Annotated in this window: 110 protein-coding genes (1 of these 110 cut by a window edge); 36 read left to right on the forward strand and 74 right to left on the reverse strand. The window is 65.8% G+C overall.

The annotated features are described in order from the left end of the window. On the reverse strand, positions 1-15 hold the 5' portion of the coding sequence (rpsF, locus tag C3E77_RS13645) for a 30S ribosomal protein S6 (protein WP_108392330.1). Its footprint begins 396 nt before the window's first position; 15 of the gene's 411 nt are visible here — the first part of the coding sequence; the start codon lies at positions 13-15; the stop codon falls past the left edge of the window. A 380-nt stretch (positions 16-395) separates the two neighbouring features. Here rpsF and C3E77_RS13650 point away from each other — a divergent pair, with 380 nt between their 5' ends. Then, positions 396-1,370 (forward strand): hypothetical protein, encoded by a 975-nt coding sequence (locus tag C3E77_RS13650; RefSeq protein ID WP_108392332.1) that lies wholly within the window; start codon positions 396-398, stop codon positions 1,368-1,370. Positions 1,371-1,463: 93 nt separating this feature from the next. Here C3E77_RS13650 and C3E77_RS13655 read toward each other — a convergent pair whose 3' ends face one another. The 9 genes from C3E77_RS13655 to C3E77_RS13695 all read right to left on the reverse strand — a co-directional run bounded on the left by C3E77_RS13655 (position 1,464) and on the right by C3E77_RS13695 (position 11,005). Further along, positions 1,464-2,783 carry an ABC transporter substrate-binding protein gene (locus tag C3E77_RS13655; RefSeq protein ID WP_108392334.1) on the reverse strand — a complete coding sequence of 440 codons (1,320 nt, stop codon included), beginning with the start codon at positions 2,781-2,783 and terminating at the stop codon, positions 1,464-1,466. A gap of 16 nt (positions 2,784-2,799) precedes the next feature. Then, complete coding sequence (locus C3E77_RS13660; RefSeq protein WP_108392336.1) at positions 2,800-3,633, reverse strand: carbohydrate ABC transporter permease; 834 nt, start codon at positions 3,631-3,633, stop codon at positions 2,800-2,802. Continuing rightward, positions 3,620-4,555, reverse strand: a complete 936-nt coding sequence (locus tag C3E77_RS13665; protein WP_108392338.1) for a carbohydrate ABC transporter permease — start codon at positions 4,553-4,555, stop codon at positions 3,620-3,622. The genes C3E77_RS13660 and C3E77_RS13665 overlap by 14 nt, the downstream gene beginning before the upstream one ends. A gap of 60 nt (positions 4,556-4,615) precedes the next feature. Then, positions 4,616-4,918, reverse strand: a complete 303-nt coding sequence (locus C3E77_RS13670; RefSeq protein ID WP_162925016.1) for a hypothetical protein — start codon at positions 4,916-4,918, stop codon at positions 4,616-4,618. Positions 4,919-4,997: 79 nt separating this feature from the next. Next, entirely contained in the window at positions 4,998-5,327 is a 330-nt protein-coding gene (locus tag C3E77_RS13675) for a hypothetical protein (protein WP_108392342.1), read from the reverse strand. A gap of 141 nt (positions 5,328-5,468) precedes the next feature. Then, positions 5,469-6,533: a hypothetical protein gene (locus C3E77_RS13680; RefSeq protein WP_162925017.1), complete on the reverse strand. Its 1,065-nt coding sequence runs from the start codon at positions 6,531-6,533 to the stop codon at positions 5,469-5,471. Continuing rightward, a complete protein-coding gene (locus C3E77_RS13685) occupies positions 6,530-7,978 on the reverse strand; it encodes a CCA tRNA nucleotidyltransferase (RefSeq protein WP_108392346.1) in 1,449 nt (482 codons plus the stop codon). Before C3E77_RS13685 ends, C3E77_RS13680 begins: the two co-directional genes overlap by 4 nt. A 159-nt stretch (positions 7,979-8,137) precedes the next feature. Then, a complete protein-coding gene (locus C3E77_RS13690) occupies positions 8,138-10,669 on the reverse strand; it encodes an AAA family ATPase (RefSeq protein ID WP_108392348.1) in 2,532 nt (843 codons plus the stop codon). Between the two features lie 96 nt (positions 10,670-10,765). Continuing rightward, complete coding sequence (locus C3E77_RS13695; RefSeq protein WP_234031217.1) at positions 10,766-11,005, reverse strand: hypothetical protein; 240 nt, start codon at positions 11,003-11,005, stop codon at positions 10,766-10,768. Positions 11,006-11,100: 95 nt separating this feature from the next. Here C3E77_RS13695 and C3E77_RS13700 point away from each other — a divergent pair, with 95 nt between their 5' ends. Further along, complete coding sequence (locus C3E77_RS13700) at positions 11,101-12,609, forward strand: SulP family inorganic anion transporter (protein ID WP_108392352.1); 1,509 nt, start codon at positions 11,101-11,103, stop codon at positions 12,607-12,609. 148 nt (positions 12,610-12,757) lie between these two features. Further along, positions 12,758-13,054: a hypothetical protein gene (locus tag C3E77_RS13705; RefSeq protein WP_108392354.1), complete on the forward strand. Its 297-nt coding sequence runs from the start codon at positions 12,758-12,760 to the stop codon at positions 13,052-13,054. Between the two features lie 41 nt (positions 13,055-13,095). Here the strand turns inward: C3E77_RS13705 and C3E77_RS13710 are convergent, their stop codons facing one another. From C3E77_RS13710 to C3E77_RS13740, 7 genes are all read right to left on the reverse strand, one after another. Then, positions 13,096-13,704: a hypothetical protein gene (locus C3E77_RS13710; protein ID WP_108392356.1), complete on the reverse strand. Its 609-nt coding sequence runs from the start codon at positions 13,702-13,704 to the stop codon at positions 13,096-13,098. Between the two features lie 96 nt (positions 13,705-13,800). Next, entirely contained in the window at positions 13,801-14,544 is a 744-nt protein-coding gene (locus tag C3E77_RS13715; protein WP_108393384.1) for a response regulator, read from the reverse strand. A gap of 5 nt (positions 14,545-14,549) precedes the next feature. Beyond that, positions 14,550-17,084, reverse strand: coding sequence for a sensor histidine kinase (locus tag C3E77_RS13720; protein ID WP_108392358.1), 2,535 nt, complete (start codon positions 17,082-17,084; stop codon positions 14,550-14,552). A gap of 2 nt (positions 17,085-17,086) precedes the next feature. After that, positions 17,087-17,695: a potassium-transporting ATPase subunit KdpC gene (gene kdpC, locus C3E77_RS13725; protein WP_108392360.1), complete on the reverse strand. Its 609-nt coding sequence runs from the start codon at positions 17,693-17,695 to the stop codon at positions 17,087-17,089. Positions 17,696-17,723: 28 nt separating this feature from the next. Then, the gene (gene kdpB / locus C3E77_RS13730) at positions 17,724-19,883 is read right to left on the reverse strand and encodes a potassium-transporting ATPase subunit KdpB (RefSeq protein ID WP_108392362.1); all 2,160 of its coding nucleotides are present in this window, start codon (positions 19,881-19,883) and stop codon (positions 17,724-17,726) included. Between the two features lie 3 nt (positions 19,884-19,886). After that, a complete protein-coding gene (kdpA, locus tag C3E77_RS13735) occupies positions 19,887-21,560 on the reverse strand; it encodes a potassium-transporting ATPase subunit KdpA (protein WP_108392364.1) in 1,674 nt (557 codons plus the stop codon). A 1-nt stretch (position 21,561) separates the two neighbouring features. Then, positions 21,562-21,648, reverse strand: coding sequence for a potassium-transporting ATPase subunit F (locus tag C3E77_RS13740; protein ID WP_033373121.1), 87 nt, complete (start codon positions 21,646-21,648; stop codon positions 21,562-21,564). A 413-nt stretch (positions 21,649-22,061) separates the two neighbouring features. Here C3E77_RS13740 and C3E77_RS13745 point away from each other — a divergent pair, with 413 nt between their 5' ends. Both C3E77_RS13745 and C3E77_RS13750 read left to right on the forward strand, forming a co-directional pair. Then, on the forward strand, positions 22,062-22,328 hold the full coding sequence (locus C3E77_RS13745) for an acylphosphatase (protein WP_108392368.1): 267 nt from the start codon (positions 22,062-22,064) through the stop codon (positions 22,326-22,328). A gap of 70 nt (positions 22,329-22,398) precedes the next feature. Beyond that, positions 22,399-22,908: a 2'-5' RNA ligase family protein gene (locus tag C3E77_RS13750; protein ID WP_108392370.1), complete on the forward strand. Its 510-nt coding sequence runs from the start codon at positions 22,399-22,401 to the stop codon at positions 22,906-22,908. A 24-nt stretch (positions 22,909-22,932) separates the two neighbouring features. On the opposite strand, the gene C3E77_RS13755 is transcribed toward C3E77_RS13750, so the two are convergent. Next, positions 22,933-23,442, reverse strand: coding sequence for a hypothetical protein (locus tag C3E77_RS13755; protein ID WP_108392372.1), 510 nt, complete (start codon positions 23,440-23,442; stop codon positions 22,933-22,935). Positions 23,443-23,566: 124 nt separating this feature from the next. Here C3E77_RS13755 and C3E77_RS13760 point away from each other — a divergent pair, with 124 nt between their 5' ends. Together C3E77_RS13760 and C3E77_RS13765 are read left to right on the forward strand one after the other, a co-directional pair. Further along, positions 23,567-23,779, forward strand: a complete 213-nt coding sequence (locus C3E77_RS13760) for a hypothetical protein (RefSeq protein ID WP_108392374.1) — start codon at positions 23,567-23,569, stop codon at positions 23,777-23,779. A gap of 47 nt (positions 23,780-23,826) precedes the next feature. Continuing rightward, the gene (locus C3E77_RS13765; protein WP_108392376.1) at positions 23,827-24,543 is read left to right on the forward strand and encodes a hypothetical protein; all 717 of its coding nucleotides are present in this window, start codon (positions 23,827-23,829) and stop codon (positions 24,541-24,543) included. Between the two features lie 75 nt (positions 24,544-24,618). Here the strand turns inward: C3E77_RS13765 and C3E77_RS13770 are convergent, their stop codons facing one another. From C3E77_RS13770 to C3E77_RS13785, 4 genes are all read right to left on the reverse strand, one after another. Beyond that, on the reverse strand, positions 24,619-25,461 hold the full coding sequence (locus tag C3E77_RS13770; RefSeq protein ID WP_234031218.1) for an SMP-30/gluconolactonase/LRE family protein: 843 nt from the start codon (positions 25,459-25,461) through the stop codon (positions 24,619-24,621). A gap of 4 nt (positions 25,462-25,465) precedes the next feature. Further along, on the reverse strand, positions 25,466-25,651 hold the full coding sequence (locus tag C3E77_RS13775) for a PspC domain-containing protein (RefSeq protein ID WP_108392380.1): 186 nt from the start codon (positions 25,649-25,651) through the stop codon (positions 25,466-25,468). Between the two features lie 138 nt (positions 25,652-25,789). Then, complete coding sequence (locus tag C3E77_RS13780; protein ID WP_108392382.1) at positions 25,790-28,801, reverse strand: AAA family ATPase; 3,012 nt, start codon at positions 28,799-28,801, stop codon at positions 25,790-25,792. Then, positions 28,798-30,030, reverse strand: coding sequence for an exonuclease SbcCD subunit D (locus tag C3E77_RS13785; RefSeq protein ID WP_108393386.1), 1,233 nt, complete (start codon positions 30,028-30,030; stop codon positions 28,798-28,800). Before C3E77_RS13785 ends, C3E77_RS13780 begins: the two co-directional genes overlap by 4 nt. 148 nt (positions 30,031-30,178) lie before the next feature. Here C3E77_RS13785 and C3E77_RS13790 point away from each other — a divergent pair, with 148 nt between their 5' ends. The 3 genes from C3E77_RS13790 to C3E77_RS13800 all read left to right on the forward strand — a co-directional run bounded on the left by C3E77_RS13790 (position 30,179) and on the right by C3E77_RS13800 (position 33,696). Next, positions 30,179-30,913 carry a histidine phosphatase family protein gene (locus C3E77_RS13790; protein ID WP_108392384.1) on the forward strand — a complete coding sequence of 245 codons (735 nt, stop codon included), beginning with the start codon at positions 30,179-30,181 and terminating at the stop codon, positions 30,911-30,913. Beyond that, positions 30,897-31,796, forward strand: a complete 900-nt coding sequence (locus C3E77_RS13795; RefSeq protein WP_108392386.1) for an NAD(P)H-hydrate dehydratase — start codon at positions 30,897-30,899, stop codon at positions 31,794-31,796. The genes C3E77_RS13790 and C3E77_RS13795 overlap by 17 nt, the downstream gene beginning before the upstream one ends. Positions 31,797-32,184: 388 nt before the next feature. Then, positions 32,185-33,696, forward strand: coding sequence for a DHA2 family efflux MFS transporter permease subunit (locus C3E77_RS13800; protein ID WP_108392388.1), 1,512 nt, complete (start codon positions 32,185-32,187; stop codon positions 33,694-33,696). Between the two features lie 139 nt (positions 33,697-33,835). Here the strand turns inward: C3E77_RS13800 and C3E77_RS13805 are convergent, their stop codons facing one another. After that, on the reverse strand, positions 33,836-34,390 hold the full coding sequence (locus tag C3E77_RS13805) for a dihydrofolate reductase family protein (protein ID WP_108392390.1): 555 nt from the start codon (positions 34,388-34,390) through the stop codon (positions 33,836-33,838). A gap of 84 nt (positions 34,391-34,474) precedes the next feature. On the opposite strand from C3E77_RS13805, the gene C3E77_RS13810 reads away from it, so the two are divergent. After that, positions 34,475-34,759: a GNAT family N-acetyltransferase gene (locus tag C3E77_RS13810; RefSeq protein WP_108392392.1), complete on the forward strand. Its 285-nt coding sequence runs from the start codon at positions 34,475-34,477 to the stop codon at positions 34,757-34,759. A gap of 52 nt (positions 34,760-34,811) precedes the next feature. On the opposite strand, the gene C3E77_RS13815 is transcribed toward C3E77_RS13810, so the two are convergent. Both C3E77_RS13815 and C3E77_RS13820 read right to left on the reverse strand, forming a co-directional pair. Further along, positions 34,812-38,363, reverse strand: coding sequence for a TM0106 family RecB-like putative nuclease (locus C3E77_RS13815; protein ID WP_108393388.1), 3,552 nt, complete (start codon positions 38,361-38,363; stop codon positions 34,812-34,814). 71 nt (positions 38,364-38,434) lie between these two features. Continuing rightward, a complete protein-coding gene (locus C3E77_RS13820) occupies positions 38,435-39,382 on the reverse strand; it encodes a Ppx/GppA phosphatase family protein (RefSeq protein WP_108392394.1) in 948 nt (315 codons plus the stop codon). A gap of 303 nt (positions 39,383-39,685) precedes the next feature. On the opposite strand from C3E77_RS13820, the gene C3E77_RS13825 reads away from it, so the two are divergent. The 4 genes from C3E77_RS13825 to C3E77_RS13835 all read left to right on the forward strand — a co-directional run bounded on the left by C3E77_RS13825 (position 39,686) and on the right by C3E77_RS13835 (position 45,023). After that, entirely contained in the window at positions 39,686-40,306 is a 621-nt protein-coding gene (locus tag C3E77_RS13825; RefSeq protein ID WP_108392396.1) for a class I SAM-dependent methyltransferase, read from the forward strand. Positions 40,307-40,367: 61 nt separating this feature from the next. Then, entirely contained in the window at positions 40,368-40,529 is a 162-nt protein-coding gene (locus C3E77_RS15470) for a hypothetical protein (protein ID WP_158270319.1), read from the forward strand. Between the two features lie 195 nt (positions 40,530-40,724). Next, positions 40,725-44,231 carry a DEAD/DEAH box helicase gene (locus C3E77_RS13830; protein WP_108392398.1) on the forward strand — a complete coding sequence of 1,169 codons (3,507 nt, stop codon included), beginning with the start codon at positions 40,725-40,727 and terminating at the stop codon, positions 44,229-44,231. A 66-nt stretch (positions 44,232-44,297) separates the two neighbouring features. After that, a complete protein-coding gene (locus tag C3E77_RS13835) occupies positions 44,298-45,023 on the forward strand; it encodes a TetR family transcriptional regulator (RefSeq protein WP_198412157.1) in 726 nt (241 codons plus the stop codon). Between the two features lie 165 nt (positions 45,024-45,188). On the opposite strand, the gene C3E77_RS13840 is transcribed toward C3E77_RS13835, so the two are convergent. Then, on the reverse strand, positions 45,189-45,980 hold the full coding sequence (locus C3E77_RS13840; protein ID WP_108392400.1) for a siderophore-interacting protein: 792 nt from the start codon (positions 45,978-45,980) through the stop codon (positions 45,189-45,191). A 128-nt stretch (positions 45,981-46,108) separates the two neighbouring features. On the opposite strand from C3E77_RS13840, the gene C3E77_RS13845 reads away from it, so the two are divergent. The 5 genes from C3E77_RS13845 (at position 46,109) to C3E77_RS13865 (ending at position 51,022) form a co-directional block, all read left to right on the forward strand. Continuing rightward, positions 46,109-47,062 (forward strand): siderophore ABC transporter substrate-binding protein, encoded by a 954-nt coding sequence (locus tag C3E77_RS13845; protein ID WP_108392402.1) that lies wholly within the window; start codon positions 46,109-46,111, stop codon positions 47,060-47,062. A 50-nt stretch (positions 47,063-47,112) separates the two neighbouring features. Continuing rightward, positions 47,113-48,117, forward strand: coding sequence for an ABC transporter permease (locus C3E77_RS13850; RefSeq protein ID WP_108392404.1), 1,005 nt, complete (start codon positions 47,113-47,115; stop codon positions 48,115-48,117). Beyond that, positions 48,107-49,108: an iron chelate uptake ABC transporter family permease subunit gene (locus tag C3E77_RS13855; RefSeq protein ID WP_108392406.1), complete on the forward strand. Its 1,002-nt coding sequence runs from the start codon at positions 48,107-48,109 to the stop codon at positions 49,106-49,108. Before C3E77_RS13850 ends, C3E77_RS13855 begins: the two co-directional genes overlap by 11 nt. After that, on the forward strand, positions 49,105-49,863 hold the full coding sequence (locus tag C3E77_RS13860; protein ID WP_108392408.1) for an iron ABC transporter ATP-binding protein: 759 nt from the start codon (positions 49,105-49,107) through the stop codon (positions 49,861-49,863). Before C3E77_RS13855 ends, C3E77_RS13860 begins: the two co-directional genes overlap by 4 nt. 166 nt (positions 49,864-50,029) lie before the next feature. Continuing rightward, the gene (locus C3E77_RS13865; RefSeq protein WP_162925018.1) at positions 50,030-51,022 is read left to right on the forward strand and encodes a Gfo/Idh/MocA family protein; all 993 of its coding nucleotides are present in this window, start codon (positions 50,030-50,032) and stop codon (positions 51,020-51,022) included. A gap of 92 nt (positions 51,023-51,114) precedes the next feature. On the opposite strand, the gene C3E77_RS13870 is transcribed toward C3E77_RS13865, so the two are convergent. The 4 genes from C3E77_RS13870 to C3E77_RS13885 are packed head-to-tail and all read right to left on the reverse strand — an operon-like array spanning position 51,115 to position 55,531. Next, the gene (locus C3E77_RS13870) at positions 51,115-51,990 is read right to left on the reverse strand and encodes a GntR family transcriptional regulator (protein ID WP_108392412.1); all 876 of its coding nucleotides are present in this window, start codon (positions 51,988-51,990) and stop codon (positions 51,115-51,117) included. A gap of 57 nt (positions 51,991-52,047) precedes the next feature. Next, the gene (gene pdxA / locus C3E77_RS13875; RefSeq protein WP_108392414.1) at positions 52,048-53,073 is read right to left on the reverse strand and encodes a 4-hydroxythreonine-4-phosphate dehydrogenase PdxA; all 1,026 of its coding nucleotides are present in this window, start codon (positions 53,071-53,073) and stop codon (positions 52,048-52,050) included. Beyond that, positions 53,070-54,452, reverse strand: a complete 1,383-nt coding sequence (locus tag C3E77_RS13880; RefSeq protein ID WP_108392416.1) for a four-carbon acid sugar kinase family protein — start codon at positions 54,450-54,452, stop codon at positions 53,070-53,072. The genes pdxA and C3E77_RS13880 overlap by 4 nt, the downstream gene beginning before the upstream one ends. Further along, positions 54,449-55,531 carry a 2-keto-3-deoxygluconate permease gene (locus tag C3E77_RS13885; protein ID WP_108392418.1) on the reverse strand — a complete coding sequence of 361 codons (1,083 nt, stop codon included), beginning with the start codon at positions 55,529-55,531 and terminating at the stop codon, positions 54,449-54,451. The genes C3E77_RS13880 and C3E77_RS13885 overlap by 4 nt, the downstream gene beginning before the upstream one ends. Before the next feature lie 321 nt (positions 55,532-55,852). On the opposite strand from C3E77_RS13885, the gene C3E77_RS13890 reads away from it, so the two are divergent. Continuing rightward, positions 55,853-56,272 carry a pilus assembly protein CpaE gene (locus C3E77_RS13890; RefSeq protein ID WP_108392420.1) on the forward strand — a complete coding sequence of 140 codons (420 nt, stop codon included), beginning with the start codon at positions 55,853-55,855 and terminating at the stop codon, positions 56,270-56,272. 140 nt (positions 56,273-56,412) lie between these two features. Here C3E77_RS13890 and C3E77_RS13895 read toward each other — a convergent pair whose 3' ends face one another. From C3E77_RS13895 to C3E77_RS13960, 14 genes are all read right to left on the reverse strand, one after another. Then, positions 56,413-58,971 carry an ATP-dependent Clp protease ATP-binding subunit gene (locus tag C3E77_RS13895; protein WP_108392422.1) on the reverse strand — a complete coding sequence of 853 codons (2,559 nt, stop codon included), beginning with the start codon at positions 58,969-58,971 and terminating at the stop codon, positions 56,413-56,415. A gap of 106 nt (positions 58,972-59,077) precedes the next feature. Beyond that, positions 59,078-59,965 carry a ComEA family DNA-binding protein gene (locus tag C3E77_RS13900; RefSeq protein WP_108392424.1) on the reverse strand — a complete coding sequence of 296 codons (888 nt, stop codon included), beginning with the start codon at positions 59,963-59,965 and terminating at the stop codon, positions 59,078-59,080. A gap of 6 nt (positions 59,966-59,971) precedes the next feature. Continuing rightward, positions 59,972-60,469, reverse strand: coding sequence for a hypothetical protein (locus C3E77_RS13905; RefSeq protein WP_108392426.1), 498 nt, complete (start codon positions 60,467-60,469; stop codon positions 59,972-59,974). Next, on the reverse strand, positions 60,466-61,194 hold the full coding sequence (locus C3E77_RS13910; protein WP_108392428.1) for a 4Fe-4S single cluster domain-containing protein: 729 nt from the start codon (positions 61,192-61,194) through the stop codon (positions 60,466-60,468). The genes C3E77_RS13905 and C3E77_RS13910 overlap by 4 nt, the downstream gene beginning before the upstream one ends. Continuing rightward, positions 61,191-61,403: a DUF2997 domain-containing protein gene (locus tag C3E77_RS13915; RefSeq protein WP_108392430.1), complete on the reverse strand. Its 213-nt coding sequence runs from the start codon at positions 61,401-61,403 to the stop codon at positions 61,191-61,193. The genes C3E77_RS13910 and C3E77_RS13915 overlap by 4 nt, the downstream gene beginning before the upstream one ends. A 71-nt stretch (positions 61,404-61,474) precedes the next feature. After that, positions 61,475-63,103 (reverse strand): Ycf46 family AAA ATPase, encoded by a 1,629-nt coding sequence (locus C3E77_RS13920; RefSeq protein ID WP_108392432.1) that lies wholly within the window; start codon positions 63,101-63,103, stop codon positions 61,475-61,477. Next, complete coding sequence (locus tag C3E77_RS13925) at positions 63,100-63,999, reverse strand: hypothetical protein (RefSeq protein ID WP_108392434.1); 900 nt, start codon at positions 63,997-63,999, stop codon at positions 63,100-63,102. The genes C3E77_RS13920 and C3E77_RS13925 overlap by 4 nt, the downstream gene beginning before the upstream one ends. A 103-nt stretch (positions 64,000-64,102) precedes the next feature. After that, positions 64,103-64,870 carry an SGNH/GDSL hydrolase family protein gene (locus C3E77_RS13930; protein WP_108392436.1) on the reverse strand — a complete coding sequence of 256 codons (768 nt, stop codon included), beginning with the start codon at positions 64,868-64,870 and terminating at the stop codon, positions 64,103-64,105. Between the two features lie 154 nt (positions 64,871-65,024). Then, a complete protein-coding gene (locus C3E77_RS13935; protein WP_234031219.1) occupies positions 65,025-65,708 on the reverse strand; it encodes an NAD(P)H-hydrate epimerase in 684 nt (227 codons plus the stop codon). Continuing rightward, the gene (locus tag C3E77_RS13940) at positions 65,705-66,061 is read right to left on the reverse strand and encodes a UBP-type zinc finger domain-containing protein (RefSeq protein ID WP_108392438.1); all 357 of its coding nucleotides are present in this window, start codon (positions 66,059-66,061) and stop codon (positions 65,705-65,707) included. The genes C3E77_RS13935 and C3E77_RS13940 overlap by 4 nt, the downstream gene beginning before the upstream one ends. 107 nt (positions 66,062-66,168) lie before the next feature. After that, on the reverse strand, positions 66,169-67,017 hold the full coding sequence (locus C3E77_RS13945; protein WP_108392440.1) for a DUF1206 domain-containing protein: 849 nt from the start codon (positions 67,015-67,017) through the stop codon (positions 66,169-66,171). Between the two features lie 81 nt (positions 67,018-67,098). Further along, the gene (locus C3E77_RS13950) at positions 67,099-67,881 is read right to left on the reverse strand and encodes an alpha/beta fold hydrolase (RefSeq protein WP_108392442.1); all 783 of its coding nucleotides are present in this window, start codon (positions 67,879-67,881) and stop codon (positions 67,099-67,101) included. Positions 67,882-67,921: 40 nt separating this feature from the next. Continuing rightward, positions 67,922-69,040 carry a YihY/virulence factor BrkB family protein gene (locus tag C3E77_RS13955; protein WP_108392444.1) on the reverse strand — a complete coding sequence of 373 codons (1,119 nt, stop codon included), beginning with the start codon at positions 69,038-69,040 and terminating at the stop codon, positions 67,922-67,924. A 111-nt stretch (positions 69,041-69,151) separates the two neighbouring features. After that, positions 69,152-69,871 carry an SRPBCC family protein gene (locus C3E77_RS13960; RefSeq protein ID WP_108392446.1) on the reverse strand — a complete coding sequence of 240 codons (720 nt, stop codon included), beginning with the start codon at positions 69,869-69,871 and terminating at the stop codon, positions 69,152-69,154. Positions 69,872-70,044: 173 nt separating this feature from the next. On the opposite strand from C3E77_RS13960, the gene C3E77_RS13965 reads away from it, so the two are divergent. The 3 genes from C3E77_RS13965 to C3E77_RS13975 are packed head-to-tail and all read left to right on the forward strand — an operon-like array spanning position 70,045 to position 71,220. After that, the gene (locus tag C3E77_RS13965; RefSeq protein ID WP_108392448.1) at positions 70,045-70,380 is read left to right on the forward strand and encodes an ArsR/SmtB family transcription factor; all 336 of its coding nucleotides are present in this window, start codon (positions 70,045-70,047) and stop codon (positions 70,378-70,380) included. Further along, complete coding sequence (locus tag C3E77_RS13970) at positions 70,377-70,868, forward strand: SRPBCC family protein (protein ID WP_108392450.1); 492 nt, start codon at positions 70,377-70,379, stop codon at positions 70,866-70,868. Before C3E77_RS13965 ends, C3E77_RS13970 begins: the two co-directional genes overlap by 4 nt. Then, complete coding sequence (locus C3E77_RS13975; protein WP_108392452.1) at positions 70,861-71,220, forward strand: iron chaperone; 360 nt, start codon at positions 70,861-70,863, stop codon at positions 71,218-71,220. Before C3E77_RS13970 ends, C3E77_RS13975 begins: the two co-directional genes overlap by 8 nt. A gap of 190 nt (positions 71,221-71,410) precedes the next feature. Here the strand turns inward: C3E77_RS13975 and C3E77_RS13980 are convergent, their stop codons facing one another. Together C3E77_RS13980 and C3E77_RS13985 are read right to left on the reverse strand one after the other, a co-directional pair. Beyond that, positions 71,411-71,788, reverse strand: a complete 378-nt coding sequence (locus C3E77_RS13980) for a DUF7715 family protein (RefSeq protein ID WP_162925019.1) — start codon at positions 71,786-71,788, stop codon at positions 71,411-71,413. Positions 71,789-72,333: 545 nt separating this feature from the next. Beyond that, the gene (locus C3E77_RS13985) at positions 72,334-73,992 is read right to left on the reverse strand and encodes a catalase (protein WP_108392456.1); all 1,659 of its coding nucleotides are present in this window, start codon (positions 73,990-73,992) and stop codon (positions 72,334-72,336) included. Between the two features lie 109 nt (positions 73,993-74,101). Here C3E77_RS13985 and C3E77_RS13990 point away from each other — a divergent pair, with 109 nt between their 5' ends. Further along, positions 74,102-74,584: a Fur family transcriptional regulator gene (locus tag C3E77_RS13990; protein ID WP_108392458.1), complete on the forward strand. Its 483-nt coding sequence runs from the start codon at positions 74,102-74,104 to the stop codon at positions 74,582-74,584. A 26-nt stretch (positions 74,585-74,610) separates the two neighbouring features. On the opposite strand, the gene C3E77_RS13995 is transcribed toward C3E77_RS13990, so the two are convergent. Continuing rightward, positions 74,611-75,723 (reverse strand): carboxylate-amine ligase, encoded by a 1,113-nt coding sequence (locus C3E77_RS13995; protein WP_108392460.1) that lies wholly within the window; start codon positions 75,721-75,723, stop codon positions 74,611-74,613. 79 nt (positions 75,724-75,802) lie between these two features. Here C3E77_RS13995 and C3E77_RS14000 point away from each other — a divergent pair, with 79 nt between their 5' ends. Beyond that, on the forward strand, positions 75,803-76,612 hold the full coding sequence (locus C3E77_RS14000; protein WP_162925020.1) for a class II glutamine amidotransferase: 810 nt from the start codon (positions 75,803-75,805) through the stop codon (positions 76,610-76,612). A gap of 763 nt (positions 76,613-77,375) precedes the next feature. Here C3E77_RS14000 and C3E77_RS14005 read toward each other — a convergent pair. Further along, entirely contained in the window at positions 77,376-78,713 is a 1,338-nt protein-coding gene (locus C3E77_RS14005; RefSeq protein ID WP_108392464.1) for an MFS transporter, read from the reverse strand. A gap of 134 nt (positions 78,714-78,847) precedes the next feature. Here C3E77_RS14005 and C3E77_RS14010 point away from each other — a divergent pair, with 134 nt between their 5' ends. Next, the gene (locus C3E77_RS14010; RefSeq protein WP_108392466.1) at positions 78,848-79,705 is read left to right on the forward strand and encodes a LysR substrate-binding domain-containing protein; all 858 of its coding nucleotides are present in this window, start codon (positions 78,848-78,850) and stop codon (positions 79,703-79,705) included. Positions 79,706-79,836: 131 nt separating this feature from the next. Here C3E77_RS14010 and C3E77_RS15740 read toward each other — a convergent pair whose 3' ends face one another. The 4 genes from C3E77_RS15740 to C3E77_RS14025 form a co-directional block, all read right to left on the reverse strand. Continuing rightward, complete coding sequence (locus C3E77_RS15740) at positions 79,837-79,965, reverse strand: hypothetical protein (protein ID WP_257790997.1); 129 nt, start codon at positions 79,963-79,965, stop codon at positions 79,837-79,839. Next, the gene (locus C3E77_RS14015; protein WP_108392468.1) at positions 79,962-80,903 is read right to left on the reverse strand and encodes a sugar phosphate isomerase/epimerase family protein; all 942 of its coding nucleotides are present in this window, start codon (positions 80,901-80,903) and stop codon (positions 79,962-79,964) included. The genes C3E77_RS15740 and C3E77_RS14015 overlap by 4 nt, the downstream gene beginning before the upstream one ends. Before the next feature lie 118 nt (positions 80,904-81,021). Further along, the gene (locus C3E77_RS14020; RefSeq protein WP_108392470.1) at positions 81,022-82,728 is read right to left on the reverse strand and encodes a BCCT family transporter; all 1,707 of its coding nucleotides are present in this window, start codon (positions 82,726-82,728) and stop codon (positions 81,022-81,024) included. Between the two features lie 243 nt (positions 82,729-82,971). Next, complete coding sequence (locus C3E77_RS14025; RefSeq protein WP_108392472.1) at positions 82,972-83,445, reverse strand: hypothetical protein; 474 nt, start codon at positions 83,443-83,445, stop codon at positions 82,972-82,974. A 224-nt stretch (positions 83,446-83,669) separates the two neighbouring features. On the opposite strand from C3E77_RS14025, the gene C3E77_RS14030 reads away from it, so the two are divergent. Beyond that, on the forward strand, positions 83,670-84,902 hold the full coding sequence (locus C3E77_RS14030; RefSeq protein WP_234031220.1) for a sensor histidine kinase: 1,233 nt from the start codon (positions 83,670-83,672) through the stop codon (positions 84,900-84,902). Next, entirely contained in the window at positions 84,899-85,528 is a 630-nt protein-coding gene (locus C3E77_RS14035; RefSeq protein ID WP_108392474.1) for a response regulator transcription factor, read from the forward strand. Before C3E77_RS14030 ends, C3E77_RS14035 begins: the two co-directional genes overlap by 4 nt. Before the next feature lie 295 nt (positions 85,529-85,823). On the opposite strand, the gene C3E77_RS14040 is transcribed toward C3E77_RS14035, so the two are convergent. Continuing rightward, positions 85,824-86,384, reverse strand: coding sequence for a DUF6434 domain-containing protein (locus tag C3E77_RS14040; protein ID WP_108392476.1), 561 nt, complete (start codon positions 86,382-86,384; stop codon positions 85,824-85,826). Between the two features lie 268 nt (positions 86,385-86,652). On the opposite strand from C3E77_RS14040, the gene C3E77_RS14045 reads away from it, so the two are divergent. Next, positions 86,653-86,961, forward strand: a complete 309-nt coding sequence (locus tag C3E77_RS14045) for a 2TM domain-containing protein (protein ID WP_198412158.1) — start codon at positions 86,653-86,655, stop codon at positions 86,959-86,961. 82 nt (positions 86,962-87,043) lie between these two features. On the opposite strand, the gene C3E77_RS14050 is transcribed toward C3E77_RS14045, so the two are convergent. Continuing rightward, positions 87,044-87,967 carry a hypothetical protein gene (locus C3E77_RS14050; protein WP_108392478.1) on the reverse strand — a complete coding sequence of 308 codons (924 nt, stop codon included), beginning with the start codon at positions 87,965-87,967 and terminating at the stop codon, positions 87,044-87,046. A gap of 159 nt (positions 87,968-88,126) precedes the next feature. Here C3E77_RS14050 and C3E77_RS14055 point away from each other — a divergent pair, with 159 nt between their 5' ends. Together C3E77_RS14055 and C3E77_RS14060 are read left to right on the forward strand one after the other, a co-directional pair. Then, positions 88,127-88,483 (forward strand): hypothetical protein, encoded by a 357-nt coding sequence (locus tag C3E77_RS14055; protein ID WP_162925022.1) that lies wholly within the window; start codon positions 88,127-88,129, stop codon positions 88,481-88,483. Between the two features lie 3 nt (positions 88,484-88,486). After that, positions 88,487-88,807, forward strand: coding sequence for a DUF7882 family protein (locus C3E77_RS14060; RefSeq protein ID WP_108392482.1), 321 nt, complete (start codon positions 88,487-88,489; stop codon positions 88,805-88,807). A gap of 35 nt (positions 88,808-88,842) precedes the next feature. Here the strand turns inward: C3E77_RS14060 and C3E77_RS14065 are convergent, their stop codons facing one another. The 12 genes from C3E77_RS14065 to C3E77_RS14125 form a co-directional block, all read right to left on the reverse strand. Beyond that, a complete protein-coding gene (locus C3E77_RS14065; RefSeq protein WP_108392484.1) occupies positions 88,843-89,112 on the reverse strand; it encodes a hypothetical protein in 270 nt (89 codons plus the stop codon). A 309-nt stretch (positions 89,113-89,421) separates the two neighbouring features. Next, on the reverse strand, positions 89,422-90,597 hold the full coding sequence (locus tag C3E77_RS15685; RefSeq protein ID WP_234031221.1) for a formylglycine-generating enzyme family protein: 1,176 nt from the start codon (positions 90,595-90,597) through the stop codon (positions 89,422-89,424). Positions 90,598-90,606: 9 nt separating this feature from the next. Next, complete coding sequence (locus tag C3E77_RS14080; protein ID WP_108392486.1) at positions 90,607-92,046, reverse strand: sulfatase family protein; 1,440 nt, start codon at positions 92,044-92,046, stop codon at positions 90,607-90,609. Between the two features lie 76 nt (positions 92,047-92,122). Further along, positions 92,123-93,619 (reverse strand): sulfatase family protein, encoded by a 1,497-nt coding sequence (locus C3E77_RS14085; RefSeq protein ID WP_257790998.1) that lies wholly within the window; start codon positions 93,617-93,619, stop codon positions 92,123-92,125. Continuing rightward, positions 93,620-94,642, reverse strand: a complete 1,023-nt coding sequence (locus C3E77_RS14090) for an aliphatic sulfonate ABC transporter substrate-binding protein (RefSeq protein ID WP_108392488.1) — start codon at positions 94,640-94,642, stop codon at positions 93,620-93,622. Positions 94,643-94,656: 14 nt separating this feature from the next. Next, positions 94,657-95,496, reverse strand: a complete 840-nt coding sequence (locus C3E77_RS14095; protein WP_198412159.1) for an ABC transporter ATP-binding protein — start codon at positions 95,494-95,496, stop codon at positions 94,657-94,659. Then, entirely contained in the window at positions 95,493-96,314 is an 822-nt protein-coding gene (locus C3E77_RS14100; protein WP_232529039.1) for an ABC transporter permease, read from the reverse strand. Before C3E77_RS14100 ends, C3E77_RS14095 begins: the two co-directional genes overlap by 4 nt. 43 nt (positions 96,315-96,357) lie before the next feature. After that, the gene (locus C3E77_RS14105) at positions 96,358-97,599 is read right to left on the reverse strand and encodes an ROK family transcriptional regulator (protein ID WP_108392492.1); all 1,242 of its coding nucleotides are present in this window, start codon (positions 97,597-97,599) and stop codon (positions 96,358-96,360) included. 247 nt (positions 97,600-97,846) lie between these two features. Then, a complete protein-coding gene (locus C3E77_RS14110) occupies positions 97,847-98,350 on the reverse strand; it encodes a tetratricopeptide repeat protein (protein ID WP_234031222.1) in 504 nt (167 codons plus the stop codon). An 84-nt stretch (positions 98,351-98,434) separates the two neighbouring features. Further along, a complete protein-coding gene (locus tag C3E77_RS14115) occupies positions 98,435-98,866 on the reverse strand; it encodes an ASCH domain-containing protein (RefSeq protein WP_108392494.1) in 432 nt (143 codons plus the stop codon). 162 nt (positions 98,867-99,028) lie between these two features. Beyond that, positions 99,029-99,550 (reverse strand): GNAT family N-acetyltransferase, encoded by a 522-nt coding sequence (locus C3E77_RS14120; RefSeq protein WP_234031368.1) that lies wholly within the window; start codon positions 99,548-99,550, stop codon positions 99,029-99,031. A gap of 90 nt (positions 99,551-99,640) precedes the next feature. Beyond that, positions 99,641-100,288: a CPBP family glutamic-type intramembrane protease gene (locus tag C3E77_RS14125; protein ID WP_162925023.1), complete on the reverse strand. Its 648-nt coding sequence runs from the start codon at positions 100,286-100,288 to the stop codon at positions 99,641-99,643. Positions 100,289-100,364: 76 nt separating this feature from the next. On the opposite strand from C3E77_RS14125, the gene C3E77_RS14130 reads away from it, so the two are divergent. The 3 genes from C3E77_RS14130 (at position 100,365) to C3E77_RS14140 (ending at position 102,135) form a co-directional block, all read left to right on the forward strand. Then, a complete protein-coding gene (locus C3E77_RS14130; protein WP_162925024.1) occupies positions 100,365-100,940 on the forward strand; it encodes a TetR/AcrR family transcriptional regulator in 576 nt (191 codons plus the stop codon). A 122-nt stretch (positions 100,941-101,062) separates the two neighbouring features. After that, on the forward strand, positions 101,063-101,563 hold the full coding sequence (locus C3E77_RS14135; RefSeq protein ID WP_108392498.1) for a GNAT family N-acetyltransferase: 501 nt from the start codon (positions 101,063-101,065) through the stop codon (positions 101,561-101,563). 35 nt (positions 101,564-101,598) lie between these two features. Then, positions 101,599-102,135: a putative immunity protein gene (locus C3E77_RS14140; RefSeq protein ID WP_108392500.1), complete on the forward strand. Its 537-nt coding sequence runs from the start codon at positions 101,599-101,601 to the stop codon at positions 102,133-102,135. 34 nt (positions 102,136-102,169) lie between these two features. Here C3E77_RS14140 and C3E77_RS14145 read toward each other — a convergent pair whose 3' ends face one another. The 5 genes from C3E77_RS14145 to C3E77_RS14165 all read right to left on the reverse strand — a co-directional run bounded on the left by C3E77_RS14145 (position 102,170) and on the right by C3E77_RS14165 (position 107,556). Continuing rightward, positions 102,170-102,448, reverse strand: coding sequence for a hypothetical protein (locus tag C3E77_RS14145; RefSeq protein ID WP_108392502.1), 279 nt, complete (start codon positions 102,446-102,448; stop codon positions 102,170-102,172). Positions 102,449-102,552: 104 nt separating this feature from the next. Then, the gene (locus C3E77_RS14150) at positions 102,553-103,428 is read right to left on the reverse strand and encodes an SMP-30/gluconolactonase/LRE family protein (RefSeq protein WP_108392504.1); all 876 of its coding nucleotides are present in this window, start codon (positions 103,426-103,428) and stop codon (positions 102,553-102,555) included. A 246-nt stretch (positions 103,429-103,674) separates the two neighbouring features. Beyond that, positions 103,675-104,733 carry an NAD(P)-dependent alcohol dehydrogenase gene (locus tag C3E77_RS14155; protein WP_108392506.1) on the reverse strand — a complete coding sequence of 353 codons (1,059 nt, stop codon included), beginning with the start codon at positions 104,731-104,733 and terminating at the stop codon, positions 103,675-103,677. A gap of 135 nt (positions 104,734-104,868) precedes the next feature. Continuing rightward, positions 104,869-105,177, reverse strand: a complete 309-nt coding sequence (locus C3E77_RS14160) for a Dabb family protein (RefSeq protein ID WP_162925025.1) — start codon at positions 105,175-105,177, stop codon at positions 104,869-104,871. Positions 105,178-105,414: 237 nt separating this feature from the next. Further along, complete coding sequence (locus C3E77_RS14165) at positions 105,415-107,556, reverse strand: alpha/beta hydrolase (protein ID WP_234031223.1); 2,142 nt, start codon at positions 107,554-107,556, stop codon at positions 105,415-105,417. Between the two features lie 334 nt (positions 107,557-107,890). Between C3E77_RS14165 and C3E77_RS14170 the strand changes: the two genes are divergently transcribed. Further along, positions 107,891-108,931, forward strand: a complete 1,041-nt coding sequence (locus C3E77_RS14170) for a LacI family DNA-binding transcriptional regulator (RefSeq protein ID WP_108392512.1) — start codon at positions 107,891-107,893, stop codon at positions 108,929-108,931. Between the two features lie 74 nt (positions 108,932-109,005). On the opposite strand, the gene C3E77_RS14175 is transcribed toward C3E77_RS14170, so the two are convergent. The 3 genes from C3E77_RS14175 to C3E77_RS14185 all read right to left on the reverse strand — a co-directional run bounded on the left by C3E77_RS14175 (position 109,006) and on the right by C3E77_RS14185 (position 112,321). Then, the gene (locus C3E77_RS14175; protein ID WP_108392514.1) at positions 109,006-109,935 is read right to left on the reverse strand and encodes a carbohydrate ABC transporter permease; all 930 of its coding nucleotides are present in this window, start codon (positions 109,933-109,935) and stop codon (positions 109,006-109,008) included. After that, positions 109,935-110,873, reverse strand: a complete 939-nt coding sequence (locus C3E77_RS14180) for a carbohydrate ABC transporter permease (protein ID WP_108392516.1) — start codon at positions 110,871-110,873, stop codon at positions 109,935-109,937. The genes C3E77_RS14175 and C3E77_RS14180 overlap by 1 nt, the downstream gene beginning before the upstream one ends. A gap of 80 nt (positions 110,874-110,953) precedes the next feature. Next, positions 110,954-112,321 (reverse strand): ABC transporter substrate-binding protein, encoded by a 1,368-nt coding sequence (locus C3E77_RS14185; protein ID WP_162925026.1) that lies wholly within the window; start codon positions 112,319-112,321, stop codon positions 110,954-110,956. Positions 112,322-112,491 lie beyond the last annotated feature (170 nt).

Consider the following 112,491-nt stretch of genomic DNA (forward strand, 5'->3'; position numbering starts at 1 on the left):
ATACTGATGCGTCACTAACCCACCTCCTTCGGACTCGAACGGCTGCAGACGATCTGCAGCAGGAGGGTTCTAGCATCGTTGCACCGGACGGGAACAGAGTGTTCGCATACGGGCAACCTGAGTAGCTTACCGGATCTCGCCGGGATTAACCTATTGGGCCGGCAGGGAGGCTTTCCCAGTCTCGATCGGTGGCGGTTGGAACTCAGGAATCGCGAGAGCATCACTTCCGGTCGAGAACATCCGGCGCAACTGGTGTTCTCGGCCGCATCTGATGCTCTCGCTACGGGTTCCGCCTCGTGGCGGATGGTCCCTCACAGCGCAGCCGCGATTCCATCGTTCGCACCGCTTCCCCGGAGCGTGGTACACCCCCGCCGAGGTGCGCCAGTCTCGAGACCATGGCCACCGACAGGACCCGCGGCGAAGACCCTCTGCAACTCACGCGCTCGCTCGAACTGATCGGCGGCGACGGGAGAGCGCTACGACGCGACCTAGCGGCCGGCACTGTTGTCGGCCTCCGCCGCGGCGCCTATGTTGCGGCCGACACCTGGTCAGCGCTCACCGACCGGGACAGGTACCTGTTACGCATGCGGGCGGCCACAGCCACCCGGGCAGGCGACGCGGTTTTCGGATACGAATCGGCGGCTGCCCTGTGGTCGCTTCCCGTGATCGGCAGCTGGCCCGATACCGTCCACCTCTATTCGGCCGACGGCGGCCGACGCGCGTCCCGCAACGGTGTTATGTGGCACCACGCACCGCTCAGCGACACGGACATTGTGGAGCTCAACGGCACTCTCGTGACAAGTCTTTCCCGGACAATGCTTGACCTTGCCCGATCGGCGACCTTCCTCTCAGCCGTTGTCACGCTCGATGCCGCACTCGCTCGAGCGGCGCGCGGCCGAAACGATACGACAGCGGCCGAACTCGTGCGGAGCGATCTTCTGGAGCGACTCGCCGCGCTGGGCTCGGCCAGAGGCACCCGCCGGGCATTGGCGGCAATCACGTTCGCGTCACCGAACGCGGAATCACCCGGGGAGTCGGCAAGCAGAGTCACCATGTACCGGTGCGGATTCCCGGCGCCCGTCCTCCAGTTCCCGGTCACCGACAGGAACGGCACCACGTGGTTCGCTGACTTCGGTTGGCCGGCATTTCGACTTCTCGGCGAATTCGACGGTTACGTCAAGTACTCGCGGGCATCGATGACCGGCGGCACGAGCATCGAAGAGATCGTGTGGGCCGAGAAGCAGCGCGAGGACCTGATGCGCGGCACGGGCAACGGAATGACCAGGTGGCTGTGGGATGCCGCATTGAGCCCGCGGCTTCTCACCGCGGCCCTGCGCGAGGCTGGCCTTCCGCAGTCGAGACGCCGCTAGACACGAGACCATCAGTTCCGGTCGAGAACACCCCGCGGAACCGAGGGTCTCGGCCGGAAGTGATGTTCTCGGCGCGGGGCGGGCTCCGGACCGCTACCCGGCGATTGCCGTGTTCGCCGCATCCTCGGCCCGCTTCAGGCCGGCCTTCACGTCGAGCGTTCCCTTGAAGATCTCCTGAAAAATCGGGTCGAAGGCCTCGAAGCCCTTGCCGTAGTTGGGTCCGGTCGGAGCGGGAATCGGATCGGCCTCCTCGATGACATCGAAGAACGGATCGACCGAGACGTCCTGCCCGTCCCAGTAGTCGAAGTAGCCTGCCTGGGCGCTCTTCACGGCGGGTACCGCAGCACCCGAGGTGCCGAGGTAGCCGTTGCCTTCCTCAGAGCCGAGCCAGGCGAGGACGTCCGCGATGGCATCCTGCTTCTCGGATGCCGCGTTGCCGGCGACAACGATGCCGTTCGTCACCGAGACCCGCCCGGCTGGTCCGGCGGGGATCGGCGCGACGCCCCACGCGAATTCAGCGCCGTCGGCGATGTTCTTGAGGTTGTAAAGGCCCGACTGGAACATGGCGATCTTGCCCTGCAGGAACGCGTCACGGCTGAAGTCGCTGTTGCCGTTGGTGTCAGCAGCCGATGGGGCCACCTTCGCAGCGTTGATCGCGTTCACGAGGTAGCTGAAGGTCTCGACGGTCCTGGGGTCGGTGAAGGCGAACTCGTCGCCCTCCTGGTAGACGCCGCCATTCGATCCGATGAATGGGAGAGTGATCGCCTGGGTGTCGTACCCGATGTTCGTGCCGTACTGCGCGATCGAACCGTTGAAAGCCGGGTCGGCGGCCGAGACACCCGCCGTGTCGACGGTCAAGGCTTGAGCGACGGGAAGGTATGTGTCCAGTGCCGGGTCGGGGGACCAGGTGAGTTCAGCGAGCGATTCCGGGGTGACTCCGGCCGCGTCGAGCAGTGTCTTGTTGTAGTAAACGCCGACTCCGGCGTCGTACAGCTGCGGAACTCCCCACAGCTTGCCGTCGCGCGTGAACTGGTTGACAACGCTCTGTTCCCACTCGCCGCTGGCGTCGTCGCCGAGAACGGCGTCGACGTTCACGAGCTTTCCAGAATCGGCATATGCACCGAAGTAGGAGTTGTTGACCCAGAAGATGTCATCCATTGTCTTGCCGGCGATGTCGGTGCGGAGCTTCGTCCAGTAGTCGGCCCAGCCGACGACGTTGATCTCGACGTCGATTTCCGGGTTTTCCTTCTCGAACGCCTCGAAGGATTCCTCATAGGCCTCGGCAACAGTGCTGTCCCACAGACGGAACGACACAGTCGTCTTTTCCTCCTCGGGGCTGCCTGCTGCACAACCGGTTAACGCGAGGGCGGATGCCGCGACGACTGCCGCAAACTGAAGGAAACGCTGAGCCATTCGGGTGGTCTTTCTCTTACTTGAATCCGGAGATCGTGATGGAGCGGACGACCTGCTTCTGGAAAATCAGGAACAGCACGACCAGAGGGACCAGGGCGAGCGTCGTCGCGGCCATCACGAGAGTCCAATTGCCGTTGTACTGAGACTGGAGGCTAGCAGTTGCTACTGTGATCACCCTCCAGTCGGGTCCCGTCGTGATGACGAGGGGCCAGAGGAAACTGTTCCACTGGCTGACGATCGTGATGAGGGTGAGCGTCGCGAGAATCGGTTTCGACAGAGGAACAATGATGCTGCCGAGTATGCGCCAGTGGCCGGCCCCGTCGATCCTGGCCGCATCCACAAGGTCGGTGGGAATTCCGCGAAAATACTCGCGGAGCAGGAAGATCGCATACGGGCTCCCGAACATGAACGGCAGCACGAGGCCCCAGAACGTGTTCCGAAGGCCAAGCTCGACCATCATCAGGTACAGCGGGATGACCAGCACGATGTTGGGAACCATGAGGCCGGACAGATAGGCCCAGAACAGCACACGACGACCAGCAAAGTCGATGCGCGCAAAGGCATACGCCGCGAGCACCGAGAACCCCAGCTGGAAGACGACGATGACGGCCGTCACGGCGACGGTGACGAAAATCGCATTGCCGAATTCGGCTGGGCCGGTCAGCAACGTCACGAAGTTGTCGAGCAGGAAAGGCGCGGGAGCCGTCAGCGACCCGTCACTCGCGAACTGGCCGGGCGACTTGAAGGCGGTCAGCACGCTCAACAGGAACGGGCCGAGCGTCACGACGGCCGCGAGGGTAAGAACGACGTAGGCGCCGATCGATGTGAGAACCCGGCTAGGAGAGGTCATAGGTCGTCCTCTTGCCGAAGTAGAGCTGCTGGCCGAGGGTGATCGCGACGAGCACGACGAGAAGAACAACGGCCATCACCGCGGCGTGACCGAGGTCGAACGTTGAGAATGCCTCGCTGTAAATGCGGGACGCGACGACGTCCGTCCTGCCGTACGTGCCAGCATCCGTCACGACAAACGGTCCACCGCCGGTGAGCGCATAGATCTGGTCGAACAGCTGAAAGACGCTGATCACGCTCGTGACGAGCACGAAAAAAGTCGTCGGCCTGAGCAGCGGCAGCTTGATTCGGAAGAACGTCGCGACCGGGCCAGCCCCGTCCATTCGTGCAGCGTCGAGGATCTGGGTGGGGATGTTGAGCAGTCCCGCCATGAAGAACAGGGTGATGTAGCCGACGTTGGACCAGATGACCACGGCGGCAACGGACGGGAGCGCAAGGGCGGGATCGCTGAGCCACTCAATGCGTGTACCGATCAGGTCGTTGAGCAGCCCATCGGTCGGGGCGAGGATCCAGCGCCACACAATGCCAAGCGCAAGCGGGGCGCATACCCACGGAAGAATGTAAATGGTGCGGAAGACGAGGGAACCGCGCAGGCCTCGAGTGAGCAGCAGAGCGGCAGCGACCCCGAGCACGGTCTGAACCGGAATCACGATGACAACGAAGAACAACGTCACGGCGAGCGAGTTGTAAAACGTGGGGTCGCTGAACACGTCACCATAGTTCGCCAGACCGGCCGGTGTGATCGGGGAGAGCAGATCCCAGCTCTGGAAACTCAGCCAGAACACCACGAGGATCGGCAGCACAAGAAAAGCGACGAGGCCGAAGAGGCTCGGAGCGAGCATCGAGTACGCGGCGACGTTGTTCCTGCCGCGATGAGTCCTGCGGCGGGGCGCTGGCGCGCCTTGCGGCAGTATTCCGGGCATCCGTCAATCGTAAATGCTGCGGTCGGGTCAGCCCGACCGCACGCGACGGATGATGCGGCGTCAGTCTTCGGGAATCACCGGATTATTACCTGGCGTCGCGTGGGGCAGGTCCTCCTCGACGTCGTGTTCGACCGATGAGATCGGGTTCCCCGGGGTCGTCCGGTCAACGTCGTCGTCGACGTCATCGGTGCCCGAGAGCGGATTTCCCACCGTGGCGTGGAGTTCGTTTTCTTCGGCGAGGTGTTCCGGATCGTCAATGGGATCACCCGTCGTCGTGTAATCCGCACCCTTCTCGTCCGCGCCGTATTCCTCCGTTGGAATAGTTGGCTTCACCCGGTCGTCCGGGTCGTGTGAGTTAGTCATGCTGCAGACACTACGCGCGCCGGGAAGCGAGCAACAGGGGCTTCTGCAGCGCTGACACTCGACCCCGGGCAAGCCAGCGTCAGTGCGCGCCCAGCTTCTCCGGCAACACCACGTCGAGGAGCGAGCGGAGGCTCCCGTCGAGGGTGAGCTTCTGCGAGACCTCGACGGCCCGCGCCAGGTCCGGTCCGGTCAGCGCGACGTACACCGGCTCGACATGGTGCACGAATCCGATCGCCGCACCGTTGAGGAGAACCTTCTCGACGTCCTGCCCTGCGTGCTTGAGGTGAAGTTCAACGTCCCGCTCCACCGGGTCGTTCTCCAGCTGGATGTGAACAAGCCAGGTGGCTGTCTTTGGTTTGCGACCGAGTGTGCTCGCTGTGTCGATTCGCTCGGCGGTGGTGATGCGCATGAGATCCTCCTGACATACGTACGCTGCGTTGAGTACGCTCTCGACTCTCAAATTAGGCGCGGAGTTGCCGGGGAAAAAGGGCTTGACAGGCGAAGCCCGTGCGCTGCACGCAGCTGAGGCCCACAGGCATCCTGCGCGCGGTCAGCCGCCGAGGAAGCCCGCAGCGACAGCGGCGAGAAGGCAGACAGCGTAGGTGACGAGAACAATGACCGTGAGGTTCGGGGTCGGCAGGCGTCGCCCGCCAGCGGCGACGATGTCGGTTCGGACATCTCCGACCCGCTCGTCCCGATAGTTCACCGTCCGTTTGTACGCGCCCTCGGCAATGGTGTCGATGATCCGCCGGATGCGCTCCCACTCCGCGGCCTCAGCCAGGGCGAATGGTCGTGGCCGGTAAAGGAAGAGTCTGTTGTCGACGACTTCGATGTCGAAGTCACGTCCTTCGTCAATGAGGACCGCCATCAGGTCAGGGGTGAGCAGGTACAGCGCGTCACGCTCGTATCCTGGCGGACAGGTCATCCGGAAATGACGGCTGAAGTCACCCTCGAGCGCAATGGCGCCCTGCCCCGAATACGGGTTCTCGAGCTCACGTCCCCGCAGGCCATGGTTCGAGAGCGAGTCAAGGACAATGTGGGGGAACCGTCGGGGCAGTTCGACCGCGACATAGCCCCACACGTGCTGTTCAGCTCCACCCTTGGGCAGGTTCTTCAGGTAGGAGAGGTTACCGACGCTCCACCCCGCCTCGACGCCAAAGTCGACGACGTCGGAGGCGCGCCTCCGGTCGCCCCGGGGAAAGAGCATTCCGGCCAGCTGCGGCGTCGGCGTCGCGGCTGTGTATCTGGCACCATTTTGCTCAGCGAAGTGGGCGATCCGGTACCTGTCGCGCCACAGCCGGGACCCCCATCGTGGCCAGCTAAATCTCCCGACGATGAGAGTTGAGCCGAAGACGAGGAACGCCGAGACGAGGGCGACCACGACACTGGTCACGCTGATCCCATTGAGGAGGACCAGCAGGCCGACAAGAGCGCTGAGGACGCCGAACACCGCCATGCCGATGACGGTCAGCCATCCTCGGAGACTCGGCGCGGTCGGGTCCAGCCGCGGCACCCCGGCCGCGATGGACGTGTGACGAAACGAGCGGAGGTCGGACCGGCTCACCGGCTCACCGAGTGCTCTCAGGTCGAGCGCGGTCGCCTCCGCGCCGCTCACGAGCTCGCGTTCCGGAGCGCCCACCACTGGCGAAGACGACGCTCTGCTTCCTCCGCGCCGAGCGGCCCCTCGTCGAGGCGCAGTTCCAGAAGCCACGTGTAGGCCTCGCCAACCTCGCGGCCCGGCTTGATCCCCAGAATCCGCTGGATCTCATTGCCGTCGAGATCGGGGCGAACGGATTCCATCTCCTCACGTTCGCGCAGGTCGGCAATGCGAGCCTCGAGGTCGTCGTACGCGAAACCGAGGCGGTCTGCCTTGCGGCGGTTTCGTGTGGTGACATCCGCCCTCGTGAGGATGTGCAGCCGTTCGAGCAGGTGACCGGCATCCCGCACGTAACGGCGGACAGCCGAGTCGGTCCAGGCCCCGTCGGTGTAGCCGAAGAACCGGAGGTGAAGCTCGATGAGGCGGGAAACGTCCTTGACCGTGTCGTTGTCGTACCGGAGCGCGGTCAGCCGCTTCTTCGCGAGCTTCGATCCGACCATGTCGTGGTGGTAGAAGCTCACGGCCCCACCGGGCTCAAGCCGACGCGTCGCGGGCTTTCCGATGTCGTGCAGGATGGCCGCGAGTCGCAACGTGAGGTCGGGCGCCTCGCCCGGGTGCCGTGCCTTCTCGTAATCGATGGCCTGCTCCAGCACGGTGAGCGAGTGCTGGTAGACATCCTTGTGGTGGTGGTGCTCGTCGATCTCCAGCCGCAACGCCGGAATCTCAGGGATCACGATCTCCGCGATGCCGGTGTCGACGAGGAGCTCGATCCCCGCCCGCGGCTTGTCGGTGAGCAACAGTTTGGACAGTTCGCCCTGCACCCGTTCGGGAGATACGATCCGGATGCTGTCAGCCATATCGCTCATCGCCGCGGCCGTCGCCGATTCAACGGCGAACCCCAGCTGGGCGGCGAAACGTGCGGCACGCAGCATCCGCAGTGGGTCATCTCCGAAGCTCACCTCTGGAGCACTCGGGGTACGCAGGATTTCAGCGAGCAGATCTTCGACGCCACCGTACGGATCCACGAGGACCTTCTCGGGAACCCGGAAGGCCATGGCGTTGACAGTGAAGTCCCGACGGTGAAGGTCGTCTTCGAGGTTCGTTCCGAACGCGACGACCGGCTTGCGGGTGACGCCGTCGTAAGCGTCGGCGCGATAGGTCGTGATCTCGACGGTTTCGGTCACGCCGTTCACCGTGACGCGCGCGCCGATCGTGCCGAAGTCACGACCGATGTCCCACTGGGCGTCAGCGATGGGTTTCGTCACGGCGAGAATCTCATCCGGCGATGCGTTGGTGGTGAAATCGAGGTCGGTCACCGGGCGACCGAGCATGGCGTCACGCACCGGGCCGCCGACGAGCGCGAGTTCGAATCCGGCCGCCGAGAACGCGGTAGCCACCTTCGTCACGACCGGCGATGCGGCAAGTTCCGACAGGCGTACCAACGACTCAGCCATGCTCACCATGGGTTCAATGGTACGGGGGCCGGTGGCGTCCGATGGACGGTCTCGCTTCGCTCTTCCGGCGGCTTGAGCGACGCGCCATCGGTGTTCAAGCTGCCCCACAAGAACACCGACAGACGCGTAGCTACAGAGATAGTGTGTCGGAGCTGCCCGCACCGCACACTAGGGGGCATCCCTAGTCAGGGATTTCTCAGCTTGCGTCGCCGGAGGATTCTGCTCTCCATCGATCAGGTTCCGGATTCCCCGCCGTGAGGTCAAATGGAGCTTCGCGAGGACATTGCCCATGTGGTATTCGACGCCCTTGACGGTGACGAATAGCCGTTGGGCTACCTCACGGTTCGTGAGTCCCTGGGCGGCCAGGTGCGCAACCTCACGCTCGCGCCCGCTCAGCACGCTCAACGGATCCTTGGGAGGCGGCGACGGTCGCGAAGGGACCGCGGCCTCCTGGGCGAGTTCGAGCCACCACCCTCGCTCGACCTGCGCGCGGGGATGCTCCGTCGCGAGCGCCTGCCTGGCGATGCGTACGACGGCGGCGCGGTCACCCCTGGCCCGCGCAGCGACAGCCTCAACCAGCATGGTGAGGGCGGTGTCGACGGCGGGTCGCGAGAGATCAGCCTCGGGGATCAGGATCTCCGCTGACTCGAGCTCACCACGCGCCGCCGGTACAAGTGTGGCCACAACGTGGCAACTCCCGTACGTCCACGAGCCACCGAAGTCGTCAGCGAGCGATACAGCGACCGCCGCCGTGGTCGCCGCGTCATCCCAGCGCCCCTGTCTGAACTGGGCCAGCGCAAGTTCAATACGCCCGAAGGGCGCGAGCGCTGGATTGATCGCGTCCGTCAGCCGGATCCCCAGTTCGAGGTCCTGGATCGCCTCATCGAGTCGACCCTGCTGGCGGCGAATGCCGCCGCGAATCACCAGCATCAGAGCGTGGCGTGGCTCGAATCCCGACTGCTCCCCCTGGCTGATGTGCTCGGAGATCTCTGTATCAACGGGTTCCTCGACGCCCGTGCGCCACCTCGCCAGTGTCTGCCAGGTGAGCGCGATACCTTCCAGGTCGTCGAGGTCGAGGCCTCCGATGGACTCGGGAGCGTCCACAAGTGCAGCTCGCGTTCTCCCAACCTCGGAGATGACAGCGTCGGATGCCTGACAGGCGAGCTCGAACCTGCGCGCTTCGATCTCCAGGTAAGCGATTGAGCCATTGGCGAGAGCCACGAGCGCCCTCTCTCGCAGGGTCACCGGCCGGCAGAGCGCCGCACGGGAGAGCATGGTCCTCGCCGACGAGATGTCTCCCACCGCGTAAAGCGCGCTGCCGACGAAAAGATCACGCTCCGGCCCGGCGGGGAGGTTGCTGAACTCTGACATGGCCGGTACCAGGAGGTTGAAGTGCTGTGTCGCGATGGCGGAAATACCAGCCCTGACGAGTCTCTCGTGCCGAGCGGCGAGGGACCCGGACACCGACGATCCCCACCGAAGGTAACGCACAGCCCTCGCCGCCTCGTGGTTCCGGAGTGCCTCTTCCGCTGCCGCATCGAGTGTCCTCGCCAGTGCCTCGTCGGGGCCGGGCGCTGCCCTCACCCGGTGACGGAGGCCCCGATCGCCTCCGACGACCATGGCCGCGGCATGGTGCAGTTCCTGTCGCGACCTCTCGGAGAGCTCAGCCAGCACGGCGTCACCGACCCGCTGGTGGTGCAGACGCAGCCCGAGAGGCCCGTCCCCCTCGACGGCGTCGATCATGCCGGAGAAGATCGCCTCGTCAATGGCCCCCATCGAGACGGACGGCGCCCCCAGGTGGCTCGCGGCCGCCATCACCAGACTGGCACTGACCGAATCCTCGAGCGTGGCGACCAGGTGCACGACCCTGCGCGCGGCAACCGACATCCGCTCCATTGCCTCCCTGGTGATGGAGTCGAACCCCGGCGCGAGCGCGAGCGCGCCGTCGCCCAGCCTGCGCTCGAGCTCGACGATGACGTCCGGGGCGCCCGCGACGCGGTCCAGGATCGCACGGATGTGGAGCGGGTTGCCGTCGGTCGCTGCGACCAGTCGCTTGGCCGTTCGGCGCGGCAAAGAGACGTCGAGTACCGTCCGGACGAAGTCGATGACGTGGTCCGGCGAGAGGCCGTCGACCCCGACGCGGATACCGGATTCGCCATCGAGCGCGAACCTCCTCAACTGGTCAAGGAGATCAGTGGCGACGGGTCGGGCGGCCACGATGACCAGCAGCCGGTCATGAAGCGACCGGCGAGCGGCGAACCACAGTGCCCTCGCCGATTGCTCGTCAGTCCACTGCACATCGTCGATGGTGATGATCGCCGGGCCCACGCTTGCATCGACGACGGCGAGAAGCGCGGCACCCGCGACGAGCGCGGACACGTCCTGCTCCACCCCGCCGGCCAGCACAGGCGGAAGCACTGACTGGTCGAGTGTCGCGAGCAGCTGATTCAGGACACCGTACGGCAGTGTCCGTTCGTGGGCATCCGCTACGGCGTGGCGGCGCGGCCAGTCCGGCAACGCCGCGAGAGCCGCCCGAAGAAGTGCCGTCTTGCCAAAACCGGATTCGCCCTCGATCAGCACGAACTTCGCTCCGCCCTCAACCGTGGCGGCTGTCCCCACTATCGCATCCAGCTGGCGGGCGCGCCCGAAAAGCACCGGTGGGGTCGGCAATTTTGCTCGATCGGGTCGCACATCTGACATGAGACTCCAACGGTAAACGCGAACAGGTTGTGTCACCACCCCACGTACCGGTGTAGTGCGCCGAACATTTGGTGCGTACTGTGACGGACTTACCGGTCAGCGCACAAGGTACCAACGGCCCTGATCACGAGCGGTCACCGTCCAGCTCAGGGGCTCAGCGATGAGCCCGGTCTGTTCCACCACGTGACCGCCCACACTCAGCGCCTGACCGGCATCCTCGGCGGCGAACCGCACGACGATACGGGGTGAGCCTGCGACGACGGAGAGATCGGATGCTTCGACCACGACGAGCTCAGCCGCGGCGGCGGCGGCTCGAGGGAGCACGGAGTCGGGCATCACCCCCGGGGCCAACCTTCCCACGCTGATGGTCACACGGTAGGAGGGCATTCTCCGAGCCTAAGGCCCGCTGCCCAAGCGCATACAGTTGACCGGTGCCCTCAACACCATCAGCCGCTGGCCCGGCGCGCTCCGGCGCTCCCCTTGCCCCGACGGTTCTCGCCACCCTCAGGAACCCCAAAGCCCTGACTGTCGAAGTACTCGCCGGCATTGTCACGACGCTTGCACTCATCCCCGAGGTGATCTCGTTCTCCGTGATCGCGGGCGTTGATCCGAAGGTCAGCCTCGTGGCATCCGTCGTGCTCGCGATTTCGATGTCGTTCCTCGGCGGACGACCGGCGATGATCACCGCAGCGGCGGGAGCAGTCGCCCTCGTTGTCGCTCCGCTCGTCAAGGACCACGGAGTCGAATACCTGTTGCCCGCCGTCGTACTCGCCGGCCTGATCCAGGTGCTCTTCGGCGTCACCGGCCTCGCCCGTCTGATGCGATTCATCCCCCGCTCGGTGATGATCGGTTTCGTGAACGCCCTCGGCATCCTCATCTTCACGGCACAGGTGCCCCACCTTCTCGGCCAGCCGTGGCTCGTCTATCCGCTGTTCGCGCTGACCATCGTCATCGTGCTCGTCCTGCCGAAAATCACGACAGCGATTCCGGCACCGCTGGTGGCAATCGTCGTCGTGACGGCGATCACCATGATTGCCCACCTCACGGTGCCCACCGTCGGCGACGAAGGCGACATCGCCGGGGGCCTTCCCGGGTTCACCGCGCTTCTCGTCCCCCTCAACCTCGAGACACTCTCGATCATCTGGCCGACGGCTCTCAGCGTTGCCTTCGTCGGTCTGATGGAGACACTGCTCACGGCCAAGCTCGTCGATGACATCACCGAGACGCGATCGGCGAAGAATCGCGAATCCTGGGCACTCGGCGTTGCGAATATCCTGGCCGGTTTCTACGGCGGCATCGCCGGCTGCGCCATGATCGGTCAGACCGTGGTGAATGTGAAACTCGGCAGGGCACGCACGCGGATCTCGACCTTCGTTGCCGGTGCTGTGCTCCTTCTGCTCGTGACGGTGCTCAGCGACGTGATGGAGCAGATCCCGATGGTGGCACTCGCCGCTGTCATGATGATCGTCGCCATCAGCACGGTGAACTGGCACAGCGTCTCACCGTCAACGCTCAAACGGATGCCGATTCCCGAGACTGTCGTGATGCTCACGACGGTGCTTGTCGTCGTCGTCACGCACAACCTCGCCGTCGGCGTCGCCGCTGGCGCCGTCCTCGCCATGGTGCTGTTTGCGCGCCGGGTCGCGCACGTCGTCCGCGTCTCGAGGACCGTCTCGGACGACGGCTCGAGCGTGCGTTACGCGGTGAGCGGTCCGCTCTTCTTCGGTTCGAGCAATGACCTTGTCGAACAGTTCTCCTACGGCCAGGACCCGGCCGAGGTGATCGTCGATTTCAGCGCGTCGCAGATCTGGGACGCGTCGACGGTCGCGGTCCTCGATTCGATCGAATCCAAGTATGCGGCGCACGGTGCGACAGTCCGGTTCGTCGGGCTCGACGACAGATCGACGACCTTTCACCAGAACCTGACCGGGCGGCTCTGACCCGGCGTTCTGGCCCGACGTCTCTGGCCCCGCGAGACCGAGCGGCGAAACGCCGGAATGTACACCGAATGAGGCGACAGCGGAAGAGCTGTGCGCTTTGCACCGCCGGTGGGTAGCCTCGGGGCATCCGTCTATGAAAGGACCCGTCATGACCGAACAGCACCCCACCGAAAACGGAAACGACACGCTTCCTGAGCTCCCCGACCAGGGTCAGCGCGACGGTAACTACGAAGAAGCCAAGAACGCTGACGCGGCCGACCACTCGTCGCTCGAGACCCCGCCGACGGACGGGACAGGCCCCGACGGTGCTGCCGACACAACCAGCTCGGATGATTCAGTGGACGGGGCAAACGATCACGGCGGATCGAAGCCATCCGGCCAGTCCGGCAACTACAGTGCCGCCGGATCCGATGCGGTCGACGAGACGGTGCCCGTCCAGGATTAGACGGACCTGAGGAGAGCCGCTCTCCTCAGGTGCCCAGGCCCTCAGGACTGACTCGGCCCGAGGTCTGCGATGTCCTTGTGGTGGCGGACGAGCGGAAGCTGCACGGCATTCGCGTCGTCCAGGTCGCTCTTCCGAAGAGGAAGAGCGACCAGTGTCACGATCAGGAAAATGATCACGGTGCTCGCCGCCATCGGCGGAAGGTCAGCGAGGAATGCAGCGACCGGCCCATCGAAGACCGCGAGAACCGACCCGCTCAGATCGGTCACCGATGCCGTCCATGCCGCGGGGCTGACCAGGTCACGCAGCGCGACGGTACCGTCGCCGACGTCGGCCACCCGCCCGACGGCAACCGACGACGGTGTGGTCGCCGTGCGGACCACCACCATCTGCCCGATCTGCGGATCCCCGGCCGCCGGCGCGATGATGGCGATGCTCCTGGCTGTGTCGCTGATGGCGCCGTCAATTCTCAGGGTGCGCTGACCCGTCACCGCCGTCCAGAGGGTTGGCACGATAAGCAGCAGCATGAGTACGATGATCGCTCCGCGCCGAAGCACGATTCCCACGTGGAATGCGGACTCGACGGGTGTCTCGGCACTCGCGGACGCGAGGTACCCGGCATCTGTAACCGTCGAGGAAAGTCGGTTGGTCACGGGTCTCCCTCGATGCCTGGCTTCGTCGGGTGCGGACGTACGCCGGGCATCCGTAATTGTGGCGGTCATCAGTGTTTAAGCCACTGGGGTCATGCCCTAGGTTTCAGGTATTGGCGCGGCAATTGTCGGCGACGCGGTCGCTCCGGAAGACGTATCGTCCGTAGAAAACCTGTATCCCATCCCCGGCTCGGTGAGCAGGAACCGCGGCCTCGATGGATCCGGCTCGATCTTCTTGCGCAGTTGCGCGATATACAGTCGCAGGTACCCGGTGTCGGTGATGTGCTCTGAACCCCAAATGTCGCTGAGCAGGCTCTGACGGGTGACGAGCTTCCCTGGATTCCGGACGAGAAGCTCGAGGACCTGCCACTCGGTGGGGGTGAGTCGTACCGCCTCGTCACCGGTGGCGAGAGACCGGGTGACGCTCCGGGACGCGAGATCGATGGTGATGTTGGCGATCCGCGTCACTGGAACGGATTCCTGCGATGGCACCCGACGTGTGAGAGCTCGGATTCGGGCGAGCAGTTCGTCGATGGAGAAGGGTTTGGTGACGTAGTCGTCGGCACCGGCGTCGAGCGCTTCGACCTTGTCGGTCGCCCCCGTGCGTCCCGACACAACGAGGATTGGTGCCTGCGTCCATCCCCGCAGCGCCTGGATGACCTCGATACCGTCAAGTTCCGGCATCCCGAGGTCGAGCATGAAGATGTCGGGACGGTGCTCGATCGCCGCGTTGATCGCTTCCACTCCGGTAGCGGCGGTGACGATGTCATAGCCGCGAGCCCTCAGGGTGACTCGAAGGGCACGGAGGATCTGCGGATCGTCGTCGGCGATGAGAATCTTCATGTCGGTCATTTCTGGTCGTCCGGGGCGGGCTGCGCGGCAACGAACGCGGTCTGCGCATGGACGTCGTCGGCAATGGGGAGAGCGATCACCATGGTCAGGCCACCGCCGGGAGTGTCCTCCACCTCGAGTGTTCCACCCATCCCCTCGGTGAATCCCTTGGACAGCGCGAGGCCGAGGCCGAGACCCGTGAGGTTGTCTGTGTCGCCGAGACGTTGGAACGCCATAAAGACGTCGTCGCGACGTTCGGGGGCGATGCCGGGGCCGTGATCGATAATGCGGATCTCGACAGTGCCACCGAAGCTGCTGCCCGCGACCCTCACCCGGGTTCCCGGAGGGGCGAAGCGGGTCGCGTTCGCGAGGATGTTGACGACCACCCTCTGCAGCAGCCCGGCGTCGGCGAGGACCTCCGGCAGTTCAGGGTCGAGGTCGATCTCGACGTCACCTGGCCCCAGGTGCAACTCGTCGAGGGCGGGAAGGATGACGTCGTCGGCGGCGACGCGACTCAGCGACACCCCGAGCACGCCGGCTTGTACCCGGCTCACGTCGAGGAGAGTCGTGACGAGCGATGAGAGGGTGCCCAGGCTTTCCTCCGCTGTGGCGAGAAGTTCCTCCCGGTCGTCGGGTGACCAGGAGACATCGGTCGCACGCAATCCACTCACCGCAGCTGTCGCCGCGGCGAGGGGACGGCGGAGATCGTGACTGACCGCGGACAGCAGCGCGCTCCGTACCCGGTCGGTCTCGGCGAGCGGGCCGACCTCCCGGGCCGTTGCTGTGAGGTCGGAGTGCTCGAGCGCGGCGTTGACCTGGGCGGTGATCACGGCGAGAAGTCGACGTTCGGATGCCTGCAGGTCGCCTCCGTGGAGCTCAAGCGTTGCCCGGTCCCCCACGGGCACCGCGGTGAATTCCTCGTCGGGGGTCGGCTCGCCGTCACGAACCAGTACCTGCCCGTCGACCACGAGGCGCACTCCGGTCAGGGAGAACGCCTCCCTCGTTCGGCTGATCAGCGCCTGGAGCGCGCTTTGCCCCCTGAGCACACTCCCTGCGACCGTTGCGAGAAGTTCGGACTCTGCTGCGGCTCGCCTTGCCGCTCGTGTTCGACGCGCAGCCTGGTCGACGACGTAGCTGACAAGAGTGGCGTTGAGAACGTAGAGCGCGAGTGTCACGAGTTGGATGGGTTCGGCGACCGTGATTGTGCGCACAGGCTCGACGAAGAAGAAGTTGAGGGTGAGTCCCGAGAGGAAGGCGGCGAAGAGGGCAGGCCAGATTCCACCGACGAGGGCAACGATGACAACGAGCAGCTGGTAGGCAAGCACGTCACTCGAGAACGAATCCGGGCTCCGGAGCGAGACGAGCAGCCAGGTGAGGAGCGGACCGGCGCCGAGAGCGAGGAGGAACCCGGCGATGCGCCGCTTCATGGTGAGCGCCCCGCCCAGTCGCGGGAGCGAGAATCTCCCTCCTCCGGCCGCGGAGTGGGTGACGATGTGCACGTCGATATCGCCGGATTCCCGAATCACCGTTGCGCCGATTCCGGGGCCACTGACGGCCGTCGCGACACGGTTCCTGCGACTCACCCCGATGACGAGTTGAGTCGCGTTCGCTCCTCGCGCGAATTCAACGAGCGCACGGGGAATGTCGTCACCGACGACCTGGTGATAGCTGCCGCCGAGCTTCTCGACGAGGGCTCGTTGCTGAGCGAGGGCTTCGGGGTGCGCGCTCCGAAGGCCGTCCTGACCCGTGACATGCACGGCGAGGAGCACACCTCCAGAGGACCTCGCCGCGATCCGGGCGCCACGGCGGATGAGGGTCTCCCCCTCAAGGCCGCCGGTCAGCGCGATGACGACCCGCTCCCTCGCCTCCCACTTCGCGTCGATCCCGTGTTCTGCGCGGTAATTCCGGAGCGCACTGTCGACTTCATCAGCCAGCCAGAGCAGCGCCAGCTCGCGCAGAGCGGTGAGGTTTCCGAGCCTGAAGTAATTCGACAGCGCGGCGTCGATCCGCTCCGCCGGATACACCCGGCCGGCCGACAGACGATCCCTGAGCGCCTGCGGAGCCAGGTCGACGACCTCGATCTGCTCGGCTGCTCGCAACACCTTGTCAGGGACCGTTTCGCGCTGGGGCACACCGGTGATCTGGTGAACCACGTCATTGAGCGACTCGATGTGCTGGATATTGACCGTCGAGATGACGTCGATCCCGGCGTCGAGCAGGGCGTCGACGTCCTGCCATCTCTTCTCGTTCGCGGATCCGGGAGCATTGGTGTGGGCTAATTCGTCCACGAGGGCGACATCCGGATGCCGGGAAATCACGGCGTCGAGGTCGAGCTCGGTCAGTTCCACACCGCGGTGCGAGACGGCCAGGCGCGGGATGATTTCGAGGCCTTCGACCATGGCAGCAGTGGCCGCGCGACCGTGGGTTTCCACGATCGCGACGACCACATCGCTGCCTTCGTCGCCGAGACGCTTGCCTTCCTCGAGCATGGTGAAGGTCTTGCCGACACCGGGAGCGGCACCGAGCAGGACCCTCAGCCGCCCTCGCTTCATCCTCAGCCCTTCAGGCCATCGAGGGCGATATTCAGTTCGAGCACGTTCACGGTCGGCTCGCCCAGGAAACCAACGTTCCTATTCTGGACGCTATCCTCGACCAGCGCTGCGACATCATCCTCGGGCAAACCCCGCTCTTCCGCTACCCGTGCGACCTGGAGACGGGCGTACTCGGGGCTGATGTGGGGATCGAGACCGGAGGCTGACGTGGTGAGGGCATCGACAGGGACCGCTCCCGGATCGACGTCGTTGAACTCGGCGACCTGGTCCCTGCGCTCTTCGATTGCCGCAATCAGATCGGGGTTCTCGGGGCCAAGGTTGGAACCGCTCGAGGCTCCAGCGTCGTAGCCGTCACCGGCTGCAGACGGCCGCGGCTGAAACCACTCGGGCAGAGGGTTACCGTCGGCGTCGCTGAATGACTGCCCGATGAGCGTCGATCCGACGGTCTTTCCGTCCAGCTCGACGGTTGAACCATTTGCCTGGGCGGGAAAGGCGAGCTGGCCGATACCCGTCAGCGCGAGCGGATAGGCGAGGCCGAGGACGACGGTGATGACCGCCATCGCCCGGAGCGCCACCCCTGCTGTTCTCAGACTGCTGCGTGAGGAACTCATTGTTTTTTCTTCTCTCTCAGGAGGTAAATCAGAATCCGGGGATCAGGCTGACGACGAGGTCGATGAGCTTGATTCCGATAAAGGGAGCGATGACGCCGCCGACGCCGTAGATCAGCAGGTTCCTCGAGAGCACACGCGATGCGCTCAAGGGGCGGTACTTCACTCCGCGCAGAGCGAGCGGAATCAGCACGATGATGACGACAGCGTTGAAGATGATCGCGGACAACACAGCGGATGCTGGCGAGTGCAACTGCATGATGTTGAGCACGGCCAGACCGGGGAAGACGCCGGCGAACATCGCGGGGATAATCGCGAAGTACTTGGCCACGTCGTTGGCGATGGAGAAGGTGGTCAACGCTCCACGGGTGATCAGCAGTTGCTTGCCGATGGCTACGATGTCGATGAGTTTGGTCGGGTCTGAGTCGAGGTCGACCATGTTGCCCGCCTCTTTCGCCGCCGACGTGCCGGTGTTCATGGCGACTCCGACGTCGGCCTGCGCGAGCGCCGGGGCGTCGTTGGTGCCGTCACCGGTCATGGCGACGAGGTTGCCGCCGGCCTGCTCCTTCTTGATGAGCTCCATCTTGTCTTCGGGTGTGGCTTCAGCCAGGAAGTCATCGACTCCGGCCTCCGCGGCAATTGCCTTCGCCGTCAGGGGGTTGTCACCCGTGATCATCACCGTGCGGATACCCATGGCCCGCAGCTCAGCGAACCGTTCGGCGAGCCCGTCCTTGACGACGTCCTTCAGGTGAACGACACCCAGAATCCTGGCGCCTTCCTCCGGCGACTTCTCGGCAACGACGAGTGGAGTTCCGCCCGACTGCGAGATCCGCTCCACCTGCTCGTCCAAGTCGGCGAGTATCGAGCTCGCGGCGCGCGTGTCCTGCTCGACCCAGGCAATCACAGCCGAGCTCGCGCCCTTCCTGATCTGAGTGCCGTCGGGCTGGTCGATGCCCGACATCCTGGTCTGCGCGGTGAACGGCACGACGTCGCCGACGGCGAAGTCACCGACGTGGACACCCTGCTCGTTGGCGAGGTCGACGATCGACTTGCCCTCCGGCGTCGGGTCAGCGAGCGACGACAACGCAGCAGCCCGAACGAGTTCCTGCTCGTCGATTCCGGCGAGCCTTACGAACTCGGATGCCTGTCGGTTTCCGTACGTGATCGTTCCTGTCTTGTCGAGCAGCAGGGTCGTCACGTCTCCGGCGGCCTCCACGGCGCGGCCAGACATCGCCAGCACGTTGTGCTGCACGAGCCTGTCCATACCGGCGATGCCGATCGCGGACAGCAGGGCGCCGATGGTTGTCGGGATAAGGCACACGAGAAGCGCGATGAGCACCGGAACGCTCACCTCGGCCGACACCGACGATGCAATGGGGTTGAGGGTAAGAGTGACCACAACGAAGATGATGGAGAGGCTCGACAGCAGCACATTCAGCGCTATCTCGTTGGGCGTCTTCTGTCGTGCCGCACCCTCGACCAGCCCGATCATGCGATCGACGAAGGTCTCACCCGGCCTGGATGTGATCCGGACCACGATGCGGTCGGACAGCACCCGGGTGCCGCCGGTGACGGCGCTTCGGTCGCCGCCCGATTCGCGGACCACCGGCGCCGATTCGCCAGTGATGGCGGACTCATCGATGGACGCGATGCCCCAGACGATGTCACCATCTCCGGGTACGAGTTCACCGGCGCTGACCACGACGACATCCCCGAGGGTCAGGTCAGCCGACGAGACCTCGTCAGGGACCGCCCCTGAGGCGGAGGGGTCCCCCGCCTCGTCATAGGCACCGACACGGTGGGCGGTCGTACTTGTCCTGGTCTTCCGCAGGCTGTCGGCCTGCGCTTTGCCGCGCCCCTCGGCAACCGACTCCGCGAGGTTCGCGAAGAGCCCGGTCAGCCACAGCCAGACGGCGATACCCCAGGTGAACGTCGAGGGGATCGCGGATCCGCCCGACGCTTCCGGACCGCCGAGGAACGGTTCAGCGATCGCGATCGCCGTGGTGAGAACGGCTCCCACCTCGACGATGAACATGACGGGGTTGCGCCACATGATTCGCGGGTCGAGCTTACGGAATGCGCCGGGAACGGCCTCGAGAAGGGCGGCCGGCCCGAACGCCGCCTTGGGTTCGTCTGCCGGTTTCTGCTCGGGAGCGTTCCGGGATGATGACGGTGCGGTGAGTGTAGACATGCTTTACAGCAGCCCTTCTGCGAGGGGTCCCAGTGTGAGCACGGGGAAGAAGGTGAGTGCGGTCACGATGACCGTCACACCGGTGAGGAGGCCGACAAAGAGCGGCCGGTGGGTTGGCATGGTTCCCGCTGTTGCCGGGACCTTGTCCTGTGCCGCGAGCGAACCGGCGAGCGCGAGAACGAAGACCATCGGCAGGAACCGCCCGAGGAGGATCGTGACGCCGAGGGCAGTGTTGAACCACGGGGTATTCGCTGTCAAACCGGCGAATGCCGAACCGTTGTTGTTTGCGGCGGAGGCGAACGCGTAGATCACCTCGGAGAGTCCGTGGTTGCCCGGGTTCCAGATCGACGTCGACTCGACGTCAGAGCGGATGGCGGGGATCGCGAAGCTCAGGGCCGTGCCACCGAGAACGAGCGTAGGCATGACCAGGATGTAGAGGCTCGCGAGCTTGATCTCCTTCGGCCCGATCTTCTTGCCCAGGTACTCCGGGGTCCGGCCGACGAGCAGTCCGGCAACGAACACGGCGATGATCGCGAGAATCAGCATGCCGTAAAGGCCCGATCCGACGCCGCCTGGCGCGACTTCTCCGAGCATCATGTTGAGCATCGGCATCATGCCGCCGAGAGCCGTGTACGAATCGTGCATCGAGTTGACTGCACCGGTCGACGTGAGCGTGCTCGTTGAGCCGAAGAGGGTCGATGCAAAGATGCCGAAGCGTTGTTCCTTCCCTTCCATCGCACCTCCGGCCAGCTGTGGTGCGGTACCGAGGCCGGCGCGCTCGACGAGCGAGAGGATGGTGAGCGATGCGATGTAGAACGTCGCCATGACGGAGAGGATCGCGTAGCCCTGCCTGCGGTCTCCGACCATGCGGCCGAAGGTACGTGGCAGCGCGAACGGGATGGCGAGCATCAACACGTTCTGGAAGAGGCTCGTCCAGGCCGACGGGTTCTCAAACGGGTGTGCGGCGTTCGCGTTGAAGAAGCCACCACCGTTCGTCCCGAGGTTCTTGATGGCCTCCTGCGAGGCAACAGGCCCACCCGGCAGGCTTTGCACGCCACCGGACAGTGTGGAGATTTCAGTGAATCCGTTGAAGTTCTGGATCACGCCGCTCGCGATCAGCACTATCGCGCTGAGGACGGACAGGGGCAGCAGCAGCCGGAGGGTTCCGCGCGTCATGTCGACCCAGAAGTTGCCGATCGTGCCGGAACGACTGCGTGCGAAACCGCGGACCAGTGCGATCGCAACCGCAATTCCGACGGCAGCCGAAACGAAGTTCTGCACGGCGAGACCAGCGATCTGCACGGTGTACCCGACAGTCACCTCTGGCGAGTACGACTGCCAGTTGGTGTTGCCGACGAACGATGCCGCCGTGTTGAACGACAATCCCTCTGGCACAGCCGGGAGTCCGAGCGAGTATGGCAGCACGGTCTGGAAACGCTGCAGCAGATAGACCAGGAGAAGGCCGGTGCCGGAGAACCAGAGCACGCCGCGCACGTAGGCCTGCCAGGTCTGTTCGACCGAGGAGTCCACTCCGATGAGCCGGTAGAAGCCGCGCTCGATTCGGAGATTCTTCGTCGACGAGTAGAGGTGCGCCATGTAGTCGCCGAGCGGGCGATACAGGAGAGCGAGGATGAGGGCGAGGGAAGCGACCTGAAGGATCGCGAAGAGACCGGCCATCCTAGAATCGCTCCGGTTTCACGAGTGCGTACACGAGGTAGACGATGGCGGCGATTCCCAGGCCCGCGGCCAGGAGGGAGAAGAACATCACAGCTTCTCAACCCCCTTGGCGGCAAGGCCGACCAGCACGAACACGGTAATGCAGCCGAGCACGTAGACAATGTCAAGCAATTTCGGTTCCTTCAGGGGATTTCTCGCGCAATGCCAACGGGCATGCGGTCACCCGGGCTCGGGTGCGACATCTGATTAGACACCCGTGGTTCAGGGCCTCTGCGGCGTCCTAACGGAATCCAAACGGCCCTCGCGCGAAACCTAACGACACCCGAGCAACCAGACCCGACCTACCCGTGTCGTGGGGGAAACAGCAGGCGGATGCCCCGCCTCCCGCAGGACCTTTCCCCCTTCACCTGCTCGCTTACACCGAGGTGGATTCCGCGGGCTGAAGCGCCATAAACCCGTGGCGCCTCTGGTATTCGGGGCACCCGGCGTGAGAATGGGAGGGTGATTCGCAAACATGTCATCGTGCACGGCAGCGTGCAGGGGGTCGGCTTCCGCTACTGGACGAGAGCCGAAGCTGCGCGCCTCGGTGTCACCGGCTGGGTCCGGAACAGGCTCGACGGAACTGTGGAAGCCGAGGTCGAGGGCACTGAATCCGACGTCGCCTCCCTGTTGGACTGGCTTCAGCACGGGCCGAGTTCGGCGGTCGTTTCCGGTGTGGACAGCGCAGACATCGACGTGAGAGGCGACACCGAGTTCGCCGTGCTCTAGGTGCGGCTCGGTCGCCGCTGGCTCCTTCTCCCCGCACCCCACCGCGCTTCTCAGGTCATAGACTCGGCCCATGTCGCGTGTGGTGGTCGTTGTTCCCCTGAATCCTCTCCGGAACGGCGAAAGCTTCCTCGTCAGCTCGTGGCCCCTGCACATCACAGTGGTTCCGCCGTTTGAGACGGAGGCGGAAACGCCCGCGATCGCCGCCGCTCTCGCCGAGGCGGTCGGTGACCTCGCATCATTCAGCGTTGTCGCCGCCGGTGACGAACTTTTCGGTCGGCGCCACGACATCCCCGTCACCCTCATCGCCGACGACGAGCGCCTGCTCACCCTCAGAGAGCGGCTCGTTGCCGCTGTGCGGCCACTGGCGACGTCACCGGACGAACGGGCCTTTTCGCGCCCCGAGTTTCGGCCGCACGTCACCGTGAAGGGGGAAAACCGGGTTGCGGACGGTGAGGAACTTCACCTGACGCAGGTCGCGCTCGTCGACATGGCTCCGCGCCAGTCACCGGGCGGGCGAACGGTTCTCGCGACAGTGCCGCTGGACCGGCCACTGAAATCGGCCACCGAAAACGACCGCTGAACCCCGGCCTGCTGCGATGAGCCCCTAGGCCGGGTCCTGCGTACCCTCGACCTGCTGCTCCGCCTGGTCGCTATCGAGGAACACGCGCTTGTACTTGCGGCCGTCTGCCAGCTCAACGGTCTCGGCCCGAAGAGAACCGCGGCTCACACGAAGGTAGATTGCCTGCGCCGTGACTCCCAGACGGGATGCCGCCTCAGACACCGATAATCCGGGCAGGTCAGTCGGCACGCTGCTCGGCCGCGCAGCCCGCTTGCGTCCGGCCTCGTGGCGCTCGGCGATCTCTTCGTCGGTGCCCAGCCAGCGCCATTTCGCGGCCGACGGCTTCAACCCGGCTGCATCGGCGACACTCTCCCATGACGCGCCGCCATCGATGGCCTCGCGCACCGCCTCAAGGGTCGCCGGGTCTTTCTCGAGCTCTGCGAGAACCGAACGGATGTCGCGAAGCCGGCTCAGGGCATCCGGTGGCGTTGCGGCGCTGTCGCCATCGACGACGCGGGAGAGGGCAGCCCGTGAGGCTGGCGACAGGTAGGGCACGGCCCCTATGGTAGCTGCAGCGCCGCTGCATGACGCGGATCCGTCTCGAGCGCAACCCCTTGAACCGTGGAGCATTAAGGCAACAGGGTTGAGGCTGTCCCCCTATGACTGTCAGGAGCTAGACATGAGTCCCAGGTTCATCTTCATTCTCGCCATAGCGTTCAGCGCTTATGTGCTCGGCGCCAAGGCCGGTCGGCCGCGTTATGAGCAGATTCGCAAGAGCGTGACCTCATTCTGGGACGACCCGCAGGTCAAGGCAGCCCGCAAGACCGTCGGCAAGAAGGCCAAAAGGTCCGAAAAGGCGCTCGTTAAGAAGATCAAGCAGCGCAAGCGCTAACCAGTACGACCCCCAGTGACCGACCACCCACTTTCCCGGAGATAACAATGAGTGAGCCCACAAAAGACGAAATCCCCACCCCGGCGGAGGTCTTCGCCAACTCCGACCTGGCCGATGCCCCCGACACCAGCCACACAGCTGACGACGACTCGAACGACGGCGGCTCGAATGATGCTGGTGGATCGGATGCTGTAGACCACACCGGTGCCAATAGCGACCCCGTCACCGACGCGGAAACCGCTGCCGCAGACGATGCCGAGTCCCCGATCGCTTTCGAAGAGCCGCACACCGACCAGTCCGGCGATGAGTCGTCAGACGAGTCCGGCGACACATCCGGCGACGAGCCGGACGTACAGGCCGCAGCGGACCACGCGCACACGGCAGTTGACGAGGCACCCATCGACGCACCGGAGCTGAAGGACGCCGCGCACGATGCTGTCGAGCAGGGCGCAGAGGCCGTCAAGCCTCTCGCCGAAAAAACCGATGAGGTTGGCGAGGCCGCCGAGAAGGCGGCGCAGGCAGCCCAGGCGGTTGCCGCTCAGCTTTCAGAGCGGCTCGCCAAAGCAGCGGCGATGGCTTCAGGCCACGCCTCGAAGGCTGCGGACGCCTCGCGCGAGGCTGTCGATGCCGCCCGCGATGCGACCCAGGCTGCCGTCGCAGACTTGCGAACGAACTACGAAAAGCGGCCGGGCAGGCTGATCGCTATCGCTGCTGTTGGCGTTCTCGCGGCCGTCGGGCTCCTCGTGAAGGCGTTCCGACGCTAGAGGTTCCCACCATCGACGAAGGCCCCTGACACCCCGTCAGGGGCCTTCGCTCTGTAGCGGGTCAAGTTCTGCGGGTCAGCCCGCGTACGGCAGCACGGGCTTGCCTGCAACGTCGGCCCTGACCGTGAATACCGCCCCGGCCTCGGGCTCGGGGTCGTCGAGGTTCTCCCGCGACGTGGTGATGAACAGATCGCGGCCGTCATCTCCGCCGAGAGTGCACGCCGTGACAAGCCGCACGGGCAACTCGATCTCGGTGAGAATCGTGGCATCCGGCGAATACAACCGGACCCGCCCGACGGAGTTCATCGCAACCCAGATGTTGCCCTCGGAGTCAACGCAAAGCCCGTCAGGACTGCCGTCGCCTCCATCGGCGAATGGCCGGCGATTAACCAGGACGTTGTCGACGACATCGAAGACATCGGTTCGGCCGGTGGCCGTGTCGTTGTAATACGCGCGGCTACCGTCAGGGGCGAAGTCGATGCCATTCGACACCGTCACGTGAGGCAGAAACGTCGACACCGACCCGGCCGGGTCAATCCGGTAGAGCGCCGCCGCACCCGGTGTCTGGTCGTAACCCATCGATCCGGCATAGAGACTTCCGTCTGGCGCGCAACCGCCCTCGTTCATCCGCACCGCGGGATCGGTCCACAGCTCGACCTCCGAGGTGGGCAGAACGTCGACCTCGTCTGCGAGTCCGATGCCGCGCTCGAGGCCGACGACGTAGCCGCCGCGAGTCCGCGGGCGTACGAACGCCGCCACGGTACCGACGTGCATCCGCGTGACGCCACCGGATGCATCGACGGAGAGGATGTCGCCCGCGAGCATGTCGACGAAGCGCAGCCCGCCCCAGGTTCTCGACCAGACCGGGCCCTCACCGTGGTACGCGACCGGGTCCGTCAGTTGTTGTGGGGTAGCCACGGGGTCAGGCCTCGTTCGGGATGAGTATCCAGAGGATGACATACGCGAGGATTTGCGGGCCGGGGAGCAGGAAGCTCAGGACGGTCAGCACCCGTACCAGGGTGGCGGATATTCCAAATCGATTGGCGACCGCCGCGCAGACTCCGGCGATGACACGGCCATGGCCGCGACGAGGACGAATAAGATTCATACCTCACAGCCTGTCACCGCCCGCGGCCTCGCACAATCGGGGTTGTACCTGATCCTGAGTCAGGGTGTGCGAAGCGGCCTGGTTCGAACCTACCCAGTCCGAACAAGCTCCGCTCGAAGCGACTCCGTCCAAACTGGCTCAGGCTGGTTCGAGCTGAGTGGGTGCGGTGCTCATCGCCACTCGGCTGGCGCCGGAGTCGGTGACCTCGATGCGAAGCTTCGCGTGGATCTGCTCTTTCATCGCGTCGACATGGCTGATGAGCCCGATGGTGCGGCCTCCCGATCGCAGGCTGTCGAGGGTCGACATGGCGATTTCGAGGGTGTCACCGTCGAGTGAGCCAAACCCTTCGTCGATGAACAGGGTGTCGAGGGTTATCCCGCCCGCCTGGTTCGTGACCACCTCCGCGAGGCCAAGCGCGAGGGCGAGAGACGCGAGGAAGGTTTCGCCGCCCGACAAGGAATGTGTGGGGCGGGCTCGACCCGTGTGCTCGTCGAGGATGGCGAGCCCCAGCCCGGACCGCGTGTTGCGGTACTGCACGGAATCGTCGTGCTGCAGCGTGTACCTGCCGCTCGTCATGGTGGCGAGCCGGGCATTTGCCGCGGCCACGATCTCTTCGAGCTGGGCCGCGAGCACGTAAGTTTCGAGGCGCATGCGCTTCGTGTTGGGTTCATTTCCCTGTACGGCACTCGCGAGCGCCCGCACCCGGTCGTACTCTTCCCTCAGCTGGGCGGATGCTTCCTGCTCGGCACGCACTCGACGCACGATCACCGAGAGCTGGTCGAGTCGCTCCGCAAGAGAGCTGGCGGCCTTGAGGGCCGAGTCACGGATGTCCCTCGTCTCGGCGACGAGGTTCGCCGCCGGCGCGAGGTCGACAAGATCACCGGGGAGGTCGGCCAGTTCCGGGTCGGCGAGGGTGGACCTGGCGGACGCCACGGCGTTGTCGAACTCACGGATGCGCACGTCCATAGCCTCGATCTCGGCTGCACCCCTGCGGGCAGAATCGACGGCGGACTCGTCGGCGAAGCCGTTTTCGGCGAGTTGGGCAGTCAGTATTTCGGTGGCCGCGGCGAGGGCGTCTTGTCGCATTCGCGTGACCGAGGTGGCTTCGAGCAGGTCACGTGCGGCGTCGAGTCGCTGCTCGAGCTCCTCAGCACGCTCGGCGACAGAGTCGAATCCTCCACGGTTTTCGGCGACCAGAGAACGTGTTTCTTCCAACCGGGTGGTGGCATCGGCCAGATCACGCGCGGCGCTGTCGAGGTCGGAGCGCAGCGACGTCAGGTTTTCTTTGGCGGTGTCGAGCCGGGTGCGAAGCGCGTCGTTCGTGGCCTCCAGCTCGGCCACCTGGTCATCGGCGGTCTCGAGCTCGACGAGCAGGACGGTCGCGTCGGCCAGCTCCGCGTCGATCTCGTCGAGCGGCTTTGATTCGGCGCGTGCCTGCTCACTCGCCAGGCGCGTTGCGAGGTCCTGGGCGGCAAGCGTCGCCGTCTCGAGGTCGGCGCGACGGGCCTGGACCACGGCTCGCGCTTCAGTGATGTCGGCCTCGGAAACCTCAGCACCGTCCCACGACGCCGGCTGCGGGTGCTCCGTTGAACCACAGACCGCACACGCGTCTCCGGCCACGAGCGCGCTGGCGAGCTCGGCCGCGTGGCCGTTCAGTCGGGCGCTGAAAAGTCCGTCGAGATGGGCGGCGGCGGCGAGGTGGGCCGCACTTGCGTCTTTCTCGGTAAACCGTGCCTCCGTGAGTTTGCGGTCGAGCGTCGCTGCGCGCTGCGCCGCTGCCCGGGCGACCTCGAGCCGCGCAACCCTGGCTTTCGCCTCGGGGAGGCCGGCGGCGGTAACCCGAACCTTCCTGAGCTCGTCAGCGACGGCGTCGAGCTGTGCGGGGAGTTCCGCAACCCGGGTGGCGGCGGTGGTGACGTCGACCGCGCGGGCAGCATGGACCTGTGTGCAACGCTCAACCTCGGCTGCGAGCCGCGGAAGGGCACGCTCGTCGCTGAGGACGCTCTGCAACGTGCCGAGCGAGCGAGCGAGTTCGTCGATGACCGAGCCGAGAGTGTCTGGGTCGGTGTCGGCGGCACTGTCGGCGGCACTGCCGACTTCACTGTTGGCGTCACGGTCGAGCAGGCCGAGGTATGCCTCGGTCTTCTCATTCTCGGCCTCGATCGCTCGCAGGTGCGCCGACTCGGCGCCGCGCCGCGCGGCCACGTGAGCCCAGACGGAGGATGCTCGTCGCGCTCGCGCGAGTGCCTCGCGATCGGCCTCAATGACGCCTGTCTGCGCTTCGAATGTTTCGAGCGTTGACAGGGCGCTGTCGCGTCGTAGCTGGCGACGGCGAAGGTCTTGCAACGCCCGGTGTTCAGCATCGGCCGTTGAGAACTCAGCGTCGGCAACGGTCGCGGCCTCGGCGGCGCTCGCGTGTGCATCGGTGAGACCGGCGAGGATCTCGTCGAACCAGGCGAGGGCCGGTTCGCTCGGCGCGTCGTGCTGGACGAGCCCGGCTGCGAGGGCCGCCTGACTCTTCAGGCTGCCGGCAGACGAATCAAGCCGGGCGGCGAGGTCCTTACTCCGGGTGACGAGCGCGAGCTCCATTTGTTCAAATCGCTTCGTCCCGAAGAGCGTTCGGAGCACCGCCTGGCGCTCGTCGTTCTTCGCGAGCAGAAACTGCTGGAACCGGTTCTGAGCGAGCAGGATGACCTGGAGGAACTGGTCTTTGGTGAGGCCAAGAATGTCATCGAGTTCGTGCGCGACGTCGACCGGACGGGCGGCGATACCTTCCCACACGCCGCCGGCCAGGCGAGACAGCTCTGCCGTCGCCTTCTGCGGTGTCGTGCCTGTTCCGCGCGCCTTCGGCCGGTCATACTCCGGTGAGCGACGCACGCGATAGCTCGTGCCGTTGACGGTGAATTCGAGTTCGACAAACGTGGGGTCGCCGGTCTCGCAGTAGTCGCTGCGCAGCCTGGACTGGGTGCCGTCATATCGGGGAACGCTGCTGTACAGCGCGAAACAGATGGCATCGAGCAGGCTGGATTTGCCCGCGCCGGTCTTGCCCGTGATGAGGAAGATGCCGTCGTCGTCGAACCGCCCGAAATCGATGTGCTGTTCGTCTTTGTATGGGCCGAACCCGGCGATTCTCAGCTGCTTGATCTTCATGCGTCGACCTCGGCGAGGGAGTCAACCGTGCGACGGGCATCCGTCGGGGAGACGCGTGTTTTCTCGGGCTGGGCCGTGGGTTCATCAGCTTCGCCGAGCGCCACCTCGGTGAGCACCGAACTCAGGATGTCGGTTTCGAGTTCGGTCGGGCCGATGCCGTTGCGCACGAACTCGAGGAATCCCGAGACGATCTCGGCGTCGGTGCGGGCTCGCACCCGCTCGGCATACGTGGTCTCGGTTGCGTCAGCGGTCACCGCCGGGCGGTGCTCGAGAGTCACGCAGTGCCCGAACCTGGCCTGCAGCTTGCGCATGCCGTCGAGGGGTCGCACCTGGTCGGTGAGGATGACGGAGAGCCAGTGGTCTTCGACAGTCGCGTGGGCGGCATCGGCGAGGATCTCGTCAAGCGAACCGGTGATCACCGAGAGCGCGCGCGGAACCGGAAGGTCGACCCACTCCACGGTGGACAAGCCGTCGGCGTCGAGGTCGACGAGCCAGCCACCCCGCGGCTTCGATGCCTCGGAGAACGAGTAGTGCAGCGGCGCACCCGAGTAACGGACACGCTCACTGAGCGTCGACCTGCCGTGGATGTGCCCGAGCGCGACGTAATCGGGGCCGTCGAAGACGCTCAACGGGACGTAGTCGATGCCGCCAGAGGTGATGTCGCGCTCAACGTCGCTCGGCTCAACGCCCACAGCGAAGCAGTGGGAGAGCACGACACTGCGACCTCCGCGATCGGCGAGATCAGCGCGGATGCGGTCCATGACGAAACCGAGGACCTGTTCGTGGTTCTTGAGCGGGACATCCGGGTAGTGGTGCCGCAGAAGGGCGGGCTCAAGATATGGAATGCCGTAGAAGTGCACGGGCCCGAACTCGTCGGAGATCGTGATCGGCACACTGTGTTGTTCCTGCCGCGTCACGACGTGCACCCCGGCGAGGCCCGAGAACCGCGACATGAAGCCCAGGCGGGTCGCGGAGTCATGATTGCCACTGGTGAGAACGACGGATGCCCCGGCCTCGCGCAACGTGACGACGGCGGCTTCGAGCACCGTGTATGCCTCGGCCGACGGGGTTGCCGAATCGAAGATGTCTCCGGCGACGACCACAACATCGACCGAGCGTTCGCGCACCTCTGCGGCGAGCGCGGCAAGCACGGTGCGCAGGTTCTCGATGGTCGAGTGACCATGGAACGTGCGACCGATGTGCCAGTCGGAGGTGTGCAGGATTCTCATACCGACACGGTAACCCGGGCCACCGACATCGCTCGCGTGCGACGCCGGGGGCGCGGATTCCCACCGACGCACTGGCGGCATCCGCTCATGAAATCAAGCCCCCCGCGACACTTGTGCCTGCGGGTGGTGGCTGTCCTAGTCTTGCGGCATGACTGCAACCCAACTGTGGCTCGTGCGGCACGGCGAGAGCACGGCGAACGTGATCGCGACAGAGGCTCAGCGGGCGGGACTCGAGGCGATAGCGGTTGAACACCGGGATGCCGATGTTCCCCTGTCGGATGCCGGTATCCAGCAGGCAGAGGCGCTCGGTTCGTGGCTTGCAGCGGCGGAGAGCACACCTCAGGCCGTGTGGAGTTCGCCATACCTTCGCGCGCAGCAGACCATTGCCATCGCGATCGAGGAGTCGGGGCGGCCGCTGCCCATCCTCGTCGACGAGCGGCTGCGTGACCGTGAACTCGGTATCCTCGACGCCCTCACCTCGCACGGCGTCGACGTCCGGTTCCCTGACGAGGCCGCGCGGCGGCGCTGGCTCGGCAAGTTCTACTACCGCCCGCCGGGAGGCGAGTCCTGGACTGACGTTGTGCTTCGCGTGCGGTCCTTCCTGCGCGACCTCGACTCATCGAGCGACGGCGGCCCCGTGCTCATCGCCGCCCACGACGCCGTCGTGATGGTGTTTCTCTACGTCTGCCTCGGCTGGTCGGAGCGGGAGCTCCTCGACTTCGCCTCAACCCACACCGTGCTCAACGCGTCGGTCACCCTGCTGTCCAGGGAAGCGGGCGACGCCCGATGGACACTCGATGTGTTTTCACACGACGACCACCTGGAGGCGCTCGGCGCCCCGGTAACCCGACACGGAGGAGACAGCAATGTCCAGCCCATCTGAATCGACGGATGCCGCCACGCCGGCCGGTGAGGTTGTGGTCACCCCGAACCTTCTCCGCGACTGGGCACTGCCCGACGCCGGGGAGTCCAAGTACGGCCGCGGCACAGTGCTCGTTGTCGGGGGCGCCAGACGCTCCCCCGGTGCGACGATGCTCTCCGGGATGGCTGCGCTCCGGGTCGGCGCCGGGCGCCTGACTCTCGCGATCGCCGACTCCGTGGCGTCAGCCGTCGCCGTTGCCGTGCCCGAGTGCGGAATCGTCCCACTCCCCGAAACCGACGGCACCGTCGCCGGCGACGGCATCGCGACAGCGGAGCACGACCTCGAAACCTCTGACGCTGTGCTCGTCGGACCCGGCCTCGACGATCCTGACCAGCTCGAGGTGATGCTCAACGCGCTTCCGGCCCTGGTCGGCGACGAGACCGTCGTCGTGCTCGACGCGTTCGCGCTCGGCGTCCTCCCCCGCGTTCCCGACGCCGTCAGTGCGCTCGCCGGTCGCCTCGTGCTGACGCCGAACAAGGAGGAGGCCGCGCGGTTGCTCGAACGGGACCTCAGCGACGACCTCGCCGCCGACATCGCGGAGATCGCGAGGCGGTACGGCGCGGTTGTCACCTGTTACGACGCGATTGCGCACCCGGATGGCCGGATCTGGCGTACCGGGAGCGGAGGCGGCGGTCTCGCCACCTCCGGAAGCGGCGATGTCCTCGCCGGCGCCATCGTCGGGCTGTGTGCCCGTGGCGCTTCGCTCGAGCAGGCTGCCGTGTGGGCGACCCACGCCCACGCCGCCGCTGGCGACCGGCTTGCCGTGCAGGTCGGTCCCCTCGGGTTCCTCGCGCGGGAGCTGCTCGACGAGCTGCCCCGGGTGCTCGTCGAGATCAACGGGTAGTCGCTGCGCCCGTTGGCGTCCGGGTCCGCACCGCCACGGCATCCGCTCTACCCGCTTTCGTTGCTCGGCCACAAACGGTCGTTCACGCGCTGCACGGCCACAAACGGTCGTTCGCGCGCTGCACGGTCACAAACGGTGAGAGTTTCCGCGAAACCTCGACCCTTTCTGGCTGAGCACGGCCGTGTGAGTGGGCAACAGCCTTTTCTGACCGAGCACGGAGGCGGGGAGATTTCGGTCGACGGAAAATTGTTCGGCGAGTCGGGAATAGCTCGGCGTTGGCTGTCGTTTTTGCTACGGCGACGTCGATCAGGCGTTCGCATCGCACTCTGGCCTCCACGGTCCTGAAAGCTCGTCGAGCCTCGCGCCCGACCCCCAAGATTGGACCTTCGTGAACGAACGTGCCCCTCTCCTCGATGGATCGGTAGCCGCATCCGCTGCCCCCATCGCCCCTGACCACACGGCCCGCAACCGACGGGTGATCTGGCTGCTGCTCGCCGCGACCTTCGTCGTGATCCTCAACGAGACGATCATGAGCGTCGCGATCAACGAGCTCATGCTCGACCTCGACATTGACGCGCGCGCAGCGCAGTGGTTGACCACGGCATTCCTGCTCACCATGGCGGTCGTCATCCCGATCACCGGGTTCCTGCTGCAGCGCTTCCACACCCGCCCGATCTTCATCGCGGCGATGAGCCTGTTCTCGACCGGCACCCTGCTGGCGGCGCTCGCCCCGAACTTCGAGGTGCTGCTCGTGGCCCGCGTCGTGCAGGCGACCGGCACCGCCATCATGGTGCCGCTCCTCATGACGACCATCATGACGCTCATCCCCGTCGCTCAGCGCGGCCGCATGATGGGCAACATCTCGATCGTCATCTCGGTCGCCCCCGCGATCGGCCCCACCGTCTCCGGCATCATCCTCAACGCGCTCAGCTGGCGCTGGATGTTCTGGATCGTCCTGCCGATCGCCGTCGTCATGCTCATCATCGGCATCCGCCGCGTGGAGAACGTGTCCGAACCCAAGCGGGTTCCTCTCGACATACTTTCCGTGTTGCTCTCCGCGTTCGGCTTCGGTGGCCTCATCTACGGACTCAGCCAGATCGGTGGGCACGGTCCCGCTGACGCAACCGCGGCGGAGCAGTCGGCAGCGGCGATGCCGATGTGGATCGCCCTCGCTGTCGGTGTTGTCGGCCTCGGCAGCTTCATCGTCCGGCAACTGGTGTTGCAGCGCCAGGACCGCGCACTGCTCGACCTGCGCACCTTCCGTTCCGCGAACTTCAGCATCTCCATCGTCGTGATGGTGGTCAGCATGGCTGCCCTCTTCGGCACCATCATCCTGCTGCCGATCTACATGCAGCAGGTGCTCGGCCTCGAACCGCTGGAAACCGGCCTGTTGCTCCTGCCGGGCGGTCTGCTCATGGGTCTGCTCGCGCCGATCGTCGGCCGGCTCTACGACCGGTTCGGCCCGAAACCTCTCCTCATCCCCGGTTCCATCATCGTGAGCGCCGCACTCTGGTCGCTCGCCATGATCACCGAGTCGAGCTCGCCGTTCTACCTGCTCGGCGCGCACGTCGTCCTGAGCGCCGGACTTGCCTTCCTCTTCACCCCGCTGTTTACCTCGGCAATGGGATCGGTACAACCGCGCCTGTACAGCCACGCGTCGGCAACGGTCAGCACCGTGCAGCAGGTTGCGGGCGCCGCTGGCACCGCCCTCTTCATCACCATAATGTCCACAACGACCGCGACTCTCGCGAGCGATGGAGCATCGGATGTCGCGGCTGCGGCAGGCGGCGTGCAGTCGGCTTTCCTGGTGGGCGCGATCATTTCGCTGCTCGCCATCGTCGGGGCGATCTTCGTGAAGAAGCCAGCGGACATGCCCGAGGGAATGCCGGTCGGGCACTGACCCGCGAGGCACTCAACGGCGCTACACGGCACAGGGCCGGTCAGGATTCTGGCCGGCCTTTTGCCGTGTCTCACTCCACTGTCACGACCGGCCGTCGTGTCTCGACCGCGCTCCCACGACACGAGCTGTCTCTCCGGGGTCACGCCCCCGATCGCACCACCCGATAGGTTGCCTGGGTGAAGCCGGCGCCGAGCTCACGCGTCGCGGTCAGTTCGAGGGCCACATCGCCCTCGAGCGGCCCGAACAGCGGGATTCCGCTTCCGATGAGTACCGGCGCAACGCTGATCGTGATCTCATCCAGTAGCCCCGCGCGCAGGAACGTCGACACGGTTTTGCCTCCGTCGACGTAGATCTTCGTGATTCCCTCCCGCGCGAGCGTCTCGAGCACATCGTCGAGCGACCGGTGCACCGTGGCGTCCGGCCACTCGGTGCTCTCGAGCGTCGTGCTCAGGATGAGGAGCCGCTTGCCCGCGTACGGGTACTCCTCAAACTCCTTGACCACATCGTGCGTACCTCGACCCATCACCAGTGCACCGACCGAGGCAAAGAAGTCGTCGTACCCGGTATCGCCGAGCGTTTCACCACGACCGACCAGCCAGTCAAGACCGCCGTCGTCACGCGCGATGAACCCGTCAACGCTCGTTGCAAGAAAAGCGGATGCCGTCAGGCCGTTTTCATTGTGAGTTGCGTTCATGCCGACACGCTACTCGCAGCATCCGACCCCCGACAGTGGCGTCATTCAGCCCTCGCGGTCAGGCTCCGGGATTACGCTTGACGGATGCCATCCACCCTCGCCCACGAACCCGACGCGAACCGGTACACACTGCGGATCGGCGACGAACTCGTGTGCGTCGCCGACTACTCGACCCGCCCCGGCGCCATCTATTTCACCCACACCTACACAACCCCGGCACGCCGCGGCAATGGCTACGCGGCCGAGCTCATCGATTTCGCGATGAAGGACATCGAGTCGCGGTCAGATGACCGTGTGGTTCCGGTCTGCTCGTTCGTGGTCGACTGGTTCTCCGATCACCCGGAGCGCCGCGGGCTCCTGTCACGCTGACGCTGAGGCCTGAACCTTCGCCGAGCGTCTGCACCGGCTCCCGGTCGGGCCCTCAGACCGTAACTTCGATATCGGACTCGGACTCCACACGCGGCTCCGACTGAGACGCCGAATCGAGCTCGGGCTCCTGCTCGTGCTCCGACTCCGCCAGGGTGATGAAAGCGCTGAGTTCGGCGACCTCCTTCGCGGTGACGGGCAGGTAGTCGGTGAGGGCGGGCGCGTACACGAGCCAGGCCGCCCACTTCGCGCGCGAGATGGCGACATTGAGCCGGTTCTTGAGGATGAGGAAGCCCATCCCCCTCGGCACATCCGCGGCACTGGACGCGGCCAGCGTCATGATCGCAACGGCGGCTTCCTGGCCCTGGAACTTGTCGACGGTGCCCACACGGACGTCGCCGAAGCCCGCCTCACCGAGTGCCTCTCGAACCTCGGCCACCTGGGCGTTATACGGCGAGACTACGATGACGTCATCCTGCTCAAGCGGACCGGCAGGGCGCGCCTCGGTGGGGTCCGTCCATGCCCGGCCGATGACGGAGCGAACAATCTCGACGACACGATTCGCTTCTTCTCGCGAGTATGTGGAGTTTCCGGTGTGTTCGACCCGCTCCACGTGGAGTCCGGGTTCGACGCCCTCGAGCCGTCGCGTCGAGGCGACCTCGTGAGCCCGCAATTCGCCCTCATAGGACAGCCTCGACACCGGTGCAGTGACGGCCGGGTGCATGCGCCGTGATTCGGCGAGGAAGTACCCGAGCTCGGCCGGCAGCACGTCGTGTCCGTCGCTCACCCAGCCGAGTGCTGAGGTGTCGATGGGTTCGGGGTGGAGCCCCTGGCTCACCTGCGGCAGTTGCTGCGGGTCGCCGAGAAGAAGGAGATTGCGTGCCGCGACACTCGCGGCGATGGTGAACGCGAGCGAATACTGACCGGCTTCATCGATGACCAGCAGGTCGAGCGAGTGCCGGGGGAACCGCGCCTTGTTGCTGAAGTCCCAGGCTGTTCCGCCGAGGACGAATCCGCTCTCCTCGCGCTCCGCGGCGAACATCAGCTGCCCGTTCGACTCGAGCTGGGTGTAGGTAACGCCAGCAGCATCAGCACCGCTCTTCTGCACCTTGCCGACGAGTCCCGCACCGAGGCCAGCCTTGACGACCGCGGTGAGGAGGTTCTCCACAACCGCGTGCGACTGCGCGACAACGCCAATCTTCCAGCCGTGGTCATTCACGAGCGCGGTGATCACGTGCGCACCGAGGTAGGTCTTGCCGGTGCCCGGTGGGCCCTGGACGGCAAGGTACGAGGCATCCAGATCGAGAATGGATGCCGTCACAGCGTCAATGCGGTCACCCGAGACCGGCGCGAGCCGGCCGCTTCGTGTACGGGGCGCTGTGCGGCGCAGAATATCGACGACTGGGTCTTTCGGCCACGCGGGCTGCGCGTCGACGATGGCCTGGGCCCATTCCTCGATCGCCGGTTTCTGCTGCCCTGCAGGGGGCGGCGCCGCTGGCGTCAGCGCGATGGGAACGGCGTCGTACGGTTCGACGCCGGTCGGCGTTGTCTCCTCGACGAGGGCACCGCGGTCGTCGACCTCGAGAATACGGACGGTCTTCGGCACCCTCGCACCGGGGTCCCCGACCTTGGCGTCGAACGGACGGCCCTCGTATTCGTAAATGAGAAACGGACCGGCCTGCTCCCCGGGCTTGACGCTGCTGCCGGGGCCCCACTGGCCGGTGAGCCGCAGCCAGCGGCGGTCGTTCTTCTGTTTGCCCTCACGGAACCACGGCTTCTCGACGGTGACACCGCCGGGGGCAACGATGAGGACATCGCGGGTGTCTGCCCAGTCGCCGACATCCTGAACCAGCCGCGCGAAGTGGCCCCACCAGAAGCTCTTCTGTTCGCGCTGGTGGTAGTCGAGCGCTGCAGCGGCGAACGCGGCAGCTGTCTCGTCTGCGCTGCGCCCGGCGGCAAGCCGGTCACCGGCGAGGCCGAGCAGCGCATACCGCAGGGGCGACGGCTCGACGTCAGGAACTGAATCTTTTGCTTCGTGCAGGGTTCCGGGAAGGATGCCGTTCTCGCGGGCACGCTCAATGAGCCAGTTACGCAGTCGCACGGTCGAAACACAGTCGTACCGGTTGTAGTCGGCGATCTCGTCGAGCTTCTTCTGACCGGCCACGGCGTCGCCGGTCGCGATCAGGTGCTGTGCGTCGGCGTACTCGGTGATCGAATCAGCGGCGTTGGTGACGCCATCCTGGTTCCGTATCTCGTCGCCCATGTACAGCGGCTCAAGCTTTTTGATCGAGTACGACCTCGACCCGACGCGGATGCTCTTCTTGACCATGGGGTACAGGTCGACGAGCACATTCTCACGAAGCAGCGCGTCGACCTCTTCTTCGCCGACGCCGTGCCGAGCCGCGATCGAGGAAAGATGCGTCCGCTCGTATGAGGCGTAGTGGTAGATATGCAGGTTCGGGAATGTCTGGCGGCGCTCGGCGACGAAGTCGAGGAACTGCCTCAGCGCCACGCGTTCCTCGGCGAAGCTGTGGGCCCAGAAGGCCGTGAAGTTCTCGTCGTTGTCGACGAGGCCGAACAGGTAGTCCAGCCCCCACGAGTGACCGTCGCCCTCGGTGTACAGCGGGTCGCCCTCGAAGTCGAAGTAGATATCACCGGCATCAGGTTGGGGCAGCGCCGCGAGCGCCTCGGGGTGGAACACGCGAACGGGTGGCGGGCTGTGATCCTCGGGGCTCGACGGCCCGTGCAGCTGAAGGTCGGCCTGCAGTGTGAGGCCCGCGAGGGTGGAGTCGCCAATCCCGTCGATGCTCGACCCGGAATACGCAGCAAGCTGCTCGATCGTCGTGATGCCGGCGTTCGCGAGCCGAGCACGCTGGGTGACGCGCATGCCAGCGACGAGAAGAACGTCGCGGCTGGCCTGAATCTCGAGCTCGCAGGTTTCACACCGACCACAAATGGAGTACCGCTCGTCGCCCCAGGCAACGGCATCCGTCTCGGCGATGCGCTCGGCGATGATGCGCGCGAGCCGCTGCTTGCGTTTGCGGTACACCGGCAGGATGTCGCTGACCCTGTGCACACTCGTGGTGCCGTTGCCCAGCAGGAGCTCGACCGTGTCTGCCGCCGCAACCCCGCGACTCTCGAGCTGTTCGACGTACGCGGCCAGCTGCAGCAGGGCCGTCACCTTCGCGGATCTGGCCAGCTTGGTGTCTTGCACGAGATACCGGCCGTCGGGCCTCCGCACGATGAAGTCGGCAAAACCGACGAACGTACCGTCGAAGAAGGTGGCCTGGAAAACGACGTCAGCCTCGCTGGCGAATGCCCGGTCTGTGGCGGCGACAGCCGCTTCGAGGGCGTCGCGGGTCATCTTGTCTGGCCGCTTGATCTCCGCGACTCCGTCGCCGAAATCGGCGCGATAGGTGTCGAGCACCCTCGCCTCGTGTTCGTCTCCGAGCCTGCCGGTGCGAGCCAGCATGGCGTCGGCTTTCTCCTCCACCTTCTCGGCGCGGCCGAGTTTCGCATCGAGCTTGCGGAGGAAGGCAAATTCGCACTTCGACGCCGCTGTGAGGTCGCTGGCGCTGGTGACTAGTGAGTCGTCGAGGAAGAACACGTACCCTCCGATGGTCGGTGCTTTGAGGCTAGCGGCAGCGACCGACACCGGGCTGGGCGCCCCGGTTCCGGCTACTCGAGCGCGAGGGCCACTCCGTCGAGGATGTCATGTTCGCTCGTGAGCACATCGGTCAGCGGATGCCCGCTGGCTTCGGTGAGATCTCTCACCCAGCGAAGCACCTCCGCCCAGATCACCGCGCCAGCCGGAAGAACATCCACCCGACCCTCGACCAGATACGGGAGGGCAGCGCGTTGTTCCCGCGGCATCCGCACCAGCTCGTCACACGCGGCGAGCACGGCGTCGAGGGGCAGTCGGGTCCCGTTGATCGCCACCGGGTCATAACCGGGCAGGCGGAGCGCGTGCGCTGTGATCGTCGTGACGGTTCCCGCAACACCGAGAACCACGGATGCCGCCGCCAGGTCGACGACGCGGCCCGCCTCCTCGAGGGCGGAGCGCACGTCGCCGGCGAGCGCATCCATTTCCGCTTCAGACATCGGGTCGCCGGGCGAATGCCGCTCGGTGAGCCGCACCGACCCGACATCCATCGACACCGCGGACACCGGGTGCGAATCACCGAGGACCAGTTCTGTTGAGCCACCGCCGAGGTCGACGACGAGGCGCATCCCCTCATCGCGATCAGCAGGGTCGAGGGCACTGAGGGCGCCGGTGAACGACAGTTCAGCCTCCTCGCGACCGTCGATGACCTCGGGTTCCACCCCGAGGATCTCGCGAACCTGGCCCAGGAAGTCGTCGCGATTGGCGGCATCCCGGGTCGCACTCGTCGCAACGAATCGCAACCGCTCAACCCCGTGCTCGCGGCACAGCTCGGCATAGCGGCGGGTGACGGCGAGCGTGCGGTCGAGCGCGTCGGCAGCGAAACGGCCGGTCCGGTCGACGCCCTGGCCGAGCCGCACGATTTCCAGGGTCCTGACCACGTCGGTCAGACGCCCCCGCTCGACATCGGCGATGAGCAGGCGGATCGAGTTGGTTCCGCAGTCGATGGCGGCGACTCGGGTCATGGGGGGCTCCTGGGGTGGATCGGGTGGGCGGCGGGACGGGTTTGGGCGGGCGGCGGACGGGTTGCGCGGCGGGACGGGCTGGTCGGGCGGTACGCGATGATCGGGCGGGCGGCACGGGCGCCCGCTCACCGAGCGCTGCAGTTCCATGCCCGCGCTACAGAAGCATCTGCAGCGCACGCATGGAAACTGTAGCCGTCGGCGAAGCGTCCGGCACCGAGCATCAGGCACAGGCGCAGGCACCCGACACCTCCGCCGCCCACAGCCAGCGCGCACCCAGCAGGCCGCGATTAGGCTGAGCGAGCCATGACCACAGCACACCACCAGGACGCACTCGACGACCAGACCCGCCGTCTCGTCGGCGCGCTTCACGGCCGCGTGCTCGAAATCGGCGCCGGCAACGGCGAGAACTTCGACATTCTCGCCAGCGGGATCGACTGGGTCGGCCTCGAACCGAACCCCAAGCGGCTCGACGAACTCGCCTATGAGGCCGACCGCAACGGCCATAGCACTCCGCCCCTGAACGCGAAGGCCGAGAACATCCCCCTCCCGGATGCCAGCGTCGACGCCGTTCTCGGAACCCTCGTCCTGTGCTCGGTCACCGACACCGATCGCGTGCTCGCCGAGGTCGAGCGGGTGCTCAAGCCGGGCGGCTCCTTCGTTTTCGTCGAACACGTCGGAGCGCCACCCCGCACCTGGCGCCGCGTCGCCCAGCGGATCGCCGCCCCGTTCATGAAGCTCGCCGCCGGCGGGTGCGATCCTGTCCGCGACACCGAATCCCGGATCCGCGCCTCCCGCCTCGCCGTGACCGAGATCGAGCACTACGACCTGCCCGGCACGCTCGGCGTCAGCGTGCCGTTCATCGCCGGCCGCGCCGTCAAACCGGTCGAGTCGGTCACACCGCCCGGGTCAGCGCAACCCGTATAGCACTCGAACCCGCCGGGGTCTCGCCCTTCCACTGGAGCTTTCCGGCGGTTAGCGTTGGGTCATGACTGATCACGAGAACGCCAAGTCCGACGACCTCTCCACCGCGAACTCGGAGGAGTCCCCCAGCCAGCCAGCCGAGAACCTGCCTGACGGCTCGGGTTCGGACAACCCGAACAAGGGCGACACCGACAACGACACGGTTTCGGGTGGCCCCGCAGACTAACTGCGCTCGCGCTCCCACGCGCACCATTTCACGAACGGATGCCGCCCGCGACCCCGCTGGCGGCATCCGTTTGTCTGCCCCCGGTTCTCCGACCGCCACCGAGTCAGGCCTGCGCCGATACAGCCCTCAGCGAACGGATGCCGCCTGCACGCCGCCGCGCGGCTGCCTGTCAGTGGCGCGTGAGAACATTGAGGTATGACGTCGACCGCAACTCCCCTGGTCGATGTGACCGACATCATCCGGCTCGTCGGCAACTCGGCGTTCAACCGCGCGGCTGTCTATGCCCGCAACGGCGCCGTCCTCAAGGTCAACTGGAACTCAGACACGAGCCGCCTGACCGGCACCGTCCAGGGCACAGACTTCGAGCCGTACCTCTGCAAGGTCAACCTGGCCGCCGGAAGCAAGAGCTACAGTCGTCCCACATCGAGCACCTGCACCTGCCCGCTCGGCGGTGCGTGCAAGCACGTTGCCGCGACCCTGCTCGCGAGCAACGCCGCCCGGGTGAAGCAGCTCAACGCCGGCTCGGCGGCGAGCGCACGCACCAGTGACGACGGCTGGGCCGACGAAGCCCCGACGGTCGAAGACGGCTGGCTCGAACGGCAAATGCGCGAGGCCGACGAGTGGGCGGGCATCGAACATCGCCCGCTGCGACCGGCGGTAAAAGAGCCGTCCGGTCCGCCGCAGCCCGCGTGGAAAACCGCTGTGAGTGCCCTGACCGGCGACGCGACGGCATCCGCCCCTCTCACCCACACGATGATGGGCCTGCAGTTCGAGCTCCGCGAGCAAACGCCACGCACCCAGCACAGGTGGAACGGCCCCACCGCCAAGACGGCGAAGTCAACGAGCGAGATCAGCGAGTATCGGCTCGGGGTTCGCCCGGTCATCCGCAACGGCAAGGGCAACTGGGTCCGCACCAACGTGGGCTGGAACACCTTCAGCTACCAGGTTAACCGGCTGGGCCTTCAGCCCGACCAGCACCGCTGGTTCGGCCAGTTCTCGGCGCTGCACCGCGCCACCCGCGAGGTGTACGTCGGCGGGCAGGAACTCGACTGGCTCTACCTCGACGATTTCCACAGCCCGCTGCTCTGGACCCTGCTCGCCGAGGGCAGGCGCCTCGGCATTGAAATGCTCGGTGCCAAGAAGGATGCAACGGTCACGATCGGCAGTGAAGCGAGCGTCACCCTCGACGCGCGCACCGAGAGCGACGACCTGCGCCTCGACACCACCCTTATCATCGACGGTGTCGAGTATCCGGCCTCGGACGCCGGCAGCATCGGCAACCACGGCGTCTACAGCTACGCCCTCGAACCGGTGCAATCGTTCACCCTCGCGCCGACGGGAACCCCGCTGACCGACGAGCAGCGCCGCCTCATCGGCAAGCCGTCCACCGTTCTCGTCCCCGCCGACGACATCGGCGAGTTCCTCACCGAGTTCTATCCGAAACTCCGGCGGTCCATCGCGATCACCTCCTCCGACGAGACCGTCGTGCTGCCCGAGGTCGAGCCACCGACGCTCGTGCTCACCGCCACCTTCGGCGCGAAGCACACGCTCTCGCTCGACTGGGGCTGGGAGTACGCGGAAGGAAGTTCGGTCAGGCGGATGCCGCTCGCCGCGTCCCCGTCCGACGCAAGCCTCCGCGACACCGAGACCGAACTCGCTGTTGCACAGACCGCCATGCGGATTCTGCGGCCGGCCCCGCTCGCTCCCGTAGCCCTGCAGGGTCTCGACGCCGCCGAGTTCACCGACAAGGTGCTGCCGCAGATCGAAGCGGCCGACGGCATCCGCGTCGATGTCATCGGCGAGCGCCCCGACTACCGCGAACTGACCGAGACCCCGAAGCTCAAGGTCACCACCGTCGAGACCGACCAGCGCGACTGGTTCGACCTCGGCGTCGTGATCACCATCGACGGCCAGAACATTCCGTTCGGCCCGCTGTTCAAGGCGCTGTCGAAGGGGCAGAAGAAGCTCCTGCTCGTCGACAACAGTTACCTCTCGCTCGAACAGCCCGAGTTCCAGCAGCTGCACGACCTCATCGAAGAGGCCCGCTCACTGGCCGAGTGGGACACCGGCCTCAGGATCAGCCGCTACCAGTCCAGCCTCTGGGACGACCTCGAAGACCTCGCGGACGAGAGCGAACAGGCCGCGAGCTGGCGGGCATCCGTTACCGGGCTCCGCGAGCTCACGAGCGTCGAGCAGACGCCGCTGCCCGCCGGCCTTCAGGCGAACCTCCGGCCGTACCAGCACGACGGTTTCAACTGGCTCGCGTTCCTCTGGAACCACCAGCTCGGCGGCGTGCTCGCCGACGACATGGGCCTCGGTAAGACGCTGCAGGCACTCGCTCTCATCGCGCATGCCAAGGAAACAGCACAGCCCGGCACCCATCGCCCGTTCCTCGTCGTCGCCCCGACGAGTGTCGTGTCCAACTGGCAGCTTGAAGCGAAGCGGTTCACGCCAGACCTCAAGGTCGTGGTCGTGACGTCGACGCGGGCGAAACGTCCCCGCGCCGCCCAGATCGCCGACGCAGACATCGTCATCACGTCGTACACGCTGATGCGGCTCGATTTCGACGAGTACCTCGACCGCGAGTGGGCCGGGCTCATCTTCGACGAGGCCCAGTTCCTCAAGAACCGCACCTCGCGGGTGCACCAGGCCGCGCGCGACCTCCGGGCGCCATTCAAACTCGCGATCACCGGCACCCCGATGGAGAACAACCTCCTCGAGCTCTGGTCGTTGTTCGCGATCGTTGCACCCGGCCTGTTCCCCTCGGCGAAGAAATTCACCGATGCATACGCGAAGCCCATCGAAAAGGGATCGAACGACGAACTCCTCCCCCGCCTGCGCCGTCGCATCCGCCCGCTGATGATGCGCCGGACGAAGGAGCTCGTCGCGAACGACCTGCCGGCCAAGCAGGAGCAGGTGCTCGCCATCGACCTCAACCCGAAGCACAGGAAGCTCTACGACACGTTCCTGCAGCGTGAGCGGCAGAAGCTGCTCGGCCTGCTCGGCGACATGGACAAGAACCGGTTCATCGTGTTCCGCTCGCTGACCCTGCTGCGAATGCTGTCGCTCGACGCCTCGCTCGTCGACGAGCAGTACTCGAACGTGCCGTCGTCGAAGCTCGACGCGCTGTTCGAGCATCTCGAAGACGTTGTCGCAGAGGGCCACCGCGCGCTCATCTTCAGCCAGTTCACGTCGTTCTTGCAGAAGGCCGCGGCCAGGCTCGACGAGCAGGGCATCCCGTATGCGTACCTCGACGGTTCGACGACGAAGCGAGCGGATGTCATCGCGAGCTTCAAGGAGGGCGAGGCGCCGGTCTTCCTCATCAGCCTCAAGGCGGGCGGGTTCGGACTCAACCTCACCGAGGCCGACTACGTGTTCCTGCTCGACCCGTGGTGGAACCCCGCGAGCGAGGCCCAGGCGGTCGACCGCACGCACCGGATTGGGCAAACCAAGAACGTCATGGTCTACCGGATGGTTGCGAACGGCACCATCGAGGAGAAGGTCATGAAGCTCAAGGAGCAGAAGGCCAAGCTGTTCAGTTCGGTGATGGACGACGACGCCGTTTTCAGCTCTGCGCTCACGGCCGACGACATCCGTGGCCTGCTCGAAGAACCCGAGGAGCCGACTGCGCTGGAGCGAGCCGCGGAAGAGTTCGCCGTTGTCGAGGCAGAGCGGCGCTCCCGCTGGGTTTCCGTCGAGTAGCCGTCGCACACCATGTCCCCCATTCGAGGGGTATGTCTCCATGGCATCCCGTCCTAGGCTGTGTGGATGTTGGGCCAGGACAGATCGGACACCCCGTCTCAGTCAGTGCGCGAGCATCTCGCCGATGCGGCCTACCCGCTGCTCGATGAAGCGAGCATCCATGAGGTGGGCATCCGCGAAACTGGCATCGATGAGACGGCCGCGAAACAGGGCCGACGGGCATCCGGGGTAACGGACAACGACCGCGAGTTCTCACTGAACGACGACCTCGCTGGGGCGGTGAAGGGCGGGCCGGAGTGGACCTTCGGGATCGTCACGGCGGGCGCGCAGCGGCGCGGAACCACCCCCGAGAGCAGGTTGCTCGCCATCTTCGACGTTTTCGACGAGTGGTTCACGCGCGACGACCACGAGGCGCAGACATTCATCAGCGTGCTCCTCGACATGGAACCCGCCCACTCGTCAGGGCGGGTCAGCATCATCCACCTCGACCGCATCCGGATGTTCGTCCTCAGCCTTGCCCGCCAGGCGGGTCTCGTCGACGTCGAAGAGTTCACCCTCTCGTGGCACATTCTCATGAAGGGCGCGATCCTCAACGCTGCCGACGGCGACACCGGCGCCGCCAGCAGGGCCCGCGAAATGGGGCGTGACCTCATCGCCCGGTTCTCTCCCGGCAGCATCCGCGCTGAACGAGCCAGCGGCGCATACGACGACATTGACTGGGAAGTCGAGGATGCCGTGACCGCACGTCGGCCACGCGTCGACTCCAGCATGACGTTCGAGGACTACCACTGAGCCCGGCGCGGCGGTGCTCCGCGGGTGGTGCATCGTCGAGCGCTGCACATCCATAACCCGCGCTGCAGAAGCTTCTGTAGCGTGAGCATGGATGTGCAGCGCTCGCGCTTGCGCCCGGCCCGCGCCCGCCCGCACCCGAGTCCGCGCTGCGCCGCACCCGACCGCTCAGTGCGGGGCGTGGTACTCGGCTTCCCCGCGTTTCCAGTAACCCTTGACGACCGCCGTCGCCGGGTCGAGGCCCCACCGGTCGAAGAACAGGGCGCGCCCTGGCTTCATCACCGACTGCTCGGCGGCGACGAACGCGAAGATCTCCCCGGCGGGCCGGTCTGCTTCGGTGAGAGCGTCGAGGGCCAGGCCGAGTGTCGCGCCCTCCGCGGCCCGCCCACGATGCACCCAGCGCAGTCGAACGCCTCCAGGGGTTGCGAGGTCCTGCTCGCTCGCGGCATCCGGGACTTCGACGACAACCTGGCCAACGGCATCCGCGCTCATCGCCCCAATGAAGCGCTTGATCGCGGGAAGGGCTGATTCGTCGCCGGCGAGAAACCAGCCGTCGGGAGCACCGTCGAGCACGAGCGAACCGCGAGGGCCGCCGATCCCGACGGTGGCACCGACCGGGGCGGTTGCCGCCCAGGGGCCCGCGATCCCGGCGTCGCCGTGAAGCACGAACTCGAGATCGAGGATCCCGGCCTCGGCGTCCCAGGACAACGGGGTGTACTCACGGCTGATCCCGACGGAGCGGACAGCGGCGGGATCAAGGCCGGTGAGGGCATCCGGCGCACTCTCGCTATCGGGGAAGAAGACGCGAATGTGGTCGTCCGAGCCGAGCGATCCGAAGCCGCGGAGATCGGCGCCCTCGAACCTGAGACGGACATAAGACGACGTCAACCACTCACGGCGCGTCAGTCGGGCAGTGCGAAAGACAAGCTCGCGGGGTGAGCGGGTGAGCGAGAAGGCCATGGCACTCCGAGGTCGACAGACTGAATACTTTTAGGTTAGCCTAACCTACACAACGCCTCCCGGCTCCGAGCCGCCTCGGGCTTCTGACCGGCCGAACGGCCCATCCCCCCACGAACTGGAGTTCTCCAATGACCCATGCCCGCACGCGTATTTTCTCGCTCGGCATCCTCGCCCTCTCCGGCGCTCTTGCCCTCTCGGGGTGCGCATCCGCTCCGGCCGAACCGGCGCCGACAAAGGCCGCGGCCACCGAGATCGATGTCGAGCACGTGCAGGGAACCACCGAGGTTCCGCTGAACCCCGAGACCGTCATTACCTTCGACATGGCCTCCCTCGACACGCTCGACGCGCTCGGCGTGAAGGTCGACGGACTGCCGCAGCAGAACGTTCCCGAGTACCTCAGCGAGTACGCGGGCGAGGAGTATCTCAACGCCGGCACCCTGTTCGAGCCGGACTACGAAGCCGTCAACGCGGCCGAGCCCGACCTCATCATCGTCGCAAACCGCTCGGCTGCGGCGTACGAGGAACTCAGCAAAATCGCCCCGACGATCGACCTCACCCTCGACTGGGAGAACTACCTCCCGAGCTTCCGCACCAACGTTGAGACCCTCGGCGAGATCTTCGAGAAGCAGGACGAAGCAACCACGGCACTCGAAGAGATCGACGGCAAGATCGAGGAGGCGAAGGAACAGGCAACGGATGCCGGTACCGGCCTGATCGTGATGACAAACGCCGGTGAGATCACCGCCTACGGCAGCGGTTCGCGCTTCGGCTGGCTGCACGACGAACTCGGCCTGACGCCCGCCATCGACGACGTCGACGCCGCGACCCACGGCGACCCGGTCTCTCCTGAGTTCATCCTCGAGACCAACCCGGACTGGCTGCTCGTCATCGACCGTGACGCAGCGATCGGCGAGAGCGGTTCAACAGCACGGCAGGTCCTCGACAACGAGGTCATCGCGGGAACCACCGCCTGGCAGAATGACCAGGTCCTCTACCTCGACAGCGTTCCGTTCTACGTTGTCATGAGCGGTCTTGGCGCGGTCAACCAGATGGTCGACCAGATCACGGACGGCCTGAAGTAATTTCCGCTCCGACCGGCACCGAAGCGCCCTCCTCGACCGGGGGCGCTTCGGTGCGCCAGAAATCGCGGCGCACGTGGTCCAGGCACCGATCGGCGCTTCTGCTGACCGCCGCCGGCATCGCCGTCGTACTGCTCGCGGCGCTCAGCACCTTCATCGGCGTGAGCGATGTTTCGCCACTGAGCATTCTCGAGGGCGGGCCCGACGGCAAGGCCGCTCAACTGCTCGTCGTGAGCCGCCTCCCCCGCACCCTCGCTCTCGTGCTCACCGGCATCGCCATGTCGATCGTCGGCCTCATCATGCAGATGCTCGTGCGCAACAAGTTCGTCGAGCCATCAACGACCGGAACCGCGGAATCCGCTGCCCTCGGCCTTCTCGTCGTCACGATTTTCGCGCCGACCCTGCCGCTCTTCGGCAAGATGGTCGTTGCCGCGGTCTTCGCCCTCGCCGGCACCGGGCTGTTTCTGCTGATCCTGCGCCGCATCCCGGTGCGCTCGATCGTGCTCGTGCCGCTCGTCGGCATCATGCTCGGTGGGGTGATCGGCGCGGTCACCACCTTCTTCGCGTACCGGCTTGACCTGCTGCAGACTCTCGGCACCTGGATGACCGGCGACTTCTCCGGCATCCTCCGCGGTCGCTATGAGCTGCTCTGGCTCGCCCTCGGGATGACGGTGATCGCCTGGATCGCCGCCGACCGGTTCACCGTCGTTGGCCTCGGCCAGGAGTTCACCACCAACCTCGGCCTGCACTACGGCCGCGTCCTCGCGCTCGGCCTCACCATCGTCTCCGTCGTCACGGCGATCGTTATCGTGACCGCTGGCGTCATCCCCTTCCTCGGGCTCATCGTGCCCAACATCGTGAGTATCGCCAGGGGCGACAACGTGCGCCGCTCCATCCCCTGGGTCGCGATGCTCGGCGCGGGCTTCGTGCTCGTCTGCGACATCATCGGCCGCGTGCTCCGGTTCCCCTACGAGATCCCGCTCGGCATCGTCGTCGGCGTAATCGGCTCTGTGCTGTTCCTCTACCTGCTGCTGCGGAGGCCGTCCCGTGCCCACTGACACCCTCGCCCCGAGCCGTACCGACACGGTTCTCGCCTACACCCGTCGCCCGGGCGTGCGACTCTGGATCCTCGCCGTCCTGGCCGCGGCATCCGTCGTCGTGTTTCTCACGGTCGGGATCACGGGCAGCTGGGACTTCGCGGTGCCGTTTCGCGCCCGCAAGGTCTACGCCATGGTGCTCGTCGCGTTCGCGATCGGGGTGTCGACGGTGCTGTTCCAGACCATCACCGACAACCGCATTCTCACGCCGTCGATCATGGGTTTCGACTCGCTCTACCTGCTGATCCAGACCCTCGTCGTGTTCGTATTCGGCGCCTCCGCGCTCGCGACCGCTGACGAGCAGGTGAAGTGGGTGGTCGAGGTCGCGGTGATGGTGGCGTTCTCGACGCTGCTGTTTCGCTGGATCTTTGCGGGCGCCAAACGCAGCATCTACCTGCTCGTTCTCGTCGGAATCGTCTTCGGAACGCTCTTTCGCAGCCTCTCATCGATGATGCAGCGGATGCTTGATCCCGCGTCGTTCGCGGTGCTCTCGGATGCCTCCTTCGCCAGTTTCAATGCGGTCGACGTCGAACTCATGCTGCTGGCGGCGATCGCAATCCTGCTGGTCAGCCTCGTGGGGATCCGGATGATGCGGGTATTCGACGTGATCGGACTCGGGGAGAGCCACGCGATCGGGCTCGGTGTGAACCATCGCCGGGTCGTGACGGTCATGCTCGTGCTCATCGCCGTGCTGGTCTCGGTGTCGACCGCACTGGTCGGCCCCATCACCTTCTTCGGGCTCATTGTGTCGAACCTGGCCTACACGCTGCTCGGTTCGTCGCGGCACGCGCTCGTTCTGCCGGCCACGGTACTGCTCGGTGTGATTTGCCTCGTCGGTGGACAGTTCATTCTTGAGCACGTGTTCGCGCTGGACACGGCGCTGAGCGTCGTGATCGAGTTCGCCGGCGGCATCCTGTTTCTTGTTCTGCTGTTGAAAAGAGGAGTGCGATGATCTCGATCTCGCGAGTGACGAAACGATACGGCCGGCAGGCGGTCGTCGACGACGTATCGCTCGAGCTTGGCGGGTGCGGGGTGACGTCGATCATCGGGCCCAACGGGGCCGGCAAGTCCACGTTGCTCTCGATGATCGGGCGGCTGCTGCCGGTCGACGACGGGTCGATCTCGATCGACGGGCTCGACGTGAAAACGACGTCGGGTTCGGTGCTCGCGACGAAGGTCGCCGTGTTGCGGCAGGACAACCACCTCGCTGCGCGACTGACCGTGCAGGATCTCGTGTCATTTGGGCGTTACCCGTACTCGAAGGGCCGGCTCACCACCATCGACCGCGATGCGATCGCCCGGGCGATCGGCTACCTCGACCTGACCCCGTTCGTGGACCGGTTCCTCGACGAGCTGTCCGGCGGGCAGCGGCAGCGCGCCTTCATCGCGATGGTCATCGCTCAGGACACCGACTATGTGCTGCTCGACGAGCCGCTCAACAACCTCGACCTGCGGCACGCCGTCGAGATTATGAAGCTCTTGCGGACCGCGGCCGACGACATGGGCAAACGCATCGTGCTTGTGATGCACGACATCAACTTCGCGTCGGTGTACTCCGACGAGATCGTCGCAATGCGCGACGGCAGGGTGGTGCTGCACGGTACGTCGGAGTCCGTCATGCGGTCGGAGGTGCTCAGCTCGATCTACGACGTCGACATCGATGTGCGGGAAGTCGACGGGGAGCGGATCGGGTACTACTACCGGTAGACGCCTGCACCGGCCACAATGGGACGAGCCCGCACCCGGGTGCACCGCCGAGCGCGGCAGATTCATAACCCGCGCTGCAGAAGCTTCTGTAGCGTGAGCATGGATGTGCAGCGCTCGAGCCCTGCACCCTGCACCTGCACCCGCACCCGCACCCCGAGAGGACCCGATGACCACCATCGCGATCATCGGCGCGGGCTACATGGGCCACACCCACGCGGCCGCATTCGCCGCGCTCGGTCACGCCGACGACATCGCGTACGTGTGCAGCCCGACGGCCACAGCCCTCGCCGACGCCCCGAACGCGGAGTACGTCCCCGATCTCAACATCGTGCTCGCCGACCCCGCCGTCGACGTCGTGTCGATCTGCACCCCGACGCCCACCCACAGGGACATCGCGGTGCGGGCACTGGGAGCAGGCAAGCACGTGCTGCTCGAGAAACCCATCGCCCTCTCAACCACCGACGCGCTCGCGATTTCCGCCGCGGCCCGCCTGAGTGGCCGCGTCCTCATGGTCGCCCACGTGGTCCGGTTCTTCGAGGGCTATCGTCGCGCTCGCGCCGACGTCGATGCGGGCCGGATCGGCACGGTGCTCTCGGCCCGCGCCCGCCGCCTCATCACGAAACCGGGCCAGGGCTGGTGGCACGACGACACGAAGTCGGGCGGTCCTGTCGTCGACGTGGGCATCCACGACTTCGACCAGCTCAACCTCTTTCTCGGCACACCGATCGCCGTCACGGCCCGCGCGCGCGACCCCCTCGGCCCGATCGAGACCACGATCGACTATGAGTCGGGTGCGCTCGGCCAGGTGCTGACGTTCGCCGACCTGCCCGAGGGCGCGCCGTTCACCACGGGACTCGAGCTTCTCGGCAGCGACGGGCTGCTCGACTACGATTTCGCCGCGGATGCCCCCACCGCGTCGACACCGGACTCTGGCGTCAACTCGTATCGGCTGGCAACACCCGCCGGCAGCACGGCCGACACTCTGTCGCGACTCGACCACTACACCCGGCAGGCAGAGTACTTCCTCGAGTGCGTGCGAAACGGGACCGATCCCGTGTTCTGTCCGACGGCATCCGCAGTTCTGGCCCTCGACGTCGCACTCGCCGCACGCCAGTCGCTTCTGAGCGGCGAGACCGTGCTGCTCGAGGCGCGCGCCTGACGGCAGCGGCATCCGCGGCATCCGTCGTTCCAGTCACGCGATTACAGCTTATGAGTCGTGAAACGACGTCATTGCGTAACCGGAAGCACGCGTTAGAGCTCGTCGGCGAGCGATTCGAGTTCGGCGGCAAGCTGGCGGACCCGCTCGGCAGCGGTCGACGGGGGCGACCCGGACCCGACACCGGCTCCCGCGGTGGGCGGCGCGTCAGCAAGACGGGCCTGCCCGTCACTGACCACATCGACGTCGAACACAACCCGGTCACCGCGATGCCAGGTCGAGAAGTACTCGACGGGTGTGCCGTGATCGTCGAGGCTGGTCCCCTCGAGCAGCAGCAGCGGCGACCCGACGGCGACGGCAAGCTCACGAGCCAGCCGCTCGGACGCCGGAATGGCTCGCACCTGACGACGGCCGGCCGTGACCGGAACGCCGAAGCGCGTGCGCAGGATCGCGTGCAGCGAGGCATCCGTCAGGTCGTCCGCGCGAAGTGAACCGGCCAGCGCGAGCGGCAGCCAGGTCTGGATGACCGCGATGGTCTCCCCCTCGGTCGACCGGCGACGGCGCAGCTCGAGCAGGTCGGCGGTGCCGAGCGCCGCAGCCGCCCGCGCGTCCGTGCCGGGCCCGAGGGCAAGAACCTCGGTCGAGACGGGGGCCGCTGTGCTCGAGATCTGAGCCGACAGCCCGGGCATCCGCTGCACGTGGCGGTGGTGTTCGACGTGCGGAGCGACGACGCTGCCCCGCCCGCGACCGCGCTGGATCAGACCGTCGGCGCTGAGCGAGGCCAGGGCCTGGCGAACCACCGACCGAGAGATCCCGAACTTGTCCTGCAGTTCGTTCTCGGTCGGCAGTTGTGAGCCTGGCGGCAGAGAGCCATCAGCGATATTCGCCCGCAGGATGCCACTCAGCTGGCTGTGCAGCGGAGCCGGATTGCTGTGGTTGATCGAGTTCGCGGCGATGTCATCGATCCACATGTCGCCCGCTCTCTTTCTCTACTGCCGAAGCCCACAGCGTACCGGGTTCGCTCCGGCTCAGGCCTCCTGCGAGGTGCGCCACACGTGGTCCCAGCCCGGTGCGAGCGTGGCCGCGCGCTCGAGGGAAAGCACGAGGCTCGCTTCGCGGGCGATTCCCTTGCCGGCGATGTCGAAGGCGGTGCCGTGATCGACCGAGACGCGGACGACGGGCAGGCCGACGGTGATGTTGACGCCGTCGTCGCCGTAGACCGCCTTGAAGGGGGCCTGGCCCTGGTCGTGGTAGCAGACCACGGCGAGGTTGACCTTGCCGCGAACGGCGGCGGGGATCAGTGCGTCGCCCGGAAGCGGGCCCTGAACGTTGAGTCCAGCCTTGCGGGCGGCTTCAACGGCGGGCGCCAGGATGTCGGCATCCTCGTCGCCGAACAGGCGGTTCTCTCCGGCGTGCGGGTTGAGGCCCGCGAGGCCGATGAGCTCGTCGGGCTTGCCCATCGAACGGGCAAACGCGCCGGCAAGCTTGAGCACGCTGAGCGTGCGGTCGAAGGTGATGTCCTCGATCGCCTGACGCATCGAGACGTGTGTGGTGAGGTGGAAGAAGTAGAGCTCGCCGGCTGAGAGCACGAGCGAGTAGTTGCTGACACCGAACTCGTGCGCGAGCAGCTCGGTGTGGCCGGGGAAGTTGTGACCGCCAGCGTGCATCGCCGCCTTGTTGAGCGGAGCAGTGACGATGCCGTCGACCTCTCCGTTGCGCGCGAGCCGGCAGGCCTCGACGACGAAGCGGTACGAGCCGTCGCCGGCTTCGGCGCTGAGGACACCGAGTTCGACGCTCTCGAGTGACGGACCGACCTGGATCAGTTCGATGATGCCCGGGGTGTTGGTGGCCTCGGCCGGGGATGCGATGACGCGAACGGCACCCGGGTTTCCGCCGACATTCACAACGCCGCGGCGCATCGATGCCTCATCGCCGATGACGATGGGAACGCACTTCTCTCGCAGGTCGTCGTGGCCGAGAAGCGACTTCGCGGTGATCTCGGGGCCGATTCCGGCGACGTCTCCGAGCGTGAGTGCGAGCTTGGGCAGTGTCATGACAGTGTTCCTTCGGTGTTGGCGCCCGAGAAAAGATCGTGCGCATCGGCAGTGGTAAAGAGTTCCTGGACGATCTCGGCGACGGATGTCGGCGTACCGAACCCGCCCGCCTTCGTCACGATGGTGATGCCGTCGGCTTTTCCACCCTCGAGGACCCCGATCGGGATACCCTCGCGAACGGTGTCGCGGACCACCAGTGATTCGGCGCCGAGCGTGGCGAGCACCGCGCGCGCCCCCTCGCCACCGAGCAGAACAATCGCACCGACGGGGGATTCACTGATGACAGCGTCGGAGATGATCGCGAGGCTCTGAGCGATGAGATCGGATGCCGGAGCCTTCGACTGGCCCACATCCCGCGCCGGGCGTTCGGACGGTGACGCGATCACGACGACGGCGGGCAGCTCCGGCGAACCCGCGAGTTCACGCTCGGCCCACGCAGCCGTCGACGCGGGAGTAAGTGCCTGTTCGAGCGTCGGAGTCAGGGTCCGGACGGCGTCGCGCGGCAGCTGAGCCATCAGCTCATCGACCTGCGCCCGCGACACATCGTGGAGCGAGCTGACGACGACAACGACGCGTTGGATCGCCGCGGTTTCGGCGCTCTCGGCGTGGCCGTCGGGGTCTACGGTTGCCGCGTCTTCCGATGCCCAGACATGGGACATGGCGATCGCGAGGCCTGCCGCGCCGGTGGGGATCGCCCTCGGGCCGAGAAGCGCGATCGCCTCGGCCAGAGTGGAGAGATCGGCGTCGGTCACCGCATCCACCGCGACGATTCGCGAGGACACCGCTGCGGCCTGAAGCTGCGCGGCGTTCTCGGCCGCACTCGCGCTGGTGAGGCGCAGCGCCACGCTGCCGGGGAGCAGCTCAGCGACGGCACTCGTCGTGACGGGCGTCACCGGATCACGGCCGATCGCCGTGGTGTGAACCCCGGCTCCGTGAACCAGCAGCTGGCCACTCTCAATCGTGCGTCCCATCGCCGGATAGGCCGAGCAGACCACGGCGAGAGCATCCGGATGACGGACCGACCACGACGACAGCGCGCCGGTGACCTGGTCGATGACCGAGCCGCGCAGTGTCGAGTCGACCTTCACGAAGAGCCGCTCGATCCCGGATGCCATCAGCCCGGTCACCGCGAGTGCGGTGCCCTCGTTCGCTGTCTCGGAATCCTGTGCGCGAGCATCCGTAATCACGGCCGTAACCGAACCCGCCAGCGTGTCAGCCGTACCGGCGGCGGGACTGGTCAGCGCCAACCGCGCCGTCCAGCCGACCCGCGCGAACTGCACGGCGGAGTCGGTGGCACCGGTGAGGTCGTCGGCGACGATCCCAGCGGGAGCCGCGAGGGTCGTGCGCTGGATGAGAAGCGGGCTGTCGGTCACAGTCATACCCCGTCGGTGCTCCGCTTTCGAGCGGAAGCATCAGCGCTGTCGGAGCCGGACGTGACGGCATCCGCGTTGTCAGAGCCGATCCCCGCGTTCTCAGCCTCGGGGGCGTCGATGCCACCCTCGCGCTTGAGCACCCAGGCAGCGAGCAGCGGGGCGAGCACCGCGGAGACGAGAACAGCGGATGCCACCTGTGCGGTTGCGACCTCCATGTACGGAGCGAAGGTCGGGTCGGCGGCGGCGATGATGGCCGGTGTGGCAATCGCGTTTCCTGCGGTCGTCGCTGCAGCGATCCCGATGCCGGACTTGCGGCCGCGGCGCAGGATGAAGCGGTAGCCGAAGTAGGCGAGCGTTCCGGTGAAGAGCGTGGCGATCGCGCCGACGACGAGGCCGGAGAGACCGCCGGTGACGACGTTTCCGAGGTTGATGCCCGTGCCGAGTGCGAAGGCGAAGAACGGGATGACCATGTTCGGGACCGGACGCATGATCTCGGTCCAGCGCGCATCGAGGTTTCCGACGAGCACGCCGGCGAGCAGCGGGATGACCGCGGCGAGCAGCAGGGTGAACGGGATGTCGGCGAGGCCGGCAACGCCGAGGAACAGCATGGTGAAGAACGGGCCGTCATTGATGGCGGATGCCATGTACGCACCGCGGTCGCGGGCGTCACCGTAGCGACCGGTGAAGGCGAGCCAGAGACCACCGTTGCTGTTGTCCATCATGACGATGAGGGCGAGGATCGAGACGCCGAGGACACCGTCGAGGCCGACGAACTGGCCGAGCAGCACGACGAGCGCTGCCGGGATGATGGACTTCATCAGGAGGATGGTGCCCGTTGTCGCGAGGACAGGTCCCGACGTCTTGAGGGTGATCTGCATTCCCGTTGCGAAGATCAGAAGTCCGATGAGCGGCAGCGCACTGTCCTTGAACAGGGCCGTGGTGAAGTTGCCGAGGTCGAGGAACGCGGGGAAGAACGTTCCGACAATCGAGCCGAGAATGAGCGGGATGAGCATGAGGCCACCCGGGATTTTGTTCATCCCGTCGAACAGCGGTACTCGGCTCTTGACGTGCGATCCGGCTTCCATGGCGGATTCTCCTCAGGTTGGGGGCGACTCCGCCCGAATGTGTACGTACACAGAGTACCTACATTCGGGGAATGGTCAAGCGCTGCGTGTGCGCCGCATCGGCAGCATCCGTTGTTCCGGTGACGCGATTACGTCGAATCGCCCACCATAAGACGTAATCGCGTAACTGGAATCGCACGCTCTGCACGGCATCTGCCGTTCGAATGCCGCAAAACCGTGGAATAGGGTCTTCAATCCGCGTATTTGCGGCATCTGAAGGCGCGAACGGATGCCGGCACCCACATTCACCCAATACTCACCAACCAGTGCCACGATGCATCCATGACCGTCACGACGACCTCTCCCGAGCTGGCCCAGCAACTCCGCGACGCCGGGCTCGGCTGGATCCCGGAATCGGGCGACCAGTTCTGCCTCGACGCAGCCGAATTCGACGGCGAGGTCTTCACGGTGAGCGACATGACCATCGAGCCACACGACTACGACTCGGGCACGATCCTCGGCTTCAACGGAACCACCGAGTGGGCGCTCGACTCGGTCGCGCTCGAGAACACACTCTGGCTGCCGCGCGAGGACCAGCTGCGCGAACTGCTCGGATCCACGTTCAGCTTCCTGCTGCGGGTCGACGACATGTACGCCGTCGAAATCGACCGCGGCGGTGAGACGTTGCGGTTCGACGCGGCGACGGTTCCGGATGCCTATGCTCTCGCGGTTCTCGGAGTGCTCAGCACGCAGACCGCCTGACGCCAGCGGCGACTCCAGCTGCAACGCCAGCGGCGGTATCCGCTCGCCGCAGGCACACGGCATCCGTCCACCCGCATCCGTTTCCTGGCACAAAAAAAGACCGCCACCGCACATGCGGTGGCGGTCTTTTTCAGCTGTGCTTACGCGGCCAGCTGGGACTCGAACACCCTGGACGTGACGGAGAGCTCGTCTCCGGCGACGCCCACCTCGATGATCGAGCCGGCGGGGAGCTCGGCGTCGACCATGAGCCCGGCGATCCTGTCCTCAACCTCTCGCTGGATGAGCCTGCGCAACGGGCGAGCACCAAACTCGGGCTCGTAGCCGTGCGTGGCGATCCAGTCGACGGCACCATCGCTGACACTCAGCGTCAGTCCCTGCGCGGCGAGCCGCGCGGTGGTCTTCGCGAGCATCAGGCGAACGATCTCGTGCAGTTGCTCCGGGGTGAGCTTCTGGAAGAGAACGATCTCGTCAATCCGGTTGAGGAACTCGGGACGCATCGCTTCACGCAGCTTGCCCATCACCCGGTCGCGCAGCGCCTTCTCCGATCCGAAGCCTGTGCTGTCGTTGGCAGCATCGGCAACGAAGCCGAGGGCGCCGCTCCGGCTCGCGAGGAACTCGGAGCCGATGTTCGACGTCATGATGATGACCGTGTTGCGGAAGTCGACGGTGCGACCCTGCCCATCGGTCAGACGCCCGTCGTCGAGCACCTGCAGGAGCAGGTTGAACACGTCGGGGTGCGCCTTCTCGATCTCGTCGAGGAGAACGACCGAGTACGGGTTGCGGCGAACGCGTTCGGTGAGCTGCCCGGCCTCGTCGTAACCGACGTAGCCCGGAGGAGCACCGACGAGTCGCGACACCGTGTGTCGCTCGCCGAACTCACTCATGTCGAAGCGAACCATGGCCGAGTCGTCACCGAACAGCGAGAAGGCGAGAGCCTTCGCGAGTTCGGTCTTACCGACACCGGTCGGGCCGAGGAACAGGAAACTGCCCACCGGGCGGTTCGGGTCCCCCATGCCCGTGCGGTTACGGCGCACGGCCTTCGCGATCGACGTGACGGCGTCATCCTGGCCGATGACCCGCTGGTGCAACTCGGACTCGAGGTGCCCAAGGCGCTGCCGGTCACTCTGGGTGATCCGGTGTGCCGGGATTCCCGTCGCACGCGAAATGATTTCCGCGATGTGGCCTTCGTCGATAACCGTGTCGACAACGGATGCCGTTCCCGACGATTCCGCAGACGCGATTCGCTTGGTCAGCTCCTCGATTTCGTCGCGGATGCGGGAGGCTTCCTCGTACTTCTCGGCCGCGACAGCCGTGTTCTTCGACGCTTCGAGAACCGCAAGCTGTGCGTGCAGTTCACTCGTGTCGACGACGGGTCCGCGGCGAAGACGCAACCGTGCACCGGCCTGGTCGATCAGGTCGATCGCCTTGTCCGGCAGGAACCTGTCGGTCACATACCGGGCGGACAGGTCGACGGCGGCCTTGAGCGCCTCGTCGGTGTAGGTCACACCGTGGAACTCCTCGTAGCTGCCGCGCAGCCCCTGGAGGATGCGCTCAGCGTCTTCGACACTGGGCTCGTCGACGTGAACGGGCTGGAAGCGACGTTCGAGAGCCGAGTCCTTCTCGATACGGCGGTACTCCTTGAGCGTCGTCGCACCGATCAGGTGCAGGTCTCCGCGGGCGAGTCGCGGCTTGAGGATGTTTCCGGCATCCATTCCGCCGCTCTCTCCCCCGCCGCCGGCACCGACAACGGTGTGCAGCTCGTCGATGAAGATGATCAGCTCACCCTTGTGGGTGGTGATCTCGTCCACGAGCTTCGTGAGTCGCTCTTCGAAGTCACCGCGGTAGCGAGTACCACCGACCATCGACGCGAGGTCGAGCGAGATCAGTCGCTTGTCCTCGAGCAGGCTCGGCACTTCGTGGTCGACGATCGCTCGCGCGATTCCCTCGACAACAGCGGTCTTACCGACGCCGGCTTCACCGATCAACACTGGGTTGTTCTTGGTGCGACGAGAGAGAATCTCGAGGGTCTGCGCGATTTCGTCAGCCCGACCGATCACCGGGTCGAGTTCGCCGTTCCGGGCGAGCTCGGTGAGGTCGGTGCCGAACTGGTCGAGCATCGGGGTGTCACTCGATGCCGCGCCGTTCGGCTGGGCCATCGGCTGCCCGGTGCGGGCGGCCTCGTGAACGGCCTGCAGCGACTGCGGGGTGACGCCAAAGGACGTCAGCACCTGGCCGGCGATGGCCTCCTGGTTGACGACGAACGCAAAGAAGAGGTGTTCGGGGTCGATGTAGGTCGAACCAAAAGCACGGGCCACCTGGTGAGCGTCGAGCAGGGCTCGTTGCGCGGCCGACGTGAGCGAGGGAGCGGCCGAAGTCGACCCGTCACTCTTGTCGGGAAGTCGTTGTTCTGCGGCATCAGCGAGAGCGGCCGGATCGGTACCGATGGCACGGAGAGTGTCCGCGATCGGGGCCGTCTCGACGAGCACACGGAGAATGTGCAGCGCGTCGACTTCGGTGTGGCCGTGCGCGATCGCGAATCGGGCCGCCTCAGCGAGCACTGCGTGGGTTCGCCGGCTGAGCAGCCTGGTCATGTCGACGCTGCGTCCCGACTGAGCGGAGCGCTGTCCCTGCAAATAACGAGCCAGGAACTCGTCGAACGATTCGCTGCCGGAGCCGGCAGGACCGAAGAATGTAGGCAATGCAACCTCCTGTTACGTGAGTAATGATCACTCAACTTAACGCTGGGGTTGCCCTCCTATTCCCGTGCTGGGAAAAACCTGAGTCGATGACACTCAACTTTGAAAATCAGTAGTCGACGCGGCGGCCGAACGTGCGGGGAGCGCGCGCCCGTGGAGAGCAGAACGCCACATCGCGGAGCCGCACCATCTCGTGCGGCTGGAGTCCGGCGGAGGAAGCGAAGTCGTCGAGCGAGGCGAAGCCGCCGCGCCTGGTCCGGTCGGCGACGACAGTCCTCGCGCGGTCGCGATCCATGCCGGGGAGCTTCGCCAGCGCACGCTGGTTCGCGGTGTTCACGTCGACCTGCTCCACCTCATCCTCTGCCACCTGGAGAGGAGCACTCCGTCCTGCTGACGGTCCGGAAACCTCGGAATCCGCGACTTCAGCATCCGCCCGCGACCGGGTCGTCGCCGTACTGCGCTTTGCTCGCGTGCGACGTTTGCGGCCGGCTGGCGGCGCCGCCGCTGCGGGCGCTGACTCATCGACGTAATCGGCCTTCGATGTTCCCATCTCGCCGAGCAACCGCTCGGCTTCCTCCGGCATCGCTTCGCTCTCGCGCGTCGCGGTGGAGCTCCGTCCCTTTTTCGCGAGCCTGGGCCGACCGACGACGGTGAGGCCGGCCTCGCGCCGCGACCACAACAATCTGAGCCACGCTTCGTTGACGATCAGCCCGTGCAGCAGGGCGACGAGAGAGAGGCCGCCCCTCGCAACATCTCCCGCCGCACCGTCCGGGATGTGTACGACGAGTGCAGCGACCCCGTACACGACTGCCGCGATCTGCCAGGAACGCTTTCGGCCGATGAGGGCAAGCACGCCGAACCCGATCCAGGCCAGCGCACCGGCCGGCGCAAGGAGCAGCAACAGCCACGAACTCGCCCCCAGCATCCACCGGCGGGACGGTTCGTTCTCCTCGGTCGACGGCGCCGCTCGCCGCCCACGCTTCCTGGCCTGTGCCATCGTTCGCTACGCGTCCGTGCGGACGTTGAGCACCATGGTCACTGTGTCATCGCTTTCCCGGGTCTCCGACACGAGATCGAATCCGGCTCCGTCAGCGCGCATCCGGATTTTCTCGGCGACCGCCTGCTGCACCCGTGCGGCGTATTCCGCGTCGAGCCGCTCCACGAGTTCGGTCGCACTGGCGACGCTAACGGAATGGCCTTCAACGTGGGCCTCCCAGACGCCATCGTCGGTGAGCGACATCGTCAGCACCGCACCGTCGACCTCTGCGGTGACGCGGGTCTGCGATACCTCGACGGCCGTCGCACCGATCCCGGACAGCGCGTCAGCGAGCAACGTGCTGTCCTTCATGCGGGTGCGTACCCTCACCTCCGGTGACGATCCGGATCCCGAGTTCACCGCCCGGCCGTTGGCCGCGGTGATCACGGCGCCGAGTGCGCCGACCCCGCCGGCGGCGGCTGCCGCTCCCAGCGCGAGGGGGAGGAGGACAAGAGTGACACTCATGCGCGTCTCGCTTTCATTACGGGGCGGTCCTGGCGGGGACCGAGGTCGTGGAGCAGGTCTTCGAGCGCCGCGGCATCCGCCCAGCCGTTCACATCGATGCGTCCGTCGGGACGAATGCGGATCTCGAGTCTGTCGAGCCCGCCGTCGCGTTCGATCGCGGCGACGTCGTCGGCATACGCGGGCGTGAGGGCACGGATGCCCTGGTTGGTCGAGCCGAGCCACGGCCTCACCGGGTCGGGCTGGTCACGCAGGTAAGGACCGTCGATGAGCAGGTCGGTTGCGGCGAGCAGGCGAGAGATATCTGGCCGTGACGCGGCCCACGCGGTGAGCCGGTCGAGCGGATATCCCGTGAAGGTCATGACCGTGAGGCCGGCCGCACGGAAGGCCTCGGCGATCGTCGCGAGCGCGGCGGCCTGGTCGAAGGGTTCGCCGCCGAGAAGCGTGATTCCCTCGACGCCGGCGCCGAGGGCATCCGCCACAAAGCTCTCAGCGAGCTCAGCCGGATTCCCGATCAACCCGCCGCGCTCAGCCCAGAGCTGCGGGTTGAAGCACCCGGGGCAGCGCACGCTGCAGCCCTGGACCCACAGCGCTGAGCGCAGGCCTGGGCCCTCCGCCGCGGTGCTCGGGAGAAACCGCGACCAGCGGAGCGCGTCGGCTGCACGCTCGAGCGGCTCGACCGTGCCGAGCTCGCCCCCGGCTGTCCGGGGCGCGGCGAGCAGGGTCATCTGGCGCCATCCCAGTTGTGCGACGTGCTCTCCTGCTGCGCCGCGGTCTGGGAATACGCTTCGGTGAACGACGACGAGGTCGCCTCGGCGTCGAGCAGGTTCTCGAGCACAGAGATGTAGTCGAGGCATTCCTGGCCGTACATGCCGATGGTTTCGGCGTGCACGGTTCCGTCGGGGCGCACCTGCACGATGAGCTGCTTGTCGGTCATTCGTGGTCCTCGTTGTCCTGATGGTCAAATGCTGGTGGTGTGATGGGGCGAAACGGATGCCGTCGGCCGGCCTAGAAGTCGACGGTGCGCCCGCCGCGGCGGCTCGACAGTCCGGCACCGACGGAGTCGCCGGCACCGACCAGCGCGTCTTCATCGGCGTCGATGTCTTCGCTGCCCGTCGCGCGAACGGCGCGGACTTCGGCCCACGCGCGGATCGACTGAACTTCTTCCGCCTGGGTCACGGCGAGCGGGATCATGTTGGTGACGGCTTCGACGAGGTCATCGACGCTCACCTGGCGGCGCTCGGCGAATGCCTCGTAGAGCGCGACGATCACGGCCTGCTCGATCTCGGCACCCGAGTAGTTCTCGCTCGCCGCGACGAGTGTGTCGACGGCCTGGGGCCCGAGCGCGGAGAGACCGTTGTGCTCCGTAGCGTTCGACGCGAGCTGGATTCTCCAGATCGCGCGCCGCTCGACGGCCGTTGGCAGGTCGACGAAGAAGATCTCGTCGAACCGGCCCTTGCGCATGAACTCCGGCGGCAACGAGTCGATGTTGTTCGCCGTGGCGACAACGAACACCGGATGCTTCTTCTCCTGCATCCAGGTCAGGAAGTATCCGAAGACGCGCGCTGTCGTGCCCGAGTCACCGCTGCCGGTCGTGTTGGAGAATCCCTTTTCGATCTCGTCGACCCAGAGGATGCACGGCGAAACAGCCTCGGCGGTTGCGAGTGCATTGCGGAGGTTCTGCTCCGAGGATCCGACCAGACCGGAGAAGATGCGGCCGATGTCGAGGCGGAGGAGGGGCAGTCCCCACGACGCGGCCATCGCCTTGGCGGTGAGGGATTTTCCACAGCCGGGAACACCGGTGATGAGTACACCCTTGGGCGACGGCAGCCCGAATTCCTCCGCCTCGGCCAGCCAGGATCCGTTGCGCCGGGAAAGCCAGCGCTTGAGGTTGTTGAGCCCGCCAACGCTGTCGAGGTCGAGCGCCTTCGTGACGAAATCGAGCAGGCCTGACTTGCTGACGATCTGGCGCTTCTCGTCGAGCACAACGGTGATATCACTCGAGGTGAGGTGCCCGTCGTTGACCATGGCACGGGCGAACGCGTTCTCCGCCTCGCTCATGGTCAGGCCGCGGGCCGCCTGGACGAGACTCTCCAGGGTCTTGGCGTCGGCCTCCACGCGGATCCTGCCGCCACCCGATGTGTTGTTCTCGATCATCGCGTCGAGCATCGCGGCCAGCTCTGTGGTGTTCGGCAGCGGGAACTCGAGGAGGTGTGACAGCTTGTCCAGTTCCGGGGGGATGGCGCGGACCGGCGCCGTCACGATCAACGCGCGCGCGGCATCCGCGTGTCGCAGTTCGAGGACGGTCTCGCGCACCTTGCGCACGATGACAGGGTCTCCCGGGCGCTGCTCGGAGCCGAAGTAGGCGTGCAGGTCGCAGAACACGAAGACCGCGTTCTCGGGGATGGTGATGATGTGGTCGAGCGCTCGGGAGGGCGTTGTCGTGTTGTTGACTCCCTTGCCATCTGGTCCGATCAGTCCCGTTGCGCTGGTCCAGGTCCAGACCTCGCGAGGTCGCCGGAGGGCCTGGGCGGCGCGCGTGATCTCCTCGAGGGCGCGCACTTCCTCGCTCGTTTCGATGTACAGAAGCGGCAGGCGTGCTTTGAATGCCTGGTCGAGGGTATCGGCGAAACTCATGGCGTTCCTCTCGTGGAGCGTGCGGATGTCGTCGGCGGCGAGGTTGCGTCACTGCCGAACGTGGCCGGATCTGTCGGGTCTGTCGGTGCTGGTCTCGTCGGAGAAATGGGATCAGGGCTCGGCTCACGCGGAGCATCGGCCAGCTCATCGATGTCGACCGACCAGACACCTCGGTCGATGTCCGATTCGATAGTGATGAAGACGGAGTCTGTTGGGTCCCACGACACCCGTTGATCCACGTCGCCGGAGTCGATGATGGGTTGCTCACTCTCACCGTCGGCGGTCTGGATCGTGACGAAGAAGGTCCCGTCGCCCGAGTGGGTGAACAGTGCGCTGACGGCATCGCCGCGGTACAGGAGAAGTCCGTTACCGCTGCCTGTCGAATACCCCGTGGTCATTTCGTGTACCTCAGCGCGAGCCATGGTGAAGCTCCAGTCGCCCTCGGCGCGCACCCACAATTCGAGGTCTGCGTCGGGAGGAATCACGTAGGTGTCTGAGCCCGGCTCATACATGTAGGCGATGTTGTCGGGGTAACCCCGGTCGTCCGCGGGTCTGCCGAGATCTTCCGGGCGCGTGCGGTAGAGGTCGACGTTCTCCCCATCGACCAGGTTCACCAGGTATGGCTGCCCGTCGTGCTCCTCGAGCGGGATACTGATGAGCCCGCTGCCGGTGCCGGAATAGACGTCGCCGTCGGCGGTAAGGATCGCCGGCTCTTCCTGCTCCCACGGTCGGTCGGCGTCGAGGGCCCCGAATCCGTCGTCACCGATACCCACATTGTCGAACGCGCTGAGCGAACCGATCAAGAGGGCGATGGTGCCCACCAGCCACACGCCCACCGAGAAGGAGCTGATGCGCTTGCTCGCGGGCTTCGACACTGTGATGTCGCTCAGACTCACGATGCGTATCCCTCCCGGTGTTGCGGCACGACGAACCCAGACTAGTGGGCGGGCGCGGTGTTTCGCGGGAGTATCGATGGGCAGAGCTGCCCATCATCGGAGGTCAGTCGACGGGCAGCAGGGTGGCGCGTTTGGGCTCTCGTCCGTCGCCGGACGACCGCCCGGTCACGCGGCGCCCGATCCAGGGCAGGACGAACTCCCGGTAGTACGCTGCGGTGTTGCGCGAGCGGGGACCCGAGGCCGCTGCCGCGACCTCGTCGACGCCCCACTCCGGCGGAACAGGGACGCCGAGGGCGGTGAGTACGTTGGATGCGACCCGGGCGTGGCCGAGTGCGTTCAGGTGAAGCTTGTCTGGTGACCAGTAACGGATGTCGGTGAGCGTTTCATCCGCCCAGTTGTTGACGATCGTAACGCGAGGGTCCTTGAGTGCCGCGAAAACGGCATCCGCCAGCTGGTCACCGCGCTTCTGCATGAGACCGCCCATCGGGAGGTGACGGGACGGGTTCGCGCCGGCGAGGACCACGATCGAGAGGTCGGGCTCCTCGAGGGCGCGGTTGACGAGCTTGACCGTCTCGTCAACGACCCAGTTGATGGCGACGCGCGGCCGCATGATGTCGTTGCCGCCGCCGTTGAAGCTGATCAGGTCGGGCTTGAGGGCGAGGGCCGGTTCGAGTTGCTCGGCGATGATCGGGCCCAGTTTGCGTCCGCGGATCGCGAGATTGGCGTATCCGATCGGTTCGTGTGCCGCGGCCTGCAGCCCGAGCGCGACGAAGTCGGCCCAGCCCCGCACGCGACCGTCGGGGAGTTCATCGCCGACACCCTCGGTGAAGCTGTCGCCCAGGGCGACGTAACGGAAGTATCGTGCGGTCATTAAGTCACTCCGAACGGATGCCGTTCGCACCGGGTGTGCGGACGGACCCTTTCCATTATCACCGCCGTCGTGGTGGGCTCCAGAGGCGCACGCCATGCCGGGGCGCTGGGCCGGTGCTGGGTGGGTGCGGATCAGCCCCGGTTTGCGGGATGAATCAGCCCTCATTCGCGAGGCGGGCGAGCTCGGGTCCGAGCCCGATGTCGACGACCTCGATGCGGCCCGCGTAGCCAGCAGCCGGCGGAATCAGCAGCCCGGTCTTGCACGCTCCGAACGTGACGGTCAGGTCGGCGTGCAGCACCGTCGGGTCAGGCACCGTGCCGTCATCGGGGTGCACACCGCTCGGCAGGTCCACGGCCACCACGACGGGAGGACGTTTGCCCGCCAGTACCGGCAGGATCGCGGCGACGATCTCCCTGGCCCGCCCGCGCAGCGCGGGGCTGTCGCTCGTTCCTGTGCCGAGGATGCCATCGACCACCACGTCGGATTTTTTGGCGACGGATGTCACGGCATCCGTGTCGATGTCGGCCGACAGCATCCGCGCGCCCGCGTCGAGAACCGCCGCGCGGCCTTCGTCGTGCATCCGATCGGCGGTGGGCAGGACGGTGACGTCGACCCCGGCCGCAGCGAGTTCGGCACCGGCGAAGAGGGCATCGCCGCCGTTGTTGCCCGGGCCGACGAGCAGGAGGACTCGCCCGGGGTGATCGGGAGGAAGGAGCAGCCACAGTTCACGGGCGAGCGCGGCGGCGGCCCGCTGCATTAGTGGCTCGCCAGCGGCGAGGAGTGGAGCTTCGGCCGCCCTGATCTGCGCGGCGGAATACGCGGCAGGCGCAGCGCTCACCGCTCGGCACCGAGCAGTTCACGCCAGTTCGGGGGAACCAGCGACGCGGGCCCAGGCACCGGCTGCTCGACGGGATGGCTCGTGGGTTCGGCGAGCGCCGGACCGCGCACATACGTCTCGTCGGCGTAGCTCCAGAACCAGTCCTCGCCGGGTTCGAAACTCTGGATGATGGGATGCCCGGTCTCGGCGTAGTGCGCCGTCGCGTGCTTCGCGAGGGAGTCGTCACAGCATCCGATGTGGCCACACTCCGCGCAGCGTCGAAGGTGCAACCACCAGCCGCCGTTCGCTTCGCAGTCCACGCACCCCGTCGTGGTCGGCGCTGCCTCTGGGTTGATTCCGTCAGTGTCGGTCATGGCGTGTCACCTCCCGCTCGGATGGAGCCTACTCCGCGGGCCCCGGCGACGGAACTGTGCCGGGCGCTGTAACCGTGCTGGCCGGGCGACCGGCGCTGCGACCGGCCCTACAGCCGAGCGAACCGGGCCCGCGCGAAGCAGTACACACCGTAGGCGATGAGGCCCAGCGCGACGACGGTCAGGATCACCGGTCCGAGCGGAAGCTCGGCCAGGGACTTGAGGGCGCCGTCCAGACCTGTCGCTTCACTGGCATCCGCGGTGAATCCGGCAACACAGAACAGGATGCCGACAACCGCGATAGCGATGCCCTTCGCGATGTAGCCGGTCTGGCCAAGCACGGTAACCGTTCGACCGGTCTTGCCCGCCGGGGCGGTGATGTCCTCGAGGAATTTCTTGCGGGCGCCCTTCACGACGAAGTACACGCCGACGGCGAGAACGCCGAGCCCGAGCAACACCACGACGAACACGCCGCCCGGAGACGCCAGGAGCGTCGCGGTGAGGCCCTGCGTCTGACCTGAACTGCTGCTGCCGCCTCCGACGGCGACGCTGAATGCCGAGAAGCCGATGGCGAGGTACGCGATCGCCTTGCCGCCTTCCTTCGCGCGCTCCGCCCAGGCATCCTTGTCGCTGCCACGCACCAGCACAGTTTCAAGCACCTGGAACAACCCCAGTGCCCAGAGGCCGATTGTCACGGTCCAGAGCAGGAACGTACCGCCAGGAGACGCCGCCAGTCCGCTGAGCGCGCCGCCCTGGTCTGCCTCGCCGCCAGAACCAAACGCGACACTCAGGGCGATGCCGCCGATGAGGATGTGCAGGAGGCCGTTGACCGCAAAGCCGCCGCGGGCCATCAGCTGGAAGGCGTGGTTGTCCTGCAGCCGGGATGCAGCTGAGCGTGCCGATCCGGACGAATGGCCGGTCGATGAGGCGGAGGACGATGAGGCTGCGCGAGAAGACATGGCTTTCACCCTAGAGGTGAGCGACGCATCGGCCACAAAATAGCGACCCCCTTGCACTCAGGGCCGCCAGTCTCTAATGCGTCAGCTCGCGGTGAGGAATGCCAGCGCCGCGCTGCGGAAATCCTTCGACGTCGGTGCGTTGAAGTGGTTCCTGTCGGGGATCTCGAAGAAGGTGCCGTTCGGTGCCGACGCCGCGAGGGTACGGGACTTCTCGAGAATCGCATCCTCGCTGCCCGTCGCGAACAGTACCGGCTGCTGCGGCGGGTTCTCGGGGTCGGGCTGCGCTCCGCCCCTCATCCCCTCGACGAGCGAGATCAGGGCCTCGAGATCGTTGCCACGGATGCCGCTTGCCATCGACACGTACGCTGCCGTGAGCTTGTCGGTCGGTGCGGCACCGGTCTCGAGGCATTCGCGGGCCTCGTCGATGCGGAACCGGGTGAGCGGGTCACCGTCAGGGATCCCGCCGAGCACAGCGCGGGTGATCCGGTGCGGAAGGTCGAGGCTGGCCTGCCAGCCCACCCGTGCGCCGAGCGAATAGCCGACAAAGAGTGCTTCATCGATGAGGAAGGTATCGAGGACATCGAGCAGATCATCGACGAGCAGGGGCATCGAGTACGCCTCGGGCGAGTGCGGTTTACTGCTCGCACCGTGCCCGCGCTGGTCGATCGCGAGCACGCGGAATCCGGCACGACCGAGCACGCGGGTCCACCCGGCCTGGTGCCAGTTGAGCAGTCCCCCCGAGGCGAAGCCGTGCACAAGAACAACGGGCTGCCCAGCGGGGTCGCCGAACTCATAGGTTGCGATCCGGATGTTGTCCCTGGCGAGAACGAAGCGGGGGTCCGGCGATTCGGGCAGCAAGGGCATGCTCCCATTATCGCCGGACCCCCGGTTGGTTCCTTGGATGTCAGCTGCTGCGGTCACTCCGCGACGGCGACTCAGGAGTGGACTGCGACTCGCCTTCGGTCTCACGCAGCTTGCGGCCGCGCTCGATGTCGTCTTTTTCCTTGTCGAGCTTCTTCTCGCTCGCCTTGGTGTCGCGCGGAGGAAGCTGCAGGGAATCCTCGGCCTCGATTCCGCCCTGGAGCTGGCGGCCCCGTTCCATTTCGGCATCGAACTCTGCACCGAACAGCAGCGACAGGTTCATCAACCAGAGCCAGAGCAGCATGATGATGACGCCGGCGATGCTGCCGTAGGTGGCCTGGTAGTTCGAGAAGTTCGACACGTAGAAGAAGAAGCCGACGGTTGCGATCGCCATGACGAGCAGGGCAATGAACGCACCGAGGGTCATCCACTTGAACTTCGGCTGCTTCACGTTGGGCGTGCCGTAGTAGAGGACGGCGACCATGATGATCGCGAGAATCGCGATTACGGGCCACTTGGCAATGTTCCACACGGTCACCGCAACGTCGCCGAGCCCGATCACATCGCCAATCGCCTTGGCGATCGGACCGGAGATGATCAGCAGGAGGATGATCACAACCGCGATCAGGAGAAGCACGACGGTGATGAGCAGGATCACGGGGCGCAGCTTCCAGAACGGCCGACCCTCGTCGACTTCGTAGACCTGGTTCATTGCCTGACTGAAGGCATTGACGTAACCCGAGGCCGACCAGATCGCACCGAGGAGACCGATGACGAGAGCGAGCCCGGCGCCCGGTGCACTCGCGAGTTGCTCGATCGGTCCGCGCAGGGTCTCGGCGGTCGACTCGGATCCGGCGGTCTCGATGATCTGCAACAGCAGCTTGGTGGTTTCGCCCGCCTCACCGAACAGGCCGATCAGAGAGATCAGCGCGAGCAGCGCGGGGAAGATCGCCAGAACGGCGTAGTAGGTCAGCGCGGCGGCGAGGGTGGTGCACTTGTCACGCCCGAACTCGCGGATGGTTCGCTTGAACACGTATCCCCACGACGGCTTCTTCACGTCGCTGGGGTCGTCTGGCTTGCGGGAGTCGTTCGGGTCTGGAGCGTTCTGCTCCTTCGCGACGCTGTCCTCGCGGCCCTTGCTCGGGTTCTGTTCGGTACTCATTGGTTGCCCCTTCGAATCGGCCGCTCACACGGTCGGTATTCAAGATTGGCCGAGCAACCCCCCTGAGGCCAGAGGGTCGACGGATGCCGTCGGCAAAGTTATAGTGGCCGGTTACCGCCCGCGTGGATCGCGGGCATCACCCTGCCGCTCCCCCGAGACCGCCGCCACGAGTCGGTCGAGCGTCAGTCCCCAGTTCTCTTCAACACCGGACTCGGCCCAGGCCCGCGCTTGCTGGGCGGTGAGATGGTCGGGCAACGCGAGGGAAAAGACCATGTCTGTCGCGGCATCCGTTCTCCTGTCCGTTCTCCTGTCCGCTCCCAAGGCGACACCACTGTCAGCCGCGCTGGCAACCGCTCTGTCAGCCTCGCTCGCAACGGCGTTGTCGGGGGCGTTGTCGGGAGCGGTGTCAACGGCACTGTCTGCGCTGCTTTCTCCCCGGTCGCCCGCGCTCTGGCCGACGTCCGCGGCATCCGTCTCATCAGCGTCACCGAGGATGACCGTGACGAGAGGGACGTCTCCCAGTTGGCTCATCGTGATTTCGGGCCAGCCGCCAACGGCACCCCACGAGAACACGAGCCTGTCGACCGGCGAGATCTCGCGGTAGATTCCGCCGGTCACATATTTCGTGAACTCATCGACGACCATCTGCTGCCGCCAGGCGCCACCCACTCGAAGGTCGACGTCGATGGGTTCCGCGGGCATCGGAGCCGCGTCGTTATAGAACCAGTCGAGGTGAGCAGGGTCTGTCCAGGCCCGGAATACCGCTGTGCGCGGGGCGTCGAGGCGGCAGACCAGCGTGAATCCCCGGTGCAGTTCGTATGTTGCGATCATGGTCGTACTCCTTGCGGGCGGATGGTGCTCGAACGCCGCCTCACTCAAGAGAACGCTCCGGCACAGCGCCCGTCAACCCGTAGACACCGGGGTCAATTCGCCGTCGACTCGACGCTCGGTTCTCTGGCCCGTGTCTCTTGTGGGCTGTCCAATGGCGATCTACACTGAACCACATGGTTCAGGATGCACTTCTCGACCGGGCGTTCTCCGCCCTCTCGGACGCCACAAGACGCTCGATCCTCACCCGACTTGGTAACGGGCCTGCATCGATCGGTGAGCTCGCTGAACCCGCGGGCATGACGCTGACCGGCATGAAGAAGCACGTCAAGGTGCTCGAAGACGCCGGACTCGTCTCAACCGAAAAAATCGGGCGCACACGACAGGTCCGGCTCGGAACCGAACGGCTGGACGACGCCATGGCGTGGATCGGCTTCTATCAGCGCCTCTGGGAGCGTCGACTCGACGGCCTGGACGCGTACTTCACGCTCCAGAAGGGAACAGAGAAATGACCGAACAACCTGACACCACCGACACCACTGACACAACCGACACCATCGGACTGCGGATCACGCGGTTCCTTCCCGCGACCCCCGATGAGGTCTTCGACGCCTATACGGATGCCGACAAGCAGAAGATCTGGTTCAGCATCCTTGACGAGAAGCCAGGAATCGTCGACATCCACGTCGATTTGCGGGTCGGCGGAAAGCAGACCGCCGTGTGGGGTCCGGATGCCGACACCCTCTTCCACGAGACGCAGACGTTTCTCGAAATCGACCGGCCGCATCGGCTCGTGACGGAGTCGACCGGCGGCGGCCCGGACGGGTCGGCGATGACCACCCACATCGAGGTCACCTTCGACGCCCAGGACGACGGATGCCTCGTCACCGTCGTGCAAACCGGATTCCCCGCCGTCGAGGTACGCGACTTCTTCAGCCAGGAAGTGTGGAACGGTGCGTTCGCGCGCGTCGAAGCGTACCTGCGAACCCAGCATGCCTAACCCGACCACCGTCGACGAGTACATCGCCGGTTTTCCCGCCGAGCGCCAGGTCGTCCTCCAGGACATCCGGGAGGCAATCCACCGGGGCGTGCCTCACACCGACGAGAAAATCCGTTACGGGATGCCGGCGATCATGCTGGGCGGGCGCTACGCCATCCACTTCGCGGGCTGGAAGAAACACATCGGCCTGTACCCGGTGCCGCGCTTCGACGAGCCACTCGAAACCGAGGTGGCGCCCCACCGCAGCGAGAAAGACTCGGTGACCTTCCCGTGGGATTTGCCAGCCCCGCTCGCCCTCATCGAACGCGTGGCCGCCGCCATCGCGCGCACATCACCGGGCGACTCCCCGTAACGCCCGCAGCCGACGGTCGACGGTCGGTCAATATCCGGTACCGCGTTCATCCGACGGTCGACTGGCGGCAGTCGGCTGACGGCTGGCTCGCCCGCAGCCGACGGTCGACTGACGGCGGTCCGCTGACGGCTGACGGCTGGCTCGCCCGCTTGCTGGCTGACCGACTCGCTCGCTGCTGGCCGCTGGCCGGTCAGTACCCGGTACCGCGTTCCTGCAGGAACGCGTACCCGTCACGCCGACCGACCACGGATCCCACCGGCCAGCGATTGGCCGTGAAGCGCGATTCACGCACCATCTGGTCTGCGTAACCGTCGCGGCCGCACTCGCGGCAGCATCCGTTCACCACGATCGTGCGGAATTCCCTGATGTCGAGAAACGGCAGGTCGGCGATCACGGCCTGGGTCGTCAGCCGCCCGGACGCTGCGCCGATGAACGAGAACGCACCAACACAATCTCTCGCGTCGCACGAGCACGGGCCGGGGTCGATCACCAGCTCACCCTCGATCGCCATCGAGTTGATGCTGCCGTCTTGGCCCTCGGTTACGGGTGGTGCCACAAGTACCTTCATGATGTCCTCCATCGAATTGGATAGGTTCATCCGGCACACCTCAGGTATAGAACGCCCCACCGACATTGCCGCGAGGGCGGGCGGCGGTCGCGCTACCGCCGCTGTCCCGCTGGCCCTCGGCGGGCGCACGCGACCCGTTGCTCAGCCAAAAACGGCTGCAGGCGCGTTGCTCGGCCACAAACGGCGACGCTTCCGCCCAAAACCCGACCGTTACTGACCGAGCAACGGCACGAACGGGCCGCAACGACCATTTCTGACCGGGCAACGCTGCGAGGCGGGGGTTCGCGGCGCGCGACGCGCGGGCGGGAGCGACGACGCGCGGGCGGGCGCAGCGCGCAGGTCGGGAGGGCGACGCGCGGGGCGGGCGCGACGCGCGACGCGCGGGCGGGCGCGGCGACGCGTGGGGCGGGCGCGACGCGGCGACGCGCAGGGCGGGAAGGGCGACGCGCGGGGCGGACGCGGCGCGCGACGGCATCCGCACATCAAAAAACGGCGAGCCCCGGGACATTCCCGGGGCCCGCCGTTTCACTACGGGGTCTTACTCGTTACAGCGTTACAACAACGCGCTCGTTGGGCACGCAGTGGGTCATCACCAGTCCGGCGATGTCCCGCGGGCCGTTGTTGCCGAGGTTCGCGAGGCGTGCAAGCTCAGCCTCGTTGAGGGTCTGGCTCGCGAGCGGCGGGAGGTGACGAACGTCGTCAGCGCTGATGCCGAGACCGGCACCGACGCGAGCGCCGAGGGAGTCCTCCACCATGAAGAAGTGCCAGACCATACGCTCCTGGACCTCGCGGCTCGCCTGTCCGATGAGCTCGACGAAGTTGGCAACGAGGTCGTCCTGCTCCCACGGCTCCATCAGCAGGAAGCGCTGGCCAGCCTGCGTGTAGTCGTCGGTGCGCGGGATGCGCTTGCGCGTGAGGCGCCCGACGATCTCGGGACCCTGCTCGTCGTGGGTCGGGTACGTGGCTTCACGCAGCGAACCATCGGTGATCGACGGCTCGTAGTTGATGTGCGGGTTTTCTCCGCCGTCCACGTGGTAGGTCATCTGGCCGTCGCGCTGGTTCGTGTGAACCTTGGCGTTCTTGGCCTGGTTGACCGGGAGCTGGAGGTAGTTCGGTCCGACGCGGTAGCGCTGGGTGTCGCTGTACGAGAACGTACGGCCAACGAGCATCTTGTCGTCGGAGAAGTCGAGACCGTCGACGAGCACACCGGTGCCGAACGAGAGCTGCTCGTTCTCAGCGAAGAAGTTGGAGACGTTGCGGTTGAGCACCATCTTTCCGACCGTCTTCGGCGGGAAGTCGTTCTCCGGCCAGAGCTTGGTGTCGTCGAGCGGGTCGAAGTCGAGTTCGTCGTGCGCGTCGTCAGACATGAGCTGAACGCGAAGCTCCCACTCGGGGTACTCGCCGTTCTCGATCGACTCGTAGAGGTCCTTGGATGCGTGACCGAGGTCGCCGGCCTGAACAGCGGCGGCATCCTTCTCGGTCATGCTCTTGACGCCGACGCTCGGAATCCAGTGGTACTTGACGAGCTTGGTCTCGCCCTCGGAGTTGACCCACTTGTAGGTGTTTACGCCGAAGCCCTGCATGGTCCGGTAGTTGGCCGGGATGCCGCGCGGGCTGAAGAGGTTCATGAGCATGTGCATCGACTCGGGAGTCTGCGACATGAAGTCGAAGATGCGAGCGGGCTCCTGGCGGAACGTCACCGGGTCTGGCTTCAGGGAGTGGATGACGTCGGGGAACTTGATCGCGTCGCGAATGAAGAATACGCCGAGGTTGTTGCCGACGAGGTCCCAGTTGCCGTCTTCGGTGTAGAACTTGACCGCGAACCCGCGTGGGTCACGTGCGGCTTCGGAGGAGTCGCGTCCGCCGATAACGGAAGAGAAGCGGATGGCCAGGTCGGTGCGCTTGCCCGGCTCCTGGAAAAGCTTGGCGCGGGTGTACTTGGAGATGGGCTCGTCGCCCCAGTTGCCTGTTGCCTCGAAGTAACCGAATGCGACGGCCCCGCGTGCGTGGACAACGCGCTCCGGGATACGCTCACGGTCGAAGTGGCTGATCTTCTCGAGGAACTGGTAGTTCTCGAGTGTCGCCGGGCCGCGTGCGCCAACGGTGCGCTGGTTCTGGTTGTCGTAGACGGGGTGACCCTGTCGGTTGGTCAGGACCTCCCGGTCATCGCCCTCTGCGGGTGGCTGGCTTGCGACATCGGTCATGGATTTCTCCTCATTTACTGCAATACGCATATGGACGTTCCAAACACGGAAGTTGCTTCAGCTTACGGCCTTGTTTTGACTAAATCAAAACAAGGCCTAGCATTGACCCATGGCACTTGCGGCTGAACCCCAACTCGACGCGGACGTGTTCGGCGCGGCCGCACTCGACCCCGATGTACTCCGGCAGTCGCTTCGCGCGGCGGGACTCAGGGTGACGGCACCTCGCCTTGCCGTGTTGGAAGCGGTCGAAATGCACCCGCACTCCAGCGCCGAAGAGATCTTCACGCGGGTGCAGGAAATCCTGGGCAGCTCATCGCCGCAGGCCGTCTACGGCATCCTCGCTGTCTTCACCTCTGCAGGCCTCGCCCGGCGATTCGACCCGCCCGGATCCCCCGCGCTCTTCGAGCGGAAGGTCGGCGACAACCACCACCACCTGCTCTGCGTGCGCTGCGGAGCGGTGAAGGACGTGGACTGCGTCATCGGCGAAGCCCCCTGCCTGACTCCCTCCGACACATCCGGGTTCGAGATCTTCGCCGCCGAAGTGATATTCAACGGCATCTGCGAAGAGTGCCAGACGGCATCCGCGCAGTAACTGCCCGGCTCCTGCAGTCGTAGCGGTCAGAGCGCATCCTGCCCGGCGGTCAGTCTGGCGAGGTCAGCGACAACGTCGGCGAATTGCCCGGTGCGCGCGAGAACGGCCCGCTGGCGCATCGCTCCGTTGCCCCGTGCCAGCACCGCGTCGACCCGCTGTTCGACGAGGTCTTCGTCACCGCTCCGCCGGAGAGCAGGCCGCACCAGTTCGACGAGATCGGCGACGACATCCGCAGCCGGCCGTGGTGTGAGCGTCACCGGGTCGACCAGCGTGCCCTCGAGCCCGTAACGACCGGCCTGCCAGCCCGCGAGGCGTATCAGCGCCGCCGGCACCTGCGGCGCCCGCTCGCCGTCGCGCCACAGGGTGACGGCAGTCTCCACCAGACCGCGACACAGGGCAGCGATCAGCACCGTGTCGGCGGCATCCGCACAGACATCCGGAACCCGGATTTCCACCGTCGGCGCGTGATGCGACAGGCGCGCGTCGAAGTAGACCATGCCCCTGTCGAGCATGACGCCCGAGTCGAGCATGGCCGCGACCGTCGCGTGATACTGCTCTGCTGAACCGAACACTTCGGTCGGCCCGGCGGTCGGCCAGCGCAGCATTGCCTGCGACCGGTAGCTCGCGTAGCTCGAGTCAGCTCCCTGCCAGAACGGCGAGTTCGCGCTCAACGCGACGAGCACGGGCAGCCAGCAGCGAATCCCATCGAGAGCGGCAACACCCTCCTCGTCCGAGTCGACCTGCACGTGGACGTGACACGCGCACGTCAATTGCTCCCTGGCGGTGATTCCGAACACCTCGGCCATGTGCTCATACCGGGGATGCGAAAACAGCCGCGGCTCGACCCGCAGCGGCGACGTGGCCGACGCAATCACGCGCACGCCGGCATCCCTCGCCGCGTCGATCGCCCGCGAACGACACTGCCGGATGTCATCGGCCAGCTCTGTGAGATCGGCGTGCGGAGCAGTGTTGGTCTCGACCATCTGCTGCTGCACCTCGTGTTCGAGCCGTCCGCCGAGGTGGTCATGAGACCCGGGGGCATCGTTGGTCTGGCGGAGGATGCGCGTCGCCACCGACCGTGCGGCGCCGCTCTTCGGATCGACCAGGAACAGCTCTTCCTCCACCCCGACGGTGCGCATGCGTATAGTGTCGCAGCCCGCTTCGGTTGCCACCAGCGCGAGAGTGGAGAAAGCTGGACACTGCGGAAGGGGGTGCTTCATGTGCCGATTGCTTGGTTACGTTGCAGCCCGCCCTGTCGCCGCGGTCGATGTCCTCGGCGAGCGGCCATTCGAGGCCTTCACCTCGCTCGCGTCACTCCACGGCGATGGCTGGGGGATGGCGTGGCGCGACCGCGACCACCTCACGCACGCCGTTTCCAGCCCGGACTCGGCGGCCCGCGACCCTCGGTACGCCGAACTCACGCACACGCCGCTCGGGGCCGCGGGGCTGGTGCACCTGCGCTGGGCCACCGGGGGCCTTCCCGTTGCACCGGAGAACACACATCCGTTCACCGACGGACAATACGTGTTCGCCCACAACGGCAACATCACACCGATCTCCCGGCTCGACGAGCTGCTCACGCCGGAGTCGACGGCGAAACTCAGGGGTGCGACCGACAGCGAGCGGTATTTCCGTTTCATCAGGCAGTGCATCGGCGAGAGCGGAAGCGAGGCGAGCGGCGTCACTCGCGCACTGCACACGATGATGAAGGAGTTTCCGGACGCGAGCCTGAACGCGCTTTTGCTCACGCCGACGACCCTGTTCGCGATCCACATCAACAGCCGGGCTGCGTCACCGCCGCCCGCACTGAGTGCACTCTACGACTCGTATGAGGACATGCCTCCCCGGCACGCGACGGAGTATTACGCGATGGACTACCGCGTGAGTGCGGATGCCGTTCACATCATTTCGAGCGGGCTTGACGAGCCGGGGTGGACGCACGTTCCGCCGGACTCGGCGGCGATGATCGACCTCGACACCCGTGCGGTGACGCGGCTCGACCTGCTGCCGGTCGGGCCGGGGATCTGAGCGGGCGCGGGCGGCCTCCCGGGCCTCTCGGCGTCGAGCGCTGCACTTCCCCGCCCGCGCTTGCTACTCAGGTAGGCCGCTCATCGTCCGCCGCCGCGTCCACCGCTGCATATCCAGCGTTCCGCTGCAGAAGCTTCTGCCGCGCAGAACCAGTTCCTGCAGCGCTCGACAACCGCACGCGCCGCCGCGCCGCCCATCTGCCCGACTTGTCCACAGCATCCGTCCTCGCCCGCCCACAGCATCCGCTCACACCATCGAGCGCTGCAGACCCTGCGTTTCGCTGCAGAAGCTTCTGCCGCGCAGAACCGGTTCCTGCAGCGCTCGGCGAGGACGCGTACCCGCACCCAGTTGCATCCGCACCCACATACGCCCACAGCATCCGCTCGCAGCCGACCCGACTTGCCCGCCGCCTTGCCCGACTCGCCCAATCGCATCCCCGCCTGCCCGCGCGCCCGCAGCATCGAGCGCTGCATATCCTGCGTTCCGCTGCAGAAGCTTCTGCCGCGCAGAACAAGTTTCTGCAGCGCTCGACAACCGCACGCCGCCGCGCCGTGCCGCTCATCCTGCCCGACTTGCCCGACTCGCCCACAGCATCCGCTCGCAGCCGCCCCGACTTGTGCGCCGCAGCATCCGTGCCCGCGCTTGCGCACAACGTCCGCCCCGCATCGAGCGCGCCACATCCTGCGTTCCGCTGCAGAAGCTTCTGCCGCGCAGAACCAGTTCCTGCCGCGCTCGGCAACCGCACGCCACGAGCGGGCGGGGGTCAGGCGCCGTCGAGCGTCCGCGGCGAAATACTCACCCAGGGCACGAACCGGCGGAGACGCACCTCGAGCCGGAGCTGCCCGCGCCGCGCGAGCACAACCGCAACGATGGCGGCGGCGAGCGCGGGCACTCCACCCGAGACCACCATGCCGGTGTGCGCCCCGAACTGTTCGACGATCACACCCATGAGCGGCCCGCCGATGGCCTGCCCGCCGAGCAGCACGAGCACGTAGAGCGACATCACCCGCCCGCGGATACCGATGTTGCTCGACATCTGCACCAGCGAGTTCGACGCGGTCAGGAAGAGAAGGGATGCCACGCCCACGGTGACCAAGCAGATCGAGAACAGCGCGATCGACGGCATCAGGCCAGCGGTGAGCTGAAGCAGCCCGGTTGCGCCGACGCAGACCACGATCGTGCGCAGCCGAATGGATGCCCGCCGGGTCGACAGCAGAGCTCCGACCAGCGCGCCAACCGCGACCATCGAGTTGAACAAACCGTATCCGCCCGGTCCGACATCGAACACGTCGTCAGCATATGACGCGAGCAGCACGGGCATCGTCAGCCCGAACACAGCGAACACCGCGATGAGAATGACCGGGTAGACGATGGTCGGCTTCGACTTCGCGTACCGCAGCCCCTCCCGCAACTGGCCCTTCGCGCGAGGCGATGGCGCGAGCCGGGTCATCTGGTCGGTGCGGAGCATCCCGAGCATGCCGATCACCACGAGGCACGCGACCCCGTTGATCGCGAATGCCGGGCCCGCCCCGACCGTGAGCAGCAGCACACCGGCAATCGCGGGTCCGATCATGCCGGCCAGCTGGAACACCGACGAGTTGATGCTGATCGCGTTGCGCAGGTTCCGCTGCCCGACCAGCTCGGTGACGATGACCTGCCGGGCCGGGTTGTCGATCACCGTGACGAGCCCGGTCGCAAACGCAATGGCGAAGACGTGCCACGCTTCGACGGTGCCGGTCAGCGCGAGGGCTGCGAGACCCAGGCTGAGCACCGCGAAGAGCGCCTGCGTGATGACCATAAGCATCCGCTTGCTGTATCGGTCGACGATCACCCCGCCGAACAGCCCGAACAGGAGCATCGGCGCGAACTGCATGGCGACCGTGATGCCGACGGCGGTCGCGCTGCCGGTGAGTTCGAGGACGAGCCAGTCCTGGGCGATCCGCTGGGTCCAGCCCGCGGTCATCGCGAGCAGGTTGCCGATCGTCCACAGCCGGAAGTTCGGCACGCTCAGCGCGATAAAGGTCTTGCGCCACGGCAAGCGTCCGGTTTGCGCGGAGAGGGGTTCGGTGGGCGGGTATGCGGTCGAGGGCGCGGCGGCCACGGAAGATCTCCTTGAAACGTTGGTAGAGCGGATGCCTTAGCAAGGCTAGTGACAGCATCCCCATTCGGACCCTCAATAGATACAATTACGGTCATTGGAGTTCTCAATGCGGAGACTTCAGAGACTGGAGTGGCATGTACGACCCGGTATTGCTCAAGACGTTTCTCGTCGTGGCCGAGACACACAGCTTCACGAACGCGGCGCAGCGGCTCGGCATCAGCCAGCCAACGGTGAGCCAGCAGATGAGCAAGCTCGAGCGGGCGGCCGGGCGGATCCTCATCGTCCGCGACACCCGCGAGGTGCGGTTGACCGACAACGGCGACGCGATGGCCGGCTTCGCACGCACAATCCTTGCGGCGCACGCTGCCGCCGAGAGCTATTTCACCGGGTCGGCGATGAAGGGCCGGTTGCGGTTCGGAGCCGCAGACGACCTCGCGATCACCCAGCTGCCGAGCATGTTGCGGCACTTTCGGCAGCTGTACCCCGAGATCAACCTGGAGCTGACCGTCAACCAGAGCGCCCCGCTGCGGCGACGACTCGAGCAGGGGCACCTCGACCTCATCTTCGTGAAGCAGAGCGCCGGCGAGGCGACGGCGAGCACCCGGGTCGCGAAAGACACCCTGGTCTGGATGGCGCAGGACAACCTGACTCTCGCCGAGGGCAACCCGGTGCCGCTCATCGCATACCAGGCACCCAGCCTCAGCAGGCAAGTAGCGATCGACGCGCTCGAAGCCGCCGGTCGAACCTGGCGGATCACCTGCAACACCCGCGACGTCAACGGGATGCTCGCGGCGGTGCGGGCCGGGATCGGGATCGCGGCGTTTCCGCACTCGCTCATTCCGTCCGACCTGGTGAAGGTGAGCAATCGCTTCAGCCTGCCGGAACTTGTCGACGTCGACTACGTGCTGATGGCGAACCCGTCGGCCGCGAGGGAGCCGGTGCAGGCACTGATGTCGGCGATCATGAGCCGGGGCGTGCGGCGGGAGGCGTAGGGCGGGCGGTCGGGCGCCGAGGCATCCGTTTCGCCCAGCGCCGGCAGGCACTCGCCGAGAACACCCGTTCCGGACCAGATCACCCGTTGCGCCGGGTGTTCTCGACCGCAACGGATGTTCTCGGGTTGCGTTCAGCCCGCAAACGGGCCGAGTAGCTGCTCCTCGATGACCCCGGCGGCCACGGGCTCGAACAGCCCCTTCTCTCCGGAGCCGATCACGGCAACCGTCTGGATGGTGGGCACGCGTTCTCCCTGAGTCATTTCGTTCCTTCCGCGAGGGCGGAGCTGAGTACCTGACGGATGTAGTGCACGTTCTCGGCGATGACGCCGAGCGAGTCTGAGCCGTAGTGCTCGCAGCAGAACGGCCCGGTGTACCCGACGTCGAGCGCCTGACGGATGACCTTGCGGTAGTTCACATAGCCGTACTTCAGTGGCACCGGCGAGGAGAAGTACGCCCCGGTTGCGGGGTCGTAGTCGCGCGTGTAGTTCTTGATGTGCCAGAAGTTCGAGTGCGGCAGCACCTTCTCGAACATGGTCTCCCACGGCTCCACATCACGGTGCAGGCGAACGAGGTTGCCGAGGTCAGGGTTGAGCCCGACCGCGTCATGGTCGACGTCCGCGAGGAAGGCGACTGCCTCGTCCGCGGTGCCGACGTAGGTGTCCTCATACATTTCAAGGCTCAGCTGGATGCCCTGGCGAGCGGCGTGGTCGCCCAGTTCACGGACGCGCTCGATCGCGAGTGGGCGGAGAGCCGGGTCATCGTGGTGGCCGTCTTCGAGCCAGAACCAGATCGCCTTCTGTTGTTCGGGAGTGAGCGGCTGCATGAAGCCGGTGTTCACGACCGTGACGCCGAAACTGGGCGCGATGTCGATGAAGCGGTGGGCGTCGCGCAGGTGATCGTCACCGTGCTCGCGATCGACGATCGAGCTGCGCGTCATCGAGATGGACGAGAGGGTGAGCCCCTCGCCATCGAGCACCCGGCGGAACTCCTCGAGCCGCTCGTCACTGAGTTTGGCGAGAGGCAACCAGGCGTCAGTAGGGTCGATCTGGTCAACGCCGAGCTGCTTGACCTGCCGCAGCTGGGAAGCCCAGACCGTGGATGGGGCGTCCTGGAGGGGACGCCCGTCTGCTGTGTTACCGAACGACAGCATGTTGGCACCGATCGGCCAGTTCTCGGCGGTGAGGACTGCGTCAGACATCATTGGCTCCTAAGCGGATCAGCACCCCGGAGTGAGGCACGACTAAATCCTATAGGCAAGAGGATATACCGCGTCAAGGGTGCGGCATCCGAGATGCGCGCCAGCAGCACTACCGAACTCAGAACACCTGCGTCGGAGGCTCGTTCGACCCGGGCTTACTTCGTCGGAAGAACCACCCGCGGCCCGCCGGCACGGCAGGGTCGCCGGGGTCGTCGGCATCCAGACCGTAGTGGTCACCGATCCGCTCCATAAACGCCGACCGCCTGGCCTTCTCCCACGCCTTGTACTCCCGGTTGAACGCGAGCGCAGTGGCCCAGCAGATGAGCAGCATGATGATGCTGAACGGCAGGGCGATGATGATTGCCGCGGTTTTCAGCGCCTCCAGCCCGCCCGCGAGCAGAAGCGCGATGGCCAGAACGGAGGTGATGACGGCAAAGAACGCGCGAATCCACCGCTTGGGCTCCACGTCCCCGCCACTCGCGATCATGCTCATGACGAGCGAACCGGAGTCGGCAGAGGTGACGAAGAACACCGCGATGAGGATGATCCCGCCGACCGTGAGTACCGACCCTGCCGGCAGCTGATCGAACATCGCGAACAGGGCGCCCTCGACGTTGACCACACCGTCGGCGCCAATCAGTCCGCCCGGTCCGTTGAGCTCGGAGTAGAGCGCCGTCCCGCCGAGCACGCTGAACCACAGGAAGGTCACGAGGGTTGGAACGAGCAGCACACCGGTGACGAACTGTCGCACGGTGCGCCCCCTCGAGATCCGGGCGATGAAAATGCCAACGAAGGGTGCCCACGAGATCCACCAACCCCAGTAGAACGTGGTCCACGCGGCCTGCCAGGTCTCCCCCGCCTCGCCCGCGAACGCACCGACGTTGAACGACAGCCCGATGAAGTTCTGCAGGTACGTACCGATCGACTGCACGAAGTCGCGCAGCAGGAACTGGGTGGGCCCGACGATGAGGATGAACAGCACGATCAGCCCGGCGAGCACGAGGTTGATGTTCGACAGCCACTTCATCCCCTTCGCCACACCGGAAAGCACCGAGAAGAGCACGGCACCGGTGATGATGACGATCAAAACAACATTGATGAAATCGGATGCCGCGATAATCCCGGCGCTTTCCAGCCCGGCGCTGATCTGAACGACGCCGAGTCCGAGCGAGGTGGCAACGCCGAACAGGGTGCCGACGAGGGCGACGACGTCGATGACGTTGCCCCACCCGCCGCGGACCCGATCGCCCAGCAGAGGTTCGAGCGCCCAGCGGATCGACACCGGCCGACCCCGCCGGTGGATCGCGTACGCCAGCGCGACCCCGATGACAACGTAGATCGACCAGGCGTGGACGCCCCAGTGGAGGTAGGTCTGCGACAACGCCGACTGCGCGAGCTGGGCGGGTGTGCCGCTCACGCCCGGGCGGGGGTCGGCGAAGTGGCTGAGCGGCTCGCCCACTCCGTAGAACACGAGGCCGATGCCCATTCCCGCGGCGAAGAGCAGTGAGAACCACGACCCGAGCGAGAACTCGGGCTCGTCATCTTCCTTGCCGAGCTTGATGTCGCCGTACCGGCTGAACCCGATCCACAGGCTGAAGATGACGAAGAAAGCGGAGATCAGAACGTAGTACCAGTTGAAGTTGCTGACGATGCTGGCCTGGATGTTCGCGAACAGGACCTCGGCGGCATCCGGAAGGAAGATCGCGAAGGCCGCGAAGACGATCACGATCACCGCGGCGGGCCAGAACACCCAGCGCGCGACCCCGGGGGACTTCGCTGTGGCGGTTGTCGCTGCGGCGGTTGAGTCGTTCGGATCGGCTGACATGCGGCAGAGAATACGTCCGTCGCTGTGGCGCCTATAGAGAGGAAAGACTCCCCCTAGCATTATTCTCGCGAGAGCGCAGTTCCGCGCCGGACCCGGGATCGTGCTGCGACGACAGAAACGGTCACAGTTCGCGAGGAACTGCGACCGTTTGTGGCCGAGCAGAGCGGATGCCGCGTCAGCGGTCGAGCGGACGACGAGCGGATGCCGCGTCAGCGGTCGAGCGGACGACGAGCGGATGCCGCGTCAGCGGAGGAATGTGATGCCGAGCGTCGCAAGTACGCCGAACGCGACACCCCACAGCACGATTGAGATGACCTGCCAGAAGATGACTGCGTTCCTCGATGCCCCGAATGACACCATCGCGGCCGAGGTGATCTGGCTGGGCAGGAGCGTCTGGCCGAGGAGGCTGACCCCGGCGACGCCATACCGGTCGAAGCGCTCCCGCAGCTTCGCGCGGCGGGGTGTCTCAGGCTTGGCGGGCTTGCCGTTCCGAACCTTGGATCGGACACCGTGGGCGCTGAACACGAAGATGAGCATCGAGACGACATTGCCGACGATCGCGGCGGCAATGGCGATAACAGGCGGGATGCCGGCGAGCACGCCGATGACCGCTCCGAAGTACGACTCGACGAACGGAATCGCAGCGGCCAGGATCACACCCACCCACTGCAGTACGTCCGGGAGGGAGGAGGTGAAGTCGCGCAGCGCGTCAATCATGGGGTGCCTTTCGTCGAAGCCGTGGTGCTGTGATGCTGGTTGCGCTCGAATGCCGGAAGACCCGTCAGCCGAGGCGATGACTCCATCCTTCCGGCGCACAACGAGGGCGGTAAGTGTCGTCGCGTCACGGCATCCGGGGCGGTTTCACACCCGCGACCGTGACAAATGTCACTGCTCTACGCTGAGAGCATGTTTCCCCAGACCGCGCCGAAACGGGCATCGTCGTGACCGCTCAACGCAGCGCCGCAACCGGGATGCCCGGCGAACCGCAACGCGAACAGCCAGCGCGCAGCGTCCAGACGACGTGGACCTATACGCTCTCGTCGATCATCTTCTTCTTCGTCGTTCTCGACGCCATCCTGCTGATCGTCGCGATGGCCAATTATGCGCAGTCGCGCAGTGCGCTTGACGCCATTCTTCTCGCCTTGCTCATCGTTTCGGCGGTGGTGCAGGTGCGGTACTGCTGGTTCCTCCGCGTCGGGCGCGGTGGCGGGATGCCGCGGGTCGGCTGGACAGTGGCTCTCTTCGCTCCGCCAGCACTCGCGTGGGTGCTCGGCCTGTTCACTCCCGCTGCAGGGCTCTTCGCGGCGTTCCCGCTGTGGATGGCGGTCAACGCGGTCGCTCCCCTGCTGCCGGTCACGTCCAGGCGGGCTGTGCTTCCCGCCGGGGGCGTGGTGACGGTTCTGCACCCCGTCCTCGCTTCGATGCTGGGGCATCCGTTCGACACCACCGGCATGTCGGGGTCGGGGCTCCTGTACTTCTACGGCGTCCTGCTGCCGCTCATGATTCTCTCGAGTCTCTGGTGGTGGGAGATCGTTGTGACGCTCGACCGGCACCGTTCGGCCGCAGCCGAACTCGCCGTGGCCAAGGAGCGGCTTCGGTTCGCCTCCGACCTGCACGACATTCAGGGCCACCACCTGCAGGTGATCGCGCTCAAGTCGGAGCTCGCCGAGCGCCTGCTCGCGGTCGATCCCGAGGCCGCGCGCGAGCACGTGCACGAGACGCGGATGATCGCGAAGCAGGCGCTCGAGGAGACCCGATCGCTCGTCGCCGGTTACCGTGAGGTCGACCTCGCCGCCGAGCTCGAGAATGCGCGCGAGGTGCTCACCGCTGCGGGAGCCGACTGCACACTGCAGGTCGACGCGCTGCCCGCCGATGCCGAGGTCCGCCGCGTGCTCGCGCTCGTCGTGCGGGAGGCGACCACGAACATCCTGCGCCACAGTGCAGCGACGCGGGCCGCCATCCGCCTGACGACGACGGCCGAGAGCGTGACCCTGGAGATCGAGAACAACGAGGCGGCTGTGCCAACGGATGCCGCGGGGCGGGCCGACAGCAGCGGTCTGGTTGGCCTCCGTGACCGGGTGTCCGCGTTGAATGGTCGGCTGGAGACCGACGTCGAGAGCGGGCGTTTCTCGTTGCGGGTGGTCGTGCCAGCGCGGATCGGAGCCAGGGTATGACCGACCTGCAAAACGAGCCCCGTGTCATCCGTTTGCTGATCGCGGACGACGAGCACCTCATTCGCGGCGCACTGAGTGCCCTGCTCAACCTCGAGCCGGACATCGAGGTTGTTGCGAGCGTCGACAACGGGGTGGCGGCCGCCGAGAAAGCGCTCGAGACGAAGCCCGATGTCTGCCTGCTCGACCTCGAGATGCCCCAGGCGGACGGAATCGAGGCTGCCGCGCGCATCCTCTCGACGGTCGCGACGAAAGTCGTGATCGTGACTCGTCATGCCAGGCCCGGCGTGTTGCGGCGAGCGCTCGCGGCGCGGGTGTCGGGATTCGTGCCCAAATCGACGCCAGCCGAGGAACTGGCGGACGTCATCCGTGATGTGGCTGCAGGCAAGCGGTACATCGACCCGGAGATCGCGGCGACGGCGTTGACGGCCGAGCGTTGCCCGCTCACCGATCGCGAGCTCGACGCGCTGCGGTATTCGCGGTCGACGATGAGCGTGCAGGAGATCGCCGATCGGCTGCACCTCGCGCCCGGCACCGTGCGCAACTACCTGTCGGCGGCGATGACGAAACTCGATGCCCGGTCACGGCACGAAGCGGCGGAGGTCGCCTGGCAGCAGGGCTGGATCTAGGGCGCTGGGCGGCCAGGCGCGCTGTCGCTGGGCGCGCGCTGTCGCTGGGCGCGCTGCCACTGCTCGGCCGGAAACGGACGCTCTTTTCGGGAAACTTCGACCGTTTCTGGCCGAGCAAGGTCGAACAAGGTCGAACAACCGTTTGTGCCCGAGCAACGAACGGATGCCGCGGCATCGGTCACGCCGGCCGGCGAGTGCATCAGAAGCGGTCGAGAACATCCTGCGCAACTGATGCGCTCGACCGGAAGTGACGCGTTCGGCGCGGGTGGCGGAGCGATGGGGGTGCAGACAGGCGCTATGCCCGGTCGCGCTCATCTACCGGCAGGGCCCGATACTCCCGCCAGGCCTCGAGGCGTTCTGCACGGCTGCCCTCTGGGTACTCCTCGTGCCAGCGCCGGGTGAACCGATTGAACTCGAACTGCGCGCCGATCTCTTTCGGGCCGGTGTCGCGGGAGGCGTGCCAGGCGGTCACGGCATCCGTCAGCGTCACGGTTCCATCGGCATTGGCGATGAACTCTCGCATTGCGGCGTCAAAGTGGAAGGCCGGGCCAATCTCGGCCGCGAACCACTCCCGGAGCACCTGGCTGCACCGCTGCCCGGCGGGAATGACGGTGTCTGAAGTGAGCGGTGGGGCGAGTTGCCGTGTGGCCTTGCGGACCGGTCGATCTGTCGCTGGAGCCGATGAGCCATCGAGTGACGCGGCGATGCGTTCGGCGAGCTCGTCCTTACCGCCGGACGAACGGATGCCACGGACGCGCGCAAACGCGACCAGCTCATCCTTCAGCCAGTACCAGCGGCGGAACTCGGTGCCGGTCAGCGCGTCGCTCAGCGGGGGACGTTGGGCGGGAATGAGCATGTGTCGATCCTTCCATCTGTCGGTGCTCGGCCAAAAACGGTCGCACTTCTCCAAAAACGACGACCGTTTCTGACCGAGCAAGTCACGAGCAGTGCCCGGCGACGACGGTAATGCTCTGCCTCGGTGCCCGACGGGCCTGCCGCTTTGTCGTCGATATGCACCGGGCCTGAGCGCGGCGGGAATGAAATGCCCACGCTACGAATTGAGGATTCATCATGACCCATCAACGAACCGGATTGGCTGGTCCTCACAGATAGGAGAAATTGACATGAACGAAGACAATGACATGAACGAAGACATCGACATCCGGCGGCAGGCGCGCCGTAACATCGTCGCACGCAGGATATTCACCGCCATCGTCGCGATCTGGGTGATCGCATCGCTGGCGATGGTCCTCATCTGGACTCTGACCACACCGGACGGATACTTCTGGCCGATCTGGCCGATACTCGGCTGGGCGGTCGCCGTGATCGTGGCGGCAATCGCGGTGTTCGGTGGGCGTTTGTTCGCCATCCGTGACGCCCGGGTGGAGTCAGAGATGGCGCGACTGTCCGGGACCCCGAACCGCCAGAGCTAAATGCCCGCTACCCGGAATCCAGGCGCCCACGTTCGACCCTCCCGCCGCAGCTTGAGTGGTGGGAGGGCCGCTGGGCGGCCTCTCACGCCGGGCGATTGATCCCGTCGCCATCCCAGGTCAGGTCGGCGTCGGTGCGGAGTGGCAACACCTCGAGCCCCGGCGTTCGTACGAGTTCGCGGATGAGCGCGGTGGTTCCGGCAACCAGTGTCGAGTCGAAATCGATCTCGGTGGCGAGCACCCACGCGTGATCATCGGGCCACAGGATGCTGGGCGACTGCGCCCACATGACCTCGCGGACCCACGGCGCCCGATTCGGCCACGCGGCATCCGCCAGGTCGTTCGCCCCGACCTCGAACAGCACGTAGTGGCGCCCGGTGCCACCGTGCAGATCAAACCGCGGCCCGGACGCGACCTCTCTCGCCAGCAGCCCGGAACCCGGCTCCGGCTCGAGGCCGGAGCTGGCGGGCAGCCCGTCGCTCCCCGCCAGCGTGAGACTGGCAAATCCGGCCGAACTCACGAGGCCACCCCAGCCCTCCCAGATCGCCGCGATTCCGGCATCCGGAGTCGATGTGTGACGAGCGAGAACCGCGGATGCCGCCGCGAGCGACACAGCATCAAGACAGCCCAGACTGGTGGGGCCATAGCGCCAGCCATCGGGGGACATGACGCTGTCGGCATCCCCGTCGTCGCGGCGCACGAGGCGTGCGTATTGCGCTTCAGCGTGCATGGTTGTGCCGAATGATTCGGCAACCTGGGACCAGGTGGCACGCTCGGTCTCGAGTGATCCCGCGATGTCGGCGCCGTCGGCAAAGTAGGTCGACCCGGTAACGCCCAGCCAGGTCTTCGTGGCACGCGGCCGATCACGCTCGACGGGATGGAACACGCGCGCGTACGCCTCAAAGCCGCGCGGGACGATCGACAGGATGCTGCCCCATGACTCGACCTCCACCGAGCGAAGCCATTCCCCCCGCGGCACATCCGCCACCCATTCGAATCGCTCTGCCATGCGCCCTATCCTCACCCATGCGGGAGCCGTGCTCGGCCGGAAATGGTCGCTGTTTCTGAGAAACTCCGACCGTTTTCGTCCGAGCAGAGGAAGAACAACCGTTTGTAGCCCCGTTCGCGCGGTTTTCCGACGACGCATGCATGCCGTATGGTCGGACCCATGAAGCGCATCACACACAGTGGCGGGTCATTCGTCACGGGCAACGCGATCACGGCGGCGCTTCTCGAGTACACAACAACGGTGGCAGACGCAGAACACAGCGTCACCGTCGATATCACTGTCCTCGAAGAACACGGCGAGACCTCCGTCCACACCATCCTCCTCAGCCAGGCCAGCCAGTTCGACGTCGCAGACGTGGGCGGCATCACGGCGGAGGAAGAAGCGCGACGCTTTCCCGTTCCGGAAATGCCGCAGGTCGGCATCAGAGGCACCGTGGAAGAGGGCACCGGCGCGGCCCGGACCGCCGAAGATTTCAATCACGTCATGGACGAGCTCGATGCAGGGTTGGGACAGTAAATCATGGGCAAATTCATCTACGGAACCCCGTCGATCTCCGTCGAGTTCGACGACCGGGTACTCGCGCACCTCAAGGTCGTCATCCTGTCGAAGGTTCGGCGCGGTGAGAGCTTCACGTTCTCCTGGGACTACACCGTCGCCTCGGGCAGCGGACACAGCTCGATCTGGATCCACCCCACCATCCCGCTCCAGTTCGACTTCGTGGGGAGCCGGGAGCCTCAGCTCAACCGGGCATGGGTCGAAGAACTCGTCAAGCTGGCCAACTCCCCGGCGGGCTTACGGGTGATCCCGGAGCCGAACGAGCCCGCGACGGCAAACCGCTAGCTCGGCACCTTTCCGGCCGACTCGAGCGCGAGCGCTCAGAGCAAGTCGGCGATGTCCCACGTTGAGTGGTCCTCGAACGTCGCCCCGGTTTCCTGATCGTCGTCGGGAACGTCGAGGGCGGCAAGGGTGACCGCGACGCCCGGGCCGATCAGCACGCTCACAGCAGCACCTCCCACCATCGTCAGGTCGACGAAGCGCCCTCCGGCGACCACTGCGCGTTCGACCTCGGCTTTCACCGAAGCGGCGTCGGTCCCCTCCGCAAGCACGTAGGAATGCCCCTCGACCGTCAGGATCGTGCGCTGCATCGGAGTCCCTCCTGGTTCGGGCATCGACAGACGGCCCACGCTACAGCTGAAACCGCGAAACAGTAAGACATTCCCCGTCATACATATGAATCGCACAGGCGGCTCGTAACCGCACCCGCGGGCGGGCCGTGCTCGGACGACAACGGTCGCTTACGCCGGCGGACGCGTTACTCGGCCATAAACGGCTGCTGTTCTCCAGAAAATGCAGCCGTTTGTGACCGAGCAACGGCCGAGCAGCCCTTTGTGACCGAGCAGCCATTTGTGGGCGAGCAGCGGATGCCGTGACGCGCGTCAGGCGCGCAGCGCGCGTCACGCGTCGCGCGCGCAGCGGAACCCGAGGTGGGTCGTCGCCGAATCCTCGGTCTGTGGCGACCTCGCCGCCGGCCGATACCTCATGCAGTACTCGGGGGCACAGAGGTGCGAGCCGCCCTTCGTCACGTGGCTGACCGCCGGGTTGGGCGCGCCGGCAGGCTGCGCAGCCACAACCGGCACGGCCTGCGCCAGCCCGTCCGTAGATGCCGCCGACGACCCAGCCGTCGACCCGCCCGCCGCCGACCCAGCAGGCACGGCGGCCGCCGCACCGGACACAGCGCCCGCGGCAGACGCACCCGATGCACTGGAGGTGGACACACCGCCGGGCACGGGCGACGAATCGGCAGAGCGCATGCCCGTGCCCGAATCCGACGGCCCGCACATGCATCCGTCACCGCATCCACCGGCGGAGGCACTCGCCGCAGCGGTCCCGAGCAGGTTCGTCGCCATCGCCCGACGCGCGCGGTGGTCGGGGGTGAACACCGAGGTGGTCCACTCCCAGACGTTGCCGATCATGTCGACGAGCCCGAATTCGTTGGCCGGGAACGTCCCAACCGGCGATGTCCCGACCCAGCCATGAGCACCGGTGTTGCGATACGGAAACGACCCCTGCCAGGTGTTCGCGAGCAGCCGGCCGTCCGGAGCGAGCTCGGAACCCCAGGCATAATCGAGCCCGTCGACTCCCCCGCGTGCCGCGCGCTCCCACTCGACCTCGGTCGGCAGTCGCTTGCCCGCCCACGCGGCGTACGCGGAGGCATCCGTGAAGCACACCTGCACGACCGGGTGATCCTCACGCCCGTCGATATCGGACTCCGGACCGAACGGATGCCGCCAGCTCGCCCCGGTCTGCCAGCTCCACCACGCACGCCAATTGCGCAGGTCGACCGGGCCATCGGTCGCGCGGAACGCGAGACTCCCGGCCGCACGGTCAGCCTCGCTCAGCTGCGGATACTCGGCCGCCTCGAGGGCGCGTTCTGCGACGGTGACGTACCCGGTGGCATCCACGAATTCAGCGAATTGCCGGTTCGTCACCGGATGCCGGTCGAGGTCGAACGCGGCGACGGTGGCGCGGTGCGCCGGGGCCTCTTCCGGATAGAAGGAGTCGGAACCCATGACGAAGGTTCCGCCGGGGATCCGCACCATGTCCACCCCGATCGCCACGGACATCGCCATCGCTGCCTCCTAGTTCGCCGAACCGACGCCGGCCGGAACCGGCTGCGACGAGTGGGGCGCATCGCCCAGCTCGGCCTGAAGCTGCCACAAGCGCACCTTCAGGTCGTCACGGATTTCAGTGTAACGAGCCGAGTGGTACACGTTGTTGAGCTCCTCGGGGTCCTCAGCGAGGTCGTACATCTCCCACTCGGGCGGGTAGACGTGTTCGCTCGAACCGGCCAGACCCATCCCGTCGTTGTAGAAGTAGATGAGCTTGTAGCGGTCGGTGCGGATGCCGTAGTGCGCGAGTGCGTGGTGGTGCTGATCGTCGTTCTCGTAATACCTGTAGTAGACCGAGTCCTGCGTCGGCTCGTCCGACCCGGTGAGCTGCGGCCAGAAGCTGACCCCCTGCATCCGTTCGTGCGGGGTGATGCCGACAGCGTCGAGGATCGTCTGGGCGAAGTCGACGTTGGTGACGAGCTGCTCGATCGGTTTCGACGGGGACACCCGGTTGGGGTAGCTGATGACCAGCGGCATCCGAATCGATTCTTCGTACATGAAGCGCTTGTCGAACCAGCCGTGGTCGCCGAGGAAGAAGCCCTGGTCCGACGTGTACATCAGCATCGTGTCGTCGAAGTCGCCGCGATCGCGGAGCCAGTCGATGACCCGGCCGACGTTGTCGTCGACGGATGCCACACACGCGAGATAGTCCTCCATGTAGCGCTGGTATTTCCACAGGGCGAGCTCATCGGGCGTAAGGTCCTCGGGCGGAGCGACCTTGAGGTCGCTGGAGTTCAGGTAGTCGGCCACACGCATTGTCGCGTGCCTGGCTGCCATCGAGCGGGTGGCGTAGTCGTCGTCGAAGGTGCTCGGAACCGGAATGGTCGAGCCGGCGTACATGCCCTTGTGCTTGTCGTCGGGCTCCCAGGCGCGGTGCGGCGCCTTGTGGTGAATGAGGAGGCACCACGGCTCGTCGCCCTCGAGTGAGTCGACCCAGTTCATCGACAGGTCGGTGATGATGTCTGTCGCGTAACCGGGCTCGATGTGCACGCCGTCCTCGGTCAGGATCTGCGGGTCGAAGTACTCGCCCTGCCCGCGCAGCACTGCCCAGTAGTCGAAGCTCTGCGGGTCGTGCCCCTCACCCTCGCCCATGTGCCACTTGCCGACGATGCCCGTGCGGTAGCCGGCCTCCTTGAGCTGCGACACGAAGGTCGGCTGGCTCGCGTCGATCGGGGTGTCAAGCGTCGTCACCTCGTTGATGTGGCTGTGAGTGCCGGTGAGGATCGACGCGCGGCTCGGGGTGCAGAGCGCATTGGTGCAGAAGCAATTGTCGACGCGCACTCCGGCGTCGGCGATCTCATCGATGCGCGGGGTCGTGTTCACCACCGAGCCATAGGCGCTGATCGCGTGCGACGCGTGGTCGTCGGTGAGGATCAGGACGATGTTCGGCCGTCGGGATGGGGTGGTCATGGTTCTCGCTTCGTGGTTTGGTCGGATGCTGCACCCGGCGCCCGGATGACGTTTCGGATGCCGCGGGGCACCCTGGTTACTTCTGGTAGGCCGCGTCGTCGAATCCGCTGAGGGAAGGGTCGTAGCCGACTCCCCCGACGTCGTACATCGTCGTCATCCAGTGATAAAACTTGTCGCCGCGCTCGCGCAAGAGGTCGTACAGTCGCTGCATCATCGACTCGCGGATCTCCGCCATGTCCGGCAGCGTGTAGACGTTGTTGAGCTCGTCCGGGTCGCGCAGGAGATCGTAGAGCTCGTTGACCGATTCCGGGTTGACGACCAGTTTGTATCTGTCGTTGCGAAGCATCCGCTGGGCGATCGGGAAATGGTGTCCGTGATACTCGCAGACGATGTCGTCCGCCCAGTCCGGATGCTCGCCAGACACCAGCGGAACGAGGCTCCGCGAGTCGACGGCCGAACTCTGGTCGATCCCGGCGAGGTCGAGGAACGTCGCCGTGCAGTCGAGAAGGCTCACGAACTCATCACGGACCTGCCCGGCTGGAGCACCGGGGATGCGAACGATGCCCGGGGTGCGATAGATGTCTTCGTACATGGCCGGCCCCTTATCGTGCAGCCGGTGTGAGCCGGTGAACTCGCCGTGGTCGCAGCTGAAGAACACGGCGGTGTCGTCGGTGAGACCGAGCCGGTCCATCGCCTCCATAACGCGCCCGATCTGTTCATCGATGAGCGTCACGTAACCCCAATAGATCGCGATGAGCTTGCGGCTCGTCTCGATCGGCATGGTGTCGAATGCCCAGTGGTCGCTGTAGTTCTGCTGCACCGGGGGTTTGCCGGCGAAGGTCTCGGCGATCGATTTGGGCAGTTCGATGTCGGCCGGGTCGAACCTGTCGAAGTACTCGTTCGGAACCACATACGGCAGGTGCGGGCCGAAGAAGTGCAGGCCGAGGAAGAACGGTGTTCCGTCCTTCGCGTTGTCAGCGGCGTAGCGTTCGAGCATTTCGATGGCGCGGGTGGCCAGGTAATACTCGAACGTCGCCTCGACCGGCTGGTGCAGCCGAGCGGCGAGCAGGTTGCCCGGCCCGCCGTTCGGCAGCGTCCCACGGATTTGATCACTGATCTCGTACGGCGGGAGGCCGTGCTCGGTCAGGTAGGCCAGGTAATCCTCGTTCTCCACCGGGTTGTGCCAGCCGGGCAGGTCGGGCCCGTCGAAGCCGTAGTACGCGGCGTTCTTCTCGTTGCCCGCGTGCCATTTGCCGATCAGTCCTGTGTTGTATCCCTCGGCGCGAAGCGCTTCAGGGAAGGTGAACTGACCATCGGGGAGATCCTCCAGATAACCGACATTGCGCTCGTGGTTGGCGAGCAGCTTGTGCCGGAACGGCGCCTGCCCCGTGAGCAGGCTCGCGCGGGCGGGCGTGCAAATCGCGGTGGGTGTGTACCACCGGTCAAAGCGCGTGCCCGTGCGAGCCAGCTCATCGAGAACGGGCGTCTCGGCCAGCGAGTTGCCATACGCACCGAGCGTGTCGACCCGGTGCTGGTCGGTCATCAGGAAGAGGATATTGCTGGCCTTCGTCACCTACTTGCCGGCTCCGATGTAGAGGTCGCCGGTGTAGTACGTCGCCGGGTCGACCGGTTCGGGCAGCTTGCCAGCGCCGACGAAGTACGAGTTCATGCCCTCGAGCCAGCCGGCGACCGATCCGTCTTCGGTGAGCTCATCGAGCTCGGCCGAGGTCATGATCTTCACGTTCTTGGAGTCGGCTTCGACACTGGCTTCCTCGAGCTTGAGCATGGCGGCCGTCAGCTTGACGGTCTCGTCCATGTTTTCGGCACGGAAGTCGTTGGCGTCCCGAAGGGCGGCGATGACCTTGGAGACGGTCTCTTCGTTCTCGTCGACGAACGTCGGCGCTGAGACGAACGCGGTGGGGAAGGACACCGTCTCGGCGAAGTCGTCGTTCTCGGCGAGGATGTTGAGGTCGGGGACCTGCTCCTCGATCGTGTTGATCAGCGGGTACCAGATGCCGGCCGCGTCGACCTGCTTGGAGGCGAAGGCCGCGACGACGGTGGACGGGTCCATCGCCACCTTCTCGACGTCGTTGATCGACATACCGGCCGATTCGAGTGCGAGGTTGAGGATCATGTCGCCCGAGGTGCCCTCGGGAACGGCAACCTTCTTGCCCTTGAGGTCTTCGATCGACTCGATGCCGGCCTGGGCGATCACGCGGTCGGCACTGCCGAGGGTGTTGATCGAGACAATCTTGGCCTCACCGGATGCCGGGAGCCACATCGCACCTGGGCCGATGTATCCGAAATCAAGGTCGCCGGTACCGAGCGCCTGGATCTGCAGCGGTCCGTTGGTGAAGACGCTGGTCGTCACCTCGATGCCGTGCTCCTCCCAGAGACCCTGGTCTTCCGCGACCGCGAGGAGGCTTGCTCCGTTGAAGTCGGCGATGTAGCCGAAGTTGACGGGGGTGAGTTCCTCAGGAGCAGAGGCGTCACCGCCCTCTTTACCTCCGGCGGAGTCGGAAGCGCACCCGGTGAGTGCGAGTGCGACGACTGCGACGGCGGCAACGATGCCCCGTCTGGCAAATGCGTGTGTCATGGTTTCCTTGAGTGTCAGGCCGTCAGGGTAGACGGCGTCGAACCAGCTGCTGTGCGGGTGTTCTGGTGGTACACGGAGTGCCATACCCGGTTGCGAAGCGCGGTGAACTCGGGGCTCAGCCGCATTTCTTCGGTGCGGGGGCATGGCAGATCGACGTCGATGACGTCGAAGATTCGACCGGGGCGTGCGGCCATGACGACCACCCGGTTGGCGAGATAGACGGCCTCGTCGACATCGTGAGTGATGAAGACGACAGTGCGCTTCTCCTGGCTCCACGTATCGAGGAGCTGCTCCTGCAGTTTCACGCGTGTGAGGGCATCCAGTGCACCAAACGGCTCATCCATGAGCAGGATCGTCGGGTCGACGGCGTAAGCGCGGGCGATGGCGCAGCGCTGTTTCATGCCGCCGGACAGCATCTTCGGCAGGGCGTCGGCGAACTGGCTGAGGCCCACCATCTCGATGAAGTGCTCGGCTTTCTCGCGGCGCTCTTTCGCGCCAAGTCCCGCCGTCTTGAGGCCGAACTCGACGTTCTTGCGCACGGTCAGCCACGGGAAGAGCGCGTACTGCTGGAAGATCACGCCGCGTTCAGGACCAGGTCCCGAGACGACCTTGCCGTCGACGACGGCCTGGCCGCTCGTCGGTTTATCGAGGCCGGCGAGCACGTTCATGAGGGTGCTCTTGCCGCAGCCCGATGGTCCGACCACGGTGATGAACTCGTTGTCGGCCACGTCGAGCGACACATTGTCGAGGGCGAAGAACTCCTTGCCGGCGAGGTTGTAGGTCTTGGTGACACCCTGCACGGAGATACGGGCGGGGTTGGCGGCCCCTGCGGCGAGGGGAGATGTGGTGGTCATCGGCGTTCCTGCCATCCGGTCAGTTTGGTTTCGGCGAAGAGGAGAATGCGGTCCATCAGCAGACCGAGGATCCCGATCGCGATGAGGTTGACGAAGATCGTCGGAAGGTCGTAGAAGATCTGGGCCTGCTGCATCCGGGCACCGAGTCCGTTTTGCGCTGCGATGAGCTCCGCGGCGACGACGGTTGCCCACGAAGCGCCGAGACCGACGCGCATGCCGACGAGAATGAACGGCGTCGAGGCGGGAATGACCACGCGGACGAAGATGCCGCCGTCTTTGCTTCCGAGCACGCGAGCCGCGTTGATGAGTGTGCGGTCGACGCTGATGACTCCCTGGAAGGTGGAGATCACACACGCGAAGAACGCGGCGAGGAAGATCACGAAGATCTTCGGTTGCTCACCGATGCCGAGGAGCACGATCACCAGCGGAATGATGGCGAGCGGCGGGATGGTCCGGAAGAACTGCACCCATGGCTCAATGAACGCCCGTGCGACGGGGTACCAGCCCATGAGGAAACCGACGGGAATGGCGACGAGCGTACCGAGCGCGAATCCGATCAGCACGCGGCTGAGGCTTGCCGCGAGGTCGGTGGCCAGCGTTCCGTCTCCGATGACGGTTGCGGCTCGCTCGACGACTTCGACCGGGGCCGGGAGGCGGAAACCGGCGAGCGAGAATCCCCACCAGATCAGGATGCCGGCGATGACGCTGACGACGTTGAGCACGAGAAGCATCGTGCGGTTCTTCGCGCGTACCTTCGGTGCCTTCTTCGCGGGGTCAGCCGACTGGGCGGCCATGGTCCGCGTTGCTGTGTCGGTCATGCGCTGTGCTCCGTGTTCGGAGTGCGCCCGTGGTTTCGGTGGGTCATGAGATGTTCCTTTGCGTGGGTCCGCGGTGGGGCTCGGGCTGCGTGGTTTCGGGATAGCTGGCAAGAAGCGGTGACCGGTGGAAGAGCGCGGCGATTGCGCCGAGCGCACCGACGTCGTCGCCGAGGTGCGCCACCCTGATGTGCGGTGCGGCTTCGGGGACGGGGAGCAGTTCGTAGCCGATCGTGGCAACCGCCTGTTCGAAGATCACCCCGGCGATGTGCACGATGTCTCCCGCGATCACGATCTCGGCCGGGTTGAGGGCAACGGCGAGCGACCCGAGCACGCGGCCGAGCGCATCGCCGGCGTCGCGCAGGACGCCGACAACGACGGGATCGCCCTTCGCCACAGCCGCGCGGAGATCCTCGAGCGAGTTAATGGCGACGCCCCTGGCCGTGCAGCTCGCGAAGATCGCGGGCACTGAGGCAACCGTCTCGACACAGCCACGCTTGCCGCACCGGCAGAGCACGCCGTTCGGGCTTACGGAGATGTGCCCGAGTTCGCCGGCGAAACCCGATGTGCCCGTGACCAGGTGCCCGCCAACGACGAGACCGCCACCGATACCGTCGGAGAGCCGTGCATACACCAGGCTCTGCACTCCGGCATCGCTGCCCCAGATCGCCTCGGCAAGGGCGGCAAATCGGGTGTTGTTGTCGATAATGACCGATGTGTCGAATCGCTCAGCGAACGAGTCGTAGACGAACTGGCCTGCCGGCACGGCGGTGCCGCTGTCCGACGTCGGCACGGGTTTCGGCATCCGCGGCGAAAAAGGCCCGGGAAATCCGATCCCGATTCCCTGCAGGGCGCCGTAATGGATGCCGGAGTCAGCGCCGACCTGTTCGATGAGGCGGAAGCAGCTGTCGACCCTCTCGGCCCATCCGGAGTCCGGGTCATAGAATTCGACGCCGGACGCGATGATGTGGTGGGCGGCGTCAGAGACGGCAATCCTCACCCGGCTGTGACCGAAGTCGACGCCCATGAACTGGCCGGCGCCCGGGTCGAGGACGAGGCGTTCCGCGGGGCGACCCCGACCGGCACGGATGTCGCCGTCGGTGTTGGTGGTGGTGATCGCGCCGCGTTCGAGCAGAACGTTCGTGATCTCGGACAGAGTCGTGCGAGACAGTCCGACGTGTTCAGCGATCTGCCCGCGGGTCAGCGCGCCGTGCTCCCGAAGTACCTGCAATACGCGGTCTTCGTGGGTTTGGCGGATGAGTGTATGCACTCCGGCGGGCTTGGACACAGAGCCACCCTAGGGAGGGCGATTTATTCCGTCAACACTCCGACATAATTCGGGCAAGAAATTGTCCGCGGCCTGTCAGAAATGGGATTGGCGTCGTTGTGCGGACATAAAAGGCTGCACTTCTCGAGAAAGTGCAGCCCTTTGTGGCCGAGCAATGGGCGAACAGCCATTTGTGTCCGGGCAATACCGAGCACCCATTCGTGGCCGAGCAGAGGATGCCGTCACCGGCAGCCGCTGGAAAGACCGCTCAGCGGGGATCGTCGAGCGAGACGAGGTACTCCGCGTTGCCGCGAAGTGCGGCCTGGTACCTGTCGAGTTCTTCGGCGTGGACGTGCTCCGCGAGCAGGGTGAGAAGACTCCCCAGTGCGGTGTTCGCTCGCCCGGCCGCGTGAAGGGTGAGCGCCTCGAACGCGCCCAGGGAGACCGAGTCGGGGAACTCGGCGCGAGCGCGCGCAAAGAGCTCGATCGATTCGTCGAGTCGTCCGAGGTTCCTCAGTGTGCTGCCCTGCTGCAGGTAGCAGCGCCTGCGCACGTCACCCTCGAGACCCTCGGCCATCGCCCGCTCATAGAAACCCAGCGCCGTCGCTTCATCGCCCGCGGTGTCATACGCGCCGCCGACCTCATAGAGGACTTGAGGATCGTGCGGATGCTCGTCGTAGATCGGGAGCAGCGCCGCAATCGTCGGCCCCATGTTGTCCCGGTCGCGGGCGGCAAAAATGCGCTCGAGTTCTGCTTCTGTCTTGTCATCCACGGTGCCGGGCTCCTCCACAACGACGTGCGCCGAAGGTCGAAGCGCGCTCCTACGCTAGCGCTCCGCCACCCGGGGGTGGGCCGCTCAGGCTCGGTCGGTCACGTGGAATCGCACCAGCACCGCTTCAGTGGCATCCGTCACCGTGAACTCCGGGTCACGCATCCACTCGCGGAATTCAGCGCCGTGCCAGAACTTCTCGTGGCCGGCGCGCCAGTCGGCGACGGTCTCGAAGCCCTCACCCTCATCGATGGCGTGGGCGAGGTCGACCTCGCCGAGCGGCACGACGCGGACACCGGTGACCTCGGTGACGCAGACGGGACTTTCAGCTGAGTCGACGACAACGCGACGCTCGCCGATCACGGGCAACTCCTCCTCCGACAGGTCGTAATCGGCGACCAGCGACGTTGTGCTGGTCTTGCGTCCGTCGAGAATCGCGCCGACGAGAGCGTCCCGGAGCGGTCCGGGAAAGGCGTACTCGTCGATGGGCAGAGTCGACAGGTCCTCAGGAGAGATCATGCTGAAAGCCTATTACGGCCCTCGGACCGCACTGAGAATCATGACGAGGATGATGCGAGCGGATGCTTCGGGCACGGTGAAACGGCACGGTGGTTCCCCCGTGACGGGCGCGCCCCGTGACGAGCGCGCCCTACTGCCGGGCAACCGCCAGCTCGGCGGTGGTCAGCGACCGATCCGCGAAGACGAGCCGCACCGCCGAGGGGTCCGGGTTTCCTGCGTCTGGCCCCCGTCGACGAGCTGCAAACCCAGTTTTTCAGCCACCGCGCCCGAAGCAGCGTTCTCTTCGAGGAGGTAGGCGATCACGGGGCAGTTGCCCGTGAGGCGTGCGGCCCGCTCGAGCGCCCGGCGTCCGAGTTCGGTCGCCAGCCCTCGACCCTGGGCCTCCGGAGCGAACCGATAACCCAGATTCCAGACGAGCCCTCCACGCAAGGACAGGCCGCCGTATCCGACGATCGCGTCCGATCCGTGTTCGCGGACGATCCAGGTGCCGATGCCGTCGGCATCCCAACCCCGCATCCACCGCTCGAGGGTCGCCTTCGTTTGCGTGATGGCCGTGTTGCGGAGCGATGGGTAGTGCTCCCACACGCGAGGATCACTGAGAATCGCGTAGAGCCCCGGCGCGTCATCCGTCAGCGGTCGGCACAGGTGGAGTCGATCCGTTGAGTCCTCGGGGACGCTGTGCATGGCCACGGGGTTACGCTAGCGCGTCGACGTCACTCGGCGACACAGCCCAACGTGCCGTGCCTCCTCCGCGCCGGGCCAGGCCGCAGGAATTCACACAGCGGTATCGACGGTTCGACCGCCGACGTTCCCCGGGGCCTCCGCAGCTTCCCGCCACAGGCCGGTGAGCGAACTGCGAAGCAGCGCCGGTTCGATGACCAGGTTGATGATGATGTGGGCAAGGATCGCGGGCAGAATGAGCCGGTCGCTGGCGAGATACACAATGGCCAGAGCACCGCCCAGCACGGTCGTCGAGATCGCCACGGGGGCGATGATGGCCAGGTCCCGCGAGAACATGACCCATACGGAGTGGGCCAGTCCGAAGGCCAGCGCGGCGGCGGCAGCCTGCACCCACCATGCGGCGCCGATCCCCGACAGCCCGTCCATCAGAAATTTCCGGAAGATCAGTTCCTCGAGGGTGCCGGTGACGATCGCCAGTGGGACAGCGAGTGCTTTGAGGGTGTTCAGCTCGAAGGCGGTGCGACGCACGAACGGAACAGCCCAAAAGGTGTAGCCGATGTATGCAGCCGCGACTGTGACGGCGAGCAGCCAACCCCACGGGATGCTCGCGAGATCCGGCCCGAACCCGAGCAGTTCGGTCCAGAACCTCGCTGGATCGCGGGCCAGCCAGAGGGCCAGCGGGACCGACATGCCACCGATGATCGCGACCATGATCAGAGCGGTAATCGAGTTGGGCTTCATCGGGTCTCTTCCTTCGCAGTACGACTGTACTATGAAGTTACCGCACAGCTGTACTGCGAAAGTGAGGGCTTCTGAGATGCCGAAGATCGTTGACCACACGGCACGCCGCCAGGCGATCGTCGACGTGGTCATTCGCAGAATCGAGCGGGAAGGGCTCGGCGGCGTCAGCGTGCGGACGGTTGCGCGCGACCTCCGGGTGAGTCCCTCTGCGGTTCGTCACTACTTCCCCACCAGCGACGAGATGCTGGCGAGTGCGCTCACGGCAGTACGTCTGGCACAGGCCGACGGTTTGCCCAGTCCCGAGAACCCGGACTCACGATGGAGCATCCGCGAAGCATGGGAACAGGCGTTGCCGCTCGATGCGCGGAGAAGACGAGAAGCCGCGGTCTGGTTGGCCGCCATGACGGCACCATCGTCACCCGGGATACGTGACGTTCTGGAAGAGGCGAACGCCGACCTCGATCATCTGTGCCGCGTCACGGTCGAAGACCTCGGATGCCCAGCCGAAGCAGCAGAGCGCGAGAGCAAGGCTCTCCGCGCCTTCACCGACGGATTGGCCCTGAACGCTCTGGCTGAGCCTGCCGGGTTCACTCCGGAGGTGGTCCTCGACGCGCTCAACACGTATCTTGCCCGCCTCAAGAGTGCGTTTTAGCGCGTCCCTCCCTGGCGAAGTCAGCGATGGCATCCGTCAGCGCACCCGCAATACCCGGGCCGAAATGCCCCTCGTCGTCAACGATGACGAGCCTGCCCTCGAGCGACCGCTAGAGTCACAGGATGCTTCCCGCCCCCACCGCCCGACTGCGGTTCCGCCCCATGACCGATTCCGATCTCGACGCCATGGCCGCGCTGCTCGGCGACCCCGACGTGATGCGTTTTTATCCGGCACCGAAGTCACGCACCGAAGCCGCCGCCTGGATCGACTGGAACCAGCAGAACTACACCGACTACGGTCACGGACTCTGGATCATCGAGACCATCGACGGCGAGTTTGTGGGCGATTGCGGCCTGACCTGGCAGGACGTGAACGGAGTCGCGAAACTCGAGGTGGGTTACCACGTACGTTCCGCTCTTCACGGGCAGGGACTTGCGACGGAAGCCGCAGCCGCGTGCCGCGACTTCGCTCGCGAACACACCGACGCCGCGGAGCTGGTGGCCATCGTCCACCCCGACAACGACGCGTCGAGTCGCGTTGCCGAGAAGATCGGGATGCACCGGGTCGCTGACGACCACGGTGGGAACCTCGCGGTCCGCCACGTCCTCAGCATGCGCCTCTGACGCGAGGGAACCGCGCGACGTGGGAGAGTGTCGATATGGTCTCCCCCCAGACGCTCAGCGAAGCCGATCGCCGCGACCTCGCCGTGTGGGCGGCGGACTGCGCGGAGCACGTTGTGCACTTGTTCGAGGCGGAAGCGCCGTCGGACGGGCGGCCGGCGGATGCCATCGCCCGGGCGCGCGCCTTTGGTCGGGGCGAGCTCCGTGCCGCCGACGAGATCCGGCAGCGCTTCGTCGCGGGTCGGGCCGCTGGCTCTGCTGATTCGCCAGCGGCTGCAGCTGCGGCACGGTCTGCAGCGCAGGCTTCCGGCGTGGCCCACATGGGCGCGCACGCTCTGGGCGCGGCCGCTTACGCCGCGAAGGCTGCCGCGCTGGCTGCACCCGACGACCCGGATGCCGCCGCCAGGGAGATCCGCTGGCAGCTCGAACAGCTGACGGCCCGCAATCGGGACGCTCTCCGACTGCTGCCGCTTCTCGGGCAGGATTCAGCTGGACCGTTGGGTAGCGGGCTTCTTGCGAACGGGGTGCTCGCCTGGGCCATCCGCGAGATTCAGGCCCAGGTCAACGCCGATTAGCGCCGACGATCGGTGGGCGCCTCAGCCGCGAGCCTCAGAACAGGTCTGAGATGTCCCAGTGACGACTCTCGTCGAAAGGCTCGGCGAGCACGCCGGTATCGCGGTCGTCTTCGGCGACCTCACGGGTCGTGAAGTGAATCGCAACGCCAGGGCTGACCAGCACGCTGACCGCGACGTTGCCCACCACCGTGAGGTCAATGAACCTCCCGCCCGCGCGCACCGCTTCTTCCGCCGCCGCTTTGAGCGATCCGAGCTGCGTTCCCTGCGCGAGCACGTGCGAGTGACCATCGATTGTGAGCGTTGTGCGTTGCATCAGCGTCCCTTCGGGTTTGGGCCTTTGCGATCCGTTCACCCTACCCCCGGAAAGACAGGATCGGGAAGGAAATTGACACGCCCGTAACGTAACGACGCGTGTAGTTATCCGACCGCCGGCGTCACCGTGGTGCGTATGCGATACAGGCTCGTCGATGCCGTGATGTAGAGCTCGGAGCCGTCTGGTCCGCCGAAACAGACGTTCGATGCGACCTCCGGCACGGGGATGTTCAGCTCCAGCTCTCCGCTCGACGAGAACACCTGAACGGCATCCGACGACGACGTCCACACCCGGCCCGCGGCATCCACACGGAATCCGTCCGGGGTCCCCGACGGATTTACGAAGACGCGCCCCTCCCCCGTCGCCACGTCATACACACGGATGTGCCGCACCGAGTCTCCCCCGGTATCGGCAACATAAAGCAGCTTCTCGTCGAGTGAAAACGCCAGGCCGTTCGGGTGCACCATGTCGGTGATCACCGGCGTCGCGACACCCGTGGCGGGATCGAAGCGGAACACGAAGCATCCGCCGTACTCCTCGACACCCGGGTGCCCCTCGCGCCCGCTCTCCTGAATCCCGTAGGGCGGATCGGTAAACCAGATCGTGCCATCGGATGCCACCACAACGTCGTTCGGGGAGTTGAAGCGTCCACCTGCCCACCGATCGACGAGCACCTCGACCTCGCCGTCGACCTCGCGTTCGACAGCACGACGCCCGTGGCTGCACTGGACGACGCGGCCCTCGAGGTCGAGGGTGCGGCCGTTGGTGTACTCGACGTCGTCGCGGTGCACCAGCGTCTCGCCGGTGGCCCGGTCGAACTCAAGGATGCGGTTGTTCGGGATATCGCTGAACCGCACCGATTCGCTGCCCGGCAGCCAGAGCGGGCCCTCGAGCCATTCGCCGCCGGTCCAGAGCTTCTCGAGCTCGCCCGCGATCAGGCCGGGGCTGTCGGTTGAGGTGTTCTGCGGCGTCGTTGGCATGGCCCCAAGCTAGCAAGCTGGCGCTCCCGGTGCATCCGCTCGCTTGCGACGACAGAAACGGTCGCTGCGGCGGCATCCGCTCGCTTGCAACGACACAAACGGTCGCTTCAGCGGCATCCGTTCGCGTGCAACGACAGAAACGGTCGCTGATTTCGAGAATCAGCGACCGTTTGTGGCCGAGCAACGCGCCAACGACCGTTTGTGGCCGAGCAGCGCGGATACAGCGGATGCCGCGCGGCGCGAAACCTACGCTGCGGGCGCCGGGATCGTCGCCGTGTCGATCACGAACCGGTAGCGCACGTCGCTCTTGATGACGCGCTCGTAGGCCTCGTCGACCTCGTCGGCGCCGATCACTTCGATGTCGGCACCGAGACCGTGCTCGGCACAGAAGTCGAGCATCTCCTGGGTCTCGCGGATGCCACCGATGTTCGATCCGGCGAGGCTGCGGCGCCCGCCCGTCAGCGAGAAGACACGGAAGGACTGCGGGTTCTCGGGCAGCCCGACGAACACCATCGCGCCGTCGAGGGTCAGCATCGACAGGTAGTCATCGACCGGCAGGTCTGCGGACACCGTGTTGATGATCAGGTCGAAGCGCTTGCGGTTCTTCTTGAACGTCTCCGGGTCGGAAGTCGCGAAGTAGTCGGTCGCGCCGAGTCGCAGGCCGTCGTCCTTCTTCGAGAGGGTCTGGCTGAGCACGGTCACCTCGGCACCGAGCGCCGCAGCGATCTTGACGCCCATGTGGCCGAGTCCACCCATGCCGACAATCGCAACCTTCTTGCCGGGGCCTGCGCCCCAGTGCTTGAGCGGCGAGTAGGTGGTGATGCCGGCGCAGAGCAGCGGGGCCGCGACGTCGAGGTCGATGCCCTCGGGGATGCTCAACACATAGTTCTCGTCGGCGACGATCGACGTGCTGTATCCGCCGTAGGTCTCCTCGCCGGAGTACTGGCGTCCGTTGTAGGTGGCGACGTTGCCCTTGAGGCAGAACTGCTCTTCGCCGGCGAGGCAGTTCTCGCACTCGCGGCAGGAGTCGACGAAGCAGCCGATGCCGACACGGTCGCCGACCTTGTGCTTGGTCACGTCATCGCCGACGGCCGTGACGATTCCTGCGATCTCGTGCCCCGGCACCATCGGGAAGATGCCTGCACCCCACTCGGCGCGCGCCTGGTGGATATCGGAGTGGCAGATTCCCGCGAAGGCGATGTCGATCTCGACATCGTGAGGGCCGACATCCCGGCGTTCGATCGTTGAACGCTCGAAGGATGCTCCGGCGGATGCTGTGACGAGGGCGGGCACGGTGGTGGGCATAAAGACCTCCGGGGTGTAGGTGTGAACCGCGGCTGCGCGGCCGACCTTAACGCTACAGCGCGGCCCTGATCTGAACCGGAGCCTTGACAGGTCCGCCGAGCCACTCCGCATCGAATGCGGACCCGAACGGATGCCTCACACGTTCAGGTCGTAGACCAGGACCTCGGCCGCCCACTTGCCGATCAGGTCCTTCACCGGTTCGTGATCCGGATGCGGCAGGTACTCGTCGCGCGCCGTCTCGCTCGCGAAGGTGATCGCCAGTGCCCACTCGAATCCGCGTTCCATCCCTTCGGGGCTGGAGCTCGGCCCCGAACCGATGCTCAGGATGCCCGGGATCCGCTCGGGCAACACGCCAACCGCGCGCGTCAACTGGTCGAGCTCCTCCTGCTCCAGCGGCGAGTTCCAGCGGACGAGCACCATGTGCAAAACGTTCTGTTGTGTCATGAAGCAATTCTGCCGCGAGCGCCCCGGGAACATCAGGCCCTCCGACGGCGTTCGCGCGTCTGGCGATCCCGGTCCCTGCCCCGTGCGCGGCAGATCCATGTCTGCGCTGCAGAAGCATCTGTAGCGCACGACATGGAAGTGGAGCGGTCGGCGAAAGCCGCAGCTACAGCCCAGCTCGGCCCAGCAACAGCACTGTGCCCCGGCATCCGAAGATCACCGGGGCACAGCAACTGGTTACTACTCGGCCTTGAACAACCTCGGAGCGAAATCGATCAGGTTCTTCTGCCAAACGTCCCAGCCGTGCGGGCCGACGGTCACCCCGTTGAACTCGTACTCAACCCCGAGTCCGTCGAGGGTCTCCATCAGCGCCATCACGTTCGGATACGTGAAGTCGGTGATGTCGCCGGTGTACAGCCGGACAAGTTCCGTCTCGGCGTTCACTTTTGCCACATCGACGTCACTCGGGACGCTGAACAGGAACGCCGCAAACGCACCGACGTACGCGAACTCGCCCGGGTTGGTGAGCAGCAGGCTCATCGTTCGCTGCCCGCCCAGTGAGAGTCCGGCGATTGCCCGCTCGGCGGGATCCTCGCTCACGTTGTATGCTCCCTCGACCGCCGGGAGGACATTGTCGAGCAGTTCCGCCGGGTAGTTGTTCACGTTCCCGTTCGGGATCACCACCACCATCTCTTCCATGGCGCCGTCGAGCGTGAGGTTGTCGAGAATCTGCCGAGCGCGGCCCACCTCGACCCAGTCCGTCCAGCTCTGCCCGCCGCCGTGGTTCAGGACGAACAGCGGATATGGCTCGGCACGGTCGGCGTCATACCCCGGCGGTGTCCAGACGAAGGCACTGCGCTCCTGCTGCGCCACGGTGCTCTGGTAGCTGAGTACCTCGAGCGCTCCACCGGTGCCCGGGGCAACGTCAGCGAGCAGTCGAGACTCCTCACCCGGAATGAAGAAGGTGCTCCAGGTCGGCTCCGTGGTGACCTTCGTCGGGTTCGAGGTGTCTTTCACCGAGACCCCGTCGACGATGAACCGGTAGTAGTACGACCACGGGTCGAGCGGACCAACTGTCGCCCGCCATCGGTCACCGACCTCGTTCATCTCGACGCGGAGCCAGCTGCCGCCCGGACCCCAGTTCGCCCACACCGACACGTACTCTGCGTCGGCGAACTCGGTGGTGGTCTCAAACGTGACGAAGCCGTCCTCGGTGATCCACGGTGTCGGCGTCGTGCCCGCCGGAGGAAGCTCGAAGCGCTCCTCGATCGCGGTGTGCCCCTCGCTGAACCCAGGGTCGCCGGTCTTCTTGCCGTGGAACAGCCGCGGCGCGAAATCGATCAGGTTCTCCTGCCATGCGTTCCAGTTGTGGCCGGCATCCGGGTTGGCGCCGTCGAACTGGTAGTCGAGCCCCATCGCATCGAACTGGCGCATCGACTCATACACGTCGTTGTAGGCGACATCCGTCTGGTTTCCGACGTAGAGGCGGAACAGCTCGGTCTGCTTGTTGATCTTCTTCACCGGGATGTCGGACAGGTCACCGAAACGACCGGCACCGAAGGTGCCGACATACGCGAACATGCCGGGGTAGGTCCGCAACACCTCAAAGGTCTGGCCGCCGCCCATCGACAGCCCCGCCAGCGCACGATCCTTCTTCGCATTCGAGACGTTGTAGGCATCCCGAACCGCTGGCATGAGGTTGTCGACCAGTTCGCTCGGGAAGTCGGGAACATTGCCGTTCCCCATCACGACGACCATGTCAGCGAGCTCTCCGGAGAGAGACAGGTTGTCGAGGATCTGCTCTGCCCGACCGACCTCGACCCAGTCACGGTAACTCTGGCCGCCACCGTGCTGCAGGTACAGCACGGGGTATGGCTTGCCGCGTTCCCGATACCCCGGTGGCGTCCAGATCAGGGCGGACCGCTCTTCTCCCGCCACGTCGCTGTGATAGTTGAGCGTCTCGATGGCCCCTGCTTCTTCCGGCGCGTCCGCGAGCGGTGCTGCGGAGTCTCCCTCAATAAAGAAGGTGCTCCACTCCGGCTCTGAGGCGACAGACGTGGGGTTTGTCGGATCCTTGAACGGCTTCGAGTCGTCGCCCGTCACCTGGTAGTAATACAACCCGGGCTCCAATGGACCCAGCGTTCCCGTCCAGGTGTCGCCGCTCCGCGACAGCCCGTACTGTGCCCAGTTCGCCGACGCGCCGAGGTTTCCCTCGATAACCAGTTGCGACACAGGACCGATCGCCGATTCAACCGCGGCGTTCGGCACGGCGAATCGCACGTAGCCGTCATCCAGCTGCGTGAGCCACGTGTCCGCAGCAACCGCGGGCTGAGCCACACTGAGCGCGCTCGCTGCGATGGCTACACCGGTGGCGAGGCCCACCCAACGCCGCGCAGATTTGCGCGGTCGCTTTTCTACTTGACCGATCTCCATTGATCCGTTCCCCTTCGGTTTTGCCCCACCCCCATAGCGAGGCTGCACACCGTCTCCGCTCCGGGTTCGGCCCGGAACGAAGGGCTGGAACGGCGACAAACGCGAAAGTGTGCGATTTACCACGTCGTAAATTCCACCCGGGACTCATGGTTCTCGCATCCGCCGGGGTTGTCAAGGCACAACTCAGCCGCGCCGCCGGGCCCAGAACGGGTGGCCAGCGACTGCGCTGTATGCCCGGTGAGGTCGGATATATTGACCAGAGCGCCACAGGACGGAGTCATCGATGAGGTCGACCATTCGCGATGTGGCGCGTGTCGCGGGGGTTTCCGCGAAGACGGTCTCGAATGTCATCAACGACCATCCGCACGTGCGCACCGAGGTTCGCGATCGGGTGCGCAGCGCGATCATCGAGGTGGGGTACCGGCCGAACCTCTCCGCGCGGGGCCTCCGCTCCGGCCGGACAGGAGTGATCGGACTCGCCGTGCCCGCCCTCCGCGAGAACTACTTCGCTGAGCTCGCGGATGCCGTGATCCGCGCCGCGGAGAAACGGCGGCTCAGCGTTCTGGTCGGGCAGACCAACGGCGATCGGCTCAAGGAACTCGACGTGGTCAAGGGCACGCTGCTGCAGGGCACCGACGGGGTACTGCTGAGTCCGGTGCGGCTCGGCCAGCGCGACGTCGACGCACTCAACGTCCCGCTGCCGCTCGTGCTGCTCGGAGAACGCATCTTCGGCGGTCCCACCGACCACGTCACCATGCACAACGTGTCGTCGGCACGGGCTGCGGTCGAACACCTCATCGCGCGGGGCCGCACCCGTATCGCGCTCATCGGCGCCCCGCAGCAGGCCGACTCAAAGCAGGGTGGCCAGGAACCGAGCTCGGCGAGCTTGCGCCTGCACGGGTACCGGCAGGCGCTCGAGGCCGCCGGCGTCCCGGAGGCACCCGAACTCATTTGCGCGACCGGCCCGTGGGGTCGGGAGGCAGGGGCAGCAGCCGTGCGCCGCCTGATCGCCGAGCGGGTCCCCTTCGACGCGGTCTTCGCCCTCAACGACACCCTCGGTCTCGGCGCCCTTCGCGCTCTCGGCGAAGCCGGCACTCGAGTTCCCGACGAGGTCGCGGTGATCGGATTCGACAACATCGACGAGACCCGCTTCTCGGTACCGTCACTCTCGAGCGTTGACCCCGGGCGCGAGTCCATCGCCGAGATGGCTGTGGAGATGCTCGTCGAACGCATCCGCGAAACCGGCGAGCGCCGGCCGCCCCGCCTCGCCAAACCGGACTTCCACATCGTCACGCGCGAGTCATCCGGCACGCTCACGGATTAATTTAACTGAGCGACAGCATCCGCTCGGCTCCGCAGGCCCGGTTCTGAACCACGCGAGAGCCGAACGGGCCGGTGTTACTTGATGCTTCCCATCGAGAGCCCGCCCTGCCAGTACTTCTGCAGCAGCAGGAACGCGATGATGAGCGGGATGACCGAGACGAGCGAGCCGCTGGTCACCAGGTTCCAGACCAGGCCCCCCGCCGTGGCGGAGTTCGACTGAACCTGCCACGTGTTGAGCCCGACGGTGACCGGCAAGAGCGTCTGGTCCGACAGCATGGCCAGCGGCAGGAAGTAGTTGTTCCAGCCACCGACAACGGAGAGCAGCAGCACGGTCACGATCGCCGGTCGCATCAGCGGCAGTGCGATCGTGGCGAAGGTCCGGAACTCGCCGGAGCCGTCGACCCGCGCGGCGTCGAGCAGTTCGTCGGGAATGGCATCCTGAATGTAAACGCGCATCAGGTACACGCCGAACGGGCTGAGCAGCGACGGCAGGATCACGGCCCACACGGTGTTGGTGAGGCCGAGGTTGTTGAACAACACGTACGTCGGGATGACGAGGGCCGTTGCGGGAACCATAACGGATGCCAGCAGCACCATAAAGCTGATCGAACGTCCCCGGAACCGGTACTTCGCGAACGCGTATCCAGCCAGCACGGCGAGAACCGTCGCGCCGACGCCACCGGCGAAGGCGTAGAGGAACGAGTTGCCGAGCCAGCGCACGTAGATGCCGCCGTTGTACGTCGCCAGCTGCGCGATGTTGTCGAACAACGCGAAGTTCTGGTCGAACCACAGCGGCCCGCCGGTGCCGTTGAACAGGCCCTGGGTGCTCTTGGTTCCGGCGACCACCAGCCACCAGATCGGGAGCAGGAAGTAGAGAGCGGCGATGGTGAGCAGGATGTGCATGCCCACCTGTTTGCGCTCCCCCGGCAGGACGTCTGGCCGCTTTTTGCGCGGGCCGGACTCGGTGATGGCATCGTCGATGAGGGGCAGAGGTGAGGTAGTCATCAGCGGAGTCCGCTCTTCTTGCGTGTGGCGATGAGGAAGATGATCGAGGCGAGGAAGACCATCAGTCCGAGCGCGAAGGAGATCGCCGACGCGTAGTTGAACTGCTGGTACGAGAACGCCAGGTTGTAGGCGTAGAGGTTCGGCGTGTACGCCGCATCGATCGCGTTCCCGGCGAGCGGCGCGAGAACCTGCGGTTCGGTGAAGAACTGCAGTGTGCCGATCAGGGAGAACACAACGGTCAGCACGAGCGATGACGCCACGATCGGCACCTTGATATGCAGTGCCGTCTGGAGCTTCGTCGCCCCGTCAATCCGCGCGGCCTCATAGATGGCCGGGTCGATCGATTGCAGTGAGGCGTAGATGATGATCATGTAGTAACCCGTCCACTGCCACGTGACGATGTTGGTCAGGGACCAGAAGATCGAATCGCGGCTGAGCAGGTCGGGTGCCTGGGTGTTCAGGAATTCGAAGACCGTCACGAGCGGGCCGAACGACGGGCTGTACAGGAATCCCCACATCAGTGCGCCGATCACACCGGGGATCGCGTACGGCACGAAGATGAGCAGCCGCGTGAACCGGGACAGCCTGGTTCGGATGTCGTCGAGGATGAGCGCGAAGACCAGGGCCAGCCCGATTTGGAGGGGAACAAACACGACGGCAAAGGCGGCGACGCGCACCATTCCCGACAGGAAGCGTTCGTCGGTGAACGCTTTGACGTAGTTGGCGAGGCCAGCGAACTGTTCGCCGCCGGCGAGGGTGTTGGTGTGCAGGCTCATCCAGAAGGCATAGACCAGTGGGAGGACGAGGAAAACGAGAAACACGATGGCGAACGGCGCGAGAAACACCCAGCCGAATCGCGCGTGCTTCCGCTCAAGACTGGCGCCGCGTTTCACCGTTGGTGGGCGGACGGGATGCTGAAGCTGAGGGGTGGTAGACATGGGTCACTTCCTTGGGACGCATTGTGTGGAGAACTCCTGTGCGGGCGAGGCACTGCTGCCCCGCCCGCACAGGACCGAACTCAGTTCAGGGTGAAGCCCTGTTCGGTGGCGTAGGTCTCCAGCGATTTCTGCAACTCGTCCGCCGCTTCGGCCGCGGTCATGTTGCCCTCGATCGCCTCAGACAGAAGGCGCTGTGACTCGTCGTAGTAGTACTGCGAGAACGGCGAGAACATCACACCCTCGTAGTCGATCGCAGCCTGCGCGAAGAACTCTCCGTTGAACTTCTGACCGCCGAAGAACTCGTACTCGAGGTCCTTGAAGTAGTCAGACTCGATCATTTCGGGCATGGCCAGGAAGAGGCCACCCTTTTCAACGCCGAGCTTCTGTCGCTCCTCAGTGTTGTACAGCTCGGCGGCAACCTTCGTCGCGAGTGCCGCGTCGCTGGCCTGTGTCGTGACGGCGAGCGTGCTGCCGCCCCAGTTCACCTGCACCGGGTTGGCGGCATCCCACTGCGGGATCGGAGCTGCACGCCAGACGGCGCCCGCTTCCGGGTCCTCGAAGTCGGGGATGTGCGCGTTGTACCAGACCGGGTACACGGCGGTCGCGTACTTGCCGCTGGCCAGGGCAGTGCTGAACTCGGGAGTCCACGCCTGGTCGGTGCCGACGAGTCCGCGGTCGACCAGGTCGAGCCAGTATTCGTAGACCGTCTTGGTCGCGTCATCGTTGTGGTTGATGGTGATTTCGGTGGGGTTGCCATTGTCGAACTCGAACGGAACGGCGCCGGCCTGGTCGAGGAAGGCGTAGTGCTGTCCGGCACCGTTGGGGGCGAAGTTACCGATCTTGACCGCTCCGCCGGTCGCGGTGTTCAGCTGCTCGGCCGCCGCCGCGTACTCATCCCACGTCGTGGGGATGGCGATACCGTTCTCTTCGAAGATGTCGGCTCGGTACCACATGCCGACGGGCCCGAGGTCGACCGGCACCGCGTAGACGCCGTCACCGCTCGAGACATCGCGCCAGGCACCCTCGGTGAAGTTGTCCTTGTAATCCTCGATGCCGTGCTCGGTCATGTCGACGAGTCCGCCCTGGATCAGGAAGCTGTTCAGCCAGTCGTACTCGATCTGGACGATGTCGGGCGCGCCCGACTTCGACTCGAGAGAGGTGGAGAGCTTGGTGTACTCGTCACCGCCCTGGCCTGCGTTCGACCAGCAGACCTGAACGTCGTCGTTCGATTCGTTGAAGTTGTCGACGGTCTCGGCGGTGTCTGGGAGCCATCCCCAGTACGTGACGACCGGAACATCCTTCACCTTGATGTCATTGGTGCAGTTGGATTTGCTGGCGCCGGAGCCGCCGCCGCCTCCGCTGCCCCCGTTGTTGTTGGTGCATCCGACGAGCGCTGCGGCGAGCGCCGTCGTCATGCCTGCTGCGAGCAGGGCTTTTCTCTTGATCATGGGATTGCTGGTCCTTTCGCGGTGCAAAGACACCGTTGTCGGGCACCGGAGTGCCACTGTTGCTGCGAGAGAAAATGCACCCATTTCACGCCGGCGGGTCGCCGGAATCAGGCCCGTTACAACAGGCCTGATGCCGGAAAAACGCGCGGTCTTTCGCGGTTTACATCGTT

This window comes from Mycetocola zhujimingii, assembly GCF_003065425.1.
GTDB lineage: Bacteria > Actinomycetota > Actinomycetes > Actinomycetales > Microbacteriaceae > Mycetocola_A > Mycetocola_A zhujimingii.

What these genes read in the sequence shown, in the direction of transcription:
- C3E77_RS14150 (WP_108392504.1), bottom strand. Translation starts at nt 103,428, where the DNA reads ATGCCAACGACGCCGCAGAACACCTCAACCGACAGCCCCGGCCTGATC.
- C3E77_RS13695 (WP_234031217.1), bottom strand. Translation starts at nt 11,005, where the DNA reads ATGCCCGACTCCGTGCTCCCTCGAGCCGCCGCCGCCGCGGCTGAGCTC.
- C3E77_RS13655 (WP_108392334.1), bottom strand. Translation starts at nt 2,783, where the DNA reads ATGGCTCAGCGTTTCCTTCAGTTTGCGGCAGTCGTCGCGGCATCCGCC.
- C3E77_RS13860 (WP_108392408.1), top strand. Translation starts at nt 49,105, where the DNA reads ATGATCTCGATCTCGCGAGTGACGAAACGATACGGCCGGCAGGCGGTC.
- C3E77_RS14145 (WP_108392502.1), bottom strand. Translation starts at nt 102,448, where the DNA reads ATGCAACGCACAACGCTCACAATCGATGGTCACTCGCACGTGCTCGCG.
- C3E77_RS13930 (WP_108392436.1), bottom strand. Translation starts at nt 64,870, where the DNA reads ATGACCGCACGATACTTCCGTTACGTCGCCCTGGGCGACAGCTTCACC.
- C3E77_RS15685 (WP_234031221.1), bottom strand. Translation starts at nt 90,597, where the DNA reads ATGGCGATGTCCGTGGCGATCGGGGTGGACATGGTGCGGATCCCCGGC.
- C3E77_RS13880 (WP_108392416.1), bottom strand. Translation starts at nt 54,452, where the DNA reads ATGACTGTGACCGACAGCCCGCTTCTCATCCAGCGCACGACCCTCGCG.
- C3E77_RS14090 (WP_108392488.1), bottom strand. Translation starts at nt 94,642, where the DNA reads ATGACACACGCATTTGCCAGACGGGGCATCGTTGCCGCCGTCGCAGTC.
- C3E77_RS15470 (WP_158270319.1), top strand. Translation starts at nt 40,368, where the DNA reads ATGACTGATCACGAGAACGCCAAGTCCGACGACCTCTCCACCGCGAAC.
- C3E77_RS13740 (WP_033373121.1), bottom strand. Translation starts at nt 21,648, where the DNA reads ATGTTCTTCTCCCTCCTGGCCGCGGGCCTGGGAATCGCCGCCATCGTC.
- C3E77_RS13945 (WP_108392440.1), bottom strand. Translation starts at nt 67,017, where the DNA reads ATGTCTTCTCGCGCAGCCTCATCGTCCTCCGCCTCATCGACCGGCCAT.
- C3E77_RS14045 (WP_198412158.1), top strand. Translation starts at nt 86,653, where the DNA reads ATGAACGAAGACAATGACATGAACGAAGACATCGACATCCGGCGGCAG.
- C3E77_RS13960 (WP_108392446.1), bottom strand. Translation starts at nt 69,871, where the DNA reads ATGATCGCAACATACGAACTGCACCGGGGATTCACGCTGGTCTGCCGC.
- C3E77_RS13750 (WP_108392370.1), top strand. Translation starts at nt 22,399, where the DNA reads ATGTCGCGTGTGGTGGTCGTTGTTCCCCTGAATCCTCTCCGGAACGGC.
- C3E77_RS14050 (WP_108392478.1), bottom strand. Translation starts at nt 87,967, where the DNA reads ATGGCAGAGCGATTCGAATGGGTGGCGGATGTGCCGCGGGGGGAATGG.
- C3E77_RS14035 (WP_108392474.1), top strand. Translation starts at nt 84,899, where the DNA reads ATGACCGACCTGCAAAACGAGCCCCGTGTCATCCGTTTGCTGATCGCG.
- C3E77_RS14040 (WP_108392476.1), bottom strand. Translation starts at nt 86,384, where the DNA reads ATGCTCATTCCCGCCCAACGTCCCCCGCTGAGCGACGCGCTGACCGGC.
- C3E77_RS13690 (WP_108392348.1), bottom strand. Translation starts at nt 10,669, where the DNA reads ATGTCAGATGTGCGACCCGATCGAGCAAAATTGCCGACCCCACCGGTG.
- kdpB (WP_108392362.1), bottom strand. Translation starts at nt 19,883, where the DNA reads ATGTCTACACTCACCGCACCGTCATCATCCCGGAACGCTCCCGAGCAG.
- C3E77_RS14095 (WP_198412159.1), bottom strand. Translation starts at nt 95,496, where the DNA reads ATGACCACCACATCTCCCCTCGCCGCAGGGGCCGCCAACCCCGCCCGT.
- C3E77_RS13985 (WP_108392456.1), bottom strand. Translation starts at nt 73,992, where the DNA reads ATGACCGATGTCGCAAGCCAGCCACCCGCAGAGGGCGATGACCGGGAG.
- C3E77_RS13910 (WP_108392428.1), bottom strand. Translation starts at nt 61,194, where the DNA reads ATGACCCTGCTCGCCGCGCCCCGGACAGCCGGGGGCGAGCTCGGCACG.
- C3E77_RS14015 (WP_108392468.1), bottom strand. Translation starts at nt 80,903, where the DNA reads ATGTCTGACGCAGTCCTCACCGCCGAGAACTGGCCGATCGGTGCCAAC.
- C3E77_RS14000 (WP_162925020.1), top strand. Translation starts at nt 75,803, where the DNA reads ATGTGCCGATTGCTTGGTTACGTTGCAGCCCGCCCTGTCGCCGCGGTC.
- C3E77_RS13830 (WP_108392398.1), top strand. Translation starts at nt 40,725, where the DNA reads ATGACGTCGACCGCAACTCCCCTGGTCGATGTGACCGACATCATCCGG.
- C3E77_RS13835 (WP_198412157.1), top strand. Translation starts at nt 44,298, where the DNA reads ATGTTGGGCCAGGACAGATCGGACACCCCGTCTCAGTCAGTGCGCGAG.
- C3E77_RS15740 (WP_257790997.1), bottom strand. Translation starts at nt 79,965, where the DNA reads ATGACTCAGGGAGAACGCGTGCCCACCATCCAGACGGTTGCCGTGATC.
- C3E77_RS13890 (WP_108392420.1), top strand. Translation starts at nt 55,853, where the DNA reads ATGACCGTCACGACGACCTCTCCCGAGCTGGCCCAGCAACTCCGCGAC.
- C3E77_RS13840 (WP_108392400.1), bottom strand. Translation starts at nt 45,980, where the DNA reads ATGGCCTTCTCGCTCACCCGCTCACCCCGCGAGCTTGTCTTTCGCACT.
- C3E77_RS14170 (WP_108392512.1), top strand. Translation starts at nt 107,891, where the DNA reads ATGAGGTCGACCATTCGCGATGTGGCGCGTGTCGCGGGGGTTTCCGCG.
- C3E77_RS14060 (WP_108392482.1), top strand. Translation starts at nt 88,487, where the DNA reads ATGGGCAAATTCATCTACGGAACCCCGTCGATCTCCGTCGAGTTCGAC.
- C3E77_RS13820 (WP_108392394.1), bottom strand. Translation starts at nt 39,382, where the DNA reads ATGACCCGAGTCGCCGCCATCGACTGCGGAACCAACTCGATCCGCCTG.
- C3E77_RS13980 (WP_162925019.1), bottom strand. Translation starts at nt 71,788, where the DNA reads ATGAAGGTACTTGTGGCACCACCCGTAACCGAGGGCCAAGACGGCAGC.
- C3E77_RS14115 (WP_108392494.1), bottom strand. Translation starts at nt 98,866, where the DNA reads ATGATCTCTCCTGAGGACCTGTCGACTCTGCCCATCGACGAGTACGCC.
- C3E77_RS13665 (WP_108392338.1), bottom strand. Translation starts at nt 4,555, where the DNA reads ATGCCCGGAATACTGCCGCAAGGCGCGCCAGCGCCCCGCCGCAGGACT.
- C3E77_RS14010 (WP_108392466.1), top strand. Translation starts at nt 78,848, where the DNA reads ATGTACGACCCGGTATTGCTCAAGACGTTTCTCGTCGTGGCCGAGACA.
- C3E77_RS13775 (WP_108392380.1), bottom strand. Translation starts at nt 25,651, where the DNA reads ATGAATCTTATTCGTCCTCGTCGCGGCCATGGCCGTGTCATCGCCGGA.
- C3E77_RS13990 (WP_108392458.1), top strand. Translation starts at nt 74,102, where the DNA reads ATGGCACTTGCGGCTGAACCCCAACTCGACGCGGACGTGTTCGGCGCG.
- C3E77_RS14185 (WP_162925026.1), bottom strand. Translation starts at nt 112,321, where the DNA reads ATGATCAAGAGAAAAGCCCTGCTCGCAGCAGGCATGACGACGGCGCTC.
- C3E77_RS13790 (WP_108392384.1), top strand. Translation starts at nt 30,179, where the DNA reads ATGACTGCAACCCAACTGTGGCTCGTGCGGCACGGCGAGAGCACGGCG.
- C3E77_RS13950 (WP_108392442.1), bottom strand. Translation starts at nt 67,881, where the DNA reads ATGCCCTTGCTGCCCGAATCGCCGGACCCCCGCTTCGTTCTCGCCAGG.
- kdpC (WP_108392360.1), bottom strand. Translation starts at nt 17,695, where the DNA reads ATGAGTTCCTCACGCAGCAGTCTGAGAACAGCAGGGGTGGCGCTCCGG.
- C3E77_RS13685 (WP_108392346.1), bottom strand. Translation starts at nt 7,978, where the DNA reads ATGGTGAGCATGGCTGAGTCGTTGGTACGCCTGTCGGAACTTGCCGCA.
- C3E77_RS13675 (WP_108392342.1), bottom strand. Translation starts at nt 5,327, where the DNA reads ATGCGCATCACCACCGCCGAGCGAATCGACACAGCGAGCACACTCGGT.
- C3E77_RS13705 (WP_108392354.1), top strand. Translation starts at nt 12,758, where the DNA reads ATGACCGAACAGCACCCCACCGAAAACGGAAACGACACGCTTCCTGAG.
- C3E77_RS14130 (WP_162925024.1), top strand. Translation starts at nt 100,365, where the DNA reads ATGCCGAAGATCGTTGACCACACGGCACGCCGCCAGGCGATCGTCGAC.
- C3E77_RS14155 (WP_108392506.1), bottom strand. Translation starts at nt 104,733, where the DNA reads ATGCCCACCACCGTGCCCGCCCTCGTCACAGCATCCGCCGGAGCATCC.
- C3E77_RS14120 (WP_234031368.1), bottom strand. Translation starts at nt 99,550, where the DNA reads ATGCACAGCGTCCCCGAGGACTCAACGGATCGACTCCACCTGTGCCGA.
- C3E77_RS14055 (WP_162925022.1), top strand. Translation starts at nt 88,127, where the DNA reads ATGAAGCGCATCACACACAGTGGCGGGTCATTCGTCACGGGCAACGCG.
- pdxA (WP_108392414.1), bottom strand. Translation starts at nt 53,073, where the DNA reads ATGACACTGCCCAAGCTCGCACTCACGCTCGGAGACGTCGCCGGAATC.
- C3E77_RS13670 (WP_162925016.1), bottom strand. Translation starts at nt 4,918, where the DNA reads ATGACTAACTCACACGACCCGGACGACCGGGTGAAGCCAACTATTCCA.
- C3E77_RS13995 (WP_108392460.1), bottom strand. Translation starts at nt 75,723, where the DNA reads ATGCGCACCGTCGGGGTGGAGGAAGAGCTGTTCCTGGTCGATCCGAAG.
- C3E77_RS14125 (WP_162925023.1), bottom strand. Translation starts at nt 100,288, where the DNA reads ATGAAGCCCAACTCGATTACCGCTCTGATCATGGTCGCGATCATCGGT.
- C3E77_RS13955 (WP_108392444.1), bottom strand. Translation starts at nt 69,040, where the DNA reads ATGAGTACCGAACAGAACCCGAGCAAGGGCCGCGAGGACAGCGTCGCG.
- C3E77_RS13885 (WP_108392418.1), bottom strand. Translation starts at nt 55,531, where the DNA reads ATGGAAGCCGGATCGCACGTCAAGAGCCGAGTACCGCTGTTCGACGGG.
- C3E77_RS14100 (WP_232529039.1), bottom strand. Translation starts at nt 96,314, where the DNA reads ATGACCGACACAGCAACGCGGACCATGGCCGCCCAGTCGGCTGACCCC.
- C3E77_RS13905 (WP_108392426.1), bottom strand. Translation starts at nt 60,469, where the DNA reads ATGAGTGTCACTCTTGTCCTCCTCCCCCTCGCGCTGGGAGCGGCAGCC.
- C3E77_RS14180 (WP_108392516.1), bottom strand. Translation starts at nt 110,873, where the DNA reads ATGTCTACCACCCCTCAGCTTCAGCATCCCGTCCGCCCACCAACGGTG.
- C3E77_RS13795 (WP_108392386.1), top strand. Translation starts at nt 30,897, where the DNA reads ATGTCCAGCCCATCTGAATCGACGGATGCCGCCACGCCGGCCGGTGAG.
- C3E77_RS13785 (WP_108393386.1), bottom strand. Translation starts at nt 30,030, where the DNA reads ATGAGAATCCTGCACACCTCCGACTGGCACATCGGTCGCACGTTCCAT.
- C3E77_RS13805 (WP_108392390.1), bottom strand. Translation starts at nt 34,390, where the DNA reads ATGAACGCAACTCACAATGAAAACGGCCTGACGGCATCCGCTTTTCTT.
- C3E77_RS13720 (WP_108392358.1), bottom strand. Translation starts at nt 17,084, where the DNA reads ATGAAGCGAGGGCGGCTGAGGGTCCTGCTCGGTGCCGCTCCCGGTGTC.
- C3E77_RS13810 (WP_108392392.1), top strand. Translation starts at nt 34,475, where the DNA reads ATGCCATCCACCCTCGCCCACGAACCCGACGCGAACCGGTACACACTG.
- C3E77_RS13915 (WP_108392430.1), bottom strand. Translation starts at nt 61,403, where the DNA reads ATGACCGACAAGCAGCTCATCGTGCAGGTGCGCCCCGACGGAACCGTG.
- C3E77_RS13845 (WP_108392402.1), top strand. Translation starts at nt 46,109, where the DNA reads ATGACCCATGCCCGCACGCGTATTTTCTCGCTCGGCATCCTCGCCCTC.
- C3E77_RS13715 (WP_108393384.1), bottom strand. Translation starts at nt 14,544, where the DNA reads ATGAAGATTCTCATCGCCGACGACGATCCGCAGATCCTCCGTGCCCTT.
- C3E77_RS13760 (WP_108392374.1), top strand. Translation starts at nt 23,567, where the DNA reads ATGAGTCCCAGGTTCATCTTCATTCTCGCCATAGCGTTCAGCGCTTAT.
- kdpA (WP_108392364.1), bottom strand. Translation starts at nt 21,560, where the DNA reads ATGGCCGGTCTCTTCGCGATCCTTCAGGTCGCTTCCCTCGCCCTCATC.
- C3E77_RS13765 (WP_108392376.1), top strand. Translation starts at nt 23,827, where the DNA reads ATGAGTGAGCCCACAAAAGACGAAATCCCCACCCCGGCGGAGGTCTTC.
- C3E77_RS14065 (WP_108392484.1), bottom strand. Translation starts at nt 89,112, where the DNA reads ATGCAGCGCACGATCCTGACGGTCGAGGGGCATTCCTACGTGCTTGCG.
- C3E77_RS13870 (WP_108392412.1), bottom strand. Translation starts at nt 51,990, where the DNA reads ATGTGGATCGATGACATCGCCGCGAACTCGATCAACCACAGCAATCCG.
- C3E77_RS13660 (WP_108392336.1), bottom strand. Translation starts at nt 3,633, where the DNA reads ATGACCTCTCCTAGCCGGGTTCTCACATCGATCGGCGCCTACGTCGTT.
- C3E77_RS14025 (WP_108392472.1), bottom strand. Translation starts at nt 83,445, where the DNA reads ATGATTGACGCGCTGCGCGACTTCACCTCCTCCCTCCCGGACGTACTG.
- C3E77_RS13965 (WP_108392448.1), top strand. Translation starts at nt 70,045, where the DNA reads ATGGTTCAGGATGCACTTCTCGACCGGGCGTTCTCCGCCCTCTCGGAC.
- C3E77_RS13825 (WP_108392396.1), top strand. Translation starts at nt 39,686, where the DNA reads ATGACCACAGCACACCACCAGGACGCACTCGACGACCAGACCCGCCGT.
- C3E77_RS13865 (WP_162925018.1), top strand. Translation starts at nt 50,030, where the DNA reads ATGACCACCATCGCGATCATCGGCGCGGGCTACATGGGCCACACCCAC.
- C3E77_RS14020 (WP_108392470.1), bottom strand. Translation starts at nt 82,728, where the DNA reads ATGTCAGCCGATCCGAACGACTCAACCGCCGCAGCGACAACCGCCACA.
- C3E77_RS14080 (WP_108392486.1), bottom strand. Translation starts at nt 92,046, where the DNA reads ATGACCACCCCATCCCGACGGCCGAACATCGTCCTGATCCTCACCGAC.
- C3E77_RS14135 (WP_108392498.1), top strand. Translation starts at nt 101,063, where the DNA reads ATGCTTCCCGCCCCCACCGCCCGACTGCGGTTCCGCCCCATGACCGAT.
- C3E77_RS13780 (WP_108392382.1), bottom strand. Translation starts at nt 28,801, where the DNA reads ATGAAGATCAAGCAGCTGAGAATCGCCGGGTTCGGCCCATACAAAGAC.
- C3E77_RS13920 (WP_108392432.1), bottom strand. Translation starts at nt 63,103, where the DNA reads ATGAGTTTCGCCGATACCCTCGACCAGGCATTCAAAGCACGCCTGCCG.
- C3E77_RS13975 (WP_108392452.1), top strand. Translation starts at nt 70,861, where the DNA reads ATGCCTAACCCGACCACCGTCGACGAGTACATCGCCGGTTTTCCCGCC.
- C3E77_RS13650 (WP_108392332.1), top strand. Translation starts at nt 396, where the DNA reads ATGGCCACCGACAGGACCCGCGGCGAAGACCCTCTGCAACTCACGCGC.
- C3E77_RS13970 (WP_108392450.1), top strand. Translation starts at nt 70,377, where the DNA reads ATGACCGAACAACCTGACACCACCGACACCACTGACACAACCGACACC.
- C3E77_RS14160 (WP_162925025.1), bottom strand. Translation starts at nt 105,177, where the DNA reads ATGACACAACAGAACGTTTTGCACATGGTGCTCGTCCGCTGGAACTCG.
- C3E77_RS14175 (WP_108392514.1), bottom strand. Translation starts at nt 109,935, where the DNA reads ATGACTACCTCACCTCTGCCCCTCATCGACGATGCCATCACCGAGTCC.
- C3E77_RS13940 (WP_108392438.1), bottom strand. Translation starts at nt 66,061, where the DNA reads ATGACCGACACTGACGGAATCAACCCAGAGGCAGCGCCGACCACGACG.
- C3E77_RS14140 (WP_108392500.1), top strand. Translation starts at nt 101,599, where the DNA reads ATGGTCTCCCCCCAGACGCTCAGCGAAGCCGATCGCCGCGACCTCGCC.
- C3E77_RS13900 (WP_108392424.1), bottom strand. Translation starts at nt 59,965, where the DNA reads ATGGCACAGGCCAGGAAGCGTGGGCGGCGAGCGGCGCCGTCGACCGAG.